This is a genomic window from Nostoc sp. (assembly GCF_036919615.1).
Lineage (GTDB): Bacteria > Cyanobacteriota > Cyanobacteriia > Cyanobacteriales > Nostocaceae > Nostoc.
In genome coordinates this window covers 57,672-173,014 of the sequence record NZ_JBALCN010000009.1, presented here as the reverse complement: position 1 = coordinate 173,014, position 115,343 = coordinate 57,672, and the positions used below count along the sequence as shown (strand labels likewise).

Sequence of the window (115,343 nt, the reverse complement as noted above, 5' to 3'; positions counted from 1 at the left end):
CAGGGCTACACCAACAACCTAGCTGCTGTTCAACTAGCTGCCTGGTTTCACGATGTAGTCTATGATACTGAAGCTCAAGATAATGAACAAAAAAGTGCAGATTGTGCTTTTGAGTTGCTGAGTAATTTGGGTATTCCAGAAAGTACCATAACTACTGTCACACGTCTCATTCTGAATACTAAAGATCATCAAGCCGCGATGGATGACTATGATAGCCAAGTTCTACTTGATGCAGATTTAGCGATTTTGGCTACTAACCTAGTCCAATATCCAGAATACGCCCATGCCATTCGCCAGGAATATAGCTGGGTGGCAGAGGCAGATTATATCACAGGTCGTCGGCAGGTTTTAGAGCAATTTTTACAGCGCTCGCATATCTACTTTACGCCTTTAATGTCAGAGTTCGCCGAACCATCTGCCCGTGGCAATATCCAGGGAGAAATTCAGTCTTTATTGTCTGGTTAATCTTACAGTGATTCTCATTTGGATGCAACACGCAGTAGGGTAGCACAGTTATGCACTTTAACTACAGACTTGTATTCCATGCAACTGGAATCCGCTAGAAATTTTGAATTGCTTAACGTGAATTCGACAGCTTATATAGTGTCCGCCTAATTAACTAAATCAAAAAACCTCTTAGAAGTTTTACTACGCAAAACCTTCTCTCTCTGAGTCGGAGAGGAACAGACTTGAACTTAGTTTAAGGCAAAGAGAGGTTCGTCGATCTCATGGTTGCTTAACGTCTGCCACCACCACGATGAGGCACTTCAGGCACTTCAGTGTTTTGTAGCTTTATTTTAGGTGGAAACATTTCTTGATGTTGTTCTTGATGTTGTTGCGGCTGAATTTTTTCCTGTGCAAACTTTACACGGGTACGAACTCCGAGATCAACATCTGTATCAAGCATTTGCTGAAGTTGATTTGTAATCCGTGACGCTTGCTCAGGTAAAGTGACTGCTATTGCGATCGCTAGTGTTTCTAAACTCGTGACTGCCGCATAGCGCACTACCCATTCTGGATCTTGAGAAATTAGTAATAGCGCCTCTAATACCTGAGTCTGAACAGATTCCACTTTCTCAGGCGGTACTTGATGCCAACGCAAAGTGCCTAATCCCCTGGCCGCTGCCCGCCGTACACTTAAGGAAAAATCAGTTTTTGCTGCCTCAAACAAGGTATCCAGCGCCCGAACATCGCCAATTCCTGCTAAGGCCCGAATAGCCCAGGCTCTAGCACCATAATTGTAGTCATCAATTAGTTCCAATAGTGGCGGTACTGCAACTTCCCCGATCGCAATTAGTCCATCTACCGCCGCCACTGCCGCCCCTGGATTGTTGTAGCCCAAAGCTGCTATCAGAGTGGGAACAGATTCCTCTATACCAGCTGCTGCTAACTCTTGAACTGCGTCTAATAAGCGATCTGAGGAGTCTGCTTCTTCCACAGCACGGATCAATATTTGGGCAAGATCACTGTTATTCATAATAATTTTTCATGGGTCATTAGTCGTCAGCCAATTGTAGCTTAAGTTATCCGTAGCTGACATCATACATAAACCCCCTAGCCCTGATTTTGCAGTTGGGTTAGGGGATTTATCTGTGGTAAACATTTGCTTGTAACGTATTAATGACAACTCCTTATCTAGAACTTAGGACTACAACAGCGAGTCCATCAAATTCATCACTTTAAGCGCACCTGCTGACAAAGTGCTTGTTGCTGTATGGTTAACTTGATGTTCTAGTAATCCTTTAAGAGAAATTAGCTTCAGGCTATTTTCAGCAAGAGTCTGGGCGATCGCATCTGCTGCGGGTAGATATCCAATCGCTCCCAAATCTGCTAACACTGCTCGACGCAATTGCAATTTCTCTCCCGCCAAAGCTTGTACCAACCGTTCTCCATAAACTGGTTCTTGGGTTAATTGATACATAGCTCTTGCGGCAGCATATTGCACCAATTCGATTGGATGCTCTAAGAATGGCTTTACCAAAGGAATGAACTCAGTCGCCCTCAAAGTTCCCAAGGCTTCTAAAATGGCTTCGTAGGGTTGAGATAAATCAGACTGCTTTGATATGATCTGCTCTGCCTGCAAACCTACTTGTAATAGCTTGCTCAGGGCAGGAATACAAACCGGATCACCCAGGATCTCTAAGGATTGTGCCGCTGCTTCCCGGACATAAAAATCTGAGCAGTCTAAACACTTAATTAAAGGTATTACTGCCTGGCGATCGCCTAGTTTTCCTAAGGCTCTAGCTGCGTTCCGCCGCAGAGGATATCCGCCTTCGGGTGTCCTGTCGGCTTCATCCTCTAAAGCTTTGATCAATCCTATAACCGCAGCTGCTTCACCTATGCGAAACCTACCCAACCACCAGGCAGCATAAAATCGCAAGCCTAAATCTGTACTTTCAAGATTAGCGATCGCTTGCTCTACTGTTAAAGATTCACCGTTGGCAAAGTCACCTGTCGGTGATAAATCTTCAAACTTCGGCGGACTTGGATTCATTAGAAGAAGGAGGATTGCTCTGTCCGCTGTCTGTTTTAGTTTCAGCGTTCAATGGCTGAATGCTGACTATTTTGCCACCTAAGCGAGCAATCCTCTGCATTTCTTTATTCATTCGGTTCTCAGGCACTGTGATAAATACACTGGCACTAGAACGAATGGGATAGTTGGTTTTTTGGGTTTCTTCGCTTTGGCGCAGACCGACTACTTCATACCGAAAGTAGCGATTACTAGTTCTACTACTGATTTGTCCTAGCATAAATCAATTCCAAATTTTAATCAAAATTCTAAATTCTCATTAGTCTAAAGTCCAGTAATAATCACCCTTCAGGTGACGCTCGTGCCGACGCTCTTTCGCGTTGCTAGAAGACTCGCTAACGCCGATTGCTCATGGGGAAAACCCTCAGACGCTCTCTACGAAACGCGCAAGGGACGCGGACTCGTTGGCGCAGCCTTTCCAATAGTTGAGGCTGCGCTATGCGCGGCATCGTCTCCCCAACTCTTGGAGACCCTCCTTCACGTTGCCAGAAGACCGCACGGCTCACCAATGACTAATGACTAATGACCATTGACAAAGGACACTAAAGTGGTTTTACACTGGCTATTTTACCACCTTGTTTTACCACTCTTTGGAAGTAACTAGATAGTTCTTCGTATGGTATAACCACCGCTTGATTGACACGGCGTGTGCTAGGATACCCAGCTCCAAAAACGCCTGCCACTTCAATGCGGTAGAGTCTGCCTTCTTTACCAAATGTTCCTGCACCACCGAAAGTACTGTTGGGGGTAACGCCTTTTTCGGAAGCAACGTATGAAAAGCCTGAGGGACCACCAGAGGGAGGAACAACGATGGATGCGCTATTGCGACCTAGTTCACTAGCAAGGCGGGAGGACTTGCCTTTGAGTTGGGAGGTGTCGCTACTGGCATAGCCGCGATAAAGTTGGAATATCCGGCTAAATCCCACAGTTTTCTGTCCTGTTTGGGTTTTAAAGCCGCGATAGTAAGGCACAATATTTTCACCGAAGTTAGATTGATACTCTGGTGAATTAATGTAAGAATCAATGTCGGCTTCATATCCCTTGCTTTGGTACAAGTCCAAGTGATAAACCACATCAGACTCATCATAAGGGGCACGACCCAACAAATGTTTATAGTTCAGTTCGATGACGCGAGTTTGGAAATTGTCGTAGAAAAATTTGGATTTGTACAGTTCTGATTTAGCTACTTGACGCACAAACTCTTGCACTGTATTTTTTCCATCGCGCAGGATAGATTCAGCACTTATGAGGCGGTCAGCTGCCAATATGTAGTTGTTGCCCAACACCTGACGATAGACGGCAGCAATTACTCTCTCAATGTCTTCTTTGGTTGCATTGGGACGCAGTTCTACAGGAGACTGGTTGCTAAAAGGTTCCGTTCCCAGACGGGAAGCGGCTGTTGTAATAGCCATTGGTAATTTTCCTTTTGTAATTGGTAGTTGGGAAAAGTTAGGAGTTAGGAGTTAAGAGTAGAGACGCGACGCCAGTCGCTATAACGGGGGGAACCCCCGCAACGCGCTGGCTCATTAATCGCGTCTTTACAGGAGTTAAGAGTAGGGGTAGAGCTAGGAATTCAAAACTCCTCACTTCTGACTCCTCACTCCTGACTCCTGACTCACAACTTCTAACTCCTCACTTAATTCCCGATTCCCTATTTATACGGACGTAATGCTAAGTACCTTACTGCCCTTGCGATTCAACTGCTGCAATTTACTAGAGAGTTGCTCGTAGGGTACGATGAATTCCGCAGTACCCCGCCGCACAACAGCTGAGTTGGGGGAAGCTGCTTGTAGCACTCTGATGCGGTATGTTTCCCCGCGACCACCTGTAGAAAGACCTGTTAAGGCTCCGGCGGAGACTGGGTAAATGGGTGAAGCCAGATTCTTAGCCACTTCCCAGGTTAACCGTCCTTTTTTTTGTCCTTGAGCGCGATCGCTATTGGCATAACCTCGATACAGTTGGAACAATCGGCTATATCCAACATTTTTCTGTCCTACTTGACTTTTAAAGCCTCGATAGTAGGGGACAATATTTTCGCCAAAACTCTCTTGATATTCTAATGAGTCAATGTAGGAATTAATCTCAGCTTCATAACCTTGTGAATTGTAAAGCTCAACATGGTACGAAATCTCTGACTCATCTTCCGGAGCACGTCCCAAAAAATGCTTATAATTCAACTCGATAAACCGAATTTGGGAGTTGGAGTGGAAAAACTTATCCCGATAGAGTTCCGATTGAGCTACGGCTAGCACAAATCCCCGAACTGAGATTATACCTTGCTGCAACAGTGATTCTGCACTTTCCAGACCCTCTCCTTCTAGGAGGTATGCATTACCCAAAACCTGACGGTAAGCTGCCCGGATAACCACTGCCACATCCGCTTCTGTTTTATCGGGACGTAGTTCTACCAGTGCTGAATTTTCAAATGCTCCAATCCCTAATCTTGCTGCTTGTCCCAAAGCTGCCATCCTTAAACCTCCTCAGTTTTAACTGCAAAACTGAAAACTTTTTAGAAAAATTTTTTCTAGTCTTTTAACAGTCTTTTGAAAATAAAACTGCCCGGAGAGGTAAACAACTCATAGAACTTACTTGTCATAAGAGCTGATTTCCTCTCCGGGCTAAAGAAACACTCTAGCTTAGAGTATTGATTACATAGTCGATGTAGGAGTTTGCTTCAACACCTGGATCACCGCTTAGACCGTGGTTAGCTTTGATGTACTTGAGAGCTTCAATGTACCAGCTAGGAGATAGATCAAAAGTCCGGTTGATTTCAGCCAAACCAGAAATCAAGAAATCATCCAAGGGGCCTGTGCCACCTACAACTAACGCGTATGTGATAATCCGCAAGTAGTAGCCTATATCACGTACACACTTACCTTTGCCGCGTCCATCAGCCGCGAAGTTGGGTCCTTGTTGCTGAGTGGTGTAAGGGTACTTGTTATACACCGCTTGAGCAGCACCTTCGCTCAACCGTTGAGCATTAGCGCTCAATGCTTTTGCTGCTTGTAAGCTAGCTGGCGCTTGGCGGAAGCGACCAAAAGCAACTTGAATTTCGGTGCTGCTGAGGTAGCGACCTTGAGAGTCGGCTGATGCAATTGCTTCAGTTAGAGGTGTTTTTGTCATTTTGGTATTTCCCTTTTACAAACTTTTGGTTGAATTTTTGTTTTGTCCTATGGACAATTATTTAGTCAACATCAGCAATGCTTGGCTTAAGCCACAGCAGCAGCAGCACGATCAAAATAGCTAGCTATTTCAGATGACAGAGCGCTGCAATCTCCTCTGGTGATGTTGTTTGTATCGTTGACAATGGCCAGGGAAGCTTGTTTCAGCTTCTGAATACCAACAGCAACTGACGCTCCTGGAGTTCCCAATGCCAAGTAGGTTTCCCGCAAACCATTGAGGGCACGGTCATCTAGCACGCTGGAATCACCAGCAAAGACAGCATAAGTGATATAGCGAAGAATGATGTCCAAGTCTCTGATGCAAGCAGCAGCGCGACGGCTGGTGTAAGCATTACCACCAGGAGTGATCAATTGGGGTTGTTCTGCCCACAAATCACGAGCCGCAGCAGCAACAAGAGCAGACGCATTGCTGGTAATCCGGTTAACAGCATCTGTACGCTTGTTACCATCTTTGACTAGTTCGCTCAAAGCATCCAATTGTGCATCGGAGAGATATTCCCCACGTGTATCAGCTTGGGAAACTACTTTTGCAAATGCATCTAAAACCATTACCCTAAATCTCCTAATTTGCTTGGTTAAGAATAATTGGACTCAAAACTGAATGGTTCAGTTTATTTTTGATGCCAGCACTGCCTGACGAGTTCCGAAAGGTTTAAAACAGACATCCAAGAAATAAGTTTACGATCTCCAGGCTTTCAGATTAAAACTTTTGTTAGAAAACTTCAAACTTCTGTGAACGACTGGAAAACCTGATTAAGATGTTGTTTTTTACTTCTAAGTTCCCTTTATACAATGCTGCTGTATCATTATTTATTACAAATTATTGTTATGTTTGTTAATTTCCTTTACATAACTTAACACTCAGAACTCTCTAGTTTATGAGAAGTTAGTACAGTATGGCGAAAATAACTATCCAGTTGAAAAAGGCTAAAAAGCCGATGAAACAAGCAGTATTCGTTCTGCTTTTTGGCACTAAGTATCTACGTTGATCCGGGGATATTCGAGTGCTCAACAAGCTAACCGAACCAGATTGAATTCTCTCCACCCCAAAAAATGGGATAATTTATTTCTGGGAAATCCCTGAAAGAATGCGACGCCGAATAGCCCGCACTTCTCTATGAGACGCTCTTGCTAGCTTGCTTTCAGGAAGTGGTATGGCAAAGCTCAGTCACCACCGCAGGCATCGTACCCTTAATTTGTGTAGTATTGGCTACTTCCTAGCTCTGCCAAGGGCACGCGCCATATTTTGCAACTGTATTGTAGTAGTCTCATCAGAATTTAAAGCGTGCGTAGGCGTAGCCCCCCACAGGCATCGCACGCTCTAAATCTGTAGCATTTACTACTTACTAATTCCTACCAAACACACTGCTAAGAGCACGTGCCATATTTTGCGGTTGCATTGCATCCATTGCGGCGGTAGGTTCGTAGCCGCAGTGAACCATACAATCAGCACACTTGGGATTACCACTAGCACGTCCGTATTGACTCCAGTCAGTTTGTGCCAGTAATTCCTTGAAGGTAGAGTAATAACCTTCGTTGAGCAGATAGCAAGGTTTTTGCCAACCGAGAACGCTATAACTAGGGCTACCCCAAGGCGTGCATTCGTAGTCCTTCTCACCAGTGAGAAAATCTAAAAACAGCGGATTGTGATTGAAGTTCCAGTTTTTTTCACCAGCTTTCAGGGGAGCCAGAATTTCCCGGAAGAGGGCGCGGGTTTGTTCTCGGTGGAGAAAATGATCTTGATCTGGTGCCCACTCATAACTGTAACCGGGAGAAATCATCATCCCGTCAGTATTTAGTGTTTCTAGAAAGTCGAAAAACTCTTGCATATCTTTGGGTTGAGTACCCTCAAAGATAGTAGTGTTAGTGGTAACGCGAAAACCTTTAGCTTTAGCGGCGCGAATGGCTTTGACAGCAATATCAAAAACACCTTTGCGATCAACACACTGATCGTGCAACTCCCGCATCCCATCTAAATGCACGCTAAAAGTCAGGTAAGGGGAAGGTTGAAACTTATCCAGGCTCTTTTCTAACAACAAACCATTGGTACACAAGTAAATATATTTCTTGCGCTCAATTAATCCCCGAACAATCTGATCAATCTGGGGATGCAGCAAAGGTTCTCCCCCAGGAATTGAGACAACCGGTGCGCCGCACTCTTCCACTGCTGTAAAGCACTGTTCTGGGGTGAGATTTTGCTTTAAAATTTCCTTTGGATGTTGAATCTTACCACAACCAGTACAGGCTAGATTACACCGAAAAAGAGGTTCCAACATCAATACTAAGGGGAAGCGTTTACGTCCTTTCAAACGCTGAGTAACCAGATACTTCCCGATGTCTATAGCTTGTTGTAGATTAACTGCCATTGTTGCGATCGCTCCTCTTTTAGAGATAAAAACACCACAGAAAACATAAAACGTTCGTAGGGGCGCAAGGACTTGCATTGGTGTCAACTTAACGTAAAAGCCTGACTTATAACAAGCTTTTAAAGATAGTCTCGTTGTCTCGAAAAGAAGTCTCCGACTCTTAATGCCTAATGGGGGCTGCTGCCTCAAAACTTGCGGCAGAGCCGCAATTGAAGAGCATTTCCAGCCTCTTGCTGTAAACGAGGTTTTAAAAGGGTTTTGGCTTAAGTTGATACCAATGAAGGCCTTGCGCCCCTACTGCGTATTGTATCCACACGTGAATCGCTATATTTATCATTAGACATACCCCTGAGCAACAAACCAATTCACAGCATCCTTGAGTGCTCCATTCAGCGAAGATTGGGGTAGATCCAACTCTCGTACAGCCTTTGTGGCATCATAATACATAGGTTGTTTCGCCATCCGAACGCCATCCAATGGCACTGAGGGTAATTTCCCCAGCGGTGCGAGAATCTTTTCATCAACCCAGGCAACACTAAGGGGTAACCAAGCGGGTACGGTTCGTTGGGGTGCGCTTAGACCTGTGATATCGGCGAGTTGTTCTAGCAGTTGCTTTAGACTGAGGTTTTGGTGACCTAAGATATAGCGATCGCCTGATTTACCCCGCTGCAAAGCCAGTAAATGCCCCCATGCCACATCCCGCACATCGATAAAATTTAGACCAGTATCCAAGTAAAAGGGCATTTGCCGTCGTAAAAACCGTAAAATTATATCACCCGTGGGCGTAGGTTTGATATCCAACGAGCCAATCGGGCTGCTGGGATTGACAATAACTACCTCCTGACCTATGGCAACGGCTTGCATGGCTTCTTGTTCAGCTAAAAACTTAGATTTTTTATAGTCACCCACCAACTTTTCTAAGGGACTCTGATGTGTTTCATCGACGACTTGACCTGATGATCCTACCCCAATTGCTGCCACTGAACTCGTGTAGACGGTGCGCTCAATGTTAGCTTTGTGAGCTGCTGCCAACACATTGCGCGTACCCAGGACATTGTAACGGTGGAGTAACTCCCGGTCTTTCTGCCACAGGGAATAATGGGCTGCCACATGAAATAGGTATTGACAACCTCCCATCTGTTGCCAGAGATTTGGTGAATTCAAATCGCCTTTGACAATTTCCACATCCAAACCGCGGAGATTCTCCAAATTGCTGCTTGAGCGTACCAGTGCTTTGACTGTGTAACCCTGTTGCAGCAACAACCGCACCAAGTGGGCACCAATAAAACCCGTACCCCCCGTGACAAAAACCTGCATCAATTTGTCCCCCTCTTCTTAAACCGAGGAAACCAATCATCCAAAATGGTGTAAACTACTGGCACAACAATCAAACTGAGGATAGTCGAAGTCACGAGTCCACCTGCGATCGCTACAGCCATAGGCGATCGCAATTCCGAACCTGCACCCAAACCTAAGGCAATGGGTAGCATCCCTAAAATAGTGGAGGCAGTGGTCATCATAATTGGTCTGAGGCGCACTAGCCCAGTGTTGAGGATCGCCTCGGTACGGTCTAAGCCAGCACTGCGTAACTGGTTGATATAATCCACAAGCAAAATAGCATTTTTATTGGCTAGCCCCAGCAAAAAGACGAAACCGATCAGTGAGATCATACCAAAGTCGCTCTTGGTAATTAGTAGCGCCAACATTGCCCCCACTAGTGCTAAAGGCAAAGAGACACCAATAACCAAAGGGTCTACCCAGCTTTGGAACAGCAAAATTAGTACTATGACAATGCACAGGGCAGATAAGGCCAGAGTAGTGCCGAAACTGCCAAAAACTTCATCTTGACGGGCAGAGTCTCCCCCTAAATTTAAGGAAACATCAGAGGGTAACACCGCGTTTGCTTCAGCTACCACTTTGTCAGTGGCATCACCCAAGGACAGATCCTTGCCAAGATTAGCACTGATGTAGGCCACCCGCTGATTATTCAGACGCTCGATCTGAAAAACTGTGCCTTGTGGATTAGTTTCCCCTGTAACTGTCACATCAGCGAATCCTGGTAGCCTCTGAATCCTTTCTTTAATCGCTTTGACTGCTTTGCTCAGAGCTTGGAGATTATCACCTTGTAATGCTACTTGTAGAGGTTTTTGACCACCAGAATCAACAAATTGAATATCTTCAACACTGGTAGTTACCCCAGAAAGAGCGGGTAAGGAGGAGCGCAATTGGTCTTGTAGTTCCGCAGTTGTAATTTTGCGGTCTTTCTTAAGCTTTACATATAGTGTCCCTTTATTCGGCTCACCCTCACGAGAACCAACAGTGGTAAATACCGTTTCAACTGCCGGTGATTTTCTGACTACATCTTCTAATTTTTTCGCAACCTCAAGAGAAGCGTTCAATGGGTTAGGAATTGGCAACTGTAGACTAGGATTTCTCCCCTGCTCCCCTGCCCCTCTGCCCCCCTGCCCCTCTGCTCCTTCGGGGATACTCGGCAAAGGAGCCGTATAAGCAATATTAAATTCGCCGCGATCGAGTTTGGGAATAAATCCTTTGGGAATTAGTGGAATTAGCACTATACCAGCGATCAAGCTGAGTACAGCTAACCCGATAACTATCTTGCGGTGATTCAAAGACCAACTCAGCAAGTTTCTGTAAGATTGGGTAAACGCCACCCAGATTTTTGCTTCCCGACGCGGGGAGAGCGAGGATTTAGGTTTCAGCCAGTAGATAGCCAGAACTGGGGATAAAGTCCGAGCAACTAGCATAGAAGCAAGCATCGCTGCTGAAACGGTGATCCCAAATGGCTTGAAGAACTGACCGATGACACCACCCATCAAACCTATGGGCAGAAAAACCGCTACTGCTGTCAAGGTGGCGGCGGTGACTGTTAACCCAATCTCATTTGTAGCTAAAAGCGCCGCTTGGCGAGGAGTTTCCCCATCTTCAACGTGTCGCATGATGTTTTCCACATCCACGATCGCATCATCAACAATACTACCAATCACCAAAGCTAAAGCCAGCAGGGTGATTGTCTCCAGGTTAAAGCCGAAAATCGCCATAACGATAAACGTCGCCAACAAAGACGTTGGAATCGCCAAGGCAGAGATCAGGGTTGCCCGCCAATTCCACAAAAAAGGAAAAATTACCACTATCGACAAGACGACTGCTTCCAGCAAAGCATCGATTGTTGACTGGGTGGCTTTGCGGATATATTCTGCTTGGGTGGCAGCTAAGGTGAGGTTGACATTCTTGAGGGTAGAGCGTAGCCTTTGAACTTCTTTCTCAACTCGACTCACTACTTCCAAGGTGTTAGCGTTACCACGTTTGATTACCTGAAATGCGAGTGCATCTTCACCATTAAATCGGACTAATGTTGCCCCGGTTTGGGGGAGAGCCGCTGCACTCGCATTCGCTGGATTTAGCAAAGGAGTTGCAGTAGCAGCGCCTAGTAGTGAGACTTTCAAGACTCCAGGTAGTTTAGCGATCCCACTCACAATCTCATCTTGCGCCAACTTCGTCAAATCTTTGAGATTCCGCGTCGGACTCTCTATGGCATAGCTAATGGCGGCTGACTCGTTTAGATTCAGAGGAATAATTTTGTCAGTTGCTCCCTGAGGCAAAGTCAACTGCTTCAGGGCAGTTTCAACCTTTTTGGTCGATGTTTCTAAATTCGTCCCAACTGCAAAAGAAAGACTAACAGCAGTTTGACCAGGATAGGTGGATGAGCGGATATTCTCCAGTCCTTCTAGAGAGTGGAGGCGTTTTTCCAAGGGTTTGGTGAGCTTCGCCTCTGTATCCAGAGCAGTTTTCAGCGGGGCTGTAGCATTCACAACCACCACGGGAAAAGTAATATCTGGAAACAAAGCATACTTTAGGGAGCTGAAAGCCAGAACACCAGCTACCGTTACGGCAATCCAAAAACTCACCGTCAGCCACGAAAATCGAATTGCCAATTTGGAAATATTGAAGATTTCTCGTGCGGATTTTGAGTTATGAAGCTTTACCATCTTGGAAAATTATCGTGTGGGTGACACAATTATTTAGTCATGCTACAGCAATCACCTTTGGTTTGCGAGTTTTGGTTACTACTAAACGGCAATATTACTTATTGTCACTCAGATATGACCCAATCTTTAATACCAAAGGAAACTTCAAAGATGAAACTTGGTTTTGTCGAGCATAAAGAATTATTCTGCCGAAGCTTTACGAAAGCTATAGGGAATACGAGCCTGAGTATCTCTCGTGGCCAGATTTGGACGATACACCCTTGAGCTTCCTACGCAGTATTCCCTTCTGGGAGAAAGCTCTGGATGCAGAGCGACAAGCCGGAGCAATAGTTAATGGTTACGCGGCGGTGAGTGATCCTATTTTACAAACTGCGACGCCGATAGCGTTCGGGTAGCGTCTCGTAGAGAAGCGTTAGCGAGTCTTCTCCCTTCGCACAGCGTCTCGTAGAGAAGGGGAGACGCCAAGGGCGAACGAGCGTCATAGCCCGTCGTAGACATCGCTCTCCAAGGTAGAGAAGAATTACGCCACGTCTACCTACTTCAAATATTAATTAACCGTTACGCATCGATATACCAGAACGTTTTCTCGTTCAAGTTCCCCAAAATATTCAGCCAGTCTTTACGCGCTTTGACTTTGAAGAGTGCCTGGATACCTTTTTTACCTACGAGCTATTTGTGATCGCCCGTGAAGCTGATGTTTTTCCAGAGTCAATCTTCACTATCTTTGATCCGATCTGAATATTCACACCATATTGGATTATTTGTCAACTGGTTTACTGCCCAGACTTGCCCTTTCAAGGTGGGTAAAAATTTTGCTCAAAAAACTCCTCTTTAATCTCTTGACTTGATGTTATCTGTGCCTCTATGGTGAAATAAAAGACCTTTTAACCGCACAGACGCGGAGGGCGCAGAGAGAAAAAAGAGATTTTACAAGTCACTTTGAAAAGGCTAACTGCCCAGACTTGCCAGGTTGCTCTTTGCACACTTGGGTTAATATCCAGACGCAAACTTCAAAATATTGAGAGGGCTAGTGCCTAATTTTTTGTCCATCAACACAATTCTGGTGCCTCAGGGAGCAGAATATAAAGCTGTGTGTCGCGGATTAAGCAACGTTACTGGCTCCATCCCAACGATAGTAGCCATACCTGTTGGGATGAAGCCTTTACTCAAATATTTACAACAATCCCAAGTAAATGGGCAATTTCTGGCTCCAAAATCCAGGGTGCTGATTATGGGTATATGTGGCAGCTTGAGCGATCGCCACAAAGTTGGAGATATTGTGCTGTATCAAGATTGTGTTTATCAGGGGAAGCAGCAAGAATGCGATCGCACTTTTACAGCACAATTGCACTTTCATATATCAGAAAAAGCATCATTAGTCAAGGCATTGACAAGCGATCGCCTGATTTGGTCTACCACTGAAAAACGCCGTTTAGGTAAGACTTTGGCGGTTGATGTTGTTGATATGGAAGGATTTACCGCTCTAGAGTTTTTCAATGCAGCTGGGGTGGCTGTGGCAATGCTGCGAGTAGTCAGTGACGATTGTCAGCATAATATCCCTGATCTCACACCAGCAATTAACTCTGATGGCTCCCTAAACCCTTTTCCTTTAGCAATGGGAATGCTTCGACAACCCCTTGCTGCGACTCGGCTGATTCGAGGTTCATTAACAGCATTAAAGGTGTTAGAGCAAGTTACAAATCTGCTGCTATATAAAAACTAGACAAGTCTAGCTAAAGGGGCCCGTTAACAGTCATAACTATCTGTTTACAAAAATATAGGAGGAAAAATGTATATTTGTCACCACTATTGTTGTCACAATCCTTTACATTGCTTCGTTTTACCACATGTCTTAAATCGCTTGATTGAATCCGATGACCCGGAAATTCGCAACCTCGCTCTTGATACCATCAAACATTCAGTTACATCTCGGACTAAGCTGTAGTTGTTCTATTCTTTGTACTAAATCTGAAAGATTCTGTTCTCTTGTTTTGACCTCATTTCACCTATAATAGCAAGATACTATCTACTCACTGACAGACACAAAATTTTGTTATCAATCGAAGCACAATGTTGTATGTCTATTAAACTTCTATTCTGTGGCTGTATTCATGGCAATGAATTTATAGGAAAATATATTTTTGATCATTATCCGTTGGGAAAAAATGAATACTTCATCTGGAAGTCAATAATTGCAAATCCAGAGGCTATGTATCTAAACCAACGGTTCATTGATACTGATTTAAATCGCTCTTTTCCAGGAAGATTAGATGGTAATTATGAAGAGAGACGTGCTTACCAACTTAGCAAAGTTCTATCTCAGTTTGACTTAATAATCGACTGGCATCAGACTTATAACGATATGGATGACACTATTTTAGTTCATGATTTAACACCTGAATTATACGAAATTTGTCAATTCTTTAACATTAAGCACATAGTTACTTTAGATGAAGGAGATAGTTACTACGATGGTACACTGTTGGGGCATGTGAAAAATAGTATAGCTGTAGAGTATGGTCGTTTGTATGATTTTCAAGATGCTTGCCAAAGGGTAGAAAAAGATATTCAAAACCTTTTAACTAAACAAGTGGTAAACATCGACCACAATTACTATCGTATTTTAGGTAGTGTAGCAAAGGAATTTGAGCCCAAATTGAATTTAAAAAACTATCAAAAATTGACAGAAGAAGAGCGAGAAATATTGGGTATCTCCGAAGATAATGTATACCCAATTTTTATTGGTACTGAGGTATATCAGGGAGTCTATTGCATACTTCTTGAGAAGAAACAGATGTCTGGAGTTTAGCGGGTGATGAACTTTTAGTTCAGCACGACGGATGAAAATCCTTATTCCTTCTGACTTCTGCCGTCTACCTTATTTTCAGAGTAGATATCAAGCCGAGATGTGTGTAATTTCCGGCAATATGGTCTGAAAACCCTTGTTCCATCCGTGACTTTAATGGCTAAAGTTACTCGTTTATGCTTTTTAATCACATAGACAGTAGCATAAGCATAGAAAGAACAAGTACCATTTTTCGCTTGACTTCTATAAATATATGGTGCAACTAAAGTTTTCTGTTAAATCCTGATGGGAATGTGGAAGCTTTTGATGCGGTACATACTTATACCATCGTCCGCCAAGTGCTGACAATGTACCAGTGAGTTTTGAATAAAAAGCTGGATTGGCAGTGGAATACAAATGGCAACGAAGAAGTTATCAACGTTTATCCCCATGCAGGAGAGGCGGAGAATGCTTTTTACGATCGCAGTCAGAAAGCTTTAAGATTCTTCTATTTCACTCCCCCCAGAAACTCAGGTTTAATAGAGAAAGTCTTTACTTGCCGCTCATTAGATATTGTTGCCCACGAAACTGGACACGCAGTTCTAGACTCATTAAAACCTGATTGGATCTTAGAAAATGCGCCAGCACAAACAGGAGGGCTGCATGAGTCATATCATATCCGCCAAATTACCCATAATAAAAGAACCCCACCCCGCAAAAGCTACGCTTTAGCTCCCCTCCCCGCCTGCGGGGAGGGGTTGGGGGTGGGGTTCTTCGGGTTTAATAAGCAATCAAGCGGACATGATATCATTCGGCGATTTGACCTCCATCTTCTTGATTCTGTCTCAGATGGATTTGGTCGAGTATATTGTGGCACAGACAAAGGCAGATTTATATCAAAAGAATATAGTGGCAGTCCTGGCAGAAGAATTTGGACTAGCTTTTCAGATGAACAATGGGTTGCGAAATGCAGATAATGACCTGTCCCAGGTATTTACAGGAGGAGTTTTCGACACTTTGGCAGATTTATTCACCTCACGCAGAGATCCGCGTGTACGAGATAGCGCCGAAGTTCTCTACCAAACAGGCAAATACATCGCTGGACTCGTGCTACCTTTGCAGATGTAGCCAATGCGATGATTGAAATTGCTAAGGCAGATGGCGAGGAAGATTGCGCTAAGTTTGTGCAGAAACATTTTGAATTTCGGGAAGTTTTGGGACCAAAAGCCTTTGCCGGTCCTATTGATTTGTCTCATTTTGGGATGTATCCCAGTCGTCATTGTTCTTGCGGTACGATGCAGCACCCACAATATAGGCCAAAAGCTCCTCACCTAAATGGAAAAAATAGCAGGTAAGCTTGAACACTATCATCTTAAAGCAGGACTATAGGAGTTAAGAGGAGGCATCTAACTTCCCTAGCAAGAATATATTCCAGGCAATTCTCTATTTTCTGTGGGGAAATAAAATTGCCCTACATCTTCAGGTTGTTAACGGGACTTAGACATTTTTGAGGCATAAACAAGCCTCAAACCCATACAGGGCAAGGAAAATACACCAAATGCTCAAAAATGCTTGAAACCTAGATATATCAATAAACTAGGCAAAACGATGTCAAAGTCTCTGTGCATATAAATTTGAGGCTTTTTTCTGACTACTTTTTGTTTAAGTCCCATTAAGCCCAGTGATATCAAAGCTTTTGAGAGCCAGTGCTGTTCACACTTCTTGCTCGGTTACAATTATTTTAAATGATCTTGCATAAGTCCCCAATAACTTCTTGATAAATCAAGTGTCATCAGTACTGCTGAACAGTAAGTAGAAAGGAGACAAAATGATCAAACTTGACTACCGTAATGAGTATTGAGCCGAGATGCGCGACGTGAAAGTTGTGCATCTTTGCTCGATACCATAACTAGTTATAAGAACCGCCAGCAATAGAAACCAACCATTTATAAGGAGTAACCTGTGAAGAACTATGGTGTCTTGAAAGGAACAGCCGTCCAATATAAGCGAGATAACGACGATGATCCTCACTCGGAACTGTTAATGAACATTGAAGGAGTGAGTTTTCGCATTGCAATCAACGTGCGATCGAGTCGTGGTCCTGTCCAGAAGAGGCTGATCGAATACTTAATCCTCCATGACATTGAGCATCCGATTGTTGACCGTGCGCGTGAACTACCCGAGGGTTGGAATAACCTGAAAGATGGTGTAAAGGATGATGCTGCAATCGACTATATCCGCAGTAACATCTTTCGGGCGACAGACATGAAACCGGTCACGCATCTTGCACCGGGTCCGAACAACGACCTCTTCGAGTACGTAGAGGATCTTTTCCAGCGGGCGATCAACGAGGACGGTGCTGTCGTGTACGCCTTCGGCGAGCGGTGGGGTCCTGAAGAAGACAAGAAAGACGAGTACTTTGACTTTCTGCCTGGTAACGGAGTCCACCTGATTCATATGAACCAGGGTGGTGCTGGTGATGGGAACGGTACTTACCGTGATGGCGCTCTCATTATCGACTTTCCTAAATCAGGCAGAGCATCAGCGCTCTTTCTGAAATTCCAAAATCAAGTCTGGCACACTGATGATAAAGACGCTACACCAATCAATGATGCTCCAGCGGTTCCTGTAGTCCCAATCCCAGACACTGGGAATATCGATCCTTGGCCCGTAGTCCCGTCAGATTCGCCGTATCGCCTCGCACACATCATTGCCGCGATGGTAAATCCTCGTGACGATGATCCCGGCCGCGAATTCGTGACGATTCTTAACACTTCTGACCAGACTTTAGACTTAACTAACTGGAAGATTCTCGACCAACAGAACAAGGCTGATACGATTTCTGGCTCGATTAAGCCAGGAGAAGCAACCGTCTACCGACTCAGTGGAAGTGGAGCACAACTGTCGAACAAGGGGGGGACAATAACACTTCTTGACTCCCAAGGACTCAAGGTTGATGGTGTTGCATACACCAAGGCTGCTGCGAAAGCTGAGGGTAAGCCGATCGTCTTCTCGTGAGTACAGACTAGCAACCCTGGGTTTGTTTAACGCTTCAACATCGCTTTTGATGTTAAGTCTTGTAACTCAATTTAGATGCGTATAACGTGGTTGCTTGATTGTGCTGGTGCGATCGCCTGCTGAAAGCAAACTAGCGCTCATAGTGCAGTGCTGCACCAAAAGACCAAGCCCAGCCACAGTCGGAAATTTCCTCTAAGAAAAAAGGTTAGGCAGGAGCGATCGCAGTAATTATTACCAGAGACGATTGTCTTCAGGTTTGATATTACTCAATAACTGAGCGATCGCAAAGTTACAAATGCGGATAAAAGGACTTGAACCTTCACTCCTTTCGGAACTAGAACCTAAATCTAGCGCGTCTGCCAATTCCGCCATATCCGCATCAGTTTACTATAATACCATATAAATTATTTATGGAAAGGGAAAATGGGGGACAACGGAGAAATTAATGTCCTATGCCCCATACTTCTCTTCTTCGGCTGCACCAATAACTACTCTACGAGACGCTCTTGCGTTCGCTCAGTACAAGTGCACAATTACATGACTGCAACACGAGGCAGACGATGCTTGAACCCGCAGAGAATTTCCCAGGAAATAGTATTTAGTTGTTCTGCCCAATCGTCCGCTGAAATTTGTTCTTTTCCCTGTTTTCCTAGTAAGGTGACTACTTCTCCTTCTTGGATATTGGGTATGGCACTCACATCCAGCATTAACTGATCCATTGTAATTGTCCCAATTTGCGATACCCGCTGACCGCGAATTAATGCCTGCATTTTGTTGGAAAGACCGCGAGAAACACCGTCAGCATAGCCAATTCCCACGACAGCGAGGCAAAGTTCACGCGGGGCAATAAATTCATGCCCGTAGCTCACAGCAGTTCCTGCGGCAATTGTTTTTACTTGGGTGACTCGTGCTTTAAGTTGCAAAACGGGCTTAAGGTCGATCGCATTTTGTAAATGGGTTGCTGGGTAGAGTCCGTAAATGGCTAAACCGACTCGCACAATGTTGTAGTGCAATGCCGGATTTGTGAGTGCAGCAGCTGAGTTTGCCAAGTGCAAGCAAGGCGCTTGGATTCCCATTGCTTTGATTTGGGCGATCGCTTCCTCAAATCGTTTATGCTGTTCTTCCATTGCCGTGGTGTCAGGATCATCTGCTGTTGCCAAATGAGAATAAATACTGGCAATAGATAAATGTGGTAACCGCTGCACTAATTGCACAAATTCACCAGCTTGCTGCCAATTAGTTCCCAATCTAGACATTCCCGTGTCTAATTTGATGTGTACGGGTACTGGAGAACCATAATTCATCGATTCTAGGATATCAGAAAATACCAAAGCTTGTTTAGGGCTACAGAGTGTCGGCTGAAGTTTCCAGTGGGCGATCGCATGAATCTGCTCTGGTGTATGAGTTGCCCCTAAAATCAAAATGGGCGCTTGAATCCCGCCTTCTCGCAATTGAATAGCTTCTGGAACTGTGGCGACTCCCAGCCAACTAGCTCCCGATTGGATTGCAGTTTGGGCGACTGTTACCGCTCCATGTCCATAAGCATCAGCTTTTACTACTGCCATCAGTTGAGTACGTGGCGATAAAAACTGCACTAATTGCTGTACATTGTCCGACAACGCCCCTAAATCAATTTCTACCCAGGCTCGTTGCGAAAACCACGCGTAGGTGTCGCACTGCTGACTAGGAACTATACCAGGGATTTGTTTGCGACTGAACATTTATACTGACTCCTATCCCACCACGGCTAAACTTCCAAATTATCTATCTATACACGCTCTTAAAAGCGAGCTCAGATTAAATAGGAAGTTTACCCTTCATATTGGAATTGATACAAGATGTTGCGGCACTAAAGTAAAAATTAAGAGTTATGAGTTGGGAATGAGGAGTTAGAAGTAAATCTTATGGCTTAACTTTTCACTGTGTTCTTCTTTACGAGACATTATGCGATCGCGTTAGCCTACGGTAAGCCTGTTTGCGTCAGGTTATAAATTTTACTTCAAAACTCCTGTACAGACGCGATTAATCGCGTCTCTACTTCTCACTCCTCACTCATAACTTAATTTCAGACTTATCCCGAAAGTATAATTTATTCTCATCTCCCTAGCAGGGTGTATTTGTGTTAATATTCATGTAAAGCTAATACCCTGAGCACAGATAAATGGGGAAGGTTTTAGTCTTAAACGCATCTTATGAACCTCTCAATATAACGAGTTGGCGTCGTGCTGCGGTTTTGTTAATCAAGGGCAAAGCAGAACGCGTAGAACACAACGGTAAATTCCTTTATTCAGATTTTCCGTTGCCGACCGTGATCCGGTTGCGTCATTATGTACGCGTTCCTTATAAAGAAATTCCTCTGACTCGCCGAAATATATTGCACCGTGACGGTCATGCCTGTCAATACTGTGGTTATACAGGGGATGATTTGACCTTAGACCATGTTATACCGCGATCGCGCAGTGGGGGCGATACCTGGGAAAACATTGTGACAGCTTGTGTCCGTTGCAATGTCAAAAAAGGCAGTCGCACTCCCCATGAAGCTCATATGCCTTTGCGTCATCCCCCCCGCCAACCTTATAGCAGCCTCTATTTTGAGGTTAGCAAACATCTTAAGAGTGGACTACACACAGAGTGGCAAAAGTATGTTATAGGTCTTTGACATGACGTAACCTAATCCTAAAAGCATAAAGAAATAGTCACAGATTCGCGTTTGGGCTTACTTTTAGAGTATGGCTAAAGTTGTGCTGGACACATTTGCTCCAAGAGGATGTTTGAAGAATATTTTTGGTAACATTAAAGCCTGTCAAACCTAACCCCCCTAGCAACTAGGAGAACCCCCGTACCACTTCCCTGTGGGACGCTACGCGAACGTGGAAGCAAGCTAGCAAGAACGTCTTTGTTGGCGCAGCCTCTCCGTCAGGAGAAGGAGAAGTTCATCTCGCCAAAAGCCGACGCTCCGACCAGTGTGGACAACAGGGTGGCTCACCTCCTGCCTTTTTGCATAGGCTTGGCTCTAAATTATCAGAATTATCAAAATTTTCAAAGGGGATATGAAACACGCATTGTTGATCAAAAATAATTGTTAATTACTCATTAATTGCTCAATAGTTACGATAATCAGAGTATTGAGTATAAAAACATTTCAAATATCAAAGACTAGCCCCAAAGTATAACATAGGAAGTATACCCTAAGTCAGAGAAAAATCCTACTAATTCAATTTACGGAAGAGGAAAAAAGCTCCGAAAACAGATTATATGCTGCCAGATACAGCCCGATATCGTAAACTTCCTTGTTTCCAGCGTTTATACACCCTCTAGTGAAATGTTAGTTGATGTTGAGCGCTATTACTGATAAAAAATATACTTAGATGTATAGTGCAATGTCTTGATATTTTTGCGAAGATCATAATAATGTGGCTAAATTCAGTGAATTGCTGCTCGTAGTATTTCTGAATTAAAGGAGCCTCACACTTTAAAAAAGTTCCCTATGTACTTGAATTCTCCCATTACTCAATTTGAGAGTTTGTCATTGACCACAGAGCCAAACCCAGAGGAACCTGAAATCGAGAAAGCGCCAGTGGAAGTTGCATTTAAGAGTCCGTCATTACCGCCATCGGTAGGTGAAGGAGCTATATATCTCAGTCACCGTGGTAATTCTCTGGCACAACAAAAGTCAGAAGAACTACAAAAAACCCTTCTGGCACACCGACACGATCGCCAACTGATAATTCTGCAAGATTTTCCTGACCCTGATGCTCTTTCCTGTGCCTGGGCTTACCAGTTAATTGCCCAGCAATATGATATCAAATGTGAAATCATTTATGCTGGCGCATTGAGCCATCAAGAAAATATTGCCTTAGTGAGGCTGACTAATTTACCTATCCAACGCTGGACGCCGCAAACCTTGAAAACCAAAGATTTGTCATCTTATCAAGGTTTTGTATTAATTGATAACCAGGGAACCACTTCACAGCTACTGTCAGCAGTGCAGCAGGCTGGAATTCCCCTAGTAGTCCTGATCGACCATCACAGTATCCAAGGTGATCTGCAATCAGAGTTTGAGGATATCCGTCCCTATGTAAGAGCGACAGCAACAATTTTTACTCAATACCTGCAAACGGGATTATTGGCATTAGATACCAGTATCAATCAACACGTCAAATGTGCTACTGCCTTGATGCACGGCTTGCGATCGGATACAAATCGGCTAATGCAAGCGCAAGAAGAAGACTTTATGGCAGCTGCGTATTTAAGCCGATTTTATGACGCCCAATTGCTAAACGCAATTTTACAGGCGAACTGTTCCAAGCGGGTAATGGATGTGATCGAGCGATCGCTCAAAAACCGCATCGTTCAAAATAACTTTTCCATTGCTGGTGTTGGTTACTTACGCTACGATGACCGCGATGCCATCCCCCAAGCGGCTGATTTTCTCGTCACTGAAGAAAACGTTCACACAGCCGTAGTTTTCGGCATTGTTCACGATGAAGACGAAGAATTAGAAATAGTCATCGGCTCCCTGAGAACCACCAAACTCACCCTTGACCCCGATGAATTTATCAAAGAAGCTTTTGGACAAGATAGTGCTGGGCGCTTTTTCGGCGGTGGAAGGACAAGCGCAGGTGGCTTTGAAATCCCAATGGGTTTCTTATCTGGCAGCAACGAAAATTCCGCTTATGCGAAAATGAAATGGGAAGTATTCGACGCTCAAATTAAGCAAAAACTGCTGAGGTTGGTTAATCCTAGAGACAACCCGATTCAGTCGGAATAGAGGAAGAGGATAAGGTGAACTCCTAACTCATGCTGGAGTCAAAGTGTTTGGTTATATGAGCGCGTTATTCTAATCCTAAACAAAGCAGCGTAGATATTATCATGCACCAACTCACTTTGACTATTCCAGAAGAAACTGTATTGGCTCTGAATGTAAAACCAGAACAGGTACAAGGTGAAGTTCTTCTCGCTGCTGCTATGAAGTTATACGAACTTGGGAAACTCTCTTCAAAAGCAGCAGCTAACGCAAGCGGGTATTCCCAAAGTTTTATTCCTTTCACAACTAGCAAAATATGACATCAGCACCTTCAAACTCACGGAAGCTGAACTGATTGAAGATTTAGTTCGTGTCTAATGTTATTTGTGAAGGAAGAATGCGATGAAAATTATAAAACTGCAAATGTTACAAACTCTGTATGAGCAAGATTTTTATGCTTGGGTAGAGCAGACAGCAGAGCTTTTGCGATGTCTACGACGGGCTACGCCTACGCACCAGTGGGACACGCTGGATTTAGAACAATTAATTGAGGAAGTGGTGGACTTAGGTAAGAGCCAACAACGGGCGTTGCAAAGTGCGTTGCGGTTGGTATTGTCGCATTTGCTGAAGTGGAAGTATCAGCCCAAACACCGTAGCCACAGTTGGCAAGTGACCATTATGAATTATTACAAGAAAGTCTCAGTTTGCACCGTTTTTTAAATGATGCTGAGTGGATTAATTCTACCTATCAAAGAGTGCGGCGAGAGGCAATGGTGGAAACGGGTTTTATTAGAGGAGAACTTTGCGATCGTCTGTCCGTTTGCTGTTGATGAGATTTTAGACTTAGACTTTTATCCTAACGCTGACCAATAATCGTAAAGTTATTTACCCTTTAACAACCGCTACCCACAGTCTAAATTAAGTAAAAATACGGCTTAATTTTAGTATGATAAATGGCTAGCATCATGAGAATCATGAGCGGTCAATTTTATTTCTGATGGAAACTATAATTTTTCTTTGCAACGGTGAAGCAGAATATTACAGTGGAAAAGGAATCGTTAAAAATAGAGAACTTCCTGCCTTGATAAAATTAGAAATTTCGTCAGGACAATACTACGAAACATCTTGGAGTTGCTGGAATTCTAGATTTATACAGGTTGGAGATAGAGCTTACTTTCAAAGAAGCGGAAATAATGGCAATGAACCTAGTGGCTTTATTGCTGCGGGTCATGTTATCGCAGCACAAAAAGATGACCAATTAAAGCTTTTAGATAGCAAAAAATATTCAGATTTAAGTGCAGCATATATGTACTATGATGATGGATGTTTTGCTGTTAACATCCGAATAGATTCAGTTGTTGACTTTGATTTTCCTCTAGAACAAAAAGACTTAAGAAAATTACCTCAATTTCAGGGAATAAATTTTAATTTTGGAGCAAGTGGTCGTAGATTCAATAGTAAAGCTACTCAATTTTTAGATTCAGAATGGGAGAAGCATTCCCTAATACAACAAAGGCAAAAACGAGGAATTAGACTTGTTGATATATTCTTTGACCAAGGAGAGAATTTTAAGCAAAAAAAGGAGTATAAAGCTGCAATAGATGCTTATAACTTAGCCTTGAAAGTTTATCCAAAATATGTCAAAGCAATTAATAGAATAAGTTCTTGTGAATCAATTTTAAACAAGATAAAGGAAGCACCGAAGCCTCCAGAAGCACTGATAGAATCGCCTAAAATACTGCCTATTGAGCCAGAGCCATCGCCAGAGACGAATGAATTATTGCCTGCGATAGAAAAGCTTAATAAGGAAAATTTCTTCACTTGTACAAGTGATACTGAGGCTCGTCAAAAAATTGCTGTATCAATAGTTAGGAGGCTAGGTCAATCACAGTTTCGTCAATCTTTGCTGAAAGCCTATTCTTGCAAATGTGCAATTACAAATTTTGATGCTGAGGCTGCACTTGAAGCTGCCCACATTATTCCTTATATTGAAACCGAAAATAATAATCCCTCAAATGGTTTGTTATTACGTGCTGATTTGCATACCTTATTTGACTTAAATCTCATTGCCATTAATCCAAAAACAATGATGGTTCATATTTCCCCTATTCTTAAAATCACTGAGTATCGAATATTTGAGGGAATAAAGTTACGAGTTCCAGAAGAAAAAATTTGCCATCCCAAACAGGAGTATTTGAAACAGAGGTTTGATCAGTGTAAATGGTGTTCTGCTGTTGAATAATTCAAAATCATCTTCATTTTTTGTTCAGAGGTATAAAAAATGATCCAGCAAGAGTTATCGAAACTTCGCGTTATACCGGACAAATGGGAGATTAACGAATACGTAGTAATAATGATTAAGATTAGGATAGGTTAATTAACACCAGACGTAAATCCTAACTAAGCACGGGCTACGCCCCGCTACGCTAATAAAACTAAAAGTATGGAATTGTATTTAATTCGTCATGGTATTGCCGAAGACAAGGGATTAGGCATCAAAGATGAGGAGCGCAGCCTTACTAAAGAAGGAAGGCAAAAAACTGAGAAAGTTGCCCAGAAACTTGTTAAATTGGGTTTAAGCTTTGATTTAATTCTCACCAGTCCCTTAGTGCGGGCCCGCCAAACGGCTGAAATCCTTATAGCAGAAAAACTAAGCTCCCAGTTAGAGGAATCTAGCCACCTCGCCCACGATGGTCAAATTTCTAGTTTGCTAAAAGACTGGTTAGAGCCAAGGAATTATTCCCAAAATACCCAACTGGCGCTGGTTGGACACGAACCTGATTTGACCAATTGGGCAGAAATTCTCTTATGGGGAGAAGTTAAAGCAAGCTTGGTCTTGAAAAAAGCAGGTATGATTGGGATAAAACTACCAGAAACAGGTTCTCCTCTGGGTCGTAGTCAGATGTTTTGGTTGACACCACCCAAGTACCTGCTATAACAGTTTTTCAACATTTTTGATTGTTGTTAGAACGGCTACTGTTATGGCGACAATAAATTTCTGGTAAGTTAGCTTGATCAGATATTTCAAAAAGCAAATGGTGTTGCCATGATGGTGTGCGAATACAAGCCTGGTTTAGAAGGCATTCCCGCCGCCCAATCAAGTATCAGCTATGTTGATGGGCAAAAGGGAATATTAGAATATCGTGGCATCCGGATTGAAGAACTAGCAGAAAAAAGTACATTCATAGAAACTGCTTATCTCTTAATCTGGGGTGAACTGCCAAGCAAGGAACAATTGGAAACATTTGAGCATGAAGTTCGTTTCCACAGGCGAATAAAATACCGCATTCGGGACATGATGAAATGCTTTCCAGAAAGCGGTCATCCAATGGATGCCTTGCAAGCCTCTGCTGCTGCTTTAGGGTTGTTTTATTCGCTCCGGGATTTACATAATCCTGCCTACATTCGAGATTCCGTGGTGCGCCTGATAGCAACCATTCCCACAATGGTGGCTGCGTTCCAACTGATGCGAAAAGGCAATGACCCCGTGCGTCCTCGTGATGACTTAGACTATTCCGCCAACTTTCTATACATGCTCAATGAGCAAGAACCCGATCCTCTGATGGCGCGAATTTTTGATATCTGCTTGATACTTCAGGTAGAGCATACAATGAATGCTTCTACCTTCAGTGCCAGGGTGACAGCTTCCACCCTGACTGATCCTTATGCTGTGGTTGCTAGTGCCGTGGGAACCTTGGGAGGGCCTCTGCATGGTGGAGCCAATGAAGAAGTAATTCAGATGTTGGAAGAAATTGGCTCTGTGGAAAATGTCCGTCCTTATGTGGAGGATCTTCTGCAACGCAAAGCGAAGATTATGGGCTTTGGGCATCGTGTTTACAAAGTGAAAGACCCACGAGCCACAATCTTACAAGGTCTAGCAGAACAGCTGTTTGAAAAGTTTGGGCATGACAAGTTCTATGACATTGCCCAAGAGATGGAACGCGTGGTAGAGGAAAAACTCGGTAGCAAAGGGATTTATCCTAATGTTGACTTTTATTCGGGTTTGGTGTATAGAAAGATGGGCATTCCCACAGACTTGTTTACACCAATATTTGCGATCGCCCGCGTTGCTGGTTGGCTAGCCCACTGGAAAGAACAATTAGCAGAAAACCGGATTTTCCGTCCTACCCAGGTTTACAACGGTCTACACGAAGTTACTTATCTCCCCATTGACCAACGTTAACTCGGATTGGGTATTGAGTATTGGGCAATTCAATTTTGGATAATGGAATTGATGATAGCGCAGCGTAAAGCCTGCGGCATGGCTTCTCTACAAGAGTCCGCGTCCCTTGTGCGTCTCGTAGAGAGTGGCTTTTAGATTAAATTTCAATTCTTTAATCCAAAATCGTTCGACTGAGCGTAGCCGTACTCCTTCTCTACGTTCGCGCAGCGTGTCGCAGACAGACGCTCCGCGAACGGAGAAGCAAGCTACGCGTAGCGTTCTGCAGGAAAGTCTAAAATCTAAAATTCTTACTCCCCAGTCCCCTTGCCCCCCTTGTCCCGTATCCGCTCAATAGCCAATCTCAATGCCAACCATAAGTAGAAGTTCTGATCTCGCTTCAGGGTGCTCAAACCATCCAACGATATACTAGGCATGGGAATTGGCAACAAATCTTCAATCAGGCGTGATCGCAGCAAAAATTATAAATGGGTGAATTTACATATATTAATTCAACTAATAGTTGTAACTCACCATGACTCGATGTCTTAAAGAGCGGAAACATGAACTCAGGAATTGACCTCCAAGGAACTTTTATTGAATCCCTCCGGGATTTAGGTATACCAGCAGGAACAGCCAAAGCGATTTGGATGCCCTTGCCAATGATACTGATGCTGGTTGGGGCAACAGTGGGGGTATTAGTTGCTACTTGGCTAGAACGGAAAATTTCCGCCTCAGCACAGCAGCGAATTGGCCCAGAATACCAGGGACCTTTTGGGTTGCTAGTCCCTGTAGCGGATGGTCTGAAGCTGGTATTTAAAGAAGATATAGTACCAGCCAAATCTGACCCCTGGCTGTTTACCCTTGGCCCAATTATTGTTGTGATTCCGGTGTTTCTGTCGTTCCTGATTGTCCCCTTTGGACAGAACATCGTAATTAGCAATGTGGGCATGGGCGTATTCTTGTGGATTGCCTTGTCAAGCATTCAACCCATTGGCTTGCTGATGGCTGGCTACGCATCTAATAACAAATACTCCCTCTTAGGGGGCTTGCGGGCGGCAGCGCAATCTATTAGTTATGAAATTCCTTTGGCGCTGGCGGTGTTAGCGATCGCTATGATGTCTAACAGCCTCAACACTGTTGATATTGTCAATCAACAGTCTGGCTATGGCATCCTGGGCTGGAACATTTGGCGACAACCGGTCGGGTTCCTGATCTTTTGGATAGCCGCCCTAGCTGAATGTGAACGATTACCCTTTGACTTACCCGAAGCGGAAGAAGAAATCGTAGCAGGCTATCAGACTGAATACTCAGGTATGAAATTCGGTCTGTTCTACCTGGGTTCCTACGTTAACTTGATCCTTTCTTCCTTACTAGTAGCAATTCTCTACCTGGGCGGTTGGGACTTTCCTATTCCCCTCAACCTCATCGCTGGTTGGCTGGGAATCAGTGAACTAAATCCCGTGTTCCAGATAATAACTGCGGCTTTGGGGATCATTATGACCGTGTTCAAAGCCTATTTATTAGTATTTGTCGCTATCCTACTGCGCTGGACAGTGCCACGGGTACGGATTGACCAACTGTTAGATTTAGGATGGAAGTTTTTGTTGCCAGTTGGTTTGGTTAATCTCCTATTAACCGCCGCCCTGAAACTAGCCTTTCCCTTCGCCTTCGGCGGGTAAGCCAATTTTAGATTTTAGATTTTGGTGAGGCAGCGCGGTCTTCTCACATTGGGAGAGGCTAGCGCCTGCCGTAGGATGCCCGAACGCAAGAGCGTCTCGTAGAGAAGGGCTGTAGGGGGTTTCCACGCCACTTGCTTTATGCCGGGGAACCCGTCCACCGCAGTGGCTCCCCATGAGTGACTGCACCAAGCCGGAGGGATTAAGTCTGAAATCTAAAATTCAAAATCCAAAATCCAAAATCCAAAAGAGAGAGACACAAAATGCTAAAGTTCCTGAAACAAGTTGGTGATTACGCCAAGGAAACGGTACAAGCTGCGCGTTACATTGGTCAGGGACTTTCTGTTACCTTCGATCATATGCAGCGGCGTCCGATTACCGTCCAGTACCCTTACGAGAAACTGATTCCTGGCGAACGGTTTCGCGGTAGAATTCACTTTGAATTCGATAAGTGCATCGCCTGCGAAGTTTGTGTTCGCGTTTGTCCGATTAACCTGCCTGTAGTAGATTGGGAATTCGACAAAGCCAGCAAAAAGAAAAAACTCAACCACTACAGCATTGACTTTGGAGTTTGTATCTTTTGCGGTAATTGTGTGGAATTTTGCCCCACTAACTGTCTATCCATGACAGAAGAGTATGAGCTTTCCACTTACGATCGCCATGAATTGAACTATGACAGTGTAGCGCTGGGCCGGTTGCCCTACAAGGTAACAGATGACCCAATGGTTACACCACTACGCGAACTAGTTTACCTACCCAAGGGCGTCCTCGAACCACATGGAGTACCCGCAGATGCGCCACGTGCAGGCGTCCGTCCAGAAGACCTGGTGGAACAAACAGAAAAATAAATGTCATTTGTCCTTTTCCTAGTAACCAATGACCAATGACCATGCAAATTTGTGATTTGTGATTTTGGATTGATACAAAAATCTAAAATCGTTCGACTGAGCGTACTCCTACGGAGAAGCAAGCTACGCGCAGCGTCTCGTAGAGAAGTCGAAGTCTAAAATCTAAAATCTAAAATTGATTGACTAAGGACAAAAAACAGTGAATCTAGCGGAAGGTGTACAGTTTGTATCGCTTGGCATACTGGGCGTAATGATGATTGGGGCGGCCATTGGCGTGGTGCTGTTCTCCAATATCGTCTATTCTGCCTTTATGCTGGGGGGCGTGTTCATCAGCATAGCGGGAATCTACCTGTTGCTAAATGCTGATTTTGTTGCAGCTGCACAAATACTGATTTACGTTGGGGCGGTTAATGTGTTGATTTTGTTTGCCATTATGTTGGTGAACAAGCGGCAGAATTTTGTCGCATTTCCCAACTCTTGGGTGCGGAAAGTCCTAACAGGTATAGTCAGCGTAGGATTGTTTGGTCTTTTAAGTACGATGGTGCTGGCTACTCCTTGGGCCTACTCAACTGCTCCGGTGGTGGGTGGTGAAAGTTCTATAATTTTGATTGGAGAGCATTTCTTCACTGACTTTTTACTACCTTTTGAACTGGCTTCTATTTTGCTGCTGATAGCGATGGTAGGAGCAATTATTTTGGCACGTCGCGAGTATTTGCCAGACCAACTGACACCATCCGATCTGCGGCAAACTGTTTTGACTTTGCAAGAACGCCCCAGAGAACTAGTATCAACAACTAGCGAAACAAAAGAGTAATATTTGCGACCTTAGTCGCAGATAAACAGCCATATTTGTTAGGAGGAATATCTAGATTCATGCAACTCCAGTACTTTTTATTACTAGCAGCAGCTTTATTCTGCATCGGCATCTACGGTTTAATTACCAGCCGCAATGCTGTGCGGGTGCTGATGTCAATTGAGTTACTGCTCAATGCTGTTAATCTGAATTTAATGGCATTTTCCAACTTCCTCGACTCAACATTAATTAAAGGTCAGGTTTTCACAGTATTTGTGATCACCGTGGCGGCGGCCGAGGCGGCGGTGGGTTTAGCGATCGTGCTTGCCATTTATCGTAACCGTGATACCGTCGATATGGAGCAGTTTAATCTCCTGAAGTGGTAATTGTGCGTGCAACTCAAGCAGGTAATCATTGCTTATAAAGCGCGGGATGCCCAGAGTAAACAATGGGCAGAAATCTGTGCTAAACAACTAGAAAGTCGCGGATGCCAGGTGTTGATGGGGCCTAGTGGGCCGAAAGACAACCCTTATCCCGTCTTTTTGGCTTCGGCGGCTCAACCAATCGATCTCGCTTTGGTACTTGGTGGCGATGGTACTGTTTTAACCAGTGCCAGACATTTAGCCCCGGCTGGCATCCCAATTCTGGGAGTGAATGTGGGAGGTCATCTGGGGTTTTTAACTGAGTCAGTGGAGGAGTTTCAGGATACGGAGAAAGTTTGGGATCGGCTGTTTGAGGATCGCTATGCTATCCAACGACGGATGATGTTACAAGCTGCTGTGTATGAGGGTCATGGGTCTAATTTGGAACCAGTTAGTGAGCATTACCTGGCTTTGAATGAATTTTGTGTCAAACCCGCCTCCGCTGACCGGATGATTACTTCAATTCTGGAAATGGAAATCGACGGTGAGGTAGTCGATCAATACGTCGGGGATGGGTTAATCATTGCTACTCCCACAGGTTCTACTGGTTACACCGTTTCTGCCAATGGGCCAATTATGCATGATGGTATGGAGGCGATTACCATCACTCCTATTTGTGCAATGAGCCTTTCTAGTCGCCCCCTGGTTTTACCCCCTGGTTCTGTGGTGAGTGTTTGGCCTTTGGGGGATTACGATTTGAGTACCAAGCTGTGGACAGATGGGGTTTTGGGGACTTCAATTTGGCCAGGACACCGCGTTGATGTGCGGATGGCAGATTGTCGAGCTAAATTTATTATTTTGCGCGAGAACAATTCCTACTATCAGACGCTGCGGGAGAAGTTGCTTTGGGCAGGTACAAGGGTTCACTACAGCAACAATCACCGTAATTGATTAAGTATTTTAGAGTGCATTTACCGCAGATTGCGATCGCATACCCCCCACCGTAGGCGATGTCTACGACGGGCTATGACGCTCGAACAACGCGAACAGCGTGTCGCAGACAAGACTCGCTAACGCTTCTCTACCAGACGCGCAAGGGACGCTATCGGCGTCGCAACGAGAACACCGCAGGCATCGTAACCAAAATTCTCCAAGCCCCTGGATTCATCCGGGGGCTTTTTGCCCTGATTTGGACTTTTTATTGCTGACTTGCATTTATAGCCTATATCAAAGGAAAATTTTGTATCTTATTGCCAGATTTTTTTGGAATTAATGTCCATAATAAAAGCACTCTACCCCTAATCTAAAAGAGTAAAAAAGTTCTCTAAAAGATATTTTCTCGAAACCGTCCCAATTACGCTTCGATAGACTGATGCATAATGTAAGCTATTTGTATAGTGCCTAAATCCTAGTAGGATATTTTCGTAAATCTAAGTAGGAAGATAGATGGAAGTTTCTGGACGCAACATCAATTACCCACTGAATCCTTCTCCCCCTCTTGAAGATTTTCCCGTCCTTCAAACTGAAAAATATATCCTACGACTGGCATCAACTGAAGAAGAATTAGAATCAATTTTTCGGTTGCGCTTTGAAGTTTTTAATCTTGAACTAGGCTTGGGATTTTCTGCTTCTAACTTTACTCAGATGGATATAGATAAGTTTGATGCAGTTTGCCATCATTTAATCCTGATCTCCAAACAAACTGGTAAAACAATTGGAACTTATCGGATGCAAACCTATACAATGGCTTCTCAAAGACTAGGCTTTGATGCTGCCGATATATTTAATCTTAATGCGATTCCTAATTCTGTGCTTCAGGCATCAGTTGAAGTTGGGCGTGCATGTATATCTAAAGAATACCGCAACAGTCAGGCACTTTTACTACTATGGAAAGGGTTAGCAAATTATCTCATCTGGAGTAGAAATCAATATTTCTTTGGCTGTGCATCATTACTAACACAATGTCCTTGGCAAGCTACCTGCGCTTATGATTATTTTCATCAGAATGGATTGATGCATCCAAATATTTTGGTTTATCCAAATTCACAATATTGTCTAGAAATGCCTCAAAATTGTCCAGATTCATATAAGGTTGAAATTCCTAAAATTTTACAGGCATACTTGAATATTGGAGTTAAAATATGTAGTATTCCAGCTATCGACCGACACTTTAAGACTATTGATTTTTTAACTATATCTAATAGCAAAGACTTTGCTAGATGGCGTTACCAAATTTTGTAAAAATTCTCTTTTGTCCTAAGACGCTCAGTTGCGGCTACAGGAACAAAGTCCGTATGGTGCGCTCTTGCTAACGCACCATACGGACTGTAAAAATAGGAATATTTATGATATCTTACTCCACATCTGCATCTTGACTGTAAAACCAAGGTCAGTTTTGCCGTATTTGATACAACCTTATACGATTGTTTTCAAAGTTAATAGAAGAGAGTTATTTATTGTCAATATTTAAAATCAAATGACTCCCACTCAAAGAACGTTGGCGATGTCTGATGAACAGGTTCAGATATAATTACTAGCGATGTCTACGACAGGCAAAGCTACGGCACTTCATCCAGTGCGCCTGCCTGACTGGATTATTTTAAACAACTTCTTGGGAAAACTACTTATGCGCCATCTCAAATTTGCTCCGAGTTGGTTGCGATTTTTAATTATTTTCTTATTGACGATGGGTATATTGTTTCGCTTTTTTAACCTTGATGGCAAAGTTTACTGGCATGATGAAATTTATACCTCATTGCGGATTTCTGGTTACACAATTAATGAAGCAAAACAGCAACTTTTTAATAATCGTGTCATTGGCAGAGAAAGTTTTGCCCAGTTTCAAGGTGCAAATCCAGAAAAAAGCTTAAACGACACAATTATGTCTTTGGCAAAACAAGATTCTCATCATCCACCGTTGTATTACGTAATAGCCAGATTGTGGATGGAAATCTTTGGCAATTCGGTGACGGCAATTAGGAGTTTATCAGCCTGCATCAGTTTGCTGGTTTTCCCTTGTATTTATTGGCTATGCCGAGAATTATTTAATGTGCCATTATCGGTTCCTGGTGTAGCGATCGCACTCATGGCAATTTCTCCAATTAACCTAGTATACGCCCAAGAAGCACAAGAATATATTTTCTGGTTAGTCACTATATTACTAACCAGTGCATCTCTACTGCGAGCAATGCGGCTGGAATCACAAGATAAAGATGAGCTAGTAAAAGAACGACAACGACCAGATTTATTTGTGATCTGGAGCATTTATGCAGTAACTTTAGCCATCAGTCTTTATACATTTATTTGGAGTGGATTTGTAGCAGTTGCTCACGGGATTTATGTGATGAGCACTGCTAAATTTCAGTTGACCGGAACTGTCAGAACTTATCTGCTAGCATCAGTGGTAGGTTTTTTAGCCTTTATGCCTTGGATAACAGTTGTGATGGGGGACTTTTTTAAATTTTTGATTTCAGGAGATAAGACAACAACGCAGTCATCTTTGATACCTATATTTCCATTTTTGCTAATGCAGTTAAGCCGGATTTTTTTTGATATAGACCTTAGCTTAGACAATCCTCTGGGCTATTTCATTACACCAATTTTTTTAACTTTGGTAGGATATTCAATTTATTTTATTTGTCAAACAACTAATTATAAGGTCTGGTTTTTTCTGATCACATTGATTGTAGTGCCAGCACTACCCCTAATACTGCCAAGTTTAATTACTGGGGGGATACAATCATCTACCGAACCATATTTGATACCATCTTATTTAGGAATCCAAGTGACTGTTGGTTACCTACTAGCTACACAACTATATAATGGGAGCCTGTCACGTCGAAGCATTTGGCACATAATCATGGCATTAGTGATTATTTGTGGTCTGGTTTCTTCTAAGGTGAGTTCCCAAGCAGAAACTTGGTGGAATAAGGGTATGAGCTATCACAATCCACAAGTTGCCCAAATCATCAATCAAATGACTCATCCACTTTTGATTAGTGATGCTTTGGGCAATAATTATGGTAATGTCTTTTCTCTGAGCTATCTTTTGGAACCAAAAGTGCGATTTCTGTTGGTGAACAACCAAAAAATTCCCCAAATTCCTGATGGGTTTGCTGATGTTTTTTTATTTAATCCTTCAGATACTTGGCGCGAAACAATCGAAAAAAAGTATAAATTAAAGACAGATATTGTTTACAGTGACAACTATTATTCGGTTTGGAAATTGGCTAAACCTCGTAAGTTGAGCCGACTTAATATCCCACGTAGAGGCGCAGAGAAAGAGTCTAAAATGGGGACTTTTCGTTTCACTAAAGTAGGTAAGTAGAGTCACTCTTTACCTACTTACAGGTATGAATAAATTTTAGATTTGGGAAACTGTCATCGCACTTACACCTACTTTTCTATCAAATAAAATTCGTGGTTTTAGCAAAATTTTAAATAACAACAACAACGAATGTAATTCTCCTGGTGCTTTCTGGTGCTTCCACTGTCCCGGACGACAAAATAGCATTTCTACAAGGTGGCGGTGTTGATTTAAACTTACTGATTCAAACCTAACACGTACTGTGGGAAATTCATCTTTAAACCCAGTACTCACAACCTCACCAGTCAACCGGAAATTTTCTTCTATAATTTCTATATCTATTGGTTGATAGGCAAATAAATAGACAGGTAACTTCTGAGTTAGAGCAATTTCAGCACCTGCTTCAGAAATCATTGTAGTCACACCCCACAAATTCTGAGCACCAACTCTTAACTGCACTATTCGCTGCAAATTAAACCATTCATACATATCTGGTTTCGGTGCATCTAGTAAAATTAATAGGGTAATACCAATCAGAATCAAATTATAAATATTCCAGAGCCAAACTAAATTGATACCTGTAATTTGTTGGGTACTTTCTGGTGCAATATTTAGATTTCGCCATAAACTAACAGCAGTAGCAATAAACACAATTATCAGAGGCAGGGCTAAATTCCAATTAAAAGTATAACGATTTTTCACTATACCCTTGGGTGTGACTTTAAATCCTTTTGCAAAGGGATGAATCATCACTTGTATAGTATTTACTGCTAAAGGAAAACATATTATTAGTGAATAAATATCTGATATAAAAGCTGAACAAGAACGATAATTTAACCAAGAGAATGTTGTCAAATTCACTAAGTAGTAAGGCAAGAAAAAAAATAACAACTCGGCTGCTGTTGAACGGATGGGAATCACATTTAAAAATGAATATGCTAATGGGATAAGCAGAAAATAAACACGCGAAATATTGCCAAACCAATATAGTAATCCAGCTAAAGAAGCTAACCTTTGCATGAGGGTTAGCCCAGGAATTTTTAAAGGATTAGATTTAATAAACAGCGTCTGGAGTGTACCCTGCCCCCACCTTAATCGTTGGGTTGTATAGGCAGCAATATTTTCTGCTGCTAAACCGGCACTTAACTTTTCATTTAAATAAACCAAACGGTAGCCTTGAGCAGATAAGCGAATTCCTGTGAAATAATCTTCACTTAAAGATTCAATTACAAAACCTCCAATTTTCTCTAAAGCACTTCTGCGAACGACAAAGGATGTACCAGCACAGATCGCACTACCTGAAGAATCACGACTTGTCTGAATTTGTCGATAAAACACTTCTGCCTCATGGGTGAGAACATTTTCTAAGCCTAGATTGCGGGCTATAGGGTCAGCGTTATAAAAGCTTTGGGGCGTTTGTACAAGGGCAATTTTTTCATCTTTAAAAAAGCCAACAGTACGAGTGAGAAAGTTTTTAGTAGCGATAAAATCAGCATCAAAAACTACTATTAATTCTCCATTAGTTTTAGCGATCGCATGATTCAAATTACCTGCTTTTGCATAACTGTTATCAGGTCGTGTTAGATAGTGGCAACCTAATTCTTCTGTTAATCCTCTCATTTTTGAACGATTAGTATCATCCAAAAGATAGATTCTTTTATTTGCATAATCTAGGGCTTGACAACCAATAATTGTCCGCCGTAAAATAAAAACTGGTTCGTTATAGGTTGGTATTAAAATATCAACAGATGGTAGAAAGCTACCACTGACTACAGCTAGTGATTTTACGTCTGCTTCGCGGTGACGTTCTTTAATATTCAACATGAAAAATAGCTGTATAGTACTATTAACTAGCATTAACATCTCTGCAAAAAATAACCCTAAACTAAATACCCCATTCAACGGATTTATTAAATTTAAGGTAGAGAGCGATCGCCACAGAACATACCGCAAAGTTAAAATGATTAAAATTCCCACTACTAACCGTTGTGACCAAATTCGGGGTTGTGGAGAAATTTTCATCACTACAAACACAGTTAGTAATAATCCAACAGTGGGTAGCAGTAAATATTTACCTTCTATTCTTGGTACTTTTAACCATATTGGTGGGTGCATTTGCCAGTCATTGATTTGAGCAAAAATTTCATTAATTCTATCGTCACCAGCGAACCACCCAACTACAATGATACTAGATAAGAAAATAATGCTTAATAAAATCAGTGTTGCTGTGTGCAATTGAATAAATCTCTTGAAAATAGGAACTTTATCTGGTTTATAACTAAACTTTGATCCTAACATTTAGCCCTTTTTAACCTAAAAATATTCTGCAAAAAAAGTATTTTACTCAGTTGTGATATCTTTTTTGAAAAAAGGTCACAAACTTTTTCAATAATACTTTATATCAAAAAATACTGCCATAGATTCTTTCATACATAAACTAGGTTTAACTGTAGTCATAATCTTTTTTAAGATATTCAAATATTTACTTTCTTAAAATCAGCTAAAAATAACAAAAATAAATATTAAACAGATTCTCATCTGAAATTAATTTAAGTGATAATACGATGCTTTAAATTGTCCTTTGAGATGAATTTAATGATTTATTGAAAGGTATTGTATGCAAATAACAGATTTTCTTGGTCTTTTACATCCAGCGATCGCAATTATATTCGTGTTTCCACTGATCGGTACAGTGGTTAATTTTGCTTGGCAAACCCGCCAACGCAGATTGCAAATTTTAGCTGGGAATAAGAGCAAAATTCCCCTAGTCGTGGGTGGGGAACATAAGCAGTTAGGTGAAAGACTGACAGGTGCAGTTGTCGGATTAACTTTAATCGGATTAAGCTATCCGATTGGCAAAAATATTCTCAAAGATCAATTGTGGAACAAAACACCTTTTCAAGTTGTTTTTATCTTGTTAATATTTGCTGCAACTATCGCATCTTTAGTATTTCTTTATCAGGCAAAGCAGCGACTGTGGAGGGCGGTTTTTGCAACTTTAACTGGTGCAGGTTTAGTAATATTAGGCTGTCAGGATGGAGTATATCGCCTCACCAAAGAGTGGTATTGGTCACATTATTATATTGGGATTACCGCCGCACTGCTGATGATTTTTTCATTAGCAATTGTTCAAGATATTTATCAAGATAAGTCCAATCGTTGGCGCATCGTCCATACGATTTTAAACTGCATTGCTTTGTTGCTATTTATTGGACAAGGCATGACAGGAACGCGAGACTTATTAGAAATTCCCCTGAGTTGGCAAGAACCCTATATTTATCAATGTGACTTTGTTAATAAAACTTGTCCAATGCCAAATTCCCAAGCACCAAAGTGAACTACTAATAACTAAATGGTATATTGCTTTCCAAATTTGCCTGTTTGCTTTCCCATTTTGGTGTATTCCGCCAGATTTGCTAAAGGAGATTTAGTCAATCGAGCGATCGCAATTTCTAAAAAACCCATGCCAAAATCCTGTGGTGCAACTAAAAACCACTACAGGAAAAATTAAAATAATCAAAGAATTAAAAAAAAACTTGTCAGATTTACAAATTAGTTGTTTGTTTATGCAATATTATCTACAAGCCGATCGCGAATTGTTTTGAGTTGGTCTTGAGTCTTAATTGGCTCTCGCGGTGCTGGTAATTCGGTATTAGGCCAGTTAGGTAAATTATTGCAGGGGCATAACAACGTTGGCATCCCGACGTTTCGCGCGGCTACTGGCATACTACATCGGCTGCAAGGTAGCATCTCCCATGCTGGTGTCAACAGTTCAGCAATGGTTTCATGTGTAGCCTCCAGGTAACAATCACCCGATTCCGATGAGAGAATTTTCTGCCAGCACTCTTCAAATTCTTCACTATAGCGATCGCCATTTAGCACCGATTGAGGCAAAAAGCTTGCCTTACCGTTGCCCGTAATCACTTTCTTACCTAGCTGAAACCAGTAGGCAAGGTATCCTCTAACTTCTTGTTTAGTTGCCATATTACAATTTTAGATTTGAGATTTTGGATTAACTTGAATCAAGAGTTAAGAATCTTGACTCCTGAATGTTCCAGCATCCTCTCTATTTGGCAATGGCGAACCAAGGATGCTGAGATTGAGAACATGACCACCAGTAACTAAATATACAGTCTCACAAAGTACACTTAGTTGGCGGACTAAAGAACCCAGGCGATCGCGGAACGTCCTCCCAAGGGGATAAGCTGGTACCACACCCCAGCCCGTTTCTTCTGCTACAAACAGCATATCAGCAGCAACCAGATCCACTGTCTCTAACAACTCTGCAAGGATGTTTTCCCAGCTAGATTCGTTTTGTTCCAGAAGATTAGCAACCCAAGTTCCTAAAGAATCAACTAAAAGGCAGGTATAGGGTTTGGCATCGGCGAGGGTAGCAGATAGTTCCACAGGTACAGATAGAGTTACCCAGTCTTGGGGACGACGTTGTCGGTGTTCTAAAATGCGTTGATGCCATTCTTGGTCATCTGGGTTATCAGTGGCTGTTGCTATGTAAACAACTGCTTTTCCTGACTGCATAGCCAGAGTTTCTGCCCATTCACTTTTACCAGATCGTGCTGGCCCTGTTACTAAGATGATTTTACCCAAAGTTGTTTCCTGAGTATTTTAACAATATACTTACGGTTGCAATTTATCACCGCAGTTTTTTACTTTATCGGTGAGATTTTTGGTTTCAAATAACTTTTAAGGGATAAAATTAGCACCAGCATCATTGATGCCACAACTGGCAAAAGCCGAAAATCCCAACAACCCCATTCTGAATTATTCAACACTACTGGGGACAGCAAACTTTAGGATGTCTTTATGAACGCAGGCTTAAAACGCATTGAAGCAACTCTACACGATTTAGGGAATCGCGGCACTGCCTCTGCCGCTGAAATAGGGGATTCGACGACAAAAGGATCTTTCTCTTTTAGAATCAGTGTCGGAGCCAACGAACCCACAGAAAGTACACAAACTCCATCTTCTCAGGATGAGGAAGTAAAGACACAAGGACAAACAGTTGACTTGGGCGTAGATACTGAGAGTGATTATCCTGCTGAACAAAATTTCTTTCCTCACCATGACTCTGTGCAGACCTTTCAAGCACAAGAGAACGATAGCAAAACACCCAGCCTACCCAAGTTCAAAACTCCTAACTTTAGTAATCATCGCCACGGAGCCAATCCAGGATTGGCGATGAATCTATTGCAAGAAATTCAGGAAACTGTCGCCAGTTGGCAAACAGAATTGCAAAATATTTTGAAGCAAATTCAGGATATTTACTTAGAAGGCCCAATTGTCAATGGCTGGTTAGAATCCAATCCCACCGAACCAGAACCGGGAGGAACCGCAACACTGCGCCATGCAGAAGTTGACCGCCTGATGAACTACGTAGAAGAAATTTGCGCCACTGGTGGGAAAGTATCTTATCAATCATCTACTACTGGCTATCGCCTCTGCGGTGTAGACGATGCTGGTAAAGTCTGGTCGCGCCCATGTCCTGCAGATCAGGTTCCCAATGTTAGCATGGCGATCGCTCGTTACCAAAAGTTACGTCAACTGTTGGGACGCAAGCAATCTTTGGAAACTCGTCTGAGTCAACTGGCCCAAACTCTTGTAGTTTTACACAGTCATATTCAACAAACGTAAAGTTTTAAAGATTATTTCCGAAGAAACTCGGTTGGTGGGTCAGTAACTTTTGGTTTAGATTAACTCTCAGCAGCTGTGCGTTGGATTTAAGATTTTAATCTAAAATCGTTCGACTGAGTTTAGCCGAAGTCCCAAATCTCAAATCCAAAATTAAATCTATGCCAGACACCCAAATCTCTGCCATTATCTGTACCCACAATCGAGATACCTATTTAGGGGCTGCAATTGATAGTCTTTTAGCACAGGATTTTGCTGCTGACTTTGAAATTGTCGTAGTTGATAATGGATCTAGCGATCGCACCCGTGAGGTTGTAGAACAAAGGGCCCACAATCCTCGCCTGAAGTATGTATTTGAACCCACTATCGGTTTATCTGTCGCCCGCAACACTGGTGCAAAAGTAGCTAGTAGTGATATTTTTGCTTATCTGGATGACGATGCCGTTGCCTGCGAGGGCTGGCTAGAAGTTTTATATTTTGCCTATTACAATAACTCTAAACTAGCGATCGCAGGTGGTAAAGTCACTCTTTTATGGCCCCCAGGAATCCAACAACCACGGTGGCTATCTCCAGGACTAGCTGCAAATCTGGGTGCATACGACTTGGGTGACAGTATCATCTATATAAAGCAACCTGGCTCAACACCCAGAGGCTTAAATTACTCTATCCGCCGCAGTTTCTTGGAAGAAATTGGCGGTTTTGATCTTCATCTCGGTCGAGTTGGGAAAAATCTCTTATCAAATGAAGAACTGCAAATGACCGAATTTGCCCTACAGCGTGGTTGGGAAGTCGCTTATCTTCCTGAAGCATTAGTCGCTCACAATGTTGCCCCAGAGCGCCTCCAACGCTCCTGGTTTTTAAACCGAGGCTGGTGGCAGGGTATCAGTGAATGCTATCGAGAACAACTCGCTGGTAAAGCTGGGATCGCTCAGTTACAACGAGGTAGCGAACGGTTTGGGCGCGGCTTGTATAAGGCATTGCAATATTTCTCTGATCCAGCAGAACGGTTTGACAAACTTGTGTATGCTTACGGTCAGATTGGTTACTTAAATGCTGCTATTCAAGGTCTTTTATTCCCATTAAATAAAAAATAAACAAGAATTCAGAATACTTTTGGGTTGGGATTCAACCATTACCTGATTGTAGACCTCCAAATCGGAGATTTAGAGGGAGTTTAAAATTATTGTATTCATTCGCCAATCATCCTCCCATCCATTTTGACTCCTGAATTCTTTTTGATAAACCAATAACATAATTTATACTCATATGTCATCTAAAATACCAGTTTCTGTATTAATTCCAGCAAAAAACGAACAAGTAAACTTGCCCGCCTGCCTCGCTAGTCTCAGTAGAGCAGATGAAATATTTGTAGTAGATTCTCATAGTAGTGACAAGAGTGTTGAAATTGCTAAAAGTCACGGTGTAAATATTGTGCAATTCAACTTCAATGGACGCTGGCCCAAAAAGAAAAATTGGTCTTTAGATAATCTACCTTTTCGCAACGAATGGGTGCTAATTGTAGATTGCGATGAGCGGATCACTGCCGAACTTTGGGAAGAAATTGACCAAGCAATTCAAAATAAAGAATATGCAGGTTATTATCTCAACCGCCGCGTATTTTTCTTAGGAAAATGGATTCGTTATGGTGGGAAATATCCCGATTGGAATCTACGTTTATTTCAACATAAAAAAGGTCGCTACGAAAACCTACATACTGAAGATATTCCCAATACTGGTGATAACGAAGTTCACGAACATGTGATTTTACAGGGGAAAGTTGGGTATCTCAAAAATGATATGCTCCATGAGGACTTCCGCGACCTTTACCAGTGGTTAGAACGACACAACCGCTATTCCAACTGGGAAGCTAGTGTTTATCTTAATATTCTCACAGGTAAAGATGATAGCGGTACTATCGATGCCAATCTATTTGGTGATGCAGTCCAACGCAAGCGCTTTTTGAAAAAAGTATGGGTACGCCTACCGTTTAAACCCATTTTACGGTTTGTTTTATTTTATATTATTCAACGCGGTTTTTTGGATGGCAAAGCCGGATATATCTATGCACGCTTGCTAAGTCAATATGAATATCAAATTGGCGTTAAACTTTACGAATTACGCAACTATGATGGTCACTTAAATACTGCAACTACCCCGGAGGAAGGAGATGTAAAGCAGGGGAGCAGAGGAGCAGGAGGAAAGCTATTGACGATTGATTCCTAACTCTGTCAATTTTAGATTTTGAATTTTGAATTTTGGATTGAAGGAAAAATTTAAAATCTAAAATCTAAAATCTAAAATCTAAAATTGAATCACAAATGACTAATGACGCTTTCGTAGATTTACGCAAATATGACCAATCTTGGTTTGATCGGGGTCGTCCAAATTGGTATATTTTCTTATGGTGGTTTGTACAAGCGATCGCCTTTCCCCTGACTCCTCAACCGTTAAATATTTTGCGTTGTGCTTTGCTACGACTATTTGGCGCTCGGATCGGCAAAGGCGTATTAATTCGACCCACTGCCCGCTTCACCTATCCTTGGAAAGTTACCATTGGCAACTACAGTTGGATTGGAGATAACGTAGTTTTATACAGCCTCGATCAGATCCGCATCGGTGAACAGTGCGTAATTTCCCAAAAAAGTTACCTGTGTACTGGTAGTCATGATCTCCAAGACCCTGCCTTTGGGTTGAAGACAGCGAGCATCACCATTGACAATGGTGCATGGGTAGCAGCAGATTGTTTTGTTGGGCCGGGAGTGCAAATCGGGGCTAATACTGTGATTGGCGCTCGTAGTAGTGTTTTTACTAATATGCCCTCTGGGCAGGTTTGTTGGGGAAGCCCCTGTCGTCCCAAGACGGTTCGGATAAAACTTGATTCCCCCACAAACCTGTGATTTTATATAGCACTTACATTACAGTTGAGGACAACGAGTATATTTTTTTAGAATCTTTGAGTCTTTGAGCTTGATGCCCGAGGGTTCTAAGCCTCCCTTATCTTCTTCTGCCTTCTGAATGCCCAAGCAAGACGGTAAGTAGCAATGGTAATATGTTTTCATGGCTGCTCTAATCCTTGCTATTGATGAACAAACTATTGGATGAAACGCTGTCAATCAAAATTGCTGAACTCATAAACAGCAGAGCTAGTACTCCGTTTGATAATGCTTACAAAGCAGCATTATCCACTGAGGGAGCAAGATATATTCAGGGATTTTTAGCTTTTGCTGGGAAGCCATACAGACCGATTGAACACAGTTGGATTGAGCTAGGCGATACCTCCGATGTCCGCATTATCGATCCAACATTACCGCACCTGAACAAAAATCCCCAAGAACTCTGGTATTTTGCAGCACAAAGGCTGACCGTTAAAAAACTGAAAGCCATCATTGAAGAATCGAAAGAAGATTATCCAGAAGATGATCCATTACCAATTTATGGTGATCCACCTTATGAATATTATGGTGATGTAATGTTAGGTGGTCAAGACTATTTAGCAGCATATCAAGCCGCAGAGGCTAAGTGCAGAGAAATCAACGAACTCAACCCTGAGAGAAACTAAGGAGAGTGAATGAAATAATTCTTAATTACGAATTACGTTAGCGCAGCTCTCTTCTCTACAAGAGGCTGCGCCAACAAGTCTGCCTACCCCTACGGGGAAGCAAGCTAGCAAGAGCGTCTGTCTCCGACACGCTACGCGAACGTAGAGAGCGTCATTACGAATTATTTAATACGATTTCCCATCACTGCCAAAGTATTCCCGATAGGCACAAATTTTATCTCCCCGAATATCCCAGGAAACTGCTAAACGATTTTTGTAAGGTTGTTCTAACAAACGTTCCTCATCCCGAAACTCAAAAACAACTGTTGTATCATTACTGGTATAACGGTCTAGGGTCAGCGTGATTCCCCCTTGAAATGATTCAGAAACGTACTCGAAAAACTCTCTAGCTCGTTCTTTTCCCACATTTAATCCGTGGAATTTCCCCACCGGAAACCAAAGGGTAAAATCTTCTGTGAGCATATCTAGAAATGCTTGCCACTCCCCTGTGCCCAGACCATGTGTAAAATGCTCAAATGCTTGTTGAGCAACTTTTAAAGTATTTTCTGAATCTTGTGTCATTCTCACCCTCAACCGGATATAAACTAAAGTTTAATTGCAAACCTGCGTAATCTTTCCTATACTCGCCATTAATCCTGAGTCACCGTGTTACTTAAAACCTCACAACCACTTTGCCACAATTGTGACCACTGAGAAGATATTCTACATCGTCGGGAATTGATTCTATGCCTTGAAACTGTGTTGAATCTACGGCTACTTTGAGTTTGTCTGTGTAGAACAGGTTTAATAGGCGATCGCCTGCCTCTGCTATATCTTCTTTATAATGAAGCATGAGAAAGGCTCTCACAGAAGCTGCTTTCCAAAATAGCTGGTGATAAAGGTCTAGTTGTGTAATTTATTCTAGATTATTTGCGTATAAGGAATTTCGACAATTTCAACCGCAGATTTAAAATCTTGGTTAAGTTGCTTTTCTATTAACTTTTTGTAAGTTTTTGCGTTCATTCCAAATTTTAGGTTTATCTTACCGATCAATTATTATTTTTAACATTAGTCGGTATTGGATTTTGGACAAAAAAGCTGTGTTTCCGTAAATATTGACTCTGTTGGCTAATTGCGATCACTATCCTCGCGCCTCACCCTAGAAATTGCGGTTTAGATGAATTCGCCAACAAAGTCATGATATTCGCGAACCAGCTTCTTTTTATCCAAAGTCCAAAAAGTGCCTGAGATAGAAATAACAAGCATTTTTCAATTATTGAGTAATATATGCTACTTCTTTGCCAAAAGATTATACTAGCGATCGCTTGACAAGAGCAGTTTATCTAACTCAGGTGGGCCTCATGTATTTGGCTCGTAATCGTAAACAGGTGTGACGTTATCCAGAATTGGCTGGACAGTCCGCCATTCTTCTTCCACGGTATCTTCCCGTACAAACAAGGTGGGTTAGCTTTTTCATGATGGCCGTCCTTAAATTGTGAAAAATGACCAGATACCAGGATTTACTCTTAGTCACCTTCAGTAAGTATTGGTAATATTTTTAACTTTTCAATAAATTTTCCATACTTGACATTTTTACTTTGTTGTCGAGCCTCGATAAATTCGCTCCATTTGCTCTGGAGAAAGCACTGTCATTGGAAACCCTGTTTCTGAAGAAATACGGGGTTTCTCAAAAGATTGAAACGCCTGTTGCTGAGTTTTAGTCAAAGGTATTTCCCCATTGCTAATAAAAGGTAGGTTAGATAACCTCTCATCTATCTCCGACGGGGGAAGCTGATTTAGGGGCAAGACATAAGCGTGCTTTTGTGGGTCGTATGCCAAAACTTCTCCTGTCTCGATTTGATAAACCCAAGCATAAATACTGAGTTGCCCTTGGTGGAGCTTAGAGTGAATCACTGGATAAGTCCGTAAATTTTCGATTTGGGTGAGTACATTCTCAGCAATAATGATTTCTAAGAGATCTTCGCCTTCGTAGTGGCTATAATTGTCTCTCACCAATCGTCGGGTTGCCTCTGCATACTTGAGCCAGTCATGTACAAGCGGCATTTCTACCCGCAAGCTGTCTAACTTCATTAAGCCTTTCATCGCACCACAATGCGAGTGACCACAGACAATAATTTGTTGAATATCTAATGCTTGAATAGCATATTCAATTGTTGCCCCTTCACCGCCATTAGTTGCACCAAATGGTGGAATAATGTTGCCTGCATTGCGGATAACAAACAATTCACCTAATCCGGCTTGTGTAATCAGGTTTGGATCGATACGTGAATCCGAGCAAGTAATAAATAATACCCTGGGCTTTTGACCGTGAGAAAGTTGTTCAAACAGTTCTTCATGAGTGGAAAAGTAACTACTTTTGAATTCGCGCAAACCTTTAATCAATTTTTTCATAGAAGTACCTTAAAACCCGAAGAACGATAAGTTAGATATAATCCAATTGGAAATTTCTTGAATGTAACCAGGGGTAGAAAAGTAATTAAACCCTAATTTTTCCCTCAATTGAATAAAATTTGCTATTCCGTTTTCTCTTAATCCCTGCAATTTACCTCATCTCCACTAGTTTACCAGGCAGTGTAGAGATAAAATTAAGCTTATAAGGCTTTATCCCACTCTAATTGATGAGCTAAACCATACTTGATAAAATCTTCTTCTTCAGCTTTATCACTTTTACCAAAAACACCTAAGCTGTAAGGATTGTCTTGCATACGTTGGGTAACTTGCTCTTTTTCAAATCGAATCACCTCGTTTCTAGAGCGATCCGGTTTAAAAAAGTCTATAACCAAGACGGTTCTATCATAATTAGTGTAATTATGCGGACAGTGTGGATAGCTGTGATCTAAAACCATAATTTCTCCTTCATGCCAATAAAGCTGTTCATGGCATATTTTCATAGCCACATCCCCTTCTGGCACAATTAATCCTAAATAGCCACGATTCATGTGAGGGTTATAATTCACGTGTAGCTTGATATCTAAGCCTGGATGGAATGTACCAAAATAGACATTTCTGATTATTTTATCATCATTCAGGTTGACTTGTTCTATTACTTTAGCAAAATTTGGTAAATATTTTTCTCTTAATGCAAGTGCTTTTTCTGATGCATCATCTGTTTCTAAATCAGGGTATTCTATTTGATGCACTTGGATATATTTTTCAATAAAAAGACCTTGAAAGAAAATACCAAAAGCACTGTATTTGGAATTACCCTTTGTTTTAATTGTTTTATTTTTTGGTCCGAGAATATCGTAAGTAAATTTTAACTCTTCATTCGATGCATTATTAATAAAGCTTGTAAACTCATCTCTAATCACTTGCCAGCTATCTTGAAAACTTTTGAGAAAAGTAAATTCCTTTGGGTCTATATGATACTCATTAAAACTTTCCATTGTCTTTTCTCCTGAAGATGATTTCATAAAAAACCGTTATATAATCATGGGATTTGGTCTTCGTCACAATTCGATGTTGGAATTCCTGACTAAACTCATTTTAGTGTGAGGTCTACTGTGTCTGAAACCCCTGTATTAGATAAAATTATCAAAAATGTGCGGGTAGTTCGTCCCCATCAGGATGCGATGTCTACGACGGGCTACGCCTACGCACTACTTGATTTAGGAATTAAGGATGGAAAATTTGCTCAGATTGCCCCTAATATTAGCCCAGACACAGGTAAAGAGGTATTTGATGGCAAAAACCTGCTAGGCTTTCCTGGGGTTGTGGATGCCCATATGCACATCGGTATCTATCAACCCCTTGACAAAGATGCTGTGACTGAAACCAAAGCAGCCGCTATGGGAGGCGTGACTACCAGCTTAAATTACATCCGTACAGGGCAGTATTATCTTAACAAAGGCGGCTCCTACCGCGATTTTTTTCCAGAGGTGTTGGCGTTATCCGCAGGTAATTTTTTTGTAGATTATAGCTATCACGTTGCACCTATAGCTAACCAGCATATCAACGAAATACCTCTATTGTTTGAGGAATACGGTGTATCTTCGTTTAAAATCTTCATGTTTTATGGCGGTTATGGGTTGCATGGTTTGTCAGATCAGCAAAACCTCTTTTTGATGATTAACAAAGAGGAACGGTACGACTTCGCCCATTTTGAATTTATTATGCGTGGTCTAACTCGCTTGATAGAAAAACATCCAGAAGCACGAGATACTATCAGCTTGAGTTTGCATTGTGAAGTTGCAGAAATTCTCAACGCCTATACCAAAATAGTTGAAAATGATTCTAGTCTTAGCGGACTAAATGCTTATAGTGCAGCGCGTCCTCCTCATTCCGAAGGTTTAGCAATTTGTATTGCTTCTTATTTAGCACATGAAACTAATTGTGCAAATATCAATTTGTTGCACCTGAGTTCGCGTAAGGCAATGGAAGCAGCTTTAACTATGCAAACTGCTTTTCCCCATATCAATTTTCGGCGAGAAGTTACTGTTGGACATTTGTTATTAGATGTCGATACTCCCAATACAATTTGGGCAAAAGTCAACCCTCCTATTCGTCCCCGCGCCGATGTAGAATACTTATGGCAAGCAGTACTCAACCATCAGGTAGATTGGATAGTTAGCGACCACGCTTGCTGTTCTGCTGAACAAAAAAGAAGTGCTAAAGACCCGAATAATATTTGGTTAGCAAAGTCTGGTTTTGGCGGTACAGAATATTTACTTTCTGGTGTATTTAGTGAAGGTAGCAAGCGGGGGATGTCTTACAACCACATGGCTAAGTTGCTATCTTGGAACCCATCCCGGCGCTTTGGTTTGTTAGAAAAAGGCGATATTGCCATTGGCTATGATGCTGATTTGGTGCTGGTAGATGCCAATGAAAGTTTTGTGGTACGTGCGGCTGAGTCAGAGTCACAACAAGGTTACACGCCCTTTGAAGGAGTAGAGTTAACTGGGAAGGTGAAAAGCACCTTTTTGCGTGGAAATCTTATTTATAACAACGGACAGGTTCTAGGTTCACCTACTGGACGTTATTTAAAAAGACCTTCTAGTAATCCACACAGAAACCTTGCTGCTTAAAAAACCTATGTGTCTTTAGGCGCATATGACAAGACTGTTCCAAGTTGTGATAAATCCCTATCAACTCTGATAAAGAACAAAGCACCATCGTCCGTTGTGTGTCTAGGAAGAGTGCTAAAGCTAGGACAATAGCCAAAGTGGTCTTTTACAACACTGTAATTTCCTATATCACAGTATCCAACTAAACCATATGCTTCTTCATTATAAGATTGAATCATTTGATACCTGCCATCGTAATGTGGTAAGATACCTAGTAACCATACTCCACCTCCATTACTATCTTTTCTTAAGTACTTTTTTTTAGCTACCTCAAATTGAACTGTATCTGTCTTGCTCCACGGTAGCAATTTGCTATCCAATGGAGGGATGAAATCACGCAATTTAGCATCTGGATGATCGTTGATTGCATTTTTATATTTCAATGGAACAGGACCGTTCTCCATCCAGAGTATTTCAACTTCTTCATTGCCTAGGACTTTCCAAGGACCTACTCTCACTCCTGCGGGGATAAAGGAGTAGCAATGCTTATTTAATTGCCACTCATCTAATTGAATTGCACCCCTCAGTACAAAAATCTCTAAATCGGCAGTAAAGATGCCAGAAGGTGCTTCAAACTGAGGCGATAAAACTACTTTTGAAGTGGATGCACCACAATCATGCCACGTTAGCGATCGCCTACTTCCAAATGGTACATTATCTGGCATTCCACTCACTCGCCAACCATGTTCTTCTGGTACGGTATTTGTATTAAAAAATTGGTACTGGCGAGGTACATACTCTTTGGAGATTGCTGTACACCTTCCTGATAGGTTCATACGCCCTCTTCCGTCTCCAACCCAATTCTCTTTTACAGATGCTATATGCAAAAAATCATCAGTTTGCTTTTCTTCTGCGGAATTAAAATTTATGTTCTTTTCGCCCACGACTTCGTATTCTCCTAACTATATGCTTTTTGGCATTCAATTCTATATTGCGTTGACTTGATTTTCCTCTAAAAATTCAATTGTTAATTAAGCAAATTACCTTTTTTGTGCTACATTTTGTAGCCATTCAATTAGGGGTCTTAAGGTTCCTGGCAATGCTGCTTCACTGACAGTCACTGTATGCTGCTTACCGTTATCTTCCACTATTAACTTATACTGAAAGCGATCGCTCTGGAGATTAGGCGAGGTAATTTGTTCAGGTAGCCTAAAGAAATCAGCAGCTTCCACTAAGCTCTTAAGGGTGTTGGCTTCGTTTGGTGGGAGAGTGTCTGTATCAACGGTTGTTTTCTTGGTAATCCCAGCAAAGCCGCCCGTGCGTTCAAAGGATATCCGCATTTTTTTGCTCTCCGTTGTGCTACTTAGTTGCGATAAATACAAAAACTGGGAAATTATAGTTTTCACCTCCCAGTTTAGCAACAACAAACAATTCATCTAAAAGTAAAGTTAGGAGTTAAGAGTTAGGAATTAGAAGTTAAGAAAAAACTCCTCACTCCTAACTCCTAACTTTTAACTGTTAATAACTCCTACCTTTTTCCAAGCGTTCTGCACGGCTTTCTGCTCATTACTGTCATTACCGTAGAGTTCGCCAGCAATTTGAATGGTGACGCTGGCAGCTTTTTTAAAATCTGCTTTGGCACGCAAGCGATCGCGTAAAGCTATATACCAGATTTTGCCAGCTTTTTCCCAAGCATAGCCACCAATCTCAACAGCCGCTAGGTAAAAGGCATAGTTAGGGATACCTGAGTTGATATGCACCCCACCGTTATCTTCACCACCTGTATATTTATCTTTCATATGACCTGGTTGGGGATCTTTGCCCAATACAGGATCATCGTATGCTGTTCCTGGTGCTTTCATCGAGCGCAAGGCAACACCTTTGATAGTCGGTACCAAAAGACCTTCGCCAATGAGCCAATCTGCCTCTTGTGCAGTCTGATTTTTGGTCTTTTGTTTCACCAGGGAACCAAAGACATCAGAAAATGACTCATTCAGTGCCCCAGGTTCGCCATAATACTGTAAACCTGCTCCGTACTGAGTTACACCATGAGTTAGCTCATGCCCAATCACATCAATTGACTTAGTGAAGCGTTGAAACAGTTCTTCGTCGCCATCACCATAAACCATTTGGTCACCGTTCCAAAAGGCGTTGTCATATTTGACGCCATAATGCACGGTGGAGTCTAAACGCAGTCCTTTGTCGTCAATTGAATTGCGATCAAATATCTCATTAAACAAGTCATAAGTAGCACCAGCACCATCGTAAGCTTCATTCACTGATTCATCATTGCTGGCAGGGTCTCCCTCAGCACGCACTAGTGTACCAGGAAGTTCCTGCCCATTTTTTGCATCGTAGATGGTGCGGCGTTTTTCACCAGGAGAAGGTGCAAACGAGATATTACCTACGACGTTTCTCCGTCCCAGAAATTGTGCCGAAATATTTAATGTATGAAAAGCCCAAGTCCGCTGCTGGGGATTGCCATTTACCACGACATTTTTTAGCATGTGGGGCGGGACAATACAACAAATTGGGCATCTAGATTCAAGTGGATGCTCATACTTGAACCCGGCTGATTTCTTTTTATTTCGAGCCATCAAGATATTCTCCTTTTAAAACTAAGTGATGGCAAACAGTGGCTTTAACTCCACTTTTGAAAGTAGCAGAAAAACGAATCAAAATCGTGTGCCCCTGGTTTCTTTCTAAATAAAATTTTCTACTCTGTATTTTCGGATATATCCGTAAAGCATTGATAGTACCCGTGAGGGTACTTCTGATGTGGAAATATTGTATAAAAATACAAGGCAATCTTAATTACCGCAAGTTTCAATCAAAATCCTTGCGTGAGTTAGCAAAACCTCCTATACAGACCCAAAGCGTTTATATATTAGTTCTTATTAAGGGAAATAATCTTATTTATTGCTGTTTTGTTACCATAAGATTGCTAATCCTATAAAGGACTTTCAAAAAATAAAACACCCGATTAAAGATAATAATAATGATTATCTTTATTTATTAACTACCTAGAAATTAATTTTTTGGAAGTCCCTAAATACCGATTGGAGACAGGCAAATCCTAAATCTAGGCATCTAAAACCGAAAATTTTCACAGCCAGCCACCAAATACCGCCAGACCATAATATTCCAAGGTACTGCAACTGTTTTAAATCCAGCTTTGCTCAACATTTGTAAATGAGCATCTAAGCTAGCTAGCTAGACTTGACTAAGACGGCGTAAGTGTAGTGGAAAATATCTAATTTGGTAATTGTAGAGTCGTTGTAGTGATTTTGAAATAGCGATCACATCAAGCCTTACGTCTTTCTTGCCAATCGACATATAAAAATAAAATTGCAAGCATTGTATAGCCAATAGCCCAAGACGCACCAGTTCCCAAACCTAAATTAACAACTGTATCTGCAACAGTCCAACGATAACTGTGCATCAACCCAACCCAGGAAATTACAGCAGCGATCGCAGACCAATAGGCAGCTTGGTGAAACTGACGCTCAATAATGTAAACTGTGATCCCAGCTAAAATCATGGCGGAAAAAATAAACCCCTGCTCAAGAGCAAAAGCCCCATCAATATACGTATCGCTCAACTTAAATTGCTCAATCAAGGTTGGTGTAAAAGGTTTTTCCGGTGTGCCCAAACCTGCTGCCCGGAGGGCATTTTTAGCTATTATTGCACCCCAACCAGCAATCCCCGGTAAGAGACCAACAACCACAGCAGGTGCATGGTGCGACGGGGTGGCTGTAAAGCTTTGAGCGACAATCACAATCCCAATCCACAACACAATTGCCATCCCAGCTTCAATCGGGACAAAGTAAGCCAGCATTGCTACAGTTCCACTTAGGCAAAGCAAGCCCATGATTATGCCATTGAGTATAGAGTAACCAACTCTTGCCCCCAAAGCTTTCCAGCCAGGATGACCAATATAAATAGTAGTCGGAAAACAGGAACCACAAATAGCAGCAACCAATGTACCAATACCATTTACCCTCAGACAGGGAGCCGTAGGATAATTATCACCGGCAGCTGATGCACTTTCTAAATTCTGAAGACTGCCGACAAGATTAAATAACCCCATTGGTAGAATGATGCTGAAATATTCAACCAAGACTGAACGACTACTCCACAATTTTAAGAGCCACAAAGAAGGGAAATAAAGCCCAATTGGTTCCAAGGTAGCGCTAAACTTGGCATGATCCCAACTGACCAAACCTGTTCCCCAGGCAAGGGCAATTCCCAACAGAACTGCCAACAAGCCGCCAGGGATGCCAAATTGCACTCGCCCAAAATAAGTCACCATAATTACACCAAGAGGCACCAAGCTGACTACGGGATTGGCAAAGGTACGAAATAGAAAACCAATAGCAATAAAAGTGATTGCAATACCGCCCAAAGTGGAAAGCAATGCTGCACGGGGGGCGAGGCGACGGAGTGCCTCTCCGAACCATGCCCCGACAAATTCTATCAAACCGGAACCAAAGCAAGCCACCAGTCCTGCTTCCCAAGCTAATTCAGCAGCTTGTTCACTAGATGCACCACCAGAAATTGCCGCCAATCTTACAGGCAGCATCACCAGAAAAATATACGCAAAAAGGCTGACGGTGTTAATCCCATAGGGCAAAGCAGTAATATCGTCCCTCTGCTCACGTTTCCCTTGCTCTTTGGCTAGCCTTGCGTAATAGAAGTTGCCAACAATCAAACTTATGGCAACTCCTGGTAAAATGCGCCCATAAACTAACGAAGCAGGAAAGCCAAGCACTCCTTGGCACAAATTCACAATCAATAAAATTTGAATAAAATTATCAAGCGCCAGTCCAAATAAACCATCAATGTCTCTGCGAACGAACCAACGGGGTACTCTGGTTGTAGCGATTTCCATTGTTTTACTTTTGCTTTGCCAATTTTATGGCAATGGTCTTGCCGCTTTCAGAATACCAGCAATGGTATTACAGGTGATCGGTTATAAATAGTTTTCTGTTAGCCCACATCAGCAAGGCTTTCGGCAACTTAGGAGAAAGGGAGCCAGAAACAAGTCCTTGATTAAGCGATCGCGATTAACTTTATTAGGACTTACGCAAAAAACCTCTCAAACTCTTATTCCTCCGTGTCCTCTGCGGACTCTGTGGTTCGATTTTCCGTTGCTTGTGCGTAAGTCCTATTTATAACAAAATAAATATTATTAACAACTTAAATTGGTGCGTTACACTGCGTTAACGCACCCGATCAATTGAGACAGCTACTCGTCAATTTGACCTACGCGGCGGATATTCAAAATATCGCTCATTTTCTTAATTTGGACAAAGACTTGCTCTAGTTGAGAGCGATCGCGTATATCTATTCCTAAGTCCATCAATGCAGGTTGACCAGTAGCAGTTTTCACCTGAGCATGGCGGACATTGATCCCTTGGTCACTCAACCGTGACAAAATATCCTTTAACACCCCTACGCGGTCAAGGGCTTCAATTTGAACATCTACTGGATAAGTATGCGGACGACCACTATTTTCGGCGGCTGGGTTCCATCTAACTGGTACTAAGCGCTCATACTCCACACTCTCCAGATTATGGCAGCCTTGGCGATGAATCGAAATCCCCCTACCTCGCGTCACCACACCAATAATTGGTTCGCCAGGAATCGGGGTACAACACCCAGCTAAATAATACACCAACCCTTCTACCCCAACAATTGGCGAATCTGTAGAGCGGGAGGTAGTTGCAGGTGCATCTCGCAAAGCTTTTAATGTAGTTGATTCTTTGGGGACAAATAGGGACACAGTAGAAACTGGTTGTTGTCCTTTCGCTACTTCTCGCCAGCGATTTAGTACTAAGTTCAATGTAACTTCACCGTAACCCAAACCAGCGAGTAAATCTTCCACGCTGTGGTAGTTACACTTTTCGGCGACAGTCTCCATCGCATCCGACTTCAGCAAACTATCAAAACCAGTTTTACCGAGTTCCTTTTCTAACAATTCCCGTCCCCGGGCGACATTTTCTTCCCGGCGCGATCGCTTGTACCATTGTTTTATCCGATATTTTGCCGCTGAAGTCCTGACAAAGTTCAACCAATCCAAACTCGGATGGCAGTTCTTTTGAGTCAGAACCTCTACAATATCGCCATTTTGTAGCCGTGTTGACAGAGATACCATTCGCCCATTCACCCGCGCCCCTGAACAATGGTTTCCCACTTCCGTATGAATGCGATAAGCAAAATCTACAGTGCTAGAACCGGGACTTAAAGGAACAACATCCCCCTTAGGGGTGAAGACATAGACATCATCTTCAAATAGATTGTCTTTTACACTGTCAAGATATTCTTGTGCATCCTTAAGATCAGTTTGCCATTCCAGCAACTGCCGCAGCCAAGTAAACTTGTCATCTGTCGCTGTCAAATGGCTAATACTAGAACCACCTGTTTCTTTGTACTTCCAATGAGCTGCAATCCCATACTCAGCGATATGATGCATTTCAATTGTCCGAATTTGCACCTCTAAAGGACGACCAGTTAGTCCAATCACTCCAGTATGCAACGACTGGTAACGGTTAGGCTTTGGCAGTCCAATATAATCCTTAAATCTCCCAGGAATTGGGCGAAAGGCATCATGAACCATCGCCAATGCCCGGTAGCATTCCTCATTGGTTTGAACAATAATCCGTAGCGCTGCTAAATCATAAATTTCATGAAATTCCTTTTGCTGCCGTTGCATTTTTTGGTAAATGCTATAAAGGTGCTTAGGACGACCACTGATATCCTGGCAGTGAATTCCGGCTTGCTGCAAACGTTCCCGCAAAATCTCTGTAGATTTGGCCAACTTCTCTTCTCGTGCCGTCCGTTTTTCGGAAACATACTCCTGCATTTGGCGGAAAGCTTCTGGTTCCAAATATTTAAAAGCCAAATCTTCCAGTTCCCATTTAATCCGCCATATCCCCAAGCGATTAGCTAAGGGCGCAAAGATATCTCGCGTTTCTTGGGCACTGCGGCGGCGGCTGGCCTCTGACATATATTGTAAAGTTCGCATATTATGCAAACGATCTGCCAATTTCACCACAATTACCCGAATATCTTGGGCCATTGCCAAAAACATCCGCCGGAAGTTCTCGGCTTGACTTTCGGTTTTGCTTGTGAAATTGATTTTAGAAAGCTTGGTGACACCTTCGACCAATAGTCGCACTTCTGGGCCAAAGCGCTGGTCTATTTCTTCACTAGTAACTTCTGTATCTTCAACTACATCATGAAGAAATCCAGCTGCTATCATAGCAGCACTACCTCCCAAATCACGCAGCAAGTCGGCTACAGCAATGGGATGAGCAATGTATGGTTCTCCCGATTTGCGGTATTGACCTTGATGCAGTTGGTAAGCAAATTCAAATGCTCGACCGATTAAGACTGCATCATTATGCCTTCGGTCATCTTCCGCTTCGCCGCTAATTGTCGATGACTCCTTCAAACATTTTTTTAACCATTCTGGAATGGCAAGATCAACTGATGAATTTATCGCTATGCTGCTCATACAATTGGGTTTAGAGAGGATCAGTAGATAAGTGAATAATAAATAAAACTAGCAGCATCGCCGTGAAAAGATGCTGTTGCTCGAAAAAGCAGTGTCAGGATGATTCTCCAATTGCCGATAGCGTAGTGTAAAGCCTGCGGCATGGCAACTCTTAGAGACGCTACGCGTAGCTTGCTTCCCGAATGGGTACGCTTAGAGCGACGCAGGAGTGTCTTAGTAGTCATCCAGTTTGAGTTTCAAGGATCATAAAGAATATCCATTGATGGCAAACAAAGCCTCAAATCACAATTTGAGGCTTTCAGTGCTGATTAGCGCTTAAGAAAGTTTATTGTAGAAGAAAAATTACTTGACACTAATACTATCTTAATTAGCACTGGATGTCTTTAAACCGTGAGAAATATCAGGCACTCGTAACCTTACTAGAGCAATTACGCTCCGATGCCACAACTACGCAAATTGTTGCACCCGAACTGCGGCAGCGTGTAACCTCGTTGCAGCAATTGTTTGGGCAGCAAATTGTGCCTCTGGCTGATCAAGACTCGCGAGTGCAGTCTTATCAAACGGAGATGAGCAAGCAATTGTGCCTGTTGGAAATAGATGTGATGTTTTTGCAAGGAGCGCGGCAGGCATCTACTGCACAAACGAGACTTCAAACGATTAGCGATCGCTTGACAACCCTCATTCAATACTGTGATGCTATTCTGCAACAAGAAGCGAAAGGAGAAAAATAACAATTCTTTACCTTTTTCTCTAATTATTCCATCATCTCATTTACGACCGTTGATGAAAAGTTATTTTGGCAACAAGTTTCAAATTCTGTAAAGGGGAATGGGGAGTTAGAAGTAGAGACGCGATTAATCGCGTCTGTACAGGAGTTAGAAGTTATAAGAATTCTTCTTCCATGCCTAATACTTCTCTACGAGAGGCTGCGCCTTAAGCGAAGCTATGCCGCAGGCTTTACGACGCTGCCCTTACCTCGGCTACTTCGACTACTTCGGCTGAGCTCAGTACAAGTCCGCTCAGTACAAGTTCGCTCGGCACAAGTTCGCTCGGCACAAGTTGGCTACGGCTCCATCGAGCGTACCCCTACGGGGAAGCAAGCTACGCGTAGCGTCTCTAAGAGTTGCCGAGATGTTCAGGACAAGCTGAGTACAAGTGCGCCATGTCCTTTTAACTAGTACACCACGGCGTAAATAGAGCAACCATTTAAAATCCCTAAAAAGCCCATTTCATAATACTTTTGACTTTTGACTTTTAACTTTTGATTTCCGCCTTGTGGTACTAGTACCAATGCCTTTCAAGAGAAGATTCATAGTGCGGCGCATGTACGCTTCTACTGGCTCGGTTGTGGGTTTGAAGATCAATGCATAATATAGTGACCCGCTCACAAGATCGATAATTAAGTCTACGTCTGCATCCTTGTGAATTTCGCCTCTAGACTTGGCACGCTCAAGTATTTTAGAAAAGGCTTCACGTCGGAGTTTCGTATATTTTATCCAATAGACCTCTGCAAATTGAGGATTGCTAGACGCTGTACTAATGATCAGGGCGAGTGTTTGACGACCAAGGGGACTATCTATTTTTTTGGCGGCATTATTGATTAGGATATCCATGTCTCCCCAGAAACTGCCTGTATCGGGGATCGCTAAATCATCTCTCAGACTTTCTATAGCGTCTGCAACTAGTTCTTCTTTGGAAGTGTAACGCCGATAGATGGTCGTTTTACCAACTCCAGCCCGGGAAGCGATCGCTTCTATACTCATGCTTTCATATCCTACCTCTGCAAGCAGATCCAAAGTCGCTTGCAGAATAGCTTGGTCAGCGTAGATGCTGCGTGGGCGTCCAGAGGGGCTGTTGATTTGCTTACTCATAAAAATATCATCCCCAAGCAATATCTTCTTGACAATTTGCTTCTACCTTTGGGCATAGAACATAGTCTATGGGAAACAAATAAACCCTATGAATCAATTCTTGTACATGAAAACAGCAGGAGTGACTATCCATCTTTAGCATAGGTATTTCTGCCATTTTTCATTGAGAACTCTCTTGACCGTTTTAATATGATACGCTACCGTAGCGTATATATACAATATTTAATTTTAGCTTTGGGTTGGGCTACACCAAAGCCATGTATCGCTTTGACATCCTCCAAATATTATTTGTGCTAACAATGGCTACCAACATTAAAAGTTCCACCTTTGACCAATTTGGTTATGTCCAGGGGCCATTGAAGTGGGCGATCGCTCTCACAGCTTCCCTTGGTGCAATCTTAGAAGTGATTGATACCAGTATTGTTAACGTTGCCCTGACGGACATCCAAGCCAGTCTAGGTGCAACTGTCAGTGAAGTAGGTTGGGTAGTGACTGGATATGCGATCGCAAATGTCGTCTTAATTCCCTTATCTGCATGGCTGGGAGATTACTTTGGACGCAAAACCTACTTCATCTTCTCGTTGATTGGCTTTACCCTTGCCTCGGTTTTATGCGGGTTGGCATTTAATTTACCGATGCTGGTTTTTTCTCGAATTCTTCAAGGTTTATGTGGTGGTGGGTTGCTAGCTAAAGCACAAGCGATTTTGTTCGAGACTTTTCCACCTGCTGAACAAGGTATGGCCCAGGCAGTTTTTGGGGTAGGTGTAATTTCTGGCCCAGCAATTGGCCCAACTTTAGGGGGATTCTTAGTAGATGGTTTGGGCTGGCGGTGGATTTTCTTTGTTAATATTCCCTTCGGGATCGTTGCAGTGGCGATGTCCTTTGTATTTTTGCTCAAAGACAAAGACAAGAACGACACACAAAGCCAAGCCGTCGATTGGTTCGGGATTGGGTTTTTGGTCATCGCTGTTGGCTGTATGCAAACTTTGTTAGAGCAAGGAGAGGAAGACGACTGGTTTTCCTCTGGTTTCATCACCACGTTGGCGATCACTAGTATTATCGGATTGGGACTGTTTATTTGGCGAGAACTGAAAACAGATCACCCAGCTGTAGATTTGAGAGTTTTGCGTCACCGTTCTTTAGCTGCGGGAAGTGTTCTCTCAGCACTGGTGGGTATGGGGCTTTATGGCACACTCTTTGCTGTGCCGATATTTGCTCAGAGTGTGCTGCACTTTACGGCAACGCAGACAGGACTATTATTAGCACCTGGAGCTTTAGCGTCTGCGATCGTTATGGTTTTATTAGGCAAACTGTCTAGTAAAATAGATGCCCGATTTTTAATTGCAATAGGCGCTGTCGGATCATCGGGAGTCATGTTTCAACTAGCAACAATTACCCCACAAACGGGCATAGATGATTTATTTTGGCCATTGGTATGGCGTGGGGCTTTTACTGTGTTGATGTTTCTCCCCTTAAGTCTGGCAGTTTTAGGCCCACTACCCAAACAAGATGTTTCTGCCGGGTCTGGTTTCTACAACCTCACCCGACAACTAGGTGGTAGCATCGGTATTGCCCTACTCACTACTCTGCTTGACCGACGAGAGGCTTTTCATCGAGCCATCTTGTTAGCAAAACTTAGTCCTTATGACCTAGAAACCAATCAGCGCCTCGACACACTCAACGGGGCACTCCAAAGTCAAGGCATAGATGCCGCTACATCTCAACAACAAGCACTAACTTTATTAAGTCAAATAGTAGATACCCAAGCTGCTGTTTTGTCTTACGCAGATTGCTTTCGAGTGGTAGGCGTAGCGTTCCTTTGCTCATTACCTCTGTTACTATTTCTCGGTAAAGGCGGTGCAAGAGCGAAAGCACCAGTCAGTCACTAGGGTAAAGTAAATAGCGATGCCTGCGGCGGGCGTAGCCATCGCATCCCTATTTAAAATTCTCTGATGGCAAAACTACGTAAAAACACGTATGTTGACCTTATTCTCTGTCAAAAGTCACAGAATAAGGTTAACATACACGGATTTATCTGGATAAGAAAAGTAAAAGTCGCGCTTAAAACTGAGCGCGACTATATGAAGTCTTATTGCTAAAATTAGAAATTTTGATCTTAGAAAAAGTTCATTATTGTAATAATGCTAACGCTAGTCAACATCATTAAAGCCCCCATGATTATAGATTCGCCTAAACGATTGGGGGATTTTGAAGTGTTCATTTAAGTAAAATCCTTTTTATTAATTGTTTCTTAACCATATCAAAATAAGTATAAATATCTATAAAAGCATTGTAAAACTTAAATTACCGTAAACTTTCTTAGTAATTACTGTAATTTCTACTGAAGTATTAATTTTTACTGTTAATGGGTTACTCTCCTATTTTCCCCACTTCCCATTCTCCAGTTCAACAATGTAGTAATTCCCGAACAGAATAATTACCTTATCTCCGAGCGGAATACGGGCCTTTATGAGGTAAAATAAATATTAATCAAGGTAAAAATATTTGATCAGAAAATTATCATGACAGCTTCCACGGCATCTAGAAACCAAACGATCGCTTTTGACTTAGATAAATTAAATGAGCAATTTGAAACTGCCACTCCCAAAGAAATACTGGCATGGTCTATAGACAATATCCCAACGGGACTGGTGCAAACGAGCGCCTTTAACGTGGATGACATGATAATTACCCATATTCTTTACAGTGAACTGAAGCATCCCGTTCCTGTGATCTTTCTCGACACCTTGCACCACTTCCCCCAAAGCCTAGAATTAGTTGCCAAAGCCAAACAAGTCTACAACCTGGATTTGCAAACTTACAAAACTCCAGATGTAGACACCCGCGAAACCTTTGAAGCCAAATACGGCGACAAACTCTGGGACAAGGATATTGCCGAATTCCACCACATTACAAAAATTGAACCACTGCTACGGGGTCTAGACGAACTCAACAGCGTCGCTTGGATCACCGGACGCCGCCGTGACCAAGCAGTAACGCGTGCGAATATGCCCATATTTGAATTAGATGGTAAAGGTCGGCTGAAAGTAAATCCCATAGCTGCCTGGACACGCCAAGACAGCTGGGTTTACGTGGCTGAACACGGAGTCATCTACAACCCCCTACACGACCAAGGTTATCCCAGCATAGGCGACCAACCTATCACTACCAAAGTAGGTGAAGGCGAAGACGAACGCGCCGGACGCTGGCGGGGAAGTGAAAAAACAGAATGTGGAATTCATATTTAGTTATTAGTCATCTTTGAAAATGAATGTAGAGACGTAGCAGTGCTACGTCTCTACAAGGGTTTCAGGCAACGAATAATGGTTCTATTAATTTCTGGAGATGTCTATTAGTCATTAGTGATTTATCGCACTGCTATTAAATCCAGCCAAACTAACACAACAACCAAAACCAGTTCAATCAGGTAAGTTTTACTAGATATGATTCCTAGAAATACAATATTAATCACACCAAAAAACCAAATAAAGTAGTTACACCCTGTCTAATATCCTTATAGCTGAGTTTACGGGCGATAAAGATTATACAGGAGTATTCCTCACAAGCGCCTACAACCTCCACCAATGTAGGCACTTACTATATAGATATTGCAGTAAAGCCGAATCAACCATGACTGAAGCCAAGTCTACTCATACAGTCCGCCGGGGAAGAATATTCCCCTCAATCCAGTGGTCAGAAGAAAAGAAAGCTCAATGGAAAGCTGAAAAAGCAGAATTTAAGCAGCGTTGCAAACAAATCTTTAAAAAATTGCAGCCTTCTTTAATTGAAACTCACTACAACTGGTATGTGGCAGTTGAACCAGAAAGTGGAGAATATTTTATTAATGAGGATGCCTTAGTAGTTGCCCAGATGGCACATGAAAAATACCCGAATGTAAGGCTGCACGTTTTCCGCATCAATGAAACTGGGGTGTGCGGCACGATATGATTTCTGGCAACTTTGGTGATAAGGATGAATTATTTTTCGAGATAGAGTTGATAGCTGTTGATGGATCAGAAATACCAGTAGAAGCACTTTTTGATACAGGTTTTTCTTGGTGGCTGGCAATTAATAACCAGGATTTAGAAGCACTTGATTGGATTTATCTAGAACAGCAAACAATGATCACAGCCCAAGGAGAAGCGGAATTTGACATATATTTAGGAAAAGTGCGAATTGATAGCAAGGAATTTGATATTCCTGTTCATGTGGGTGAAGGAGTGTCAGAAGTTTTACTTGGTCACCAGTGGTTAAGAACTCGACGGTTGGTGGTGGATATGCTATCTAGGGTATTAACGCTGGGATAATAAGAAATTTATTATTCCTATCTTTTCCTTGTAGCGTAGCTAGGCTGCAAGGTTATTAGTAAGAGAAGTGGTAGTTTGATACTGAGTAATCAAATTACATCAATTTTTATTAGTGCAAGATGTAAGTATAACAAATGATTCTCAACTGAAGCTCGATGTGGCAGCAGCTAGATCCGCTATTGAGACAATCCGAACACTAGACCTCAATGAGACTTCAATTGACGAGATTAAAGAGCTTCTAACGCCAATCTTCCGTGGCTATGTGGTAAAACCTCCATGCTTTAACCTTGGATTCCCTCTTTACAGTGGCCGCTTAGGAGATAAGTCAGCAAACATTTCGGAACTCAGCTATCCGCCAGCGCGCTTAACTCCGATCGGTCTTGCAAACCGGACAAAAGAACCTGTTCTGTATTGTTGCACAGCACGAGAAGCCGTATTTTTTGAATTACAGCCAAAAGTCGGCGATACTGTTGCTCTTGCCCATTAGGTAACGACCGCACCGTTGATGGTCAACTACGTAGGATACACACGCCGCGTGTTTGATGCGCTTGGAAGTACCCGTCCAGTCGCTAGTTGGGGATCGGAACCTTCTGCTCTAACAGGAGATCAACAGGAGATCATGGATTTCCTATCCGATGCGTTCACGCAGATTGTCCCACCGGGCGAAGAGCAACTTTACAACAAATTGACTCCTTATTTTTTGCGATCGCGATTCATAGGTTGGGAAAATCCTGTAAAACAGTATATTTGCTGCAAAGAAATTCACCTTGTACTTAAATATAATTTTTAGCGATACCTGCGGCACACTGCGTGAACGCACGTTTTTTGCCCGATCTCACAAAATCGTGTTGCTCCATTAATTATTTGTCATTAATATGTAGACAAAGAACAAAAGACAAATATGATTAAAATCCTCCACCTCTCCGACATCCACATGGGAAGCGGCTTTTCCCACGGACGAATTAATCCCGCAACTGGATTAAATACACGGTTGGAGGATTTTGTCAACACCCTGTCTAAATGTATCGACCGAGCGCTGACAGATGCTGTAGATATGGTGATATTTGGTGGCGATGCTTTCCCAGATGCTACACCACCGCCCTATGTACAACAAGCTTTTGCCAGCCAGTTTCGTCGTCTCATGGATGGTAATATTCCGACAGTGCTGTTGGTGGGCAACCACGACCAACATTCCCAAGGACAGGGAGGAGCGAGTTTAAATATTTACCGCACTTTGGGAGTACCAGGATTTGTAGTAGGTGATACATTAACTACTCACTACATCGAAACCCGTAATGGCAAAGTGCAAGTAATCACCCTCCCTTGGCTAACCCGTTCCACTCTGATGACTCGCCAAGAGACTGAAGGTTTGTCTTTGGCGGAAGTTAACCAACTGTTAACCGAACGCCTGCGAGTTGTCTTGGAAGGAGAAATTCGCCGTCTTGACCCCGATGTGCCAACTGTCCTTTTGGCTCACTTGATGTCTGACAATGCTACCTTGGGCGCAGAACGCTTTTTGGCAGTAGGTAAAGGCTTTACTCTACCCCTATCTTTGCTGACACGACCTTGTTTTGATTATGTAGCGTTGGGACACGTCCACCGTCACCAAAATCTGAATAAATCCAACAACCCGCCTGTGATTTATCCAGGCAGCATTGAGCGGGTAGATTTTAGTGAAGAAAAAGAAGATAAAGGCTATGTGATGCTAGAACTAGAGCGGGGAAGTGCTAAGTGGGAATTTTGTCCCTTAAAAGTTCGGACTTTCTGCACTATTGAAGTGGATGTCTCGAAAACAGATGATCCCCAGGCAGTATTAATGAAAGCGATCGCCAAGTATGATATTCAAGATACTGTAGTGCGGCTAATTTACAAACTCCGCTCTGAGCAGATGGATTTAATTGACAGTTCCTCTTTACATACTGCTTTAAGTCTCGCTCATACCTACACTATTCAAGCAGAATTAGTGAGTCAATTAGCTCGACCCCGGATTCCGGAATTGAGTGCAAGTAGCAGCATCGACCCAATGGAAGCCTTGAAAACTTATTTGAATAACCGCGAAGACCTTAAAGACATCGCAGCATCAATGCTAGATGCAGCACAGAAGTTGCTAGCAGATGATGTGGAAGTCTGGCTAGAAGCAGCAACTAGTGAGTAGAATAGATGCTAATTATATTTTCATCTTCTAAGGGCAATATCTCCTAACAAAGTTGTTTTTAGTTAGGGAGTTCTAAGTAAAAAAATATCCAACTATTTCTTGTGGGATGAAGAGAAGTCTAAGCATCGGCTTCCAGCACTCAGAACTTCGGAGTGTCTCGCGATTGGTGTCAAGTTAAAGCATCAGCCCAGGATGTCAAGAGAACTTGCAGCGTTGGGTCGGTGTTGTTAACGAACGGCTTTAAGCAAGTCCATAGAGCGCTGATGCTCGACCAGCCAAGGAATGTAGTTGTAACTGTGGGTTTTGCAACAGTGGGCGGTTAAAAAATGCAATCTACCACTAAATGGGGTTCTCCAACAAGCTGCTAGAACCCTTTGATGGATTGTCTGATATAGGTTAGGATAATCCATCAATTAGAGGAAAAACTTCAAGCACGCTTAATCGCGCTCTAACATGAAAATCACCCAAATTTGTATTTGGGCAGATTTTTTAGGAGTTTGCTACTCTATATCAATTGTTGTTTTTCTTATAGCCAGAGAAAATTTTGGACTCAGTCAATAAAGTTATCGAGCCTTGAATAAGCTACTCTTTACAGGTAAATCTTTTCGTTTTATGGCTTTTGTCTTACCGCTAATCATGTGGTGGGCATACAAAGAAGTACAAAATCAATTTGTACAGCCGCAAGCAGTTGTAGTGTTAGGTGGTTCAACGAGACATTTAGAGCGAGAGAAGTTTACAGCAAAATTTGTTCGTGAGCATCCAAATATACCAATTTGGATTACTGGGGGTAGTCCACCTAGATTCACCCAACGAGTGTTTACCAAAGCTGGTGTTGATCCCAAACGTTTACACTTGGACTATGAAGCTGTAGATACAGTTACTAATTTTACTACGTTAGTGGATGATTTGCAAGCTCGCGGCATCAAGAGTGTTTATTTGATTACTTCAGACTTCCATATGCGCCGGGCTTGTGTCATCGGCGAAATTATTTTGGGTAGTCGGGGTATTTATTTAAAACCAGTGCCAGTTCCTTCCGAAAAACCTCCTGAATCTATCGAAAAATCTATTCGCGATGGAGCTAGAGCAATACTTTGGTTAGCAACTGGTTACACTGGTGTGGATGCAGCTAAAAATAAACTGTAAATTAAACCAATTTTGGATTTTGGACTTCGGCTTACCTCGACTTACCTCGGTACAAGTCGCTCGGCATAAATCGGCTACACTTAGGACAAGCTCAGTACAAGTCGGTATAAGTCACTCAATCGAACGATTTTGAATTTTGGAATTGCAAATCTTCAGATTCAGAAGGTTTATCGATTTGAAACAATACAAACTGTTCCAATTTGGTATCATTTATAAGAATTTGCATGATCTTGACCTAACTCAATATAGGCAAATTAAGAGAACTAATGCCAATATATCGTGACATTAACTCAGTAATAACAGACACATCAAAGTACAATTGTCGAAAAACTAGCGCAACATTAACGTTCAAACAACACAATATAAAAACCAATTAACAGTTTTTGCTCATTTGATTGCTTAGTGAATACTTTGCGTCCATCAAAGTTTCGAGCAGCGGCTTGGATAACTCGAATTTCTCTGTCTAATTCGAGGAAAAAACGCACCAATCTATCTCACAATTTGATACCCTAGCTTAAACAGATTTGAGAAAACTTAAAGCGTGGAAATTCAACTTGGGCGGGGAAAAACAGCTCACAGAGCTTATGGAATAGATGAAATTGCTCTAGTCCCCGGTAACAGAACACTAGACCCCAGTCTGGCAGATACTAAGTGGCGTATTGGCAATATTGAGCGAGAAATCCCGATAATTGCCAGTGCAATGGATAGCGTAGTAGATGTTCGCATGGCTGTACGTTTGTCACAGTTAGGAGCATTAGGTGTCCTCAATTTAGAGGGGATTCAAACTCGCTATGCTGACCCAGAGCCAATATTAGATCGGATTACCTCTGTGGGGAAAGATGAATTTGTTGCCCTGATGCAAGAACTCTATGCCGAACCAATAAAGCCGGAATTAATTGAACAACGTATTCAGGAAATTAAACAACAAGATGGCATTGCGGCGGTAAGTGCAACTCCAGCCGGTGCAAGTAAATACGGTGAGGCGGTGGCAAAAGCTGGGGCAGATTTATTTTTTGTACAGGCTACGGTAGTTTCTACTGCACATCTGTCACCAGAGTCTTTAGTACCACTTGATTTAGCAGAATTTTGCCGTTCCATGCCCATCCCTGTGGTGTTGGGGAATTGCGTGACTTACGAAGTCACTTTGAATTTGTTGAAAGCTGGAGCAGCTGGGGTACTGGTGGGAATTGGTCCTGGTGCGGCTTGTACCTCCCGTGGCGTGTTGGGTGTGGGTGTACCACAGGCAACTGCGATCGCTGATTGTGCTGCCGCACGAGATGATTACTACAAGGAAACTGGCAACTATATCCCGATTATTGCTGATGGCGGTTTAATCACTGGTGGCGACATTTGCAAATGCATCGCCTGCGGTGCCGATGGTGTGATGATTGGTTCCCCCTTTGCCAGAGCCGCCGAAGCCCCAGGACAAGGTTATCATTGGGGTATGGCAACTCCCAGCCCAGTCTTGCCTCGTGGCACCCGCATTCGTGTTGCCACCACTGGTAGCCTAGAGCAAATACTCGTTGGGCCAGCAGGACTAGATGATGGCACTCACAATCTTTTAGGAGCCTTAAAGACGAGCATGGGCACCTTAGGAGTTAAAAATATTAAAGAAATGCAACAAGTGGAAGTTGTGATTGCGCCTTCTTTATTAACTGAAGGTAAAGTTTACCAAAAAGCTCAACAATTAGGTATGGGGAAATAAAGGGAATAGGGACTAGGGAGTAGGGAGATGAGGGGGATGAGGGAGAAATAATTAATGCCCAATGCCCAATACCCAATGCCTAATCTTGGAATAAATTTTTCCAGGCCCCTAAACAATTGCTGGAAAAATCTGATATGTCGCTTACAATAGAAATAGCGGAGACGCATGTTTCCGTTCACTCCTCACACCACACTCCGCCCGGACTACTGTTCGGGCGGTTCCTTATGTTTGTAAATAAATTCTATAGCTTCTTTGCAAATGTACATCCTCTACTCCCAAGCTGAGGTTTTTGCTATGGTAGAATTTTCACCAAGTTCAGATATTATTGGCGAAGGTTTTAGGCATGTCAACAGCCGCACAAGTTACCGATTCTAGTTTCAAGCAAGAAGTACTCGACAGTGATGTACCCGTTTTAGTTGACTTTTGGGCACCCTGGTGCGGACCATGCCGTATGGTAGCTCCTGTTGTCGATGAAATCTCCGAACAGTACAAAGGTCAAATAAAGGTTGTAAAAGTCAATACAGATGAAAATCCTAATGTTGCTAGTCAGTACGGCATCCGCAGCATTCCCACATTAATGATTTTTAAGGGTGGACAAAAAGTTGATATGGTGGTTGGCGCTGTGCCTAAAACTACATTAGCTTCCACTCTCGAAAAGTATCTTTGAAACTCAATCGGCAATAAAATCCTCTTGAGTTATCCATGTTGTTGTAACTTTAGGTTAATTTTTATAAATAAGTTTGAGAGGCGCGAATTTCTCGTCTCTCAAATTTGTTTACATTTGTATACAGTTTCCAGATATTTTTAGGAGTTTTCTACCTCAAAAACAACTCCCTAATTCCGGCACTACCAATTTCTACTGCTAGCGCCGCCAACAGAAAACCCAAAAGCTGAGTCACAATCACTCCACCTTCTGCACCAATCCACTGGTCAATCAGATTTGCTAAACGCAAAATCAACCAAGTGACAAACATTGCCCCTAGTATACCTACCACGACACCAATATGCGGACTCTGTGATTTCGACATCAGCAACATCACCGTTGTCAAAGTCCCTGGCCCTGCTAGCAGTGGTAAAGCTAGTGGAGTAATTGCGACATCACGTCCTTCCTCAATAATCGGCTGATCTAATTCTCCCCGCAGCATTTGCAAAGCAATTAACAGCAATAACAATCCCCCAGCTACTCGCAAAGAGCCGATACTTATTTCCAAATAATTTAAAATTATTTGCCCACCAAAAGCAAACAGCAAAAGAACTGCGATCGCAATGATAATTGCTTTATCTATAACTTTGTTTCTTTGGTCTGGCATCATGCCTTTAGTCAAAACTAAAACAATCGGTATATTGCCCACAGCATCTGCTAGGACAAACACAGCGATAAATGTTTGAATGAGAATAGAAATATCCACAGCAGAGAGCTTTTATCAGGGTTTGATCACAACCTAATCTTAATCTTGCTCAGTTTGCTATAACCCAGAGGAAGATTAAGATCAGCTATAAAACAAGTCTGTTAAAGAAAAGCAAGCCTGACGCATTTCTAATTAAGTTCCACAGATATTGAAGTAGCGATATATTTTGATAATCTATCTTCGATAAATCAACTGTTCGTTGTTGAATCTATGAACTCTTATTTAGCCGCCGCTATTCAATTGACCAGTGTGCCAGATTTACAGAAAAATCTGGCACAGGCAGAAGAATTAATAGAGCTTGCCGTGCGTCAAGGTGCCCAATTGGTAGGTTTGCCAGAAAACTTTTCCTATATGGGAGAAGAAAAAGACAAACTCGCCCAAGGCGATGCGATCGCTCGTGAAAGTGAAAATTTTCTGAAAAAAATGGCTCAACGCTTTCAAATTACAATCTTGGGCGGCAGCTTTCCAGTTCCTGTAGACAATACAGGCAAAGTTTATAACACCACTTTACTCATCGACCCAAACGGTGAAGAACTTGCCCGCTACTACAAAGTACACCTATTTGATGTCGATGTCCCCGACGGCAACACCTATCGTGAATCTAGTACGGTTGTAGCTGGTACGCACCTACCTCCCGTGTATTTTTCAGAAAAACTTGGTAATTTGGGACTTTCTATTTGTTATGATGTCCGCTTCCCTGAAGTGTACCGTCATTTAGCAGACAAGGGAGCTGATGTTATGTTTATTCCTGCCGCTTTTACTGCCTTTACTGGCAAAGACCACTGGCAAGTACTACTACAAGCCAGAGCCATCGAAAATACTGCCTACGTCATTGCTCCTGCCCAAACAGGCAATAACTACGCCCGCCGTCTAACCCACGGACACGCGGTCATTATCGACCCTTGGGGCGTAATTTTAGCCGATGCTGGGGAAAAACCGGGAATTGCGATCGCAGAAATTAAGCCTACTAGGCTTGAACAAGTCCGCCGTCAAATGCCCTCTTTACAGCATCGGGTATTCTAATAAGACTAAGAACTGGGAACTGGGGAGATAAGGAGGACAAAGAAAGAATTTTTCCAATGCCCAATGTCCATTACCTAGGAATCAAACAAAAAACCGGGTAACCTACCCGGTTTTTGCCAATATTAAGAATCCTCAGTCTTTTAAAAGCATAGCAGCACTGTGATCTGATTTATTTTTTGTCAAAATTAAACTTTAGCAGCTGCCTTGGTAATAACGTTGAGTTCACCTTTAGCATACTTAGCAGCAAAATCTTCCAAAGAAATTTGCTTAATTTTGCTTGCGTTGCCAGCTGTGCCAAACTGCTGATAGCGTTCAGTACAAACCTTCTGCATATATGTAATAGAAGGCTTGAGGAAGTGACGGGGGTCAAACTCCTCTGGTTTTTTAGCCAAAGCTTCACGTACAGCAGCAGTAATAGCCAAACGGTTGTCGGTGTCGATGTTTACTTTACGTACACCACTCTTAATACCTTTTTGGATTTCTTCTACAGGTACACCGTAGGTTTCAGGAATTGCACCACCATACTGGTTAATCAGTGCCAGCAAATCTTCAGGTACAGAGGATGAACCGTGCATTACCAAGTGGGTGTTAGGCAGACGGCGGTGAATTTCTTCAATGCGGCTGATTGCCAAAATTTCCCCAGTCGGCTTGCGGGTAAACTTGTAAGCACCGTGGCTAGTGCCAATGGCAACTGCCAAAGCATCTACTTGGGTTGCTTCTACGAAGTCAACAGCTTCATCGGGGTCAGTTAACAGTTGAGAGTGGTCGAGTGTACCTTCAAACCCGTGACCATCTTCAGCTTCACCAGCACCAGTTTCTAGAGAACCCAAACAACCGAGTTCACCTTCAACACTGACACCCAAAGCATGAGCTACATTTACAACTTCGCGGGTAACACTGACGTTGTACTCGAAGCTAGCGGGGGTCTTCGCATCAGCTTCTAAAGAACCATCCATCATCACGCTGGTGAAGTTGTTCTTAATTGCTGAGTAGCAGGTAGCAGGCGCATTACCATGATCTTGGTGCATGACAATGGGAATCTGAGGATAGGTTTCTACGGCTGCCAAAATCAGGTGGCGGAGAAAGTTTTCTCCTGCATAATTACGAGCGCCGCGTGAAGCTTGCAAAATTACGGGGCTATCTGTCTCGACAGCAGCCTTCATGATCGCCTGAATCTGCTCCAAATTGTTAACGTTGAAAGCTGGGATGCCGTAACCGTTTTCAGCTGCGTGATCCAACAGCAGCCGCAGTGGTACAAGCGCCATAGATAGTCCTCCTAATGTGGTTGTCAGCTAGTCGGTGTGAAAGAAGCGTAATAATCACGCTAAATCTTAAGAGTTTTTTCAACTTATAGGAAATTATAACTAGTGTGGTGTGTCTATGTTGAAAAACTTTACGCCATAGTTACTATAAATATGCCTTATACTTGCTCTATACTACTGTACTATGCCCCATAGTTGCTGTGTATTGCTGTACATTTAGCTACCCTGCAACTAGTAGTTTTGGTAGCCCAGTATCCAAAATAGTCATCTTAAAGCGATCGCTTCAACCTAAAGGTACTAACTTTTGACAAATGCTGTAAGGGTGTTTTCTCCTAAATATTGCATTTGGGATTAGATTATGCGTAGCCCACGGAATTAGTAAAATTTTATCAGAAAGTGGCGATCGCACTGACTGCAATTAAAAATAGGAGCGATCGCCCTACACAATCGCTCTTTTTACAATCAAAAATTAGTATAGTGTTGTTAACTGATCGCACTGACAAAGCGAAGATCAGCGATCGCTTTACATCTTCAAAGCTGTCTCAATTCAAATGCTTAACAAAGATGCGACGCTATCGGCGTAGCGTTAGCGTTAGCGAAGCGGTAGCGTTCGTGCAGCGTCTCGTAGAGAGGAACGAGCGTCCGCAGGAGCGTCACAGCCGGTCGTAGACATTGCACAGACACCTAATAAGGGGCGTAAGCTTTCTTCTTAAGGCACTTTTCCAGATCAGGCGCTCATACTGTTATTAATCAGTTCTCTAGGAACGGGTAATCCGATAGGTAAGTGTGTAGTCCCAGGTAGACCAACCCGCTGTGGTAGAAATTTTCCAAGCTCGCTCTTCATGGGAGGGTCCTGTGGAGGAAATTTCTAATTCGGTACTACCTAGTAAGTCATCTTTTTTTAAACTATCAAGAATGCCTTCTGCGGTTGTAGCTGCTGAAAGTATCGTTCCTGCAACAGCTTCTTGTGAACCTGTTGCTGCTATAGCACCTGAAATAGCACTACTAATCTTTTTAACTGTCTCACCATACTTAGCCCAGTTTACTGTCTCACCATACCTATTTTTAGACCTATCAGCTTCAGCCCAGTTTTTTGTAAAATCTTCGTCGTAAGCCTTTAGTCCGCCTTTGACGCTTTGCCCTTCTGGGATTTCGCCCTCAAATAAAATGGCTTGGTCTGGTTTGAAAGATTTCCTTTGCTTATCATTGATTTTAATAGGAGTTGTCAGAATTGCCTTGGTAGTTTTTCCTCCTACCAAACCACCGACGAGATAAAAATCGTCAGCACCGGTTACATCTTCGGTATCTCGGCAATAAACGTCAATTAATTCGACTTTTACCTTTGTCATAAATTTCTTGGACTATTGTGTTTGGTGTTGTGTTCAGAAGGGCACTCTGTTAATAAGCATCTGAATGCCTTTTTTTGTTCTTCACATCTATAAGACATTTCCCAACGTCAATTTCGGAATTTTTCGAGTTAGAGGCGTTTTTTCTCTAAATAAATCCATCTGATAAAACCAACTCAAGAACCAGAACCCTTCTGCACCATCGCTTGCAACCGTATCAAAGCTTCCTTAACTTCCCCGTCAGCCGGATAAAACAACTGCTGACTAAAGGCACTTTAATCAGCCTTTATCGCCCCTAAAGTATTCCCTAACCCAAAACAGAAGCGATCGCACTTCCTTGGGTAAGATAAGCGATCGCTCTTTTTAGATATTCAGACATCACATAGACAATTAAGAAGGTGCGTTAGCTTTCTTCATAACGCACCCGACAAGATTGGATAATTTATTTCTTGGTAATCTCCAAGATCAAGCGATTGCACTAAAAGCTATAAATATGGTTATTTCACTTCATAAAACCAGACGATTGATCCGTCTTTTTGTTGGATAGAAGCACGACCTTCTAAAGGAGGATTCTTGACTGCTTTATCTGCTGAATCGCTGGTCTTATCCCAAACTTTTTCTGCTGGACCGTTTCCGTCTTGATTTATGGCTCCGAGTCCAATTTTTCTTCTCCCTATTGTAGGAAATGTGGCTACTAATTGAACATTTTTACCGGGTTCAACTCTATAGTTAGATGCAAAAGAAAAACTATTAGTAGTAGGAATACCGTCAAATTGTTGTCCAACTGCGGTATTTGGCTCAATATCACCCAGAGGCCAGTTTGATGAGTCATTGTAAGCGCCTACACGCTGAAGAGTCTTTCCAGTTTTGTTAGCCACCAGAACAGTATATTTTCGGTCAAATCTGACACCGTTTACTATTTGGTCGAAAGTGGTATTTACATCAACATTAACGTTGGGTATGGGTAGGGGTACCGCAGCATGAGCATTACTATGAAAACCACCAAAGGTAATGCCTACAGCCAACAAGAAAGCAACAAAAATCCTGGTTAAAGATTTCATGGAGTTAATCTCCTCAATTTTGTACACTTTTAAGACGATCTCAGTCATCAGTTTTGGAATTTTTCGAGTTAGAGGCGTTTTTTTCAGATCAAAAACTGATAAAACCAACCTCAAGCACGAGAACTTTTTCGTACCATAGCTTGCAACCGTTTCACAGCCCCCTCAACTTCTCTCCGAGGAGGATACAACAACTGCAAATTCAAAGCATTCCGATAAGCCTCCATAGCTCCCAAAGTATCCTCCAACCTCTCTAACGCTCTCCCCTGCCAGTAATCAGCAGTGGCTGGGTTAAACGTCATCAGTTCTTTAGCTTGCAAACAAGCCTCTTGCCACCACTTCCGACTCGCCGCATGATCTCCCAGTACCTGATAACTCTCTCCTAGCCACACCGCAGCAGGTACAGATTGCAGAAAACCCCCCGCTTTTGGTAATAACTGCCATCCTTGCTGTAGCGCCTCCACAGCTTCATGGTGTTTAAGCGCCAAAGCCAACACCCGCCCATGACAAAACCAAGCATCAGGTAAGTGTGGCTGGAGTTGAGTTCCTTGCACAGAAACACTACACCCCCGCTCAATCTCTTTCAAACTTTCTACCAGCACTCGTCCCGTCGTCGCCCAAACACTCCAGCGTTCTGGAAACCGCTTCAGCATTTCTCCCACTATCAAAGTTAGGTTTACATTACCCCCTTCTTTTCTTACTCCCCTCCCCTGATCAGAGAAGGGTAGGGAGTGAGGTTCAACAGGCAAAATCTTACACAACGCCCGATAAATTTCACAATCGTCGGGATACAAACCATAAGCTTTGAGCATCATCTCAACTGCCGCCTGATTTTCGCCCGTGTGGAACAAGCACTGCCCATAGTAAAACCAACCGCTAGGATGATTGGGGTGTTGCTCTGTAAACTCTGCTAACACCCCTACCCCTTGTGCCCAATCCCCTCGGTAAATGTGATAATACGCCAGTGATTTGTAAGCTTCAGCCGCGTGAGGAGCCTGTCCCAGCACAGAACCAATTAGCTTTTTAGTCTGCTTCCCCTCTTCACCAGATACCAATCCCATTCCGCAACGCTGATCTAACTGTCGTTCGAGTACCCGGAAATCATCAGGAGCTAAAGCGATCGCTTTACTTAACCTCTGTCTAGCTTCCTGAAAGTCTCCCACTACCATCAGCATGTCATAGCTGTGAATTAAGGCCACAATATCATCTGGGTTGAGTGACAAAACCCGTGAAAAGGCTTGTAAAGCCCCAATCGGATTTTCTCTCCCCTTCTGCACCTGTCCCAATGCCAGCCAGTGAACTATTTTGTCAGGTTCTAAATCAGCCGCAGAATCAAAAGCGATGATTGCTTTTTGACTTTCACCTTTACAGACAGCAATTAATCCGTTTATATGGTGCTGAGTCCCTTGATTACAGGATAATGTTAAGGCACTCCCATATAGCTCTATAGCCTCTGCCTCTCGTTTCATCATCTGCAAGATTTTTCCCAGTTGCAGCCGCACATTCATCAATTGAGGCGATCGCTCAATAACTTGGTGATACTCTGCGATCGCCTGCTCCCAGCTTCCCATTCCGTACAGCAAATCAGCCAATTCTAATCGTTTTTTCCATCCTTGAGGATACTTCTGGATGTACTTACTTAATGTTTTTAACTTCTGATCTTGCCTAGTTGGCTTTTCGTCTAAAACCAGATGAACATTCATCTCCACTCCAGAAGGCTGGGGGAACTGTACCAAGTATGTTGCAAGCTTTCCAGACATGTAACGGTTACTTTGTAATTAATTTCTTCGATGCTTGTTGTGATCGGCGCTTTCCAGTCAGATATCACCCTTTGATCAGGTTTAGATTCCACCATCGGAACCACCCATTTGAATCGGGATGGGAGGGAATCTAGGCGAGTGTCATCTTCCCCGGTTAGATATTTGCTTAACTGCTTTTGCAGAATAGTTCGCGCCTGTTGAACCCGTTTGTAAACGTTGTCTTCACAGAGGGCGAGTTGCTTGGCAATGTCTCTGTAAGACTTTTCTTGGCAGTAGCGAAGGATAAAAGGTTCACGCAGTCTCGTGGGTAAGGACTCAATTCTGTAGCGGAGGTATGCCCTCAGTTCATCAACAAACATCTCTGACTCAGGAGATTCAAGTTTGAAAGTAACTACTGCATGATTTCTAAATTGAATGTCCTCAACGTTTTTGATCCTTTGTGCCTCTCGCTTGCGTTCTCGATGCAGATCCATGCAAAGGTTGTGGATGAGTCGGCTCAACCAAGCCCTGGGCTTGGTGATTTTATGGGCATAGTCTGGCCATTGATTCCAGGCTTTGAGCATTGCCAGACTGAACAAGTCTTCGGCATCATGACGATTACCTCCCATCCACTGTAAACAGCGACTGTAAAGATAATCTCGATACTGCTCCCATAACTGCCAAAAGTAAGTATAATCGCTCCCAGACAAACCCTGTAATCGTATTTGCTTTGCCAGTAAGTTCTTAGTTTCCAGACCTGCTAAGGAAATAAAAGCTTTTTGCTCAAAATTCACCTGCATCTGTTACTTCCAGTTGAAAAGCTCAAATTCAGTTATTCACCTTCACCCCGCACTTAAGTAACCGTAAAATCACGGAAATAGGCTGACAACTTAGTTAATTTCCTTTAATCTGTAATCTTTCTTTGATCTTCAGCAAAAAGCGATCGCTCATCCGAAAATTTTTTATTTCCCAGAGCGATCGCATTCACAATTTTATTGATAGCTATAGAGCTAACCTCGACTTTTATCCTCAAAGACTTAGCAAGTATTTTTTCCTTGAATATGGGTCGCCCGGGATTCGAACCCGGAACTAATCGGTTAAAAGCCGAGTACTCTACCGTTGAGTTAGCGACCCGTTAATTTGTTTTTCGCAACTTTGCCATCATAGCATAGAAATTTATAGATTTGTAAAGGACTTTAGAAAAAATTCGCCGTTAACCGCACAGATGCTGTGTAGCTGCTTCCTGGCTCTAACACAGTCAGATATTCACCAGTGTTCAAGGAGTTACGGGGAGCGCTCCACGGTTCTAAACAGTAGAAATCTTTGCCTTTGAGCGTCCAAAACACCAAAATTGGATATTCATTGCCATAATTCAAAGTCAGTTTTAACTTGCGGCTGTTGTCTGTCACAGCAGCGGATTGACTAGTTAGCTGCTTAAAGGCAACGTCAATTTCATCGCAGCTAAAATCAAAATTACCATTGAAGGGGTGAATTTCTTTGGTTATCTGGTCTTGATACTTTTGGGAAGGAATTTCAAACTCTAACCCAGTTTTATCAACCGTTAGAAAATAAGGATGGAAACCTGTAGAAAAAGGCAGTGATGTGGATGAAAGATTTTTATACTGCTGGCGAATTTCTAAAGTATTGCCTTGGAGTTCGTAAGTGAATACCACTTGAAAGTCAAAAGGATAAACAGCCCGTGTTTGCTCATTACTATTAAGGACAAGGGTGAGGCCAGCTTTATCTTGAGTTACTTGGTCAGTTACTTCCCACGGTAGCTCACGGGCAAAGCCGTGTTGTTTTAGAGTATATTGCTGCCCATTGTGGCTATAAGTATTATCCGGTATATTGCCGCAGATGGGAAACAAAATAGGATTCCCACCTCTGACGCTCAAATCAGGATTAGCAAAGCGTTCAGTATCTAAGTAGAAAATTTCTTGCCCCTGTATACGCCAACGAGTGATGATCCCACCACGTTCTGGCACAACTTCTAGTTGAGAACCAGCGGTTTGATCTGAAAGGATGTAAGTTTTGTATTGTTGCTGTTGAACTGCAATGGTAAACACAAATTTAGTCCTAAGTTTAGGGATAGTTAGCAGTTAGGAGTTGTGAGTTAGGAGTTAAAAATTCATAACTCCTAACTCCTACTCTGTTACTCGTCTTCTGCAAAAACGAAACGATATAACTCGCTGGGGTCTGGTTCAGGGCTGCTTTCGGCGAATTTAACTGCCTCGTCGATTACATCCTGAATTTTACGGTCAATGGCTTTGATTTCTTCCTCATCCGCCAGGTTTTGCTCCAGCAAATAAGCTGCCAACTTCTTAATTGGATCACGGGCGAACCAAAATTCTTTCTCCGCTTTGCTTCGCATTTCATCAGGATCTGCCAAGGAGTGACCCCGGAAGCGGTAGGTAAGTGCCTCAATTAATGTTGGGCCTTCACCTGCACGGGCACGGGCTACAGCTTCTTGGGCCACGGCTCGGACTGCTAGTACATCCATGCCATCTACTTCCACGCCCACCATGTTAAATACACTGGCTTTTTTATAAATCTCTGGCTGGGAAGTGGCTCGCTCGTGAGACATCCCAATGGCCCACTTATTATTTTCGACTACAAAAAGAATTGGCAGTTTCCATAGGGCTGCCATATTTAGCGTCTCGAAAAACTGACCGTTGTTAGCTGCACCGTCGCCAAAAAAGCAAGCTGTCACTTGGTCAGCATTTTGATCCCCCAGCACTTCGCGGCGGTATTTGCTTTGAAAAGCCGCTCCAGCTGCCACAGGAATTCCCTCAGCCACAAAAGCATAGCCACCCAGCAAGCGATGTTCAGCAGAAAACATGTGCATGGAACCACCGCGCCCTTTGCTGCAACCTGTGGCTTTACCAAATAATTCTGCCATTACCTCTTTTGCTGGTACTCCCGCACTCAGAGCATGAACGTGGTCGCGGTAGGTACTACAAACGAAATCTTCACCCGGTCGCATTGACTGCACAACACCACTGCAAACGGCTTCTTGACCGTTGTACAAATGGACAAAACCAAACATTTTGCCCCTGTAGTACATTTCAGCGCACTTGTCTTCAAACAAGCGCCCTAATACCATGTCCTCATACAACCGTAGCCCTTCTTCCTTAGTAATGTGCGTAGTAGCAGGATTAAATGTGGGTAAAGTACGCTCTTGAACCATTATTTTTGAGTATCCCTGTTGTACAACTTAAAGTTACGGTCTTAAATAAGTTGGTCTGATAACACCTCAGCTTTTAACAGGCTAGCGTTTACAAGACTCAACAATCAAACTTTATTTATGCACCAAAAAAGCGTCTTAGGGAATAGCTGAATTTTTAATTTTGCGGAAAGTATGAGCTAAGGCTTGCTTAGATCAGACGCTACTTGCTTTCAGCCAACAGACCCGTCCAACACAGTGGCTCAACTTTCCAAGACAGATTTATTAACTTTTCAGCCCATGCCCCGTGAGGATTTGACTCTAACGACAATATCTGCCGTTTTGGGTTTTTTCTCTCTCACTATTCCCCTTCATAGACTAGCAATCAAGATAGACTGCTTTCTGCTTATCTATTAACAATTTAAAAAAAAGCAGGCAAAAGTCTCTATACCCAAATAGGTAATTGTAATTAAAGGTTAATTATGATATGATTTTTTCTCCTGTTATCAGGGTCAACTCCCAATAGTGGTATTTTTGTTACCGCCTACTGGGAAGTCCCAAAAAAATCAATCATCAATAGATTCTTGCAACCACAACATTTATGCCGTAATTAAAAACGGTAGTTGTGGTTTGTGGTATCGAAGGCTGATAATAGTCGTGTTAAACAAAAATACTAAGAATTAAGACAAACAATTGAGGCTTTCTAGGCGAAAGCAAAAAATTAGTACTAGAATGTGACTCAAAATTTCGGGAAGGTACAAAACAAGTTGTTGCAATATACACTTGTAGAGTAAATTCTACATGGCATTTTTATGGCACGGTTTTACAGGCCTGGAACGCTCTAGGTGAATTATATTGATCACGGTGCAGGGGAAGTAGGCTGTGCGAATTCCGCTAGATTACTACCGAATTTTAGGACTACCGTTGGCGGCAAGTGATGAACAATTGCGGCAGGCATACAGCGATCGCATTGTACAATTGCCACGACGTGAGTATTCTCAGGCAGCAATTTCTTCTCGTAAACAACTCATAGAAGAAGCTTACGTGGTTTTATCAGATCCAAAAGAACGCAGTACCTACGATCAGCTTTATCTTGCCCACGCCTATGACCCTGATAACCTTGCTGCTGCCGCAGTAGCACTGGAAAATCGCACAGAAAGTACCAAAAGGGGTAGTGACACCCAAAGTCTGGGCATCGAAATTACCCAAGATGAATTAGTTGGCGCTTTATTAATTTTGCAAGAGTTGGGGGAATACGAACTTGTACTGAAACTAGGTCGTCCGTACTTGGTAAATAAAAATGGTGTTACAAGTGCAAGAAAAGGCAATAATTTAGCAGACGAAGAAATACACGAAAGTGCTGAACATCCAGATGTTGTTCTCACTGTTGCCCTTGCCTGTCTAGAATTAGGTCGCGAACAGTGGCAGCAAGGTCACTATGAAAATGCTGCCATATCCCTAGAAACTGGTCAAGAACTGCTTGCACGCGAAGGGTTGTTCTCCAGTGTACAAGCGGAAATGCAAGCGGATCTTTACAAATTGCGACCATATCGAATTTTGGAGTTGCTAGCACTACCTCAAGAAAAGACTGCCGAACGACGCCAAGGCTTGGAATTATTGCAAAATCTCTTAGAAGATCGTGGTGGTATTGATGGCACGAGCAATGATGAATCTGGTTTAAATATAGATGACTTTCTGCGATTTATCCAGCAGTTACGCAACCACTTAACAGTCGCAGAGCAGCACAAGTTATTTGAAGCCCAAAGCAAACGTCCTTCTGCTGTTGCCACTTACTTAGCTGTTTATGCCTTGATAGCACGGGGATTTGCTCAACGTCAACCTGCTTTAATTCGTCAAGCAAGGCAAATGCTTATGCGCCTGGGCAAACGCCAAGATGTACATTTAGAACAGTCGCTATGTGCATTACTTTTGGGACAAACCCAAGAAGCAACTCGTGTTTTAGAACTTAGTCAGGAGTACGAAGCTTTAGCTTTTATTCGGGAAAAATCTCAAGACTCTCCAGATTTATTACCGGGGCTGTGTCTATATGCAGAACAGTGGTTGCAACACGAAGTATTTCCCCATTTTCGAGATTTAGCAAACCAGCAAGCTTTCTTAAAAGATTACTTTGCTAACCAACAGGTGCAAGCTTATTTAGAAGCACTACCAACGGATGCAGAAACAACTAATGAATGGGCTGTAATTAACCCCCAGTATTTTCCCCAGCCCCAGACAAATAATCCCCCTTTTCCCAACAATTCAACTAGGACTTCAAGGCAATTTAATCACAGTAGAACACCTGACCTAGATTTGCCAGAAACACCAACAAAAGAAACACCCGAATATTCAAACTTCTCACCACCCATGTGGAATTCATCTGGAAGTGTAAAATCAGAGGTTCCTGCTGCTGAACGGATGAGCAGAAACACTAATCAGCATTTAAACAGTTCAGCTAAGACTGCTGCACCCGGTCAGAACCAAAAGCGTCGGCGGAGAAAACCTACTCCATCTGCTAGCCGAGAGCGTTTACCAGATAATCGTCCTCATTCTCGTCGTCCCCGGCGGCGGCGAACTTTTGCTAACACCATAGAAGGGAAAACACGGCTCGTGTGGAGGGTGTTTATTTCTTTGGTGAGTATATTAGTTTTCTGGGTGTTAGTCACAACGACTTTTGCATGGTTAAAAAATCTGTTTTTTCCTACACCATCTGGGCGTGGTTCACAGTTATTTATACAAATAAATCAACCACCAATATCTATTCCTGATCCAAACAGTAAACTACAATCACTAGAAGGCCCTTTAACAGATGCAACGGCAGAGGAAGTCATTCGGACTTGGCTATCTACCAAAGCTGAAGCTTTAGGGCCGAATCATGAGATTAATAATTTAGAGCAGATTTTAACTGGTTCAGCTTTGTCTCAATGGCGGCTGATTGCTCAACAGGATAGGTCAGACAACCGCTACCGCAAGTACGACCATAGTCTGAAGGTGGAATCTGTAGAGAAAATTGATTTATTTGCAGATCGTGCCGCAGTGAAAGCTACGGTTAAGGAAGTGACGCAGTTATATGAAAATGGTCAGTTTCAAAACTCTTCTAACGAGAATTTGCGAGTTCGGTATGATTTGATTCGAGAACGAGGTAAATGGCGCATCCAGAGTACATCTGTTGTCAATTAGATAAGTTGGAATTTTTAGGCGATATTGACGATAAGCTCGCCTAGTACGAAGTGGGTGGTTCCAATCTTCTAAAAAGAGTGATTTTCATTCCAGAATTCTTTTTCAATCGCTCTGACTTTGAAACTGATACCCACCCACCTCAATTCTCAGCTTAGGAATAAGAATTAAATAACATACAATTTATGTCCCTGGCTTACCTCATCCTCAATCCCTCTCCTTATAAAGCAGAGGGAAGCTAGAGACAGGATGAAATTTTGCATTTTAGTTAATCCACGTTCCTTACCTGACTTCCATCCTGAATAAATCGGGGTTTTATGACCATCAGCACTTTGGTAAACAGCAAAATGATTCTGCCAGTTATAGTAGTGTCCATTCCGCCAAACTTTTGGTAAATCATTACCCTGATATTGCAGTTTTAGTTGAGTGAAAACCCCTGATCAAGCTAAAGTCAATAGATGGCGTAAGTACTATACCTGTCCAAAGATTTTCTACCACGACCTTATGGAACAATCTAGCTAATGTAGATGGGGTTACACCTCGATAGGTAAAACGAACTCGGTAGCTTTCTGGTTTGAGATTTTGATAAAACCAAACACCTCCAATATTGTCAAATCCTCTCATTACAAGCTTGTCGCGATTCTAATAGATTTCTCCATCAACAAAGTATGTCAAATCCTCTCCTTGCATAGCCAATAGGAAATGAGATTCTTCAGTTCTTCTTGTTGCGTTTCTGTTATACATTGGACTGAACAATTGCCCATTAATGCTTTGCACTTCTGGTATTAAGCCATAAAATTTAAAGCGATAGGGGGTTGATGACAAGTTAGTAACTTGTAACCCAAACCTTACAAATGTTCTGGCATCGGGTTGTTTTTTGGGAATAGTAAATACCTGTTTCGGTACTAGGGTTTCAAAACGGATACTATCAACTTCAACTGAATTATTAGTTGCGACAGGTTCAATTAAACGCAAAGTTATGTATTAAGTATTTAATCGAACTGTCTCTATCCCTATTGCTGACTTTATATTGGTGCGATATATGAACCGTAGTTGATAAGTTCCTAATTGGATATCATTTACAGTCCAATAATTACCAGTTTCAGTAGGTAAATCAGGAAGTTGAAATTGTAACTTTTTATTTTTCCAAGATAGTTTTGCATATAATAATGTAAAAATATACTCTCCTGGCTGAACTAAATAATCATTATATTTATTAATTTGTCTCCTATTTTTCTGTTCTTGCATTTGTAAAATTTGACCATTTGACCCGATAATCTGGGGAATTAAAGTACCAGAGCGGTTAAAGCAAAAGTGAGTTAGCATTTTGTTGCTAATATTAATATGAAGCTCTACAGGAGTATTGGCATTAGACTCTCTTTTTGGAATGGGTAATACTAAAAATTCTGTACGCCAGATTTGTAGACTTATACCCTGAACTTCAATGCCGTTACTATCATTTGATTCAAAAGATGTCATGTGAAATACCCTCTCTATTTCCAGGTTTTCATACACTATCAAATTTATTGACGCATGGCTTAATGCCATTGTCCTGAAAAAGAATGATGATTTGTTATCAAATACAGATTTTTCAGAAATATTTTTGTCCTTTGCTTCATCTCACCAAGGTAGCAACATTAATATTATCTTATCCCTCTTCTGTCACTTTCCGGGTATTCTGAATAAAAGAATGAACAGAAAAAACCCTGAAAGGTAAGTAGGGCAATCACTTTCTCTAAAAGCTTTATATAAATCTTCTTTGTTTGAGGATTCACAAATAGATAGTAGATGCATAAATTAAATTTTTCAAGGAGGCAAAACTATTCAGTGCTGTGTTAGGCGCTACAGCTAATCAGAAAGCATTAAGATAAATGTATGATCCTTTTGAGGATGTGATAACCTAATATTTACTAAACTATTAAAATAGCATCTACTGAATTACTAAAGCAAACTTTATGAAGTTCATCTAAAGTAAATGGTAACGAAAGAGTTTAATTTAAAGATTAAGCCGAGCATTAACGATACATTTAGTTTGTTGGTCTTGTTGAAATGTATAACATCGTCTGGTTATCTTAGAGAGTCTTCATAAAGATAGCCGCGATCGCCTAAAATAAATACTCAGACTAGCTTGTGGAAACGTTTGTAGTAAGCCATTTATCCCTTTGATACAGCCAGCGTTATTCCCCAGAACTTTCTAACACCGCTAACAAACTCTTCAACATCAAATAAGCAGAAGTCCCTCCTGGATCTGGATGTCCAATACTCCGTTCTCCCAGGTAGCTAGCCCGTCCCTTTCTCGCCTGCATCGGTATAGTTTCTTGCAACCCTCTTTGGGCTGCTGCTACAGCCTGTTGCAAAGCTTCTAGCGTTCCTTTACTTTCTCCTACAGCTTGTCTAAAAGCGTCTACAGCCGGAGATAGCACATCCACCATCGTTTTGTCTCCTAGCTGCGCTTTGCCACGTTGCAGCACGCCGTCTAAACCTGCTTGGAGTAGCTCTAACACATCTTGTGCTGTTAATTCTTGCTTATCTACTATTGCTGTACTGGCTCGTAAAAACCAAGTGCCATAAAGAGGGCCACTTGCACCGCCAATAGAAGAAATCAACGTCATACTCACAGTTTTGAGAATGTTGCTGATGTCCTTATCTGCAAAAGTTGGTAACTGAACGCTTACCTTTTTGAAGCCCCGATCCATATTGATCCCGTGGTCTGCATCTCCGATCGCAGCATCTAATTCTGTTAAATATGCTTTATTCTGCTCTATCTTGATTGCATAAGCCTGCAACCATTGTAATATCTGGGACTGACTTACCATAATAACTCGTAATTAGTTAAATTCCCCAGCGCCAACTTGGTGTTTTTACTGGTGCATCCCATAACCGGATCATCTCATCATCTAATTTCAGCAGGGTAATGGAGCAACCTTGCATTTCTAAAGATGTAATATAAGGCCCAATCAAGTTTCGCACAATTTGCAATCCTTGCTGTTCGCAGATTTGGGCGAGTTTGCGGTAAACAATATACAGTTCAGAAATTGGGGTTCCACCCATACTATTGACAAAAGCTAACAGGCGATCACCTTTTGCAAATGGGAGATTTATTAGTTCTACATCTACCCATTCTCCTTTATCTTCATCCCACTCACGCAGTGTGCGGCTGTATGCTGCATCTTCAAGGAGCGATCGCGTTAAAATTTCGGTAATTTCATCTACTGATTTGATAGCTGTGCGTTCTATTCCTGGCTCACCGTGGATACCGATGCCTAATTCAATTTCGCGATCGCCTAATTCAAATGTCGGTGTTCCATTAGCGGGGACTGTACAAGATGTTAGAGCAATTCCCATACTCCGCCCATTCAGATTTACTTGGCGACATAAATTTGCTATTTGTGGCAAATCATACCCTACCTCAGCCGCTGCACCACAAATTTTTTCCGCCAGTATTGTTGTTCCCACACCCCGGCGTCCTTGGGTATAGAGGCTATCCTTCACTGCTACATCGTCATCAATCAAAATATTTAAGACTCGAATGCCCTCACCACGGGCTAACTCCGTTGCCATCTCAAAGTTCATCACATCGCCGCTGTAATTCTTGACGATATAAAGGATACCAGAGCCTGCATCTACCCGTTTGGCTGCTTCTAGCATTTGGTCAGGAGTAGGTGAAGTAAAAACCTCACCAGGACAAGCTGCATCAAGCATTCCTTTGCCCACGAAGCCAGCGTGCATTGGTTCATGTCCACTGCCGCCACCAGAAATAATTGCTACTTTACCCTGTATAGGTGCATTGGCTCGATAGACAAAAACGGGATCATAGTTCAATTTAATTAAATCGGAATGAGCCGCCGCCATACCTTCTAGACTTTCCCGCACAAAGTCTTCCGGCTTGTTGATCAGCTTTTTCATAATCCGTGTTTGCTTAAAAGGGTGCTAAAACTCAGGTTATAGTGCTTCTCGTTTCTATGCAATACAGTTTGACCTCTGTTTAAAATCTCTCCTAAAAGGAGAGAGACTTTGAATTTTCCCCCTTCCCGCATCGGGAAGGGGGTTAGGGGATTAGATTTTTCGTGGGTTTTTCTACATGACGTAAATTGTCAGTTATTTAATGTCAATTTAAAGATTCCATCAACTCAATACACTTGTGCATCTGCTGGTGCATGGTTTCCCTATCAGCATGAAACCTTCGCCCATGACCTGGTAGCACCCACTCAAAAGAGTAATTAGCCAAGTTACGCATTGATTTAGTCTGTTCTGACCAAGAATACCAGCAGGCACCGTGGAATGCAGCCAGTTGGTGCAAGCTTTCTGACCAAGCGAGATGATCGCCGGTGAACAGAAACTTATTTTTGTAGAGTAGAACAGTTTGTCCTTTGGTATGACCGGGAACTGGAATAATTAATAAATCTGGAGTCAAAGTAAATGGTTCAAAACCACTTAGCTGTATTTCCACATTGCGAGTACCCGCAGTAATATCATCAGTATGAAGGATGCGATCGCACTGGAAATGCTCGGCAAACTTTTGATGATCTGCCACATCATCCTTATGAGTTAGGTACATATAACGAATTCCACCCATCTCTTCTAAACGCTTAACTAAAGGCGGCGTAAAGCGTGGAGAATCCACCAAAATGTTACCTTCTGCAAGTTGAATTAAATAGCTAGCAGCACCGTAAGATTTTTCAGAATGATAGCCGCAGTGGTAAACATTTTCCGCTACTAATATTGGAAACTGTTGTTGAGCAACTTTGATATCTTTTGGTTTTTCAAGTGTGGCAATAGAACTAGTAGGACATGCCAAAAGTGCTTCAAGTGCTGCTAATCTTTCTGCATCATTCATTGGTTGATGATAAACCGCCGACTGTTCATCAACACGAGAAAACACTTCAGGAGTCATCCAGCGACAGGTATCACAATCAATACAGGTAGTATCTACATAAAAATCGCCGTTGACATTTTGGGAGCGACGTTGATTTAAATGAGCCATATTAATCCTTTTGCTTCCAGCCGCTTACCGGGGAGCGATAAACTCTATATTACTACGCTAGCAGAAGCGGACTAAGACTGGAGACGCTACTAGAAGTCTGTTGGCAGCATTTAATTGACTTCATACTTAAGGACTCAGTACTCTCTCTAGCGACTGACTCCTCCTAAACTTTTGAATTTGGAATTGCTATATTATACAAGAAACAAAAATTAGCCTAAATCCCGAAAGCTATACTTTGTCGACTCTGCCGTTATTATCACATTCTCAGAACTTACGTACTCAGATCCTCCAACCCCCTTAAAAAGGGGGCTTTAGAAGTTCCCCCCTTAAAAAGGGGGGCTAGGGGGGATCTAGGTTTTGAGCTTCAGTGCGTAAGTCCTAATTTTGTCTCTCATTAAGATGCGTTTACCCTACCTTTCGTTGTGCTTACTGGGTGCAGGACTTCTGAGCATTCCCAATTCCCAAATAAGCGCTCAGAACCAGATCGCTGTGCCGGCTTTCGACTTCCAAGGTCGATACCTCGTTGTGGCTTCGGACACGGACATGCTCCCTTCCGCGTATATCGACGGGAAACTCGGTTCCATGTCCGGTCCCGACAAGCTCTCGGTAATACGGCTTGCTCGGTCCCCTGCTAATATGAAACCCACTACGGTGGAGGTCACAAACTCAGTGATCGGTCCCCCTTCTTCGGTTGCCCTCACACCGGATGGCAGGTACGCCATTGTGATCGAAACGCAAGGCCCACGTCCCAGCAAACTGCCAGATGCCAAGCTGAGTGACCTTCCTCTTGGGCGCACAATCACGGTCGTCGATCTTTCCGACCTGGATCAACCCAAAGTGGTTCAGAAGATTGAGGGGTTCGATAGTCCCCTCTCTGTGTCGGTCAACGCAGACGGCACACTCGTAGCTGTCGTCTTCAAGAAAACGCCTCAGCGGAAGCAGCCACTTCTGGCCATGTATCGTCTTCAACAAGGGAGACTGTCCGAGCCTTTCCTTCCAAGCATTCCTGGTACTGAGACTGGTGATGCCCTTGTGAGTGCGGAGTTCCATCCAAAGAAAAATGTCCTTGGGTTGGTCTACAGCGAGCATCCGAGGCTGTCCTTAGTTCAGGTAGACGCGACTTCAAAGGCTGTAGCGCTCTCAAGCTGGGGCGATCCCGTCAACCTCGACATCGCTCCTTTCCTTGTGCGTTTTACCCCTGATGGTCGGTTTGCCATCGTAAACGCAATGCTGCTCGGTACTGATATTCGTGGAACAGTTTCCAGTATTCGGCTTGAACAAAGCACAGCAGCAGATGGTATCCCGCACCATCTTCTCGTTTCGAGGGCAGACACTGGCGTGATGCCAGAGGGTTTGGCCATAAGCCCCAATCAGCACTGGATCGCTACAACAAATCTGGAACGCAGCGCGCAACCATTGGATGACCCCAAGCAAGGCTTCTTCTCCTCGGTCTCTCTGCTCCGGCTGGACCCGCAGACTGGGAGCATTGATCGCGTGGGAGAGTTTCCCTTCGACGGCATGTTACCTGAGTCCGCTGTCTTTGACAACACGAGTCGCTTTCTGGCCGTGCTGTGTTTTGCACATTTTGACCGCTCAAAGCCGAACGGATCAGTCGATTTCTGGAGACTGACAGGTGATTTCGCTGACCCCAAGCGTACAGAGCTCGTGAAGACTGACTTCTCGATCACGGTTGCACGAGGTCCACAGTCGATGGTGATAGCGCGGTAAGGCACTTCCAAATAATAAAATGCCCAGCCAGCCGGATCAAATATATTTTGACTCAGCCCAAGGATTTAGGCGCTTTCGCCTCAAAAGTTTTGGCTCTTTAATGGTTTGCTTATTTTCCGCCGCCTTGTACTAGAAACAGGCGATTAGGCTGTATGGTGTCCAGAGTTACCCGGCTGTACTTCAGCAGGAGAAAAAGAAGAAGAAGCTTTAGAAAATATTAAAGAAGCAATTCAATTGTATTTACAGCTGGAATCAATTGAGTTAGCCCCTGGTGCGATCGCACGAGAGATTATTGTCTGATGAGCGATCGTAAAATTTAGTAGTTTATGACTAAAACTTTAGTTGCCGCAGCTACGCCCGTCGTAGACATCGCAAATTCGCCAGACTCTAATTATTATGTATATTTTTGAATTTTTTAAAATGCGATCGCACCCTTTTCCCAACGCGATCACTTGACTAGTTAAATTATACTTGACCTTCACCGTTTTTACCGATTTTATCAAGAAACTCAGGGCAATTATCAAAGTCATCCATTGAATTTAGAGGTAGCATTGTTACCCAATTTCCTTTTGTCTTTGACTTATCCATGTAAATAGAAAGCTTCATTATCGTCTTGATGAGCTAGCACATAGACTCGTAATTCTTTGAGGCTCATTTCATTAAAATTTGGTTTCATATTTTAAATATCCATTTCCCATCACGCTGAATTGCTATCTCGGTTTCTTCACCAGCTATGATGACTACTTCACCTGTGCGTTCATCTAAACGTACTAGATAAACAGGTCGATAGATCATAGTTAGTCTTCGGCAAAGAAGAAAGCACTGTAGAGTTTGTTCGGCTGTTGGAATAATTTAGTAGTTCTCAATATGTTGTATCTATCAGTCTAAAACTTTAGAAGTAGCAGAGCAAGAGCGATGCCTAGGTTGGGCTACACCTACGCGCCTTGAAGAAACCGGGTTTTTCTCAAACCCGATTTCTGGAGGCTGAAATCCCCAACTAAGAATTAGCCGATTAATAAATACAGCTGATTGATCCCCGCACTGATTAGATTATGGGTAATCGGCAGGCTATCTACTACCATACCCAGACACAACAGCATCATGTAGGAGATGGAATAGAGAAACAATTCTCTAGCTACAGTGCGATCCTCTGGATTTTGCAACAACCGCCAAGATTTGTAGATAAATAATCCTCCCAGAATTAGGGCGATCACAGCATAAAGAATTCCACTTGCTCCCAAGGGATAAACCAATAACACGGTTGCAACTACGGTAAGCAGGGTATAGTACCAAATCTGCTTCACTGTTGCCGTAGTACCTTCAATCACAGGTAACATTGGTATCCCAACTTTTGCGTAGTCATCTTTAATCATTAGAGCTAACGCCCAAAAATGGGGCGGTGTCCATAAAAAGACGATCGCAAAAATTAGCCATGCTGACCAGCTTAATGTGCCCGTGACAGCAGCCCAACCCACTAACGCCGGAATTGCCCCAGCGGCCCCACCAATGACAATATTCTGGGTGCTGTGGCGTTTCAGCCAGTGGGTATAGACCAAAATATAAAAGACGATGCCAGAGAAGGCTAGCAGGGCGGCTAACAGGTTGGCAAATACTGCCAGGAGTGTAAAGGAAATCGTCGCCAGTGCGATCGCAAAAATTAGAGCATCGCGCGGCTGCACCTTACCCGAAGGCATGGGACGATGGCGCGTCCGCTCCATGTCATAATCAATATCCCGGTCATAGACACAGTTAATTGTCTGGGCGCTTGCAGCCGCCAAGGTGCCGCCAGTGAGAGTTACTAGCAACAGCAATGGATCGACTTCTCCCTTAGCAGCAATCCACATACTCCCAGCCGTGGTAATCAAAAGCAACGGAATAATCCGAGGCTTCGTTAGCTGGTAGTAACTTTGAATTACCTGTAAAAATGTTTCGTGGTGGCGAGAGACATTAGTCTCAATCATTTTGGCTCTGGTTCCTTATTTTTCAACAACTTATATGCAGCCCCCGCTCAAGCTGGCTCTTTCAGGCAAACGAAAACACAGATTTTCTGCACCTGCGTGGGTCGCAATACTCGCCGTTGCGCCTTCCATCAGTGCTGAGTGCTGAGTTAGGAGTAGAGACGCTGATTAATCGCGTCTGTTAGGAGAGACGCGATTAATCGCGTCTATACAAGAGTTAAGAGTTAGGAATTCTTCCCCTGCCTCCCCTGCCTCCCCTGCTCCCTCATCTCCCTCATTCCTTACCCGTGACTCAGCACCCGTGACTCAGCACTCACTGAGTCACGCAGTGCGAGAACTGTGAAAGCCACTAAAGTACCCAGCAAAGCAGCTCCTATAGCTTGGTGAGAGACGGTCAGAGGCTCGACTTGGAGATGTAATTTGAAAGTGGCGAATCCCAACAAGATTTGTAAGCTCAACAACGCACCAGCCATATTTGCCAGTCGCCGTAAGGCTGGATGTAGTGCTGGTGTACGCCAACAGATAAATACCATTGCCAAGGTTGTCACCGTTGGTGGCACCAAACCAGCAATATGGCTGTACATCACGGTACAAAGTTGAGAACCGCCGAGACATTGGTGTAGCGCCCAGCGAGAGCCTACCAAAGCACCTAGCAGACTTTGCAGGTAAACCAGAACAGCGGCAGTTAAACCGACCCAAGGCAACTTACCAACGGTTCTATTCCCCTGATAGGGAGTGAGTGCTGTGCCGATAACCAGGAGGGTGGTAAAAAACAACAGTGCTGTTCCTAAATGAGCGGTGACGATATCAAACCGCAACAGTTCGGTAACGGTAAGTCCCCCCAAGATACCTTGGAAGACGATTAGAAACAGGGCGAATGTGGATGCCCAAGGCAGCCAAGATGGTAAGAAACGACGATGCCACCAGGACAAACCGAAAAGTCCGATCGCGCTTACACCAATTAAAGCTGCATCCAATCTGTGAAACCACTCCAGGAACACCTGGAGATTCATTTGCTTGGCTGGCACGAGTTCGCCATAGCATAAGGGCCAGTCTGGGCAAGCAAGTCCAGCATTCATCACGCGGGTGGCACTGCCTATTGCCATCAAAATTAAGGTGGCTATGCACATTTTCCACACCAAGCGCCGAATCATTTCCTTGGGCTTTTGCTGTTGAAGTGCCGCTTCATTTTGTTGTTGTAGGACAAATTCGCTCATTAACGATACCTTCTGCCCGCTCTTGGTGGATCTCTTAAAATTTTCAATTTTCTTTTAGCGTCCCATCTTCACCCTAGCGTATAGGCTAAAGGTTTATAGATTAGCACTCACTTATACTTTGAATCACTTTAGCGACGTTTTGCCTGAAGCTTTAGGTATTTTTCAAGATGTGAAAAATTGATTAATCACAATTAATTTAAGCATCCTAAATTTTTCCACTGATTTACATCTACTTTTGGCAGTAGTTTGATAGTCACCTTCTACCCAAAATTAGTAAAATAGTCAAAAAAATTAATAAAAATTTCAGACCTTTGGACTCCATGCCTTCTGGCCTAGACTACCTTAGTAAGTGAGTAGCTTTGAAATAACGTAGTAAATTAAATTAAGTAAGCCGTGAAGATTCCAAGTTCAATCTGGACATTACTCATTGGCATCGTGCTAACGCTAGCCAGCCTTTGGTACGGTCAAAATCACGGTCTGTTGCCAACAGCAGCCACGGATGAAGCCGTATTAGTGGATGGTCTGTTCAACGCGATGATGATCATTTCTACAGGTATATTCCTGCTCGTAGAAGGTATTTTAATTTACTCTGCATTCAAATACCGTCGGCGTGCAGGTGATAATGAAGACGGCCCACCAGTTGAGGGCAATGTACCTCTAGAAATTCTCTGGACGGCGATCCCAGCAATTATCGTTCTCGGTATTTCTGTTTACAGTTTTGATGTTTACAACGAAATCGGTGGCTTCGATCCCCATGCTATCCATGAAGCGCCGATGCATCAGGAGTCGATGACAATGCCAGGAAGTGCTATGGCAGCAACTTTAAGCGATACTCCTCCCAGCATCGAACCCAACCTGAATCAAGAAAAATCTGATCAGGCAATGCAAGACCCAGCTACCGCAGAAGTTCGTAATGCTGACCAAATTCCCCAACTGCGGAATGCCCCTGGTGTCGGTATTGTTGCTCCGACAATTGGGGGCAGTCCTGATCAAGCAGGCAAACCACCAGAATTGCGGGTCAACGTCACAGGTCTACAATATGCCTGGATTTTCACCTATCCTGAAACTGGTATAACTACAAGTGAAATGCACGTCCCCATCGGGCGAGAAGTGCAAATCAATATGACAGCCAACGATGTTATTCACGCCTTCTGGGTGCCAGAGTTCCGCCTGAAACAAGATGCGATCCCTGGTAGACAAAGCGAGATTCGCTTCACACCCAAAAAAGCAGGCGATTATACTCTGATTTGTGCTGAACTTTGTGGCCCATATCACGGTGCGATGAGAGCATCAGTAGTCGTTGAAACAGAAGAAGCCTTTGACAAATGGCAGCAAGAGCAGCTAGTTGCCAGCAAGGAAACACTAAATCAAGCCGTTGCTGTTAACCCTGCGAATCTATCCCCAAATGAATTTCTCGCCCCTTACACCAAGGACATGGGAATTCAGCCAGAAGTGTTACATCAAATTCACAAATAGTCAACAGTCCACGTCAAAAGTAATAACTCACAACGGGCTAAACGCCCCACGATCGCTAACAGGACTCAAGACTCAGAACTCTTATGACACAAGCTCAGTTGCAAGAAACTGCCAATATCCCTGCCCTTCTTGAGGAACCAGGGATCAGAAAATGGCAAGACTACTTTGGCTTCAACACCGACCATAAGGTGATTGGGATTCAATACCTAGTCACTACGTTCATTTTCTACTGCATTGGTGGCGTGATGGCTGACTTGGTTCGTACAGAACTGCGAACCCCAGAAGTCGATTTTGTCACCCCTGAAGTCTACAACAGCTTATTTACGCTGCACGCCACGATCATGATTTTCTTGTGGATCGTGCCAGCTGGTGCAGGTTTTGCTAACTTCCTCATCCCCTTGATGATTGGGGCCAAGGATATGGCATTTCCGCGCTTGAATGCTGTTGCCTTTTGGATGATTCCCCCTGCGGGTTTATTGTTGATCACTAGTTTAGTGGTAGGCGATGCACCGGATGCGGGTTGGACTTCCTACCCTCCCCTGAGCTTGGTAACAGGTCAAGTAGGTGAGGGAATTTGGATTATGAGCGTCCTCCTACTAGGTACGTCATCGATTTTGGGGGCAATCAATTTCCTCGTCACATTGCTGAAGATGCGTATCCCTGCTATGGGGGTTCACCAAATGCCCTTGTTCTGCTGGGCGATGTTTGCTACCTCGGCATTGACTTTGGTATCTACGCCAGTGTTAGCAGCAGGTCTAATTCTGCTTTCCTTTGACTTAATTGCCGGGACAACATTTTTTAATCCAACTGGCGGCGGCGACCCAGTTGTGTACCAGCATATGTTCTGGTTTTACTCTCACCCAGCAGTTTACATCATGATTTTGCCCTTTTTTGGGGCAATTTCGGAAATAATCCCCGTGCATTCCCGCAAGCCGATTTTTGGGTATAAAGCGATCGCCTATTCGTCTCTAGCCATTAGCTTTCTGGGGCTAATTGTTTGGGCGCATCACATGTTTACCAGCGGTATCCCCGGTTGGTTACGGATGTTCTTTATGATCACCACCATGATCATTGCCGTACCCACGGGAATTAAAATTTTCAGCTGGTTAGCAACCATGTGGGGTGGAAAAATCCAACTCAATAGTGCCATGCTATTCGCAATGGGCTTTGTTGGCACATTTGTGATTGGTGGTATCAGTGGCGTAATGTTGGCAGCAGTGCCCTTTGACATTCACGTTCATGACACCTATTTTGTGGTGGCACACTTGCATTACGTTCTATTTGGTGGTAGTGTTCTCGGCATTTATGCGGCGATTTATCACTGGTTCCCGAAAATGACGGGACGGATGCTGAACGAATTTTGGGGTAAGGTTCATTTTGCCTTGACAATTGTTGGTCTAAACATGACCTTCTTACCCATGCACAAGCTGGGATTAATGGGCATGAACCGCCGTATCGCCCAGTATGACCCCAAATTTACCTTTCTCAACGAAATCTGCACTTATGGCGCTTACATACTAGCAGTTTCAACATTTCCCTTCATCTTCAATGCGATTTGGAGTTGGTTGTACGGAGAGAAAGCTGCTAATAATCCCTGGAGGGCACTTACCTTAGAGTGGATGACAACCTCACCGCCAGCGATCGAAAATTTTGATCAAACCCCAGTACTGGCTACCGGCCCCTACGACTACGGTTTGGAAAGGGCTAAAGAAGGTGTACCTTTGTCTGATCCCAATCCAGTCTTATCTGCTGGGCCAAACTCAGTGTTAAGAGCAGAACCCGACCCAGCGGTTGCTGCCAATCCCGAAGACCGCAAATAACAGGGCATTCGGCATTGGTCAATAATCAATAGTTCTTCTCCCCCTACCTCCTGCCCCCTGCCCCCTTCTCCTCTAGGCATTAAAAATTCATGCAAAGTCAAACTATTGACCCAGCTAAAACCGAACTAAATCATCACCACGCGGCGGAAGCGTCCGTCGGTCATCACGAAGAACATCCAGACCATCGCTTGTTTGGGCTAATTGTCTTCCTGATTGCTGAAGGGATGATTTTTATGGGGTTGTTCGGAGCTTACTTGGCTTTCCGTGCTACCTTACCTACATGGCCGCCAGCTGGTACCCCAGAGTTAGAGCTATTGTTACCCGGAGTGAACACCATCAATCTGATTTCTAGTAGTTTTGTCATGCACAATGCTGATACTGCTATCAAAAAGAACGATGCGCGGGGTGCGCAAATCTGGTTAGCAATTACTGCTGCGATGGGTGCGATCTTCTTGGTGGGTCAAGTATATGAATATACCCATTTAGAATTTGGTTTAACTACCAATTTATTTGCTAGTGCATTTTACGTTTTGACTGGTTTCCACGGATTGCACGTTACCATCGGCGTTTTGGCGATTGTTGCTGTGTTATGGCGATCACGCATTCCGGGTCACTACAGTAACGAAAAGCACTTCGGCATTGAAGCAGCCGAAATCTACTGGCACTTCGTTGACGTGATCTGGATTATTTTGTTCGGATTACTTTATCTACTGTGAGTATTAATTATTAGTTGTTCACTCCACGCGAACAACTTAATATGCCCCCAATAGGGGGCTTTTTTTATACAATGCTGCCGTTGCATCTGTCTTAATGTCAGATTATTTTATCTATCAGCTGGGAGGAAAACTTAAATGAGGACAGTTTTTAGAAGATAAAATATCTGGGAAATTATCTAAACAGTTTCATTCTTTACCTAGCAAGAGTTACAGAAAATATATTAAAACCAACGTAGATTTTTAGCACTATGAGTTTTGCTAAGTCCAACTGAGTTATTGCAAGTGATATAGGCGCGAGTAAAAGGTGGGAAAGGTCGGAAAAGTTGGATGTTTTGTAGAAACTATTGAATAACTAGTTAATATGCTGTAACTTGATATGTCAGTGATTGACAATTAATACTTATTTACTTCAAAAACCATTACTCGATATTTACCTTAAGAACTTACCTGCTCTTTTTTAGTTTTGTCGAAATCAGGTTGATATGATGACGCGATCGCAGTTAGTAATCACTAAAATCTGGTAATAAAGTTTTGGTGAACACTGTGAGGATATTTGTGCCTTTAAATTCCACTGGTCAAGGTTTTGTCAGTAATCAGACCCAACAGTTAAAATAAAAAATTTCCTGACTCCTAAATGTTGTCTCTTGTCCACAGTTATAAATCCTATGGACTAGTGTTAAATTTACTTACGTGATATTATTGAACCATTAAAGAAATAAATTTTAGATTAAGATACCTAATAAAGGTATTAAATGAACCAATCAACCCTCTAACCATAAAACTGCTCCAAAGCATAGGTCGCCTGAGAAGCTGACTTCCTTAAATACCAACAAATCTAGCGGCAGGTATTCATAACCTCACCCAAGCTCTGAATGGTCAGGAAATTAAGAAGTAGTATATGCTATATGAGCCAGAACCCTCTAGTTAGAAAAACACTCCGAAGTCGCTATGAGACTGTCAAACTGTTGCGAAGCAGAGGCTATGGTAATACTTACTTGTTAGCAAGTGTTAGACGTAACAGACATGAATCCTCTCTCGCCAGAAAAATACTTCGGAATCGCTTCGAGATTGTCAAACACTTAGGAAGTGGAGGATCTGGTGATACCTACTTAGCTGTAGACCGGGATTTACCAGGACAACCCCATTGTGTCGTCAAACATTTCCACCCAAAAGATTCTAATCCTGCTGTTTTACCCATCGCTAAAAAGCTATTTGAGCGGGAAGCGGAAGTTTTATACCAGCTAGGCAATGATCACAATCAAATTCCGAGACTGTTTGCCCATTTTAATGAAGATGGGGATTTCTATTTAGTCCAGGAATTTATTGACGGTTATGCCTTAACTCAAGAAATTGTACTAGGTCAACGTCTTAGCGAGAATGCAGTCTTAAATTTGTTAAAAGACATTCTGGAAGTGCTAGCCTTCGTCCACCAACACAATATTATTCACCGGGATATTAAGCCCCAAAATTTAATGCGGCGGCACTCCGATCAGAAGATTGTGCTAATTGATTTTGGGAGTATTAAGAAAATTGGTGCTTTGGGAGGAGGTTTAACAATTGCTGTTGGGACTCCTGGCTATATGCCAAGTGAACAGGCTAAGGGAAAGCCAAAACTTTGCAGCGATATCTATGCAGTAGGAATGATTGGCATTCAAGCTTTGACAGGTTTAATACCCGAGCAATTACAGGAAGATCCCAACACTGGAGAAGTTATCTGGCGTGATCAGGCACGGGTAAGTGATGCTCTTGCAAATGTTTTAGATACAATGGTTCGCGATCGTTTTAGCCAGCGTTACCAATCTGCCACAGAAGCTTTGCAAGCGCTTAATTCTATTCTGATGTTGTCACAGTCCTCACAATCTGCTGCCATAAACCAAAACACTGATGATAGCTATTTGCTAACTTATAAAAATTTTATTTTGCTGCTGGGAATAGGGCTTGGTACTATTACTAGTTTTATAGTAATAGTTTTAATCTTTACATTTATTAATACAGGGCGATCGCCTTTAAACCAACCGACTCAATTAAATAATTCTACAGAAAAATTAATTGAGCCAAGGTTTACTAATGTTAATGTGAATAGCCTAGTAGCAAAATCAGTAACTAACAGAGGAGTATATAAAAGTAATTTCACCATTACAAAGACTACCAAAGAGTAAATTGAATCTCACTAGATTAAAAAGAATTAATCATGTATTAGCAATCATAAAACTGTCTATTAACTGGTTTATTAAAGATTTACTTATAACTTAAATTTCTAGACATTATTAGAGAATAAATACTTAGAAAATCCTGTAATATAAACATAAGAAACTACATTTAAAGATATGGACAATACAAATCAAAAAAAAGCTTTAATTAATAGTGAAATTGCCCTCTTTCTGAGAGGTTTGATTATTGGTAAAGTGCTGACACTTATAGTTATTGGTGGACTGCTTTGGTGGTTACTCAAGCCGAATTTATTGTCCCGCGATAGCGTTAACTCTTCCTCTAATCAAAGTTCCAACACCCTCCTTAGTACTGCATCAACTTTTCAGACAGTTGCTGATGTCCCCACTGCCTCATTTAACTACGGAGGCAGTACAGCTTGGGCATCTATCCGGCAATTGGTAGATTCTCAGATCCAGAGTGCTCGCCCTGAACTACAATTACGTTACGTAGACCCTGTTAGTGGTAGCCCTGGCTCTAGCTCAGGCATTCGGATGTTGCTTGATGGACAATTGGACTTTGCTCAGTCCTCCCGTCCCCTTACAGATGAAGAACAAGCTATGGCAAAAGAGCGAGGCTTCAGCCTTGAGGAACGTCAGGTGGGTATGGATGGGATAGCAGTGATAGTCAACCCATCACTCAATGTGTCAGGTTTAACTGTAGATCAATTGCAGAAAATTTATTTGGGGCAAATTACTAACTGGAATCAAGTAGGTGGGCCAAACTTACCAATCACACCTTTCTCCCAACAACCAAAGGACGCAGATACAGTAATATTTCCTAGCAACAGCGACTTGAAAAAGCAAGCACTTGGCTCTAATGTGCAGTATGTCTACTCTACTACAGAGGCAGTGCGCCAACTTAGCAAAACCCCTGGTGGTGTATATTACGCTTCTGCCCGTTCAGTAGTACCTCAATGTAGTGTGAAGGCTTTGCGATTAGGTCAGACTTCTGGTCAGCTAATTTCCCCCTATCGCGAACCTATGGTATCGCCTAAGCAATGTCCACGTCAGCGCAACCAGCTAAATATTCAGGCTATCAAAAATCGCAGCTATCCTATTATCGCTAACTTGTCTGTGATTATTAAGCAGAATAAAGGTCGGGAACAGCAGATTGGGGATGCCTATGCCAAACTTTTATTAACTGACCAGGGGCAAAAGGCAATTGAGCAAGCTGGTTTTGTCGGGGTTCGCTAGTATAGCGGGCGCGTAAATCCAGCTACCATCTCAATTAACAAGACTTGGGGCAAAATCCCCTTGTTAACAGTGTACTATAGCTCAAGTTGTTAGTTATTGTTGAGGGCGATTGCGCGATGCAGATAGTAATCTGTCAAGTTTAAATTGATGGGTAAGCAAGTTTGTAGTAAGGACTAAAGTCCTTATTTTCTAAGCACTAAAGTGCTTACTACGAACCCTCAAAACGAGCTTACAAAGTAATAGTTGCGGCAGAATGATTTTTTCCTAAGGCTTTAAAAGTTTGTCACTCCGCAAGGTTTTTGCAATACAGCCGTTTTATTTGGATTGACACCAAATCTATCATAAAAAAGGGGATTGTATATCTCGAATAGTATAAGGTAAGTTGATATCTTTTACTCTGTTAAGTACATTCTCTAAGACAAAATATTGGCTATTAAGGATGAGTTCACCCCCAAGCCTCTGAAATAAGATTTGTTCCTTTTCCTTACTTAAAATTGCATCGCCAGATTTACAGTTTAAAACTACCATAGATACTTTAATCATTGTAATAATTAATAGGCATATTAGGAAAGGAAAATTATTGCTTAATTGATGGCTACCAGTATTTTTAAGGTTAACTATCATTCAACAGCATAAGAGGTAAACTGACGTTTAAAAGGAGAATGAAACCCAATGACAATATCAGAAGAAGGTACACCTAACTCAACCAATCGTTCGGCAACAGATTCTTCTGTACCATTATATTGAATCCATATTTTCCCATTTTGAATATCAAAATGCATGACTGGGCCAAACACCCGCTTATCTCCTTGCCAACCAACGTAAGCTAGTTGATAATGGTCATTTTCATTGTCTAAAATTAATTGTGATTTGACAGTATCGGTATTAGATGCGATTTCTTGATGTTCGCTCAAAATTTGTTTGATAAGTTGTCGATAGCTTTTTATTTTATCCATAGCCGAATCTCCTGATGTTTTGGGTCGTAAATTATCAACTTAACTTGGTAACGATGAAGGGCGCGTTGAACAAAAGAAAGTTGAAAAAAATCTTGATATGTTTCGATAGGAACGGCTAGATAAAGCACTCTGTCTGCTTCTTGTTCTTCTATAGCTTGGCAGTAATTGAGATATTGTCCGAGTGCAGTATGAAATTCACTGATATCTGAATCTGCAATAAAACTTTTAATTTCAACAGCTATTTTCTCTGTATTACGTTCTGCGGCAATGGTATTTTCAGCGGCTAAATCTATTTGTAGTTTAATTGCTTCACTAATCCGAATTGTAAAAGGGTCGTGAGTAATTATCCACCCATCTTTAATTAATGCTTTTTTTACCTGTTGATGGAAAACATCTTTAGCCATTTTGCTATCTCTAGATTAGAGTCAGCTTAACCCAAAATAATATTTTTGCTTTATGTAATGCGTTCCCCGAAGGGGTTGTCGTTCGCGCAGCGTGTCGTAGACAAGACATCGCACTCTCCATTATTTTGCATTGCTGCGGCAAGTTTTTCTAGATTTTGACGAACATTAACACTCCGAAAATGATTGATACCCCAGACTCGTTCACAAATATCTAAAGCTTGCAGATAAAGCAGTTCCGCTTCGCTGTAACGTTCTGTAGCACGATAGATTTCTGCCAAATTGTTGAGACTTTCGGCAACATTAGGATGATTTTCTCCCAATAGGTGCTTATCAAGTTCTAAGGCTTTTATACATAAGGGTTCAGCTTCATTGTAACGCCCCTGCTCCCTGTACATATAACCAAGAGCATAGATAGTATCTGCTAAAAGCGGATGCGCCTTTTGCAATATACACTGCTTGATGTCCAATGATTGCAAAAACAAAGATTCAGCTTGATCATAGCGTCCTTGAGCACGGTATATTAAACCTAAATTGTGCAAATCTGTTGCAACATCAGGATTCTCTTCTCCCAAAAATCGCTTATCTAGTTCTGTTGCTTGTTGCGACAACGGTTCAGCTTCACTGTAACGTCCTTGATGATAATAAAGTAACGCTAAATTATTCAGTATGAGAGCGAAAGAAGGATGATTTTCGCCAAGCAGACGTTTTTCGAGTTCTAATGATTGCAGATACAAAGGTTCTGCTTCCTGATAACGTCCTTGTTCATCATATAGTAGTGCCAAATTGTTCAGACTGGCGACAACATCAGCATGGTTTTCCCCCCACAGGTGTTTCCTCAATTCCAAAGCTTGTTGATATAAGAGTTCCGCTTTACTATATTGTCCAGTAGATTTGTAGAGTCCTGCCAAATTATTCAGGCTAGTAGCAAAAGAAGGATGGTTGTCTCCTAGCAGGCGTTTCCTCAATTCTAAAGCTTGTTTATATAAAGGTTCGGCTTCGCTGTAGTGTCCTATTGCACGATATATTCCTGCTAAATTGTTGAGGCTAGTAGCTAAGTCTATCTGCAAACCTAATTCATTTTGCAATTCACTCGCCTGACGCCAATACTTAATTGCTAATTCCTGTTCTTCTTGATAATTTTGAGATTCACCCCGATCTAATCTGCTGCGGTAAATATCACCTAACCTTGAATATAAGGTAGCCAAAGTGGGGTTTTTAGTTCCCTGTTCCTGTTCTACTTTCTCGATTAGCCTTTGTAAATCTTGAATGGGCAAGAAAAAGGGGTTATTTTCATTAGTATCTGTGCTGGCTAATTCTGTGTCTCTAAAAACAAAGCGTATATTTTCTAGTTCTTTACCAGGAATAGCATTCGTCTTTTTAGATTCAAACCGAAATACACCGTTACGCCAACTCCAAAAGTCAGGGGCTTTTTTAATCAGGTTGACTAAAATTTGGTTAGTTACCCAAAGCACGATCGCGAAAGGAAACTCCCGCAATCCTTCCCTTGTCCACTGTAGGTAACCAAAAAATTTCTCCTGTTCTGATTGCTCATTTCCAAGTTGAAGAAAATAAAGTTGTTCAGCACCCGTCACAGTGATCACCGCCAGGTTCTGCTGACGGAGATATTCTTCTTGTTGTACCAGTTGGTTAAGAGCAGCTTTGAGGCTCGGCTCCTGACGTGCTAAAGTCACTCGATATGGACGAAACTTAGGTTGTAGCTCGGCTTCATATTGGGCAATAATCTCATCACGAAAGCTAGCATCATTGCAAACTGCAATCAGTAAATTTAATCCCCGTTTTTGAGCTTCAATAGAAACAATTAAATCATCATATGCATCTTGATTTTCTCCCTGCTTATCTAAGCATTCTTCATTTAACATTAATAGCTCCCTTTATTCTCAAGGTTTCTATAATAATTGGATGAACATCGTACCAAGTTTCATCAGTGCGATATTCTAGAACATACAGCCCATGTAGCAAATCCAAAAACTCTGCTTGTTTCGGATCATTGGGCATAAATTGTTCATAAACACTCTGCAAAATATCTATATCAACTTTTCCTAAACGTATGGAAAAATCATTGCGAATTTTATTGATTGCTTCCAGGAGAATTTTATCGTCAATAATAACTTCTGCTGAGGGATTTCGCCGGATCATCCGCAAACAAATGCGGCAACATTCCTTAGAAATACGAATTAACTCTCGCAATACACCACCACTGTAAATCACAATTTTTTCAGCAGTTTCTGCCGCGATTAATTCACTGGAAATCCGCTTTTGTAAAACTTCACCAAGAATCTTTGTTGCTTCCGGGCGAGGTTGGGCGTTAAAGAAGCGATTTTTACCTTTCTCGAAAATTTTTAAGACAGGCATTGCCACAACCTGGTCGTTGGTTTCAGTGGTAATTATTGTGCTGATAAATGTTTCACGAAGTACTGCGATCGGGATAGTGTAAATAATTTGAAAGTTAGGTTGGCAGAGAGCTTTAATGTTATCTCTATAAATTTCGTTAACTCTTCCTAAGTCAAGTTTGTCTAAATCATCAATAATTACTAAAACGTTTTTTTTAGTTGCAGCTTGAATTAGAGCAGCAATTTCATTAATTCTGGCAAGTAAATCTGATAACTTTCGTTCAAATTCTTGCTTAATTTCATCCCGAACGCTAGCATCAGCTTTTAATTTAGAGCTAATCAATTTTAGGAGGTCAAAACCTATCCCAGCTTCTACCTGCAAATTTAATTCTTCAGTGCGAGTGCGGGTAGCAAACCACTTATAAAGAGCTTCTTTAGTAAATTGAGGAATATCAACTTGGCGTGCTTCTGCCTCGGTCATTAAATTAACTGCGATCGCAAACAGTATATTAATATGATTAACAGCAGACATTTCAATTTTGTCAGCAATCGAAAATAGAACTACAAAATATTTATTTTGAATTTGTCTGCTAAACTCAGCTAACAAAGTAGACTTACCACATCCCCGATGTCCTGTAAAGACAATTTTGCCATCTCTATTAGGACTATCTTCCACTAATTGGTTAAGGTCTGCAATCAAATCATCACCATATTCGACTCTAAATCTTTCCATTTCGTTCTGTTCCATCAACGGAAACAGTTCGAGATTACTGTATGCTTCTTGAAAGGAGTTTAATAATTCTTGAGACATTGGATAGTGCCGTAAATGTGCTAACTATCCATATAATGGCTGATCATTTTTGAAGTAAAAGTCCAAGCAAGCGTAACTTTCCTAACTCTGTCAATAAATAACTACTAGGTAGATACTGTCTGATGTTTTAAAATAAGATACTCTCCCTTCTACAATCCTAACCAAGAAACAAGGAATAGAGGTTGATATAAATAATAATGAATGATAGATTATACATTTAAAAAATAGTAATGAATGATAGATTATACATTTAAGATAGTGAAAGCTACCTAATAAATAAATAAATAAATAAATAAATAAATAAAATTAAATTTTTAGCCTGCTTTGCTTCTGTTCTCTCTTCCTATCCTTGAGAGAGGAGATTTTTCTCAATCCAGTCTGAAAAAGTGATTTTTCTGTTCAAAATTTTTCTCCGTGGCCAATGCTGCGTGTAGCTTGCTTCACCGTAAAAGTACGGCTGATGGTAGTTATGAAGGATGCGATGGTAACTGTTGGTTGTTAGTATTGGCTCACTATAGCAATCTTATTTGATTTGTGAAAATCGCTAGGCTCAGATCCCCGACTTCTCAAAGAAGTTGGGGATCTTGTTGTTTACGAATGATTAAGTAGGGCTATAGTTGTCACCATCCTAAAAGAAAACTGTCATTAGAAAAATTAAAACTGCGGTTACTAACATTGAAGTTTTCATCACTTTGAGTATAAGCCACACAAGTCAACTTTTGGGCGGAATGTGGGGATTAGATTTTAGAGTTTTAATCAGTCCAGCGATGTCTACGATGGTCACTGAGCGGCTGGTGAGCGCAGTCGAACCATGTCGTACCACTTCCCTGCGGGACACTACGCGAACGTGGAAGCAAGCTACACGCAGCAGAAGTGCGGGCTATTTAGTGTCGCACCAAATACGACGGAGATGACAGAGCGATCGCTCTCAATTGGCACAGTCCTTAACAGTTTTTAATTCGCTCTGGATTTTATATTAAGGAATAGAAACCGATCGCAATAATCGCTCAACAACAGTTCTTGCATTGCGTCCTCCTCTGGGAATAAGGCGATGGCAAAGAACGTGAGGGACGAGAAATTTTACATCATCGGGGATAGCATAATCACGCCCTAATAGAAAAGCTAACGCTTTGGCAGCCCGTTGTAATGCTAATGTGCCACGCGGACTGACACCAAGGGCGATTTCCTCATCTTGGCGTGTTGCCCGCACCAATTCGAGGATGTACTGTTGCAATGAAGTTGTCACTTTTACTTGAGAACAGAGATAACGCAATTCCTGTACTTCTGCCAAGGTTATACAAGGCTGCAAATCAGCAACCTTCACACCATTTTGGAGATTTTGCAGCATTTGGAGTTCTTCTGCCTCGGAAGGATAGCCCAAACTCAGCGACAACATAAACCGATCCATTTGCGCTTCCGGCAGAGGAAAAGTACCTTGATACTCAATAGGGTTTTGAGTAGCAATGACAAAAAACGGCTGGGGAACTGGACGAGAGACACCATCGACTGTTACCTGATGCTCTTCCATTACTTCCAGTAAAGCTGACTGAGTGCGGGGTGTAGCGCGGTTAATTTCATCAGTTAGGAGGATATTAGCAAAGACTGGCCCAGTCAGAAAAGTAAATTCGCCGCTTTTTGGGTTCCAGATGTTGGTGCCAGTGATGTCAGTTGGCAGTAAATCGGGAGTACATTGTAGCCGTTGAAACTTGCCATCCAGTGAACGAGCTAGGGATTTAGCGAGCAGGGTTTTACCAACACCAGGGACATCTTCTAGGAGGGCATGACCACCACCTAGCAGGGCTACTAGCACTAAGCGTATTGCCTCAGTTTTGCCAACGATGGTAAGAGCCAGATTTTGTGTTAAGGCGTCAATTTTTTCTCTCATGCGGTGCGGGGAGTGGGGACTGGGGAATAGGGAATGGGGACTGGATTATTCCCAATGCCCAATTTCTCTAAATACATTGTTCCCACACCAAACTCCTAACTCTGTCAATTTTAGATTTTGGTCGCACCAAAGGTGCGCTGACAGCACAACTTGGATTTTGGTGAAGCAGCGCGGTCTTCTCCCATTGGGAGAGGCTAGCGCCTGCCGTAGGATGCCCGAACGCAAGAGCGTCTCGTAGAGAAGGGCTATAGGGGGTTTCCACGCCACTTGCTTTATGCCGGGGAACCCGTCCACCGCAGTGGCTCCCCATGAGTGACTGCACCAAGCCGAAGGGATTGAAGAAAAAATCTAAAATCTAAAATCCAAAATTGAATAACTCCTAACTTTTAACTTTGCGCTCCAGCACTCAAAACTTCTCTAGCAATAACGCAGTCAAGTTGAATTTGTGTTTTCAGGGCTTCTAGAGAAGGAAATTTTTGTTCAGGGCGCAAAAATTTAACTAGCTGCACAGCCAGCTTTTTACCATACAAATCACCAGACCAACCGAATAAATGTACTTCCGCAGATGAATAAGTACCATTTACAGTTGGGCGGCTACCGATATTCATGATGCCCAAGCTCTCACTTGGAGGAACATCTGGTGTTTCATTGAGAGTGAAAACGCGGACGGCATAGACTCCTTGGCGGGGCAAAAACTTTTCTTTTGGTAGTTGGAGGTTGGCGGTAGGAAAGCCAATTGTTCTGCCCAATTGTTGACCTTGAACGACATCACCAAGGAGAGTGTAAGGGCGTCCTAGTAGTAGATTTGCGTTTTCGATATCGCCGTGCTCAAGGGTTTGGCGGATCAATGAAGTGCTAATGCGGGCATCTTGAGTCGGAGTAGTACTGACACAACTGCTTTGGGTAGGTGAGTCACCTGTATAAGTTTGTAAGGGAACGATGGTAACGGGGATATTATGCTTGGCCGCGAGTAATTGCAAATCTTTGGCAGTACCACTGCGCTTTTCGCCAAAACAAAAATCCTGCCCGATGCTAATTCGCTGGCATCGCAGTTGTTGCACAAGAATTTTTTCGACGAATTCTTCAGGGGTCAGAGCAGATAATTCTTTGTCAAAGGGTAGTAGTACCAATTGTTCTACCCCAAGCGATCGCAATTGTTGGACTTTTTCATCCAGTGGCGTTAACAAAGTCCTGGGTTGCCCTGTAAAAAACTCCTGTGGATGGGGGTCAAAGGTGACAACTGTTGAGTAGGTATATTCTTTATTTGTCAGTTGTCCGTTGTCTGTTGTTAGTTGTTGGTTTTCGTTTGACTGCGGGTTACTAGCTACTGACAACTGACCACCAGCGTGCAAGACTGGTTGAATTACCCTTTGATGACCAAGATGAACACCATCAAACTTGCCAAGGGCAACAGCAGTCGGCGTTAGCAGCCCTTCGCTCGAAGGAGCAACCCACACAGAACACCCATTTTTAGACAAATTTAGCACGTGGATTCTGAGATTTTAGGTTTATTTTAGCTATCAGCAGGAAGCTACCCTATGGTAAACCGCTTTGAGGAGGACAGCTTTTGTAGACAGTCTTGAACTTCCACCAACTGCCCATGAGGTCTTATCCTATCAGCCAGGGGGTTGATGCCACCCCTTTTAGCTATTAGCCAAAGCCTAACTCACAGGAAGTCACCCAAGATGGTTTCTTGTGCTATTAGCTTGACTACGAATTTTAGATTTTAGATTTTAGATTTTAGATTTTAGATTTTTTGGTTCATGCTTCGCTATGTTAGGGCGAAACAAATCCAAAATCCTTAATTTAAAATCCGACGCTCCTACGTCGCTAACGCTGCGCTATCAGAGTCAAGTACCCGGACTTCGTTCTGCTACGTTCGCGGAGCGTCTCGCAGAGAAGACAGTGGTCTGTTTCAATCCCTTCGGGTTGGTGCAGTCGCTCATGGGGAGCCACTGCGGTGGACGGGTTCCCCGGCATAAAGCAAGTGGCGTGGAAACCCCCAAGACCCTTACGGGTGACGCTCAATGACTCGAAGAGGCTGCGCTATCGTCCAAGACGTCTCCCCTTCTCACATTGCCAGAGGCTAACGCCTGCCGTAGGATGCCCGAACGCAAGAGCGTCTCGTAGAGAAGGGCTGTAGGGAGAAGACTCGCTACCGCTACGAAGACAGCCAGTCGCTTCTAGTCGGGAAACCCGTTGTTATTGCCTGGCTCACTGCGCTCTTCACCAAAATCTAAAATCGTTCGACTGAGCGAACGCGAACAGCGTCTCGTAGAGAAGCCGAAATCCAAAATCCAAAATCCAAAATCCAAAATTGGTTGACAGCTAATTGCTAAGTCCAGATAACCCCAAATATCAGAGCTAAAAAGGCTCTAGTTTCGTGCTGAGACTGCAACGAGGTTACCCTCCATCAGCCGCAATCTTAGGGCATCTGTGGGTGTCTGGGCTGTGTTGTGAATCTATAAATGTATGTCCTCCTGTTGTCGCCCTTATCCTGTGGTCGGCGCTCTGACAACTCTGGGCAGCGCTGTCTCACCGTGCAGCCAACAGGTACGCTCTCGCGCTGAAAGCTTCTGATCACCAATCTAATCTAAAATCTCCAATTCCTCCGATCGCAATCTTTAGACAGAAAACTTCCTAACAGGAAAAGATTCTGATAAGGAAACTGAGGTGGGAACCTGAAGTACCATTCCTTCCCGTGCCATGATCGCCCCAGGAAATTTCGCAGCTGCTTGTTTCCCTACACGATCCAAAAAGTCGTCGTCGTGCGCGGGGTCGTGGTGGTAAATCACCAGAGTTTTGACGTTAGCAGCTTGTGCCACTTTCACCGCTTCTTGCCAGGTAGAATGTCCCCAGCCAATTTTCGGGGATTTTGGGGAATGGTATTCCTCGTCCGTGTAGGTAGAATCGTAAATCATAATGTCGGCATTACGAGCTAGCCAAAGCACATTGTCATCGAGTCGGTCCGGAAAATGTTCAGTATCAGTAATGTAAACAGCAGCACCACCATGCCAGTTTACACGGTAGCCTACGGCTTCACCTGGATGGTTTAAAGGTGCTGTTTCTACGGTAAGGTCATCGATATGTATTGGTTGCCCTGGTCGAATGTCGTAGAAATTTAAATTGGCTTGCATAATCTGCAAGGGTACAGGAAAGTTTGGGTGTAACATTTGATCATTGAGGCGCTGTTCTATGGTAGAACCATCAGGAGCGATCGCGCCGTAGATATGAAAGTCATTCCCTTTCACAAATCCTGGGGTAAAGAAGGGAAAACCCTGCATGTGATCCCAGTGAGAGTGGGTAAAAAATATGTGACCTTCTAACGGCATTTGGCGCAACAAAGATTGCCCCAAAACATGTAGTCCCGTACCAGCATCGAAAATTAAGCGTTTATCGCCCGCTTGCATTGATATGCAAGGGGTATTACCGCCGTAACGAACGGTGTGTGGCCCTGGACTGGGGATGCTGCCGCGAACGCCCCAAAATTGTACGGTAAATTGGTTCTCTATCCTAGACATGGGTGTTGCTTGCTGGACTGAGCGGGCGATAAATGAAAAAATTGCTACTTTTTTTTTCTAAGTATATGCTGTCTCACCGATTTTGGTAGAGGGAGGATTTCTTGGTAAAACAGCATACCCTGTTTCTGGCTGATTGTGTAAATGTGGATGATATCGTCTCAGGAAAAATTTTCCTGTTTTTCGGGTAGATGTGTATCAGTTATTTCAAGAGTGCCCCTACGTTATAGCCTACATTTTTTTGTAACGCATTTAAATAACCCCAGTTTTATCCTGATAAATCAAATGATTCACGAAATATTGAATTCCCACTCAGACAATTTATCTAGTCCATCTGCGTAGGTAAGATTGTATTGTAACGGAGTAATACTGATGTAGTTTTTACGTACAACATGCACGTCTAATGGTACATTTGGAAGTAGATCTAATTCAGTTGGGGGTTCCACATCCTCAATTACCTCTCCGGTTAACCAGTAGTACGTTTTTCCACGAGGATCAACTCGTTTATCAAACACATCAATGTAACGCCGCACTCCTTGACGGGTAAGAGTAACTCCGGCAATTTCTTCCCACTGAACAGCAGGAATATTGACGTTGAGCAGCATCAAATCTGGCAGCGGTTTTTCGGCTAACTGATCTACGAGAATTTTGGCAAACTTAGCAGCAGGTTGAAAGTCTTTAAATGTATGACTAATAAGACTTAGGGCTACACTAGGAATGCCTTCAATTAGACCTTCCATTGCCGCAGAAACAGTGCCGGAATACAAGATTTCAGTTCCCAAATTCGCACCTTGATTAATACCAGAGAGAACTAAATCGGGGGAAGTATCTAGCAAAGCCCACAGCGCCAATTTGACGCAATCTGAAGGCGTACCATCGCAAGCCCAAGCTTTGACAGCGGGATGAAAACTCCCTTCAACAATTTCGGCGCGAATTGGTTGGTGTAAAGTTAACCCATGTCCAGTTGCCGATCGCTCTCGATCTGGGCAAACTACACTAACATCATGACCTGCCTCTGCCAAGTAGTTGGCTAGGGTACGAATCCCCAAGGCAGAAATGCCGTCATCGTTGCTAATTAGTAATTTCATAGTCATTAGTCATTGGTCATTAGTTATTAGTTATTTGTTATTAGCCATTTGTCAATGTCGCAGGTCACAGCCAGCAAAAAAATATTCATACTCACTAGTACACTGTGGCGTCAGTTTGCCTACCTTTAACAAGAGGATTTTGCCCCAAGTCTTAAATGCCAAGTCTTGTTAATTGAGATGTTAGCTGGATTTATGCCAAGCTGTACTAGCCCAATCGTCTCTAACTGATAAACAGAAGTTTGGTTTTGACCAGAAAGAAAAAGGTACAAGCCCACTTCGGCTAGCGAGCGTGCATCGCCTAAATTTATTTATAGGGTTCAAAATGTTTGACTTTTGAATGAGTGACTTTTGACTTCCCCGTTCGCGTAGCGTCTCGCAGAGAAGGGGCGCTTTGGCTGATTTAATGGCATAGCTGTAAGTTTATTTATCGGGCAGTTCACAGCTTTTGACTATAGACTAATGACTAATGACCAATGACTAATAACTAATGACTAGCAATTTAGAAGCTCAACTTTTAGCACTGCGGCAAGAAGGAGAAAAAGCGATCGCAGCCGCTGATACCCTAGAACGTCTGGAGGAACTCAGAGTTAACTATCTGGGTAAGAAAGGGGAACTGGGGGCACTGTTGCGAAGTATGGGGCAAATGAGTGCAGAGGAACGACCGAAAATTGGAGCGATCGCCAATACAGTCAAAGAATCCCTGCAAACTAGTCTAGACCAGCAACGCGCCGCCTTGGAAGCTGCACAAATTCAAGCTTTGCTAGAGGCGGAAACTCTGGATGTAACTATGCCCGGAATTTACAGCCCCCAAGGTCGCATTCATCCCCTCAATGGTATTATCGACCGGGCGCTGGATATCTTTGTCGGTATGGGCTACACCGTGGCTCAAGGGCCGGAGATGGAAACAGATTACTACAATTTCGAGGCTCTCAATACCCCGCCTGACCACCCCGCCCGTGATATGCAGGATACCTTCTACCTCCCAGATGGTAATCTTCTCCGGACTCATACCTCATCAGTGCAAATTCGTTACATGGAAAGAGAAGAACCACCGATTCGGGTTGTGGCTCCAGGGCGAGTTTATCGGCGAGATAATGTAGACGCAACTCACTCAGCGGTATTCCATCAAATAGAACTTTTAGCCATTGACGAGGGACTCACTTTTACAGACCTTAAGGGCACAATTAAGGTATTTTTACAAGCAATATTTGGCGAGTTACCAATTCGCTTCCGCGCTAGTTATTTCCCGTTTACCGAACCCTCTGCTGAGGTGGATTTGCAGTGGAATGGGCGCTGGCTAGAGGTGATGGGCTGCGGTATGGTCGATCCAAATGTACTTAAATCTGTGGGTTATGACCCAGAAATTTATACTGGGTTTGCTGCCGGCTTTGGTGTAGAACGCTTTGCAATGGTGTTACATCAAATCGATGATATTCGCCGATTATATGCTAGTGATTTGCGGTTTTTGCAGCAATTTTAGGGAAGCGATCGCTTTAAATAATCAGGCGTTTACTAAATCTCTTACAAAAGTCAATTTGATGAAAATGGAACCACAGATAAATACTCATGAATTATCTGTGGTTTTAAATAATAGTTCGGGATTGATGAATTTGGTAAACTATTGAAGAAGCTCTAGGTTTGTTAATGTGTGAGTACACAACATTAGTAATATTTGACCCAAGTAATCATGAATTTAATTACAAAAACAGTACATTATTAATTCATACATTAGATTTTTATAACTCAGAAGAAGGTAAAAAATATATAGCTTCTTATGAATTGAACGAGCAAACATTTCCTTCTTATGGAATTGTAGGATGGATAGCTGTTGAAAAAATTTTTAAATATGATGAAAAAAGCTTTGCTGCCGATAAAGATTTGCACTTATTAGGAGAAAGTCTTGTTGACTACAAAAATAGTTGTGGTTATGAAGGATCTGATGTCTGGGCTATTGCCCTAAAAAAACCTATCTTTTTAAATCCGCCTATTTGTAACGTATTACAACCAGAGGGTATTAATAACGGTGAACTATGGGGGGCTGAAGATTTGTCACATTTAGAAGCCTTCGATATAGCACTTCAAGCGAAAGTTGAGTATGAATAAGCCAAAAAACAGGGTGTAATATTTTTGTTTTCTGGTACACTGACCTCTGTTTACTAAATTAAAAATATTAAGGTGGTCGGTGAATGACACTAACCACCATGCGTGAGACTTTATTTAACTATTCCTGAATGACCAGGGATATCTCCCAAAGGTTCAAATCTACCAGCTAAGTATTTAGCAAGAAACTCCTCGGCGATCGCAAAAAAGTGCAAGCGATTTTCTGGTCTAGCAAAACCATGTCCTTCATCTGTGTAAAGTGCATATTGCACTGGCAAACCAGCTTCCTGCATTGCGTTGACAATTTGATCACTTTCTGATTGTTTCACGCGTGGATCGTTTGCACCTTGACCAATGAGTAAAGGTTTTTGAATTCGGTCAACGAAGAATAAAGGCGATCGCGATTTGAGAAACTCCTCTTCTGTCTCCAAGTTGCCAACGCGATGATAAAGCATTGCCTTGATCGGTTCCCAATAGGGCGGGATAGTTTCTATCAAAGTAATCAAGCTACTTGGCCCGACAATATCCACACCAGCAGCAAAGATTTCGGGTGTAAAAGTCAACCCCACTAAGGTGGCGTAACCTCCATAAGAACCGCCCATAATCGCAATCTTTTGCGGATCAGAAATACCTTGTTCCACTAGCCAGTTCACGCTGTCAATTAAGTCATCGTGCATTGTGCCAGCCCATTCCCGATTACCAGCATTCAAAAATACTTTGCCATAGCCCGTGGAACCGCGAAAGTTCACTTGCAGAACAGCATAACCCCGATTAGCTAGCCATTGCGCTGTGGGAGAGAAACCCCAAATATCCCGCGCCCAAGGGCCGCCGTGAACCAGCAATACTGTTGGTAGATTCTGGGTAGGTATTCCTACAGGAGTTGTCAGGTAACTGTGGATAGTCAAGCCATCCCGCGCTTCGTAAGAAATCGGTTGCATTGAAGCTAACTGCAACGCTTCGAGTTTGGGTTGGTTGCTAAAGAGGAAAGTGCTAGTTTTGGACTCTCGGTTGTAGGCATAGTAATAAACTGGCCCACTGTCAGTTCTATAAGCTACTAGCCAGGTTTTATCTTCCAAGTCGCGGCTAATTATAGAGAATTCTCCAGGACGCACCTTGGCGATTTCCTCAAAATCAGCGGCGATACTCTGGTCAATTACCTGCCATTCCTGTTTATCTTTGTAGAAAGAAACTGCTTGGATAACTCGCGTTAGGGGCTGAATGATTATCCCCACAACATCATACTGCTGGTCTTCAGCGATGACAGTTTCTTGACGGGTGTCTAGGTCAACAGCTAGCAGACGTTTGGCGTTAGCATCGTGATTGCCTTGAATATAAAGTGTTTTACCATCAGCCGAGAAGCTAACAGAATTCCCTTCCTCCTCTGGCCCCCAGTGGCGGATAATTTCCCACTGTTTATCTGAGGTTTTCTGCAATAAGAGGTCATAACCACCATCGGGTGTGCTAGCTGTCGCTGCACGGACTTGGAAATCGGCATCAGATGTCCAACTAATAATGTTACCGGGGTTGTCAGTGTCGAACTCCACAGCACCATTTTTTAGATTGATGCGGTAAACGTCAAACTTTTGGGGATTATTCAAGTTCAACGCTACCAGCATTTGATCTGGAAATTTAGGTTCCAGTTCCACGAGTTCGGCTTTTACACCTTGAAATGGCGTTAAGTCACGCACAATCTTGGAGTGAATATTAACCAAGTGGAGGTGAAAGTTCTCATCACCATCCGAGTCCTGCATATAAATCAACTGGTCGGCATTATAAGTCCAGAAGAAAATGCGGATACCGCGCTTTTTGTCGGCAGTTAGTATCTGGTCGTCTTCTTGTCCTACAGTTCGCAACCAAACCTGTAAGACATTTTTCTCATCGGGGGCAATATATGCCAAGTACTTGCCATCAGGCGAGAGTTGGGGGCTGGTTTTTTCAGGATTCCCAAACAGAATTTCGCGCGGAATCAGTGGTGGTAGGGAGGGTGCTTGAGCAGATGACATATTTTTATCCTCTACTTGACCTCTTTATTGTTACTTAGTGGTGAAAATGACAATTCATCCTATTGGATGAACCTAGCTGAAAAATCGGTAGGGGAGCAAGGGAAAAGAAAAAAGCTTTATCTTACTCCCTTCCCGCTATAAAATTACCTATCTTTTCCTTTACGTTCTTTGCGTCCTTCTCTACGAGACGCTGCGCGTTGGCGTCAGCCTCTTACAGAGAAGGCGGTTCGTTAAAAAATTTAGGTATTCTAGCGGGAACGCCTGATGGCGAACGAGCCGGAAGGGAATAATACTCGTAAATGAGTTTTTGATACTCGTGAACGAGTCTTTTATACTCGTAAATGAGTTTTTGATACTCGTGAACGAGTCTTTTATACTCGCCGATGAATCTTTGATACTCGTCGATGAGTCTTTGATACTCGTCGATGAGTCTTTTATATTCGCCGATGAGTCTTTGATACTCGTGAGCGAGTCTTTTATATTCACCGATGAGTCTTTTATATTCGCCGATGAGTCTTTGATACTCGTGAGCGAGTCTTTTATACTCCTGAACGGATTTCTTGTATGGAATATTTTATTTCCTACACTCTGAAGTGTTTTACTAGTTTGTCAAGTTTGATTTGATAGGTTCGTAGTTGGCGCTGTCTTTGCTAAAGCGCCAACTACAAACAATCGTTAACCCAAGCGGATTGGGAACTAGGGCGTGTTTTCAAACTCAAAAAGTAGGTTGGGTTAAGCGTAGCGCAACCCAACAAAGCAACGCAAATGTTGGGTTTCGTTCCTCAACCCAACCTACATTTAAGTCTAATTTGGGGTTTGAAAACAGTCCCTAGTCCTCAGCGTGAGCTATTGACGGCAATTGTCGCAATGTCCGCAACGCCAGTTAGCTGCTTCTTTATCAAAACCAAAGGCATTTAATAAAAACTGCCAACGACACTGCTTTGTAGTCAGATATTGATGCATTTGTTTAACAGCGTGTAATTGCGTTGGTGGCTGAGTTCCGGCTTTTTGCCCAATGGTGTAATGGAAAGGATCAAGCCAGTTTAGCTGACCATTGCTA

Annotated in this window: 111 protein-coding genes, 2 tRNA genes and 4 pseudogenes (2 of these 117 cut by a window edge); 58 read left to right on the top strand and 59 right to left on the bottom strand. The window is 42.7% G+C overall.

Features of this window, described 5'->3' with window-relative positions; all coding sequences use genetic code 11:
- Window positions 1–465 carry the 3' portion of an HD domain-containing protein gene (locus V7K48_RS04015; RefSeq protein ID WP_335069809.1) on the top strand. 186 nt of this gene lie to the left of the window's left edge, so 465 of the gene's 651 nt are visible here — the last part of the coding sequence; its start codon lies off the left edge, out of view; it ends in the stop codon at window positions 463–465.
- Between the two features lie 271 nt (window positions 466–736).
- On the opposite strand, the gene V7K48_RS04010 is transcribed toward V7K48_RS04015, so the two are convergent.
- The 10 genes from V7K48_RS04010 to V7K48_RS03965 form a co-directional block, all read right to left on the bottom strand.
- On the bottom strand, window positions 737–1,477 hold the full coding sequence (locus V7K48_RS04010; RefSeq protein ID WP_335069807.1) for a HEAT repeat domain-containing protein: 741 nt from the start codon (window positions 1,475–1,477) through the stop codon (window positions 737–739).
- Between the two features lie 171 nt (window positions 1,478–1,648).
- Window positions 1,649–2,494 (bottom strand): HEAT repeat domain-containing protein, encoded by an 846-nt coding sequence (locus tag V7K48_RS04005; protein WP_335069805.1) that lies wholly within the window; start codon window positions 2,492–2,494, stop codon window positions 1,649–1,651.
- Entirely contained in the window at window positions 2,469–2,750 is a 282-nt protein-coding gene (locus V7K48_RS04000) for a phycobilisome linker polypeptide (RefSeq protein ID WP_335069803.1), read from the bottom strand. Before V7K48_RS04000 ends, V7K48_RS04005 begins: the two co-directional genes overlap by 26 nt.
- Before the next feature lie 322 nt (window positions 2,751–3,072).
- Window positions 3,073–3,942 (bottom strand): phycobilisome linker polypeptide, encoded by an 870-nt coding sequence (locus V7K48_RS03995; RefSeq protein WP_335069801.1) that lies wholly within the window; start codon window positions 3,940–3,942, stop codon window positions 3,073–3,075.
- Window positions 3,943–4,185: 243 nt separating this feature from the next.
- Entirely contained in the window at window positions 4,186–4,998 is an 813-nt protein-coding gene (locus V7K48_RS03990) for a phycobilisome linker polypeptide (protein WP_335069799.1), read from the bottom strand.
- A 163-nt stretch (window positions 4,999–5,161) separates the two neighbouring features.
- Window positions 5,162–5,653, bottom strand: coding sequence for a phycocyanin subunit alpha (gene cpcA, locus V7K48_RS03985; protein ID WP_334978480.1), 492 nt, complete (start codon window positions 5,651–5,653; stop codon window positions 5,162–5,164).
- Between the two features lie 86 nt (window positions 5,654–5,739).
- Complete coding sequence (locus V7K48_RS03980; protein ID WP_334978482.1) at window positions 5,740–6,261, bottom strand: phycocyanin subunit beta; 522 nt, start codon at window positions 6,259–6,261, stop codon at window positions 5,740–5,742.
- A 797-nt stretch (window positions 6,262–7,058) separates the two neighbouring features.
- On the bottom strand, window positions 7,059–8,078 hold the full coding sequence (hpnH, locus tag V7K48_RS03975) for an adenosyl-hopene transferase HpnH (RefSeq protein ID WP_335069869.1): 1,020 nt from the start codon (window positions 8,076–8,078) through the stop codon (window positions 7,059–7,061).
- Between the two features lie 336 nt (window positions 8,079–8,414).
- A complete protein-coding gene (hpnA, locus tag V7K48_RS03970; protein ID WP_335069797.1) occupies window positions 8,415–9,395 on the bottom strand; it encodes a hopanoid-associated sugar epimerase in 981 nt (326 codons plus the stop codon).
- A complete protein-coding gene (locus V7K48_RS03965) occupies window positions 9,395–12,085 on the bottom strand; it encodes an efflux RND transporter permease subunit (protein WP_335069795.1) in 2,691 nt (896 codons plus the stop codon). Before V7K48_RS03965 ends, hpnA begins: the two co-directional genes overlap by 1 nt.
- Here V7K48_RS03965 and V7K48_RS03960 point away from each other — a divergent pair.
- From V7K48_RS03960 to V7K48_RS03925, 8 genes are all read left to right on the top strand, one after another.
- Window positions 12,055–12,261, top strand: a complete 207-nt coding sequence (locus V7K48_RS03960) for a hypothetical protein (protein ID WP_334978811.1) — start codon at window positions 12,055–12,057, stop codon at window positions 12,259–12,261. The genes V7K48_RS03965 and V7K48_RS03960 overlap by 31 nt on opposite strands.
- Window positions 12,262–12,330: 69 nt before the next feature.
- Entirely contained in the window at window positions 12,331–12,480 is a 150-nt protein-coding gene (locus V7K48_RS03955; protein WP_335069793.1) for a hypothetical protein, read from the top strand.
- A gap of 635 nt (window positions 12,481–13,115) precedes the next feature.
- On the top strand, window positions 13,116–13,808 hold the full coding sequence (locus V7K48_RS03950) for a 5'-methylthioadenosine/S-adenosylhomocysteine nucleosidase family protein (RefSeq protein ID WP_335069791.1): 693 nt from the start codon (window positions 13,116–13,118) through the stop codon (window positions 13,806–13,808).
- Window positions 13,809–14,162: 354 nt separating this feature from the next.
- Entirely contained in the window at window positions 14,163–14,894 is a 732-nt protein-coding gene (locus tag V7K48_RS03945; RefSeq protein ID WP_335069789.1) for a succinylglutamate desuccinylase/aspartoacylase domain-containing protein, read from the top strand.
- 359 nt (window positions 14,895–15,253) lie between these two features.
- Window positions 15,254–15,847, top strand: a complete 594-nt coding sequence (locus V7K48_RS03940; RefSeq protein ID WP_335069787.1) for a hypothetical protein — start codon at window positions 15,254–15,256, stop codon at window positions 15,845–15,847.
- Window positions 15,819–15,998, top strand: a complete 180-nt coding sequence (locus V7K48_RS03935; RefSeq protein WP_335069785.1) for a hypothetical protein — start codon at window positions 15,819–15,821, stop codon at window positions 15,996–15,998. The genes V7K48_RS03940 and V7K48_RS03935 overlap by 29 nt, the downstream gene beginning before the upstream one ends.
- Before the next feature lie 8 nt (window positions 15,999–16,006).
- Window positions 16,007–16,225 carry a hypothetical protein gene (locus V7K48_RS03930; RefSeq protein WP_335069783.1) on the top strand — a complete coding sequence of 73 codons (219 nt, stop codon included), beginning with the start codon at window positions 16,007–16,009 and terminating at the stop codon, window positions 16,223–16,225.
- 607 nt (window positions 16,226–16,832) lie between these two features.
- The gene (locus tag V7K48_RS03925) at window positions 16,833–17,888 is read left to right on the top strand and encodes a DUF2278 family protein (protein WP_335069781.1); all 1,056 of its coding nucleotides are present in this window, start codon (window positions 16,833–16,835) and stop codon (window positions 17,886–17,888) included.
- A gap of 296 nt (window positions 17,889–18,184) precedes the next feature.
- On the opposite strand, the gene V7K48_RS03920 is transcribed toward V7K48_RS03925, so the two are convergent.
- A tRNA-Leu gene (locus V7K48_RS03920) sits at window positions 18,185–18,266 on the bottom strand.
- A 155-nt stretch (window positions 18,267–18,421) separates the two neighbouring features.
- Entirely contained in the window at window positions 18,422–19,609 is a 1,188-nt protein-coding gene (gene alr, locus V7K48_RS03915) for an alanine racemase (RefSeq protein WP_335069779.1), read from the bottom strand.
- A gap of 440 nt (window positions 19,610–20,049) precedes the next feature.
- Between alr and V7K48_RS03910 the strand changes: the two genes are divergently transcribed.
- The 17 genes and pseudogenes from V7K48_RS03910 (at window position 20,050) to V7K48_RS03835 (ending at window position 34,803) form a co-directional block, all read left to right on the top strand.
- The gene (locus tag V7K48_RS03910) at window positions 20,050–20,547 is read left to right on the top strand and encodes an HNH endonuclease (RefSeq protein ID WP_334978554.1); all 498 of its coding nucleotides are present in this window, start codon (window positions 20,050–20,052) and stop codon (window positions 20,545–20,547) included.
- A gap of 828 nt (window positions 20,548–21,375) precedes the next feature.
- Complete coding sequence (locus tag V7K48_RS03905) at window positions 21,376–22,659, top strand: DHH family phosphoesterase (protein WP_335069777.1); 1,284 nt, start codon at window positions 21,376–21,378, stop codon at window positions 22,657–22,659.
- 101 nt (window positions 22,660–22,760) lie between these two features.
- A pseudogene (locus V7K48_RS34855) lies at window positions 22,761–22,859 on the top strand (hypothetical protein); the annotation flags it as partial.
- 13 nt (window positions 22,860–22,872) lie between these two features.
- On the top strand, window positions 22,873–23,013 hold the full coding sequence (locus V7K48_RS03900) for a hypothetical protein (protein ID WP_335069775.1): 141 nt from the start codon (window positions 22,873–22,875) through the stop codon (window positions 23,011–23,013).
- 24 nt (window positions 23,014–23,037) lie between these two features.
- Window positions 23,038–23,355 (top strand): DUF29 domain-containing protein, encoded by a 318-nt coding sequence (locus V7K48_RS03895; RefSeq protein ID WP_335069773.1) that lies wholly within the window; start codon window positions 23,038–23,040, stop codon window positions 23,353–23,355.
- Window positions 23,356–23,508: a hypothetical protein gene (locus V7K48_RS03890; RefSeq protein ID WP_335069771.1), complete on the top strand. Its 153-nt coding sequence runs from the start codon at window positions 23,356–23,358 to the stop codon at window positions 23,506–23,508.
- 124 nt (window positions 23,509–23,632) lie between these two features.
- Window positions 23,633–24,877: an HNH endonuclease gene (locus tag V7K48_RS03885; RefSeq protein ID WP_335069769.1), complete on the top strand. Its 1,245-nt coding sequence runs from the start codon at window positions 23,633–23,635 to the stop codon at window positions 24,875–24,877.
- A 201-nt stretch (window positions 24,878–25,078) separates the two neighbouring features.
- Window positions 25,079–25,573, top strand: coding sequence for a phosphohistidine phosphatase SixA (sixA, locus tag V7K48_RS03880; protein WP_335069767.1), 495 nt, complete (start codon window positions 25,079–25,081; stop codon window positions 25,571–25,573).
- Between the two features lie 108 nt (window positions 25,574–25,681).
- Window positions 25,682–26,818, top strand: coding sequence for a citrate synthase (locus V7K48_RS03875; RefSeq protein WP_335069765.1), 1,137 nt, complete (start codon window positions 25,682–25,684; stop codon window positions 26,816–26,818).
- A 539-nt stretch (window positions 26,819–27,357) separates the two neighbouring features.
- Complete coding sequence (nuoH, locus tag V7K48_RS03870) at window positions 27,358–28,476, top strand: NADH-quinone oxidoreductase subunit NuoH (RefSeq protein WP_335069763.1); 1,119 nt, start codon at window positions 27,358–27,360, stop codon at window positions 28,474–28,476.
- A 260-nt stretch (window positions 28,477–28,736) separates the two neighbouring features.
- Window positions 28,737–29,321, top strand: a complete 585-nt coding sequence (gene ndhI / locus V7K48_RS03865; protein ID WP_334978578.1) for an NAD(P)H-quinone oxidoreductase subunit I — start codon at window positions 28,737–28,739, stop codon at window positions 29,319–29,321.
- Between the two features lie 199 nt (window positions 29,322–29,520).
- Window positions 29,521–30,135, top strand: a complete 615-nt coding sequence (locus V7K48_RS03860) for an NADH-quinone oxidoreductase subunit J (protein WP_334978580.1) — start codon at window positions 29,521–29,523, stop codon at window positions 30,133–30,135.
- A 59-nt stretch (window positions 30,136–30,194) separates the two neighbouring features.
- Complete coding sequence (gene nuoK, locus V7K48_RS03855; protein ID WP_006199065.1) at window positions 30,195–30,500, top strand: NADH-quinone oxidoreductase subunit NuoK; 306 nt, start codon at window positions 30,195–30,197, stop codon at window positions 30,498–30,500.
- A gap of 6 nt (window positions 30,501–30,506) precedes the next feature.
- On the top strand, window positions 30,507–31,427 hold the full coding sequence (locus tag V7K48_RS03850; RefSeq protein ID WP_335069761.1) for an NAD(+) kinase: 921 nt from the start codon (window positions 30,507–30,509) through the stop codon (window positions 31,425–31,427).
- A 59-nt stretch (window positions 31,428–31,486) separates the two neighbouring features.
- Window positions 31,487–31,684: a hypothetical protein gene (locus tag V7K48_RS03845; protein ID WP_335069759.1), complete on the top strand. Its 198-nt coding sequence runs from the start codon at window positions 31,487–31,489 to the stop codon at window positions 31,682–31,684.
- 238 nt (window positions 31,685–31,922) lie between these two features.
- Window positions 31,923–32,717: a GNAT family N-acetyltransferase gene (locus tag V7K48_RS03840; protein ID WP_335069757.1), complete on the top strand. Its 795-nt coding sequence runs from the start codon at window positions 31,923–31,925 to the stop codon at window positions 32,715–32,717.
- Between the two features lie 385 nt (window positions 32,718–33,102).
- A complete protein-coding gene (locus V7K48_RS03835; protein ID WP_335069867.1) occupies window positions 33,103–34,803 on the top strand; it encodes a glycosyltransferase family 39 protein in 1,701 nt (566 codons plus the stop codon).
- Window positions 34,804–34,839: 36 nt separating this feature from the next.
- Here V7K48_RS03835 and V7K48_RS03830 read toward each other — a convergent pair whose 3' ends face one another.
- The gene (locus V7K48_RS03830; RefSeq protein ID WP_335069755.1) at window positions 34,840–37,080 is read right to left on the bottom strand and encodes a glycosyltransferase; all 2,241 of its coding nucleotides are present in this window, start codon (window positions 37,078–37,080) and stop codon (window positions 34,840–34,842) included.
- Between the two features lie 319 nt (window positions 37,081–37,399).
- Between V7K48_RS03830 and V7K48_RS03825 the strand changes: the two genes are divergently transcribed.
- A complete protein-coding gene (locus tag V7K48_RS03825) occupies window positions 37,400–38,119 on the top strand; it encodes a DUF4079 domain-containing protein (RefSeq protein WP_335069753.1) in 720 nt (239 codons plus the stop codon).
- Window positions 38,120–38,346: 227 nt separating this feature from the next.
- Here the strand turns inward: V7K48_RS03825 and V7K48_RS03820 are convergent, their stop codons facing one another.
- Both V7K48_RS03820 and cobU read right to left on the bottom strand, forming a co-directional pair.
- A complete protein-coding gene (locus V7K48_RS03820) occupies window positions 38,347–38,766 on the bottom strand; it encodes a hypothetical protein (protein ID WP_335069751.1) in 420 nt (139 codons plus the stop codon).
- Window positions 38,767–38,811: 45 nt separating this feature from the next.
- Entirely contained in the window at window positions 38,812–39,387 is a 576-nt protein-coding gene (gene cobU / locus V7K48_RS03815; RefSeq protein WP_335069749.1) for a bifunctional adenosylcobinamide kinase/adenosylcobinamide-phosphate guanylyltransferase, read from the bottom strand.
- A gap of 216 nt (window positions 39,388–39,603) precedes the next feature.
- Here cobU and V7K48_RS03810 point away from each other — a divergent pair, with 216 nt between their 5' ends.
- The 5 genes from V7K48_RS03810 (at window position 39,604) to V7K48_RS03790 (ending at window position 43,987) form a co-directional block, all read left to right on the top strand.
- Window positions 39,604–40,431, top strand: a complete 828-nt coding sequence (locus tag V7K48_RS03810; RefSeq protein WP_335069747.1) for a hypothetical protein — start codon at window positions 39,604–39,606, stop codon at window positions 40,429–40,431.
- Between the two features lie 158 nt (window positions 40,432–40,589).
- On the top strand, window positions 40,590–41,522 hold the full coding sequence (locus V7K48_RS03805) for a glycosyltransferase family 2 protein (protein WP_335069745.1): 933 nt from the start codon (window positions 40,590–40,592) through the stop codon (window positions 41,520–41,522).
- A 172-nt stretch (window positions 41,523–41,694) separates the two neighbouring features.
- Entirely contained in the window at window positions 41,695–42,651 is a 957-nt protein-coding gene (locus V7K48_RS03800; protein WP_335069743.1) for a glycosyltransferase family 2 protein, read from the top strand.
- A 95-nt stretch (window positions 42,652–42,746) separates the two neighbouring features.
- Complete coding sequence (gene hpsU, locus V7K48_RS03795; protein ID WP_335069741.1) at window positions 42,747–43,325, top strand: hormogonium polysaccharide biosynthesis acetyltransferase HpsU; 579 nt, start codon at window positions 42,747–42,749, stop codon at window positions 43,323–43,325.
- Between the two features lie 185 nt (window positions 43,326–43,510).
- Window positions 43,511–43,987 carry a hypothetical protein gene (locus tag V7K48_RS03790; RefSeq protein WP_335069739.1) on the top strand — a complete coding sequence of 159 codons (477 nt, stop codon included), beginning with the start codon at window positions 43,511–43,513 and terminating at the stop codon, window positions 43,985–43,987.
- Between the two features lie 165 nt (window positions 43,988–44,152).
- On the opposite strand, the gene V7K48_RS03785 is transcribed toward V7K48_RS03790, so the two are convergent.
- From V7K48_RS03785 to V7K48_RS03770, 4 genes and pseudogenes are all read right to left on the bottom strand, one after another.
- Entirely contained in the window at window positions 44,153–44,548 is a 396-nt protein-coding gene (locus tag V7K48_RS03785; RefSeq protein ID WP_335069737.1) for a nuclear transport factor 2 family protein, read from the bottom strand.
- A gap of 91 nt (window positions 44,549–44,639) precedes the next feature.
- Window positions 44,640–44,882, bottom strand: a pseudogene (locus V7K48_RS03780) (alcohol dehydrogenase); the annotation flags it as partial.
- A gap of 677 nt (window positions 44,883–45,559) precedes the next feature.
- Window positions 45,560–46,378 (bottom strand): carbonic anhydrase, encoded by an 819-nt coding sequence (locus V7K48_RS03775; RefSeq protein ID WP_335069735.1) that lies wholly within the window; start codon window positions 46,376–46,378, stop codon window positions 45,560–45,562.
- A gap of 200 nt (window positions 46,379–46,578) precedes the next feature.
- Window positions 46,579–47,373 (bottom strand): aspartyl/asparaginyl beta-hydroxylase domain-containing protein, encoded by a 795-nt coding sequence (locus tag V7K48_RS03770; protein WP_335069865.1) that lies wholly within the window; start codon window positions 47,371–47,373, stop codon window positions 46,579–46,581.
- Between the two features lie 117 nt (window positions 47,374–47,490).
- On the opposite strand from V7K48_RS03770, the gene V7K48_RS03765 reads away from it, so the two are divergent.
- Complete coding sequence (locus tag V7K48_RS03765; protein ID WP_335069733.1) at window positions 47,491–49,011, top strand: amidohydrolase family protein; 1,521 nt, start codon at window positions 47,491–47,493, stop codon at window positions 49,009–49,011.
- Between the two features lie 5 nt (window positions 49,012–49,016).
- Here the strand turns inward: V7K48_RS03765 and V7K48_RS03760 are convergent, their stop codons facing one another.
- From V7K48_RS03760 to V7K48_RS03730, 7 genes and pseudogenes are all read right to left on the bottom strand, one after another.
- Complete coding sequence (locus V7K48_RS03760; protein WP_335069731.1) at window positions 49,017–49,934, bottom strand: DUF4437 domain-containing protein; 918 nt, start codon at window positions 49,932–49,934, stop codon at window positions 49,017–49,019.
- Between the two features lie 96 nt (window positions 49,935–50,030).
- The gene (locus tag V7K48_RS03755) at window positions 50,031–50,330 is read right to left on the bottom strand and encodes a protealysin inhibitor emfourin (RefSeq protein WP_335069729.1); all 300 of its coding nucleotides are present in this window, start codon (window positions 50,328–50,330) and stop codon (window positions 50,031–50,033) included.
- A 171-nt stretch (window positions 50,331–50,501) separates the two neighbouring features.
- A complete protein-coding gene (locus V7K48_RS03750) occupies window positions 50,502–51,587 on the bottom strand; it encodes a M4 family metallopeptidase (RefSeq protein ID WP_335069727.1) in 1,086 nt (361 codons plus the stop codon).
- Between the two features lie 509 nt (window positions 51,588–52,096).
- A pseudogene (locus tag V7K48_RS03745) lies at window positions 52,097–52,203 on the bottom strand (class I SAM-dependent methyltransferase); the annotation flags it as partial.
- Window positions 52,204–52,294: 91 nt separating this feature from the next.
- Window positions 52,295–53,881 (bottom strand): NCS2 family permease, encoded by a 1,587-nt coding sequence (locus V7K48_RS03740; protein ID WP_335069725.1) that lies wholly within the window; start codon window positions 53,879–53,881, stop codon window positions 52,295–52,297.
- 357 nt (window positions 53,882–54,238) lie between these two features.
- The gene (locus tag V7K48_RS03735; RefSeq protein ID WP_335069723.1) at window positions 54,239–56,509 is read right to left on the bottom strand and encodes a RelA/SpoT family protein; all 2,271 of its coding nucleotides are present in this window, start codon (window positions 56,507–56,509) and stop codon (window positions 54,239–54,241) included.
- 20 nt (window positions 56,510–56,529) lie between these two features.
- The gene (locus tag V7K48_RS03730; RefSeq protein ID WP_335069721.1) at window positions 56,530–56,733 is read right to left on the bottom strand and encodes a hypothetical protein; all 204 of its coding nucleotides are present in this window, start codon (window positions 56,731–56,733) and stop codon (window positions 56,530–56,532) included.
- A gap of 153 nt (window positions 56,734–56,886) precedes the next feature.
- Here V7K48_RS03730 and patD point away from each other — a divergent pair, with 153 nt between their 5' ends.
- Window positions 56,887–57,240: a heterocyst frequency control protein PatD gene (gene patD / locus V7K48_RS03725; RefSeq protein ID WP_335069719.1), complete on the top strand. Its 354-nt coding sequence runs from the start codon at window positions 56,887–56,889 to the stop codon at window positions 57,238–57,240.
- Window positions 57,241–57,738: 498 nt separating this feature from the next.
- Here patD and V7K48_RS03720 read toward each other — a convergent pair whose 3' ends face one another.
- A complete protein-coding gene (locus V7K48_RS03720; protein WP_335069717.1) occupies window positions 57,739–58,380 on the bottom strand; it encodes a TetR/AcrR family transcriptional regulator in 642 nt (213 codons plus the stop codon).
- Window positions 58,381–58,679: 299 nt separating this feature from the next.
- Here V7K48_RS03720 and V7K48_RS03715 point away from each other — a divergent pair, with 299 nt between their 5' ends.
- The 9 genes from V7K48_RS03715 to V7K48_RS03675 all read left to right on the top strand — a co-directional run bounded on the left by V7K48_RS03715 (window position 58,680) and on the right by V7K48_RS03675 (window position 65,985).
- Window positions 58,680–60,269, top strand: a complete 1,590-nt coding sequence (locus tag V7K48_RS03715; RefSeq protein WP_335069715.1) for a DHA2 family efflux MFS transporter permease subunit — start codon at window positions 58,680–58,682, stop codon at window positions 60,267–60,269.
- Window positions 60,270–60,902: 633 nt separating this feature from the next.
- Window positions 60,903–61,628 (top strand): phosphoadenosine phosphosulfate reductase, encoded by a 726-nt coding sequence (cysH, locus tag V7K48_RS03710; protein ID WP_335069713.1) that lies wholly within the window; start codon window positions 60,903–60,905, stop codon window positions 61,626–61,628.
- 382 nt (window positions 61,629–62,010) lie between these two features.
- Complete coding sequence (locus V7K48_RS03705) at window positions 62,011–62,328, top strand: hypothetical protein (protein WP_335069711.1); 318 nt, start codon at window positions 62,011–62,013, stop codon at window positions 62,326–62,328.
- Window positions 62,313–62,687 carry an aspartyl protease gene (locus V7K48_RS03700; protein WP_335069709.1) on the top strand — a complete coding sequence of 125 codons (375 nt, stop codon included), beginning with the start codon at window positions 62,313–62,315 and terminating at the stop codon, window positions 62,685–62,687. The genes V7K48_RS03705 and V7K48_RS03700 overlap by 16 nt, the downstream gene beginning before the upstream one ends.
- A 157-nt stretch (window positions 62,688–62,844) precedes the next feature.
- Window positions 62,845–63,174, top strand: a complete 330-nt coding sequence (locus V7K48_RS03695) for a hypothetical protein (protein ID WP_335069707.1) — start codon at window positions 62,845–62,847, stop codon at window positions 63,172–63,174.
- 18 nt (window positions 63,175–63,192) lie between these two features.
- Entirely contained in the window at window positions 63,193–63,477 is a 285-nt protein-coding gene (locus tag V7K48_RS03690; RefSeq protein ID WP_335069705.1) for a hypothetical protein, read from the top strand.
- A gap of 111 nt (window positions 63,478–63,588) precedes the next feature.
- Window positions 63,589–64,842, top strand: a complete 1,254-nt coding sequence (locus V7K48_RS03685; protein ID WP_335069703.1) for an exonuclease SbcCD subunit D — start codon at window positions 63,589–63,591, stop codon at window positions 64,840–64,842.
- Between the two features lie 152 nt (window positions 64,843–64,994).
- Entirely contained in the window at window positions 64,995–65,165 is a 171-nt protein-coding gene (locus tag V7K48_RS03680) for a hypothetical protein (RefSeq protein WP_335069701.1), read from the top strand.
- A 289-nt stretch (window positions 65,166–65,454) separates the two neighbouring features.
- A complete protein-coding gene (locus tag V7K48_RS03675) occupies window positions 65,455–65,985 on the top strand; it encodes a YdcF family protein (protein ID WP_335069863.1) in 531 nt (176 codons plus the stop codon).
- 341 nt (window positions 65,986–66,326) lie between these two features.
- Here the strand turns inward: V7K48_RS03675 and V7K48_RS03670 are convergent, their stop codons facing one another.
- Window positions 66,327–66,470, bottom strand: a complete 144-nt coding sequence (locus V7K48_RS03670) for a hypothetical protein (protein ID WP_335069699.1) — start codon at window positions 66,468–66,470, stop codon at window positions 66,327–66,329.
- A gap of 56 nt (window positions 66,471–66,526) precedes the next feature.
- Here V7K48_RS03670 and V7K48_RS03665 point away from each other — a divergent pair, with 56 nt between their 5' ends.
- Together V7K48_RS03665 and trxA are read left to right on the top strand one after the other, a co-directional pair.
- Window positions 66,527–67,690, top strand: a complete 1,164-nt coding sequence (locus V7K48_RS03665; RefSeq protein WP_335069697.1) for a GuaB3 family IMP dehydrogenase-related protein — start codon at window positions 66,527–66,529, stop codon at window positions 67,688–67,690.
- A gap of 343 nt (window positions 67,691–68,033) precedes the next feature.
- Complete coding sequence (gene trxA / locus V7K48_RS03660; RefSeq protein ID WP_069070846.1) at window positions 68,034–68,357, top strand: thioredoxin; 324 nt, start codon at window positions 68,034–68,036, stop codon at window positions 68,355–68,357.
- 148 nt (window positions 68,358–68,505) lie between these two features.
- Here trxA and V7K48_RS03655 read toward each other — a convergent pair whose 3' ends face one another.
- Window positions 68,506–69,099 (bottom strand): MarC family protein, encoded by a 594-nt coding sequence (locus V7K48_RS03655; RefSeq protein WP_334978652.1) that lies wholly within the window; start codon window positions 69,097–69,099, stop codon window positions 68,506–68,508.
- Window positions 69,100–69,309: 210 nt separating this feature from the next.
- Here V7K48_RS03655 and V7K48_RS03650 point away from each other — a divergent pair, with 210 nt between their 5' ends.
- Window positions 69,310–70,122 carry a carbon-nitrogen hydrolase family protein gene (locus V7K48_RS03650; RefSeq protein ID WP_335069695.1) on the top strand — a complete coding sequence of 271 codons (813 nt, stop codon included), beginning with the start codon at window positions 69,310–69,312 and terminating at the stop codon, window positions 70,120–70,122.
- Between the two features lie 185 nt (window positions 70,123–70,307).
- Here V7K48_RS03650 and fba read toward each other — a convergent pair whose 3' ends face one another.
- Complete coding sequence (gene fba, locus V7K48_RS03645) at window positions 70,308–71,387, bottom strand: class II fructose-bisphosphate aldolase (protein WP_335069693.1); 1,080 nt, start codon at window positions 71,385–71,387, stop codon at window positions 70,308–70,310.
- Between the two features lie 393 nt (window positions 71,388–71,780).
- Here fba and V7K48_RS03640 point away from each other — a divergent pair, with 393 nt between their 5' ends.
- Window positions 71,781–72,053, top strand: coding sequence for a hypothetical protein (locus V7K48_RS03640; protein WP_335069691.1), 273 nt, complete (start codon window positions 71,781–71,783; stop codon window positions 72,051–72,053).
- An 89-nt stretch (window positions 72,054–72,142) separates the two neighbouring features.
- Here V7K48_RS03640 and V7K48_RS03635 read toward each other — a convergent pair whose 3' ends face one another.
- The 8 genes from V7K48_RS03635 to pdhA form a co-directional block, all read right to left on the bottom strand.
- Entirely contained in the window at window positions 72,143–72,733 is a 591-nt protein-coding gene (locus V7K48_RS03635; RefSeq protein ID WP_335069689.1) for a hypothetical protein, read from the bottom strand.
- A 494-nt stretch (window positions 72,734–73,227) separates the two neighbouring features.
- Window positions 73,228–73,791 (bottom strand): hypothetical protein, encoded by a 564-nt coding sequence (locus V7K48_RS03630; protein ID WP_335069687.1) that lies wholly within the window; start codon window positions 73,789–73,791, stop codon window positions 73,228–73,230.
- Window positions 73,792–73,901: 110 nt separating this feature from the next.
- On the bottom strand, window positions 73,902–75,548 hold the full coding sequence (locus V7K48_RS03625) for a tetratricopeptide repeat protein (RefSeq protein ID WP_335069685.1): 1,647 nt from the start codon (window positions 75,546–75,548) through the stop codon (window positions 73,902–73,904).
- Window positions 75,488–76,327 (bottom strand): RNA polymerase sigma factor, encoded by an 840-nt coding sequence (locus V7K48_RS03620; protein WP_335069683.1) that lies wholly within the window; start codon window positions 76,325–76,327, stop codon window positions 75,488–75,490. The genes V7K48_RS03625 and V7K48_RS03620 overlap by 61 nt, the downstream gene beginning before the upstream one ends.
- Window positions 76,328–76,431: 104 nt before the next feature.
- On the bottom strand, window positions 76,432–76,560 hold the full coding sequence (locus V7K48_RS03615) for a hypothetical protein (RefSeq protein WP_335069681.1): 129 nt from the start codon (window positions 76,558–76,560) through the stop codon (window positions 76,432–76,434).
- A gap of 29 nt (window positions 76,561–76,589) precedes the next feature.
- Window positions 76,590–76,661, bottom strand: a tRNA-Lys gene (locus tag V7K48_RS03610).
- 62 nt (window positions 76,662–76,723) lie between these two features.
- Window positions 76,724–77,593: an aldose epimerase family protein gene (locus V7K48_RS03605; protein ID WP_335069679.1), complete on the bottom strand. Its 870-nt coding sequence runs from the start codon at window positions 77,591–77,593 to the stop codon at window positions 76,724–76,726.
- 86 nt (window positions 77,594–77,679) lie between these two features.
- The gene (gene pdhA / locus V7K48_RS03600; RefSeq protein WP_334978671.1) at window positions 77,680–78,714 is read right to left on the bottom strand and encodes a pyruvate dehydrogenase (acetyl-transferring) E1 component subunit alpha; all 1,035 of its coding nucleotides are present in this window, start codon (window positions 78,712–78,714) and stop codon (window positions 77,680–77,682) included.
- A gap of 858 nt (window positions 78,715–79,572) precedes the next feature.
- Here pdhA and V7K48_RS03595 point away from each other — a divergent pair.
- The gene (locus tag V7K48_RS03595) at window positions 79,573–81,867 is read left to right on the top strand and encodes an IMS domain-containing protein (protein WP_335069677.1); all 2,295 of its coding nucleotides are present in this window, start codon (window positions 79,573–79,575) and stop codon (window positions 81,865–81,867) included.
- A gap of 639 nt (window positions 81,868–82,506) precedes the next feature.
- Here V7K48_RS03595 and V7K48_RS03590 read toward each other — a convergent pair.
- From V7K48_RS03590 to V7K48_RS03570, 5 genes are all read right to left on the bottom strand, one after another.
- The gene (locus V7K48_RS03590) at window positions 82,507–82,839 is read right to left on the bottom strand and encodes a hypothetical protein (RefSeq protein WP_335069675.1); all 333 of its coding nucleotides are present in this window, start codon (window positions 82,837–82,839) and stop codon (window positions 82,507–82,509) included.
- Between the two features lie 9 nt (window positions 82,840–82,848).
- Entirely contained in the window at window positions 82,849–83,343 is a 495-nt protein-coding gene (locus V7K48_RS03585) for a hypothetical protein (protein ID WP_335069673.1), read from the bottom strand.
- A 698-nt stretch (window positions 83,344–84,041) separates the two neighbouring features.
- The gene (gene dhaL, locus V7K48_RS03580) at window positions 84,042–84,680 is read right to left on the bottom strand and encodes a dihydroxyacetone kinase subunit DhaL (RefSeq protein WP_335069671.1); all 639 of its coding nucleotides are present in this window, start codon (window positions 84,678–84,680) and stop codon (window positions 84,042–84,044) included.
- A 16-nt stretch (window positions 84,681–84,696) separates the two neighbouring features.
- Complete coding sequence (dhaK, locus tag V7K48_RS03575; RefSeq protein ID WP_335069669.1) at window positions 84,697–85,770, bottom strand: dihydroxyacetone kinase subunit DhaK; 1,074 nt, start codon at window positions 85,768–85,770, stop codon at window positions 84,697–84,699.
- Window positions 85,771–85,972: 202 nt separating this feature from the next.
- Window positions 85,973–86,848, bottom strand: coding sequence for an MBL fold metallo-hydrolase (locus tag V7K48_RS03570; RefSeq protein ID WP_335069667.1), 876 nt, complete (start codon window positions 86,846–86,848; stop codon window positions 85,973–85,975).
- 636 nt (window positions 86,849–87,484) lie between these two features.
- Here V7K48_RS03570 and V7K48_RS03565 point away from each other — a divergent pair.
- Window positions 87,485–88,576, top strand: coding sequence for a hypothetical protein (locus tag V7K48_RS03565; RefSeq protein ID WP_335069665.1), 1,092 nt, complete (start codon window positions 87,485–87,487; stop codon window positions 88,574–88,576).
- A gap of 147 nt (window positions 88,577–88,723) precedes the next feature.
- Window positions 88,724–88,876, top strand: a pseudogene (locus V7K48_RS03560) (type II toxin-antitoxin system HicB family antitoxin); the annotation flags it as partial.
- 165 nt (window positions 88,877–89,041) lie between these two features.
- Here V7K48_RS03560 and V7K48_RS03555 read toward each other — a convergent pair.
- The 5 genes from V7K48_RS03555 to V7K48_RS03540 form a co-directional block, all read right to left on the bottom strand.
- The gene (locus tag V7K48_RS03555; RefSeq protein WP_335069663.1) at window positions 89,042–89,182 is read right to left on the bottom strand and encodes a hypothetical protein; all 141 of its coding nucleotides are present in this window, start codon (window positions 89,180–89,182) and stop codon (window positions 89,042–89,044) included.
- Entirely contained in the window at window positions 89,157–89,231 is a 75-nt protein-coding gene (locus tag V7K48_RS34850) for a DUF6887 family protein (protein WP_442949403.1), read from the bottom strand. Before V7K48_RS34850 ends, V7K48_RS03555 begins: the two co-directional genes overlap by 26 nt.
- A 17-nt stretch (window positions 89,232–89,248) precedes the next feature.
- Window positions 89,249–89,425 (bottom strand): DUF6888 family protein, encoded by a 177-nt coding sequence (locus V7K48_RS03550; protein WP_442949402.1) that lies wholly within the window; start codon window positions 89,423–89,425, stop codon window positions 89,249–89,251.
- A 155-nt stretch (window positions 89,426–89,580) separates the two neighbouring features.
- Window positions 89,581–90,537 carry a heme o synthase gene (locus tag V7K48_RS03545; protein ID WP_335069659.1) on the bottom strand — a complete coding sequence of 319 codons (957 nt, stop codon included), beginning with the start codon at window positions 90,535–90,537 and terminating at the stop codon, window positions 89,581–89,583.
- A 278-nt stretch (window positions 90,538–90,815) separates the two neighbouring features.
- Window positions 90,816–91,751, bottom strand: a complete 936-nt coding sequence (locus tag V7K48_RS03540) for a COX15/CtaA family protein (RefSeq protein WP_335069657.1) — start codon at window positions 91,749–91,751, stop codon at window positions 90,816–90,818.
- Window positions 91,752–92,144: 393 nt separating this feature from the next.
- Here V7K48_RS03540 and V7K48_RS03535 point away from each other — a divergent pair, with 393 nt between their 5' ends.
- From V7K48_RS03535 to V7K48_RS03515, 5 genes are all read left to right on the top strand, one after another.
- Complete coding sequence (locus V7K48_RS03535) at window positions 92,145–93,227, top strand: cytochrome c oxidase subunit II (protein WP_335069655.1); 1,083 nt, start codon at window positions 92,145–92,147, stop codon at window positions 93,225–93,227.
- Window positions 93,228–93,310: 83 nt separating this feature from the next.
- Window positions 93,311–95,047, top strand: a complete 1,737-nt coding sequence (ctaD, locus tag V7K48_RS03530; RefSeq protein WP_335069653.1) for a cytochrome c oxidase subunit I — start codon at window positions 93,311–93,313, stop codon at window positions 95,045–95,047.
- Window positions 95,048–95,136: 89 nt separating this feature from the next.
- On the top strand, window positions 95,137–95,763 hold the full coding sequence (locus V7K48_RS03525) for a cytochrome c oxidase subunit 3 (protein ID WP_335069651.1): 627 nt from the start codon (window positions 95,137–95,139) through the stop codon (window positions 95,761–95,763).
- Between the two features lie 905 nt (window positions 95,764–96,668).
- Window positions 96,669–97,922, top strand: coding sequence for a serine/threonine-protein kinase (locus tag V7K48_RS03520; protein ID WP_335069649.1), 1,254 nt, complete (start codon window positions 96,669–96,671; stop codon window positions 97,920–97,922).
- A 168-nt stretch (window positions 97,923–98,090) separates the two neighbouring features.
- Window positions 98,091–99,167, top strand: coding sequence for a PstS family phosphate ABC transporter substrate-binding protein (locus V7K48_RS03515; RefSeq protein WP_335069647.1), 1,077 nt, complete (start codon window positions 98,091–98,093; stop codon window positions 99,165–99,167).
- A gap of 620 nt (window positions 99,168–99,787) precedes the next feature.
- On the opposite strand, the gene V7K48_RS03510 is transcribed toward V7K48_RS03515, so the two are convergent.
- From V7K48_RS03510 to V7K48_RS03495, 4 genes are read right to left on the bottom strand one after another with little or no spacing between them, the layout of a single operon-like run.
- On the bottom strand, window positions 99,788–100,123 hold the full coding sequence (locus V7K48_RS03510) for a XisI protein (RefSeq protein WP_335069645.1): 336 nt from the start codon (window positions 100,121–100,123) through the stop codon (window positions 99,788–99,790).
- Window positions 100,111–100,527, bottom strand: coding sequence for a XisH family protein (locus V7K48_RS03505; RefSeq protein WP_335069643.1), 417 nt, complete (start codon window positions 100,525–100,527; stop codon window positions 100,111–100,113). Before V7K48_RS03505 ends, V7K48_RS03510 begins: the two co-directional genes overlap by 13 nt.
- Before the next feature lie 50 nt (window positions 100,528–100,577).
- Entirely contained in the window at window positions 100,578–102,407 is a 1,830-nt protein-coding gene (locus tag V7K48_RS03500; protein WP_335069641.1) for a tetratricopeptide repeat protein, read from the bottom strand.
- Window positions 102,397–103,689, bottom strand: coding sequence for an ATP-binding protein (locus V7K48_RS03495; RefSeq protein WP_335069639.1), 1,293 nt, complete (start codon window positions 103,687–103,689; stop codon window positions 102,397–102,399). Before V7K48_RS03495 ends, V7K48_RS03500 begins: the two co-directional genes overlap by 11 nt.
- Window positions 103,690–104,500: 811 nt before the next feature.
- Between V7K48_RS03495 and V7K48_RS03490 the strand changes: the two genes are divergently transcribed.
- Window positions 104,501–104,647, top strand: a complete 147-nt coding sequence (locus V7K48_RS03490; protein ID WP_335069637.1) for a hypothetical protein — start codon at window positions 104,501–104,503, stop codon at window positions 104,645–104,647.
- Window positions 104,648–104,665: 18 nt separating this feature from the next.
- Here the strand turns inward: V7K48_RS03490 and V7K48_RS03485 are convergent, their stop codons facing one another.
- The 5 genes from V7K48_RS03485 to surE all read right to left on the bottom strand — a co-directional run bounded on the left by V7K48_RS03485 (window position 104,666) and on the right by surE (window position 110,180).
- Window positions 104,666–105,574, bottom strand: coding sequence for an AAA family ATPase (locus V7K48_RS03485; protein ID WP_335069635.1), 909 nt, complete (start codon window positions 105,572–105,574; stop codon window positions 104,666–104,668).
- 45 nt (window positions 105,575–105,619) lie between these two features.
- Window positions 105,620–105,841 (bottom strand): hypothetical protein, encoded by a 222-nt coding sequence (locus tag V7K48_RS03480; protein ID WP_335069633.1) that lies wholly within the window; start codon window positions 105,839–105,841, stop codon window positions 105,620–105,622.
- 119 nt (window positions 105,842–105,960) lie between these two features.
- Entirely contained in the window at window positions 105,961–107,061 is a 1,101-nt protein-coding gene (locus V7K48_RS03475; RefSeq protein ID WP_335069631.1) for a bifunctional riboflavin kinase/FAD synthetase, read from the bottom strand.
- A gap of 1,137 nt (window positions 107,062–108,198) precedes the next feature.
- Window positions 108,199–109,095, bottom strand: coding sequence for an MBL fold metallo-hydrolase (locus tag V7K48_RS03470; RefSeq protein WP_334978724.1), 897 nt, complete (start codon window positions 109,093–109,095; stop codon window positions 108,199–108,201).
- Window positions 109,096–109,382: 287 nt separating this feature from the next.
- Window positions 109,383–110,180: a 5'/3'-nucleotidase SurE gene (gene surE, locus V7K48_RS03465; protein WP_335069861.1), complete on the bottom strand. Its 798-nt coding sequence runs from the start codon at window positions 110,178–110,180 to the stop codon at window positions 109,383–109,385.
- A 487-nt stretch (window positions 110,181–110,667) separates the two neighbouring features.
- On the opposite strand from surE, the gene pheS reads away from it, so the two are divergent.
- Complete coding sequence (gene pheS, locus V7K48_RS03460; protein WP_298906140.1) at window positions 110,668–111,660, top strand: phenylalanine--tRNA ligase subunit alpha; 993 nt, start codon at window positions 110,668–110,670, stop codon at window positions 111,658–111,660.
- Between the two features lie 164 nt (window positions 111,661–111,824).
- Window positions 111,825–112,283: a hypothetical protein gene (locus V7K48_RS03455; protein WP_335069629.1), complete on the top strand. Its 459-nt coding sequence runs from the start codon at window positions 111,825–111,827 to the stop codon at window positions 112,281–112,283.
- A 110-nt stretch (window positions 112,284–112,393) separates the two neighbouring features.
- Here the strand turns inward: V7K48_RS03455 and V7K48_RS03450 are convergent, their stop codons facing one another.
- Window positions 112,394–114,283: a S9 family peptidase gene (locus tag V7K48_RS03450; RefSeq protein WP_335069627.1), complete on the bottom strand. Its 1,890-nt coding sequence runs from the start codon at window positions 114,281–114,283 to the stop codon at window positions 112,394–112,396.
- A gap of 846 nt (window positions 114,284–115,129) precedes the next feature.
- On the bottom strand, window positions 115,130–115,343 hold the final stretch of the coding sequence (locus tag V7K48_RS03445) for a RecQ family ATP-dependent DNA helicase (RefSeq protein WP_335069625.1). Its footprint extends 1,232 nt past the window's final position; only the last 214 of its 1,446 coding nucleotides appear in the window; its start codon lies off the right edge, out of view — the gene reads right to left on this strand; it ends in the stop codon at window positions 115,130–115,132.

Coding starts and splice junctions, on each gene's coding strand:
- V7K48_RS04010 (WP_335069807.1), bottom strand. CDS start 1,477: ATGAATAACAGTGATCTTGCCCAAATATTGATCCGTGCTGTGGAAGAA.
- V7K48_RS04005 (WP_335069805.1), bottom strand. CDS start 2,494: ATGAATCCAAGTCCGCCGAAGTTTGAAGATTTATCACCGACAGGTGAC.
- V7K48_RS04000 (WP_335069803.1), bottom strand. CDS start 2,750: ATGCTAGGACAAATCAGTAGTAGAACTAGTAATCGCTACTTTCGGTAT.
- V7K48_RS03995 (WP_335069801.1), bottom strand. CDS start 3,942: ATGGCTATTACAACAGCCGCTTCCCGTCTGGGAACGGAACCTTTTAGC.
- V7K48_RS03990 (WP_335069799.1), bottom strand. CDS start 4,998: ATGGCAGCTTTGGGACAAGCAGCAAGATTAGGGATTGGAGCATTTGAA.
- cpcA (WP_334978480.1), bottom strand. CDS start 5,653: ATGACAAAAACACCTCTAACTGAAGCAATTGCATCAGCCGACTCTCAA.
- V7K48_RS03980 (WP_334978482.1), bottom strand. CDS start 6,261: ATGGTTTTAGATGCATTTGCAAAAGTAGTTTCCCAAGCTGATACACGT.
- hpnH (WP_335069869.1), bottom strand. CDS start 8,078: ATGGCAGTTAATCTACAACAAGCTATAGACATCGGGAAGTATCTGGTT.
- hpnA (WP_335069797.1), bottom strand. CDS start 9,395: ATGCAGGTTTTTGTCACGGGGGGTACGGGTTTTATTGGTGCCCACTTG.
- V7K48_RS03965 (WP_335069795.1), bottom strand. CDS start 12,085: ATGGTAAAGCTTCATAACTCAAAATCCGCACGAGAAATCTTCAATATT.
- V7K48_RS03945 (WP_335069789.1), top strand. CDS start 14,163: ATGTCTATTAAACTTCTATTCTGTGGCTGTATTCATGGCAATGAATTT.
- V7K48_RS03935 (WP_335069785.1), top strand. CDS start 15,819: ATGAACAATGGGTTGCGAAATGCAGATAATGACCTGTCCCAGGTATTT.
- V7K48_RS03930 (WP_335069783.1), top strand. CDS start 16,007: ATGATTGAAATTGCTAAGGCAGATGGCGAGGAAGATTGCGCTAAGTTT.
- alr (WP_335069779.1), bottom strand. CDS start 19,609: ATGTTCAGTCGCAAACAAATCCCTGGTATAGTTCCTAGTCAGCAGTGC.
- V7K48_RS03910 (WP_334978554.1), top strand. CDS start 20,050: ATGGGGAAGGTTTTAGTCTTAAACGCATCTTATGAACCTCTCAATATA.
- V7K48_RS03905 (WP_335069777.1), top strand. CDS start 21,376: ATGTACTTGAATTCTCCCATTACTCAATTTGAGAGTTTGTCATTGACC.
- V7K48_RS03895 (WP_335069773.1), top strand. CDS start 23,038: ATGAAAATTATAAAACTGCAAATGTTACAAACTCTGTATGAGCAAGAT.
- V7K48_RS03890 (WP_335069771.1), top strand. CDS start 23,356: ATGATGCTGAGTGGATTAATTCTACCTATCAAAGAGTGCGGCGAGAGG.
- V7K48_RS03885 (WP_335069769.1), top strand. CDS start 23,633: ATGGAAACTATAATTTTTCTTTGCAACGGTGAAGCAGAATATTACAGT.
- sixA (WP_335069767.1), top strand. CDS start 25,079: ATGGAATTGTATTTAATTCGTCATGGTATTGCCGAAGACAAGGGATTA.
- V7K48_RS03875 (WP_335069765.1), top strand. CDS start 25,682: ATGATGGTGTGCGAATACAAGCCTGGTTTAGAAGGCATTCCCGCCGCC.
- nuoH (WP_335069763.1), top strand. CDS start 27,358: ATGAACTCAGGAATTGACCTCCAAGGAACTTTTATTGAATCCCTCCGG.
- ndhI (WP_334978578.1), top strand. CDS start 28,737: ATGCTAAAGTTCCTGAAACAAGTTGGTGATTACGCCAAGGAAACGGTA.
- nuoK (WP_006199065.1), top strand. CDS start 30,195: ATGCAACTCCAGTACTTTTTATTACTAGCAGCAGCTTTATTCTGCATC.
- V7K48_RS03845 (WP_335069759.1), top strand. CDS start 31,487: ATGTCTACGACGGGCTATGACGCTCGAACAACGCGAACAGCGTGTCGC.
- V7K48_RS03840 (WP_335069757.1), top strand. CDS start 31,923: ATGGAAGTTTCTGGACGCAACATCAATTACCCACTGAATCCTTCTCCC.
- V7K48_RS03835 (WP_335069867.1), top strand. CDS start 33,103: ATGCGCCATCTCAAATTTGCTCCGAGTTGGTTGCGATTTTTAATTATT.
- V7K48_RS03830 (WP_335069755.1), bottom strand. CDS start 37,080: ATGTTAGGATCAAAGTTTAGTTATAAACCAGATAAAGTTCCTATTTTC.
- V7K48_RS03825 (WP_335069753.1), top strand. CDS start 37,400: ATGCAAATAACAGATTTTCTTGGTCTTTTACATCCAGCGATCGCAATT.
- V7K48_RS03820 (WP_335069751.1), bottom strand. CDS start 38,766: ATGGCAACTAAACAAGAAGTTAGAGGATACCTTGCCTACTGGTTTCAG.
- V7K48_RS03810 (WP_335069747.1), top strand. CDS start 39,604: ATGAACGCAGGCTTAAAACGCATTGAAGCAACTCTACACGATTTAGGG.
- V7K48_RS03805 (WP_335069745.1), top strand. CDS start 40,590: ATGCCAGACACCCAAATCTCTGCCATTATCTGTACCCACAATCGAGAT.
- V7K48_RS03800 (WP_335069743.1), top strand. CDS start 41,695: ATGTCATCTAAAATACCAGTTTCTGTATTAATTCCAGCAAAAAACGAA.
- hpsU (WP_335069741.1), top strand. CDS start 42,747: ATGACTAATGACGCTTTCGTAGATTTACGCAAATATGACCAATCTTGG.
- V7K48_RS03790 (WP_335069739.1), top strand. CDS start 43,511: ATGAACAAACTATTGGATGAAACGCTGTCAATCAAAATTGCTGAACTC.
- V7K48_RS03785 (WP_335069737.1), bottom strand. CDS start 44,548: ATGACACAAGATTCAGAAAATACTTTAAAAGTTGCTCAACAAGCATTT.
- V7K48_RS03775 (WP_335069735.1), bottom strand. CDS start 46,378: ATGAAAAAATTGATTAAAGGTTTGCGCGAATTCAAAAGTAGTTACTTT.
- V7K48_RS03770 (WP_335069865.1), bottom strand. CDS start 47,373: ATGGAAAGTTTTAATGAGTATCATATAGACCCAAAGGAATTTACTTTT.
- V7K48_RS03755 (WP_335069729.1), bottom strand. CDS start 50,330: ATGCGGATATCCTTTGAACGCACGGGCGGCTTTGCTGGGATTACCAAG.
- V7K48_RS03750 (WP_335069727.1), bottom strand. CDS start 51,587: ATGGCTCGAAATAAAAAGAAATCAGCCGGGTTCAAGTATGAGCATCCA.
- V7K48_RS03740 (WP_335069725.1), bottom strand. CDS start 53,881: ATGGAAATCGCTACAACCAGAGTACCCCGTTGGTTCGTTCGCAGAGAC.
- V7K48_RS03735 (WP_335069723.1), bottom strand. CDS start 56,509: ATGAGCAGCATAGCGATAAATTCATCAGTTGATCTTGCCATTCCAGAA.
- V7K48_RS03730 (WP_335069721.1), bottom strand. CDS start 56,733: ATGACTACTAAGACACTCCTGCGTCGCTCTAAGCGTACCCATTCGGGA.
- patD (WP_335069719.1), top strand. CDS start 56,887: ATGTCTTTAAACCGTGAGAAATATCAGGCACTCGTAACCTTACTAGAG.
- V7K48_RS03720 (WP_335069717.1), bottom strand. CDS start 58,380: ATGAGTAAGCAAATCAACAGCCCCTCTGGACGCCCACGCAGCATCTAC.
- V7K48_RS03715 (WP_335069715.1), top strand. CDS start 58,680: ATGGCTACCAACATTAAAAGTTCCACCTTTGACCAATTTGGTTATGTC.
- cysH (WP_335069713.1), top strand. CDS start 60,903: ATGACAGCTTCCACGGCATCTAGAAACCAAACGATCGCTTTTGACTTA.
- V7K48_RS03705 (WP_335069711.1), top strand. CDS start 62,011: ATGACTGAAGCCAAGTCTACTCATACAGTCCGCCGGGGAAGAATATTC.
- V7K48_RS03690 (WP_335069705.1), top strand. CDS start 63,193: ATGGTCAACTACGTAGGATACACACGCCGCGTGTTTGATGCGCTTGGA.
- V7K48_RS03685 (WP_335069703.1), top strand. CDS start 63,589: ATGATTAAAATCCTCCACCTCTCCGACATCCACATGGGAAGCGGCTTT.
- V7K48_RS03675 (WP_335069863.1), top strand. CDS start 65,455: ATGGCTTTTGTCTTACCGCTAATCATGTGGTGGGCATACAAAGAAGTA.
- trxA (WP_069070846.1), top strand. CDS start 68,034: ATGTCAACAGCCGCACAAGTTACCGATTCTAGTTTCAAGCAAGAAGTA.
- V7K48_RS03650 (WP_335069695.1), top strand. CDS start 69,310: ATGAACTCTTATTTAGCCGCCGCTATTCAATTGACCAGTGTGCCAGAT.
- fba (WP_335069693.1), bottom strand. CDS start 71,387: ATGGCGCTTGTACCACTGCGGCTGCTGTTGGATCACGCAGCTGAAAAC.
- V7K48_RS03635 (WP_335069689.1), bottom strand. CDS start 72,733: ATGACAAAGGTAAAAGTCGAATTAATTGACGTTTATTGCCGAGATACC.
- V7K48_RS03630 (WP_335069687.1), bottom strand. CDS start 73,791: ATGAAATCTTTAACCAGGATTTTTGTTGCTTTCTTGTTGGCTGTAGGC.
- V7K48_RS03625 (WP_335069685.1), bottom strand. CDS start 75,548: ATGTCTGGAAAGCTTGCAACATACTTGGTACAGTTCCCCCAGCCTTCT.
- V7K48_RS03620 (WP_335069683.1), bottom strand. CDS start 76,327: ATGCAGGTGAATTTTGAGCAAAAAGCTTTTATTTCCTTAGCAGGTCTG.
- pdhA (WP_334978671.1), bottom strand. CDS start 78,714: ATGGTTCAAGAGCGTACTTTACCCACATTTAATCCTGCTACTACGCAC.
- V7K48_RS03585 (WP_335069673.1), bottom strand. CDS start 83,343: ATGACATCTTTTGAATCAAATGATAGTAACGGCATTGAAGTTCAGGGT.
- dhaL (WP_335069671.1), bottom strand. CDS start 84,680: ATGGTAAGTCAGTCCCAGATATTACAATGGTTGCAGGCTTATGCAATC.
- dhaK (WP_335069669.1), bottom strand. CDS start 85,770: ATGAAAAAGCTGATCAACAAGCCGGAAGACTTTGTGCGGGAAAGTCTA.
- V7K48_RS03570 (WP_335069667.1), bottom strand. CDS start 86,848: ATGGCTCATTTAAATCAACGTCGCTCCCAAAATGTCAACGGCGATTTT.
- V7K48_RS03565 (WP_335069665.1), top strand. CDS start 87,485: ATGAAACCCACTACGGTGGAGGTCACAAACTCAGTGATCGGTCCCCCT.
- V7K48_RS03555 (WP_335069663.1), bottom strand. CDS start 89,182: ATGAAGCTTTCTATTTACATGGATAAGTCAAAGACAAAAGGAAATTGG.
- V7K48_RS03545 (WP_335069659.1), bottom strand. CDS start 90,537: ATGATTGAGACTAATGTCTCTCGCCACCACGAAACATTTTTACAGGTA.
- V7K48_RS03540 (WP_335069657.1), bottom strand. CDS start 91,751: ATGAGCGAATTTGTCCTACAACAACAAAATGAAGCGGCACTTCAACAG.
- ctaD (WP_335069653.1), top strand. CDS start 93,311: ATGACACAAGCTCAGTTGCAAGAAACTGCCAATATCCCTGCCCTTCTT.
- V7K48_RS03525 (WP_335069651.1), top strand. CDS start 95,137: ATGCAAAGTCAAACTATTGACCCAGCTAAAACCGAACTAAATCATCAC.
- V7K48_RS03520 (WP_335069649.1), top strand. CDS start 96,669: ATGAGCCAGAACCCTCTAGTTAGAAAAACACTCCGAAGTCGCTATGAG.
- V7K48_RS03515 (WP_335069647.1), top strand. CDS start 98,091: ATGGACAATACAAATCAAAAAAAAGCTTTAATTAATAGTGAAATTGCC.
- V7K48_RS03510 (WP_335069645.1), bottom strand. CDS start 100,123: ATGGATAAAATAAAAAGCTATCGACAACTTATCAAACAAATTTTGAGC.
- V7K48_RS03505 (WP_335069643.1), bottom strand. CDS start 100,527: ATGGCTAAAGATGTTTTCCATCAACAGGTAAAAAAAGCATTAATTAAA.
- V7K48_RS03500 (WP_335069641.1), bottom strand. CDS start 102,407: ATGTTAAATGAAGAATGCTTAGATAAGCAGGGAGAAAATCAAGATGCA.
- V7K48_RS03495 (WP_335069639.1), bottom strand. CDS start 103,689: ATGTCTCAAGAATTATTAAACTCCTTTCAAGAAGCATACAGTAATCTC.
- V7K48_RS03490 (WP_335069637.1), top strand. CDS start 104,501: ATGTCGTACCACTTCCCTGCGGGACACTACGCGAACGTGGAAGCAAGC.
- V7K48_RS03485 (WP_335069635.1), bottom strand. CDS start 105,574: ATGAGAGAAAAAATTGACGCCTTAACACAAAATCTGGCTCTTACCATC.
- V7K48_RS03470 (WP_334978724.1), bottom strand. CDS start 109,095: ATGTCTAGGATAGAGAACCAATTTACCGTACAATTTTGGGGCGTTCGC.
- surE (WP_335069861.1), bottom strand. CDS start 110,180: ATGAAATTACTAATTAGCAACGATGACGGCATTTCTGCCTTGGGGATT.
- pheS (WP_298906140.1), top strand. CDS start 110,668: ATGACTAGCAATTTAGAAGCTCAACTTTTAGCACTGCGGCAAGAAGGA.
- V7K48_RS03455 (WP_335069629.1), top strand. CDS start 111,825: ATGTGTGAGTACACAACATTAGTAATATTTGACCCAAGTAATCATGAA.
- V7K48_RS03450 (WP_335069627.1), bottom strand. CDS start 114,283: ATGTCATCTGCTCAAGCACCCTCCCTACCACCACTGATTCCGCGCGAA.